Source organism: Priestia sp. 10L35, from assembly GCF_056395685.1.
In genome coordinates this window covers 1-84,968 of sequence record NZ_JBFTKA010000010.1, presented here as the reverse complement: position 1 = coordinate 84,968, position 84,968 = coordinate 1, and the positions used below count along the sequence as shown (strand labels likewise).

Annotated in this window: 86 protein-coding genes and 5 pseudogenes; 20 read left to right on the top strand and 71 right to left on the bottom strand. The window is 35.8% G+C overall.

Going from position 1 to position 84,968, the window contains the following annotated elements; translation table 11 throughout:
• Positions 1-315 precede the first annotated feature (315 nt).
• Together AC1DEF_RS25230 and AC1DEF_RS25225 are read left to right on the top strand one after the other, a co-directional pair.
• The gene (locus tag AC1DEF_RS25230; RefSeq protein ID WP_176550078.1) at positions 316-459 is read left to right on the top strand and encodes a hypothetical protein; all 144 of its coding nucleotides are present in this window, start codon (positions 316-318) and stop codon (positions 457-459) included.
• Complete coding sequence (locus tag AC1DEF_RS25225) at positions 449-601, top strand: DUF8096 family protein (RefSeq protein ID WP_097823076.1); 153 nt, start codon at positions 449-451, stop codon at positions 599-601. The genes AC1DEF_RS25230 and AC1DEF_RS25225 overlap by 11 nt, the downstream gene beginning before the upstream one ends.
• Before the next feature lie 140 nt (positions 602-741).
• Here AC1DEF_RS25225 and aspA read toward each other — a convergent pair whose 3' ends face one another.
• Complete coding sequence (aspA, locus tag AC1DEF_RS25220) at positions 742-2,175, bottom strand: aspartate ammonia-lyase (protein WP_097823077.1); 1,434 nt, start codon at positions 2,173-2,175, stop codon at positions 742-744.
• Between the two features lie 46 nt (positions 2,176-2,221).
• Positions 2,222-3,493 (bottom strand): cation:dicarboxylate symporter family transporter, encoded by a 1,272-nt coding sequence (locus AC1DEF_RS25215; protein ID WP_097823004.1) that lies wholly within the window; start codon positions 3,491-3,493, stop codon positions 2,222-2,224.
• 1,292 nt (positions 3,494-4,785) lie between these two features.
• Between AC1DEF_RS25215 and AC1DEF_RS25210 the strand changes: the two genes are divergently transcribed.
• Complete coding sequence (locus tag AC1DEF_RS25210; RefSeq protein WP_097823078.1) at positions 4,786-4,962, top strand: DUF8096 family protein; 177 nt, start codon at positions 4,786-4,788, stop codon at positions 4,960-4,962.
• Positions 4,963-5,084: 122 nt separating this feature from the next.
• Here AC1DEF_RS25210 and AC1DEF_RS25205 read toward each other — a convergent pair whose 3' ends face one another.
• Positions 5,085-5,327, bottom strand: coding sequence for a hypothetical protein (locus tag AC1DEF_RS25205; RefSeq protein WP_097823005.1), 243 nt, complete (start codon positions 5,325-5,327; stop codon positions 5,085-5,087).
• Between the two features lie 320 nt (positions 5,328-5,647).
• Between AC1DEF_RS25205 and AC1DEF_RS25200 the strand changes: the two genes are divergently transcribed.
• Positions 5,648-6,088: a cell wall hydrolase gene (locus AC1DEF_RS25200; protein WP_028409572.1), complete on the top strand. Its 441-nt coding sequence runs from the start codon at positions 5,648-5,650 to the stop codon at positions 6,086-6,088.
• A gap of 206 nt (positions 6,089-6,294) precedes the next feature.
• Here the strand turns inward: AC1DEF_RS25200 and AC1DEF_RS25195 are convergent, their stop codons facing one another.
• From AC1DEF_RS25195 to AC1DEF_RS25160, 8 genes are all read right to left on the bottom strand, one after another.
• Positions 6,295-7,089 carry an alpha/beta fold hydrolase gene (locus AC1DEF_RS25195; protein WP_097823006.1) on the bottom strand — a complete coding sequence of 265 codons (795 nt, stop codon included), beginning with the start codon at positions 7,087-7,089 and terminating at the stop codon, positions 6,295-6,297.
• Between the two features lie 315 nt (positions 7,090-7,404).
• Positions 7,405-7,743: a hypothetical protein gene (locus AC1DEF_RS25190; RefSeq protein ID WP_097823007.1), complete on the bottom strand. Its 339-nt coding sequence runs from the start codon at positions 7,741-7,743 to the stop codon at positions 7,405-7,407.
• A gap of 66 nt (positions 7,744-7,809) precedes the next feature.
• Complete coding sequence (locus AC1DEF_RS25185) at positions 7,810-8,223, bottom strand: DUF6892 domain-containing protein (protein WP_097823008.1); 414 nt, start codon at positions 8,221-8,223, stop codon at positions 7,810-7,812.
• A 559-nt stretch (positions 8,224-8,782) separates the two neighbouring features.
• Positions 8,783-10,102, bottom strand: coding sequence for an MFS transporter (locus tag AC1DEF_RS25180; RefSeq protein ID WP_097823010.1), 1,320 nt, complete (start codon positions 10,100-10,102; stop codon positions 8,783-8,785).
• Positions 10,103-10,194: 92 nt separating this feature from the next.
• Complete coding sequence (gene dgoD, locus AC1DEF_RS25175; protein ID WP_028409932.1) at positions 10,195-11,343, bottom strand: galactonate dehydratase; 1,149 nt, start codon at positions 11,341-11,343, stop codon at positions 10,195-10,197.
• Positions 11,330-11,992 carry a bifunctional 4-hydroxy-2-oxoglutarate aldolase/2-dehydro-3-deoxy-phosphogluconate aldolase gene (locus AC1DEF_RS25170; protein WP_097823011.1) on the bottom strand — a complete coding sequence of 221 codons (663 nt, stop codon included), beginning with the start codon at positions 11,990-11,992 and terminating at the stop codon, positions 11,330-11,332. Before AC1DEF_RS25170 ends, dgoD begins: the two co-directional genes overlap by 14 nt.
• A gap of 17 nt (positions 11,993-12,009) precedes the next feature.
• On the bottom strand, positions 12,010-12,963 hold the full coding sequence (locus tag AC1DEF_RS25165) for a sugar kinase (RefSeq protein WP_097823012.1): 954 nt from the start codon (positions 12,961-12,963) through the stop codon (positions 12,010-12,012).
• 17 nt (positions 12,964-12,980) lie between these two features.
• The gene (locus AC1DEF_RS25160; RefSeq protein ID WP_097823013.1) at positions 12,981-13,739 is read right to left on the bottom strand and encodes an IclR family transcriptional regulator; all 759 of its coding nucleotides are present in this window, start codon (positions 13,737-13,739) and stop codon (positions 12,981-12,983) included.
• 217 nt (positions 13,740-13,956) lie between these two features.
• Here AC1DEF_RS25160 and AC1DEF_RS25155 point away from each other — a divergent pair, with 217 nt between their 5' ends.
• Positions 13,957-14,235, top strand: a complete 279-nt coding sequence (locus AC1DEF_RS25155; RefSeq protein ID WP_097823014.1) for a hypothetical protein — start codon at positions 13,957-13,959, stop codon at positions 14,233-14,235.
• 388 nt (positions 14,236-14,623) lie between these two features.
• Here AC1DEF_RS25155 and AC1DEF_RS25150 read toward each other — a convergent pair whose 3' ends face one another.
• The 15 genes from AC1DEF_RS25150 to AC1DEF_RS25080 form a co-directional block, all read right to left on the bottom strand.
• Positions 14,624-14,923, bottom strand: coding sequence for a hypothetical protein (locus AC1DEF_RS25150; protein ID WP_097823015.1), 300 nt, complete (start codon positions 14,921-14,923; stop codon positions 14,624-14,626).
• Between the two features lie 17 nt (positions 14,924-14,940).
• Positions 14,941-15,612, bottom strand: coding sequence for a hypothetical protein (locus AC1DEF_RS25145; RefSeq protein WP_097823016.1), 672 nt, complete (start codon positions 15,610-15,612; stop codon positions 14,941-14,943).
• A 351-nt stretch (positions 15,613-15,963) separates the two neighbouring features.
• Positions 15,964-16,293 carry a PTS sugar transporter subunit IIA gene (locus tag AC1DEF_RS25140; RefSeq protein WP_097823017.1) on the bottom strand — a complete coding sequence of 110 codons (330 nt, stop codon included), beginning with the start codon at positions 16,291-16,293 and terminating at the stop codon, positions 15,964-15,966.
• 69 nt (positions 16,294-16,362) lie between these two features.
• Positions 16,363-16,803, bottom strand: coding sequence for a Fe-S cluster assembly sulfur transfer protein SufU (sufU, locus tag AC1DEF_RS25135; protein ID WP_097823018.1), 441 nt, complete (start codon positions 16,801-16,803; stop codon positions 16,363-16,365).
• Between the two features lie 143 nt (positions 16,804-16,946).
• A complete protein-coding gene (locus AC1DEF_RS25130; RefSeq protein ID WP_097823019.1) occupies positions 16,947-17,891 on the bottom strand; it encodes a CobW family GTP-binding protein in 945 nt (314 codons plus the stop codon).
• Positions 17,892-18,034: 143 nt separating this feature from the next.
• Entirely contained in the window at positions 18,035-18,568 is a 534-nt protein-coding gene (gene dcd / locus AC1DEF_RS25125) for a dCTP deaminase (protein WP_097823020.1), read from the bottom strand.
• 167 nt (positions 18,569-18,735) lie between these two features.
• The gene (locus AC1DEF_RS25120; RefSeq protein ID WP_097823021.1) at positions 18,736-19,932 is read right to left on the bottom strand and encodes a GTP-binding protein; all 1,197 of its coding nucleotides are present in this window, start codon (positions 19,930-19,932) and stop codon (positions 18,736-18,738) included.
• Positions 19,933-20,458: 526 nt separating this feature from the next.
• Positions 20,459-21,361, bottom strand: coding sequence for an AEC family transporter (locus tag AC1DEF_RS25115; protein ID WP_097823022.1), 903 nt, complete (start codon positions 21,359-21,361; stop codon positions 20,459-20,461).
• Between the two features lie 91 nt (positions 21,362-21,452).
• Positions 21,453-22,886, bottom strand: coding sequence for an aldehyde dehydrogenase family protein (locus tag AC1DEF_RS25110; RefSeq protein ID WP_097823023.1), 1,434 nt, complete (start codon positions 22,884-22,886; stop codon positions 21,453-21,455).
• Positions 22,887-22,916: 30 nt separating this feature from the next.
• The gene (locus AC1DEF_RS25105; RefSeq protein ID WP_043980950.1) at positions 22,917-23,651 is read right to left on the bottom strand and encodes a GntR family transcriptional regulator; all 735 of its coding nucleotides are present in this window, start codon (positions 23,649-23,651) and stop codon (positions 22,917-22,919) included.
• 84 nt (positions 23,652-23,735) lie between these two features.
• On the bottom strand, positions 23,736-25,076 hold the full coding sequence (sftI, locus tag AC1DEF_RS25100; RefSeq protein WP_097823024.1) for a sulfoquinovose isomerase: 1,341 nt from the start codon (positions 25,074-25,076) through the stop codon (positions 23,736-23,738).
• A gap of 114 nt (positions 25,077-25,190) precedes the next feature.
• Positions 25,191-27,230, bottom strand: a complete 2,040-nt coding sequence (locus tag AC1DEF_RS25095; protein ID WP_097823025.1) for an alpha-glucosidase — start codon at positions 27,228-27,230, stop codon at positions 25,191-25,193.
• A gap of 56 nt (positions 27,231-27,286) precedes the next feature.
• Positions 27,287-27,940, bottom strand: coding sequence for a DUF4867 family protein (locus tag AC1DEF_RS25090; RefSeq protein WP_255255685.1), 654 nt, complete (start codon positions 27,938-27,940; stop codon positions 27,287-27,289).
• Between the two features lie 104 nt (positions 27,941-28,044).
• Positions 28,045-28,725 carry a transaldolase family protein gene (locus AC1DEF_RS25085; RefSeq protein WP_050690312.1) on the bottom strand — a complete coding sequence of 227 codons (681 nt, stop codon included), beginning with the start codon at positions 28,723-28,725 and terminating at the stop codon, positions 28,045-28,047.
• A gap of 163 nt (positions 28,726-28,888) precedes the next feature.
• Positions 28,889-30,286, bottom strand: a complete 1,398-nt coding sequence (locus AC1DEF_RS25080; protein ID WP_097823027.1) for a glycoside-pentoside-hexuronide (GPH):cation symporter — start codon at positions 30,284-30,286, stop codon at positions 28,889-28,891.
• A 609-nt stretch (positions 30,287-30,895) separates the two neighbouring features.
• On the opposite strand from AC1DEF_RS25080, the gene AC1DEF_RS25075 reads away from it, so the two are divergent.
• Entirely contained in the window at positions 30,896-31,768 is an 873-nt protein-coding gene (locus AC1DEF_RS25075) for an AraC family transcriptional regulator (RefSeq protein ID WP_097823028.1), read from the top strand.
• 142 nt (positions 31,769-31,910) lie between these two features.
• Here AC1DEF_RS25075 and AC1DEF_RS25070 read toward each other — a convergent pair whose 3' ends face one another.
• The 3 genes from AC1DEF_RS25070 to AC1DEF_RS25060 all read right to left on the bottom strand — a co-directional run bounded on the left by AC1DEF_RS25070 (position 31,911) and on the right by AC1DEF_RS25060 (position 34,146).
• Positions 31,911-32,198, bottom strand: a complete 288-nt coding sequence (locus AC1DEF_RS25070) for a hypothetical protein (protein WP_043980937.1) — start codon at positions 32,196-32,198, stop codon at positions 31,911-31,913.
• A 131-nt stretch (positions 32,199-32,329) separates the two neighbouring features.
• Positions 32,330-33,493 carry a DUF418 domain-containing protein gene (locus tag AC1DEF_RS25065; protein ID WP_176521200.1) on the bottom strand — a complete coding sequence of 388 codons (1,164 nt, stop codon included), beginning with the start codon at positions 33,491-33,493 and terminating at the stop codon, positions 32,330-32,332.
• Between the two features lie 443 nt (positions 33,494-33,936).
• Positions 33,937-34,146 (bottom strand): hypothetical protein, encoded by a 210-nt coding sequence (locus AC1DEF_RS25060; RefSeq protein ID WP_043980934.1) that lies wholly within the window; start codon positions 34,144-34,146, stop codon positions 33,937-33,939.
• 703 nt (positions 34,147-34,849) lie between these two features.
• Between AC1DEF_RS25060 and AC1DEF_RS25055 the strand changes: the two genes are divergently transcribed.
• The gene (locus AC1DEF_RS25055; protein WP_097823029.1) at positions 34,850-35,254 is read left to right on the top strand and encodes a hypothetical protein; all 405 of its coding nucleotides are present in this window, start codon (positions 34,850-34,852) and stop codon (positions 35,252-35,254) included.
• 408 nt (positions 35,255-35,662) lie between these two features.
• On the opposite strand, the gene AC1DEF_RS25050 is transcribed toward AC1DEF_RS25055, so the two are convergent.
• Together AC1DEF_RS25050 and AC1DEF_RS25045 are read right to left on the bottom strand one after the other, a co-directional pair.
• On the bottom strand, positions 35,663-35,974 hold the full coding sequence (locus AC1DEF_RS25050; RefSeq protein WP_097823030.1) for a carboxymuconolactone decarboxylase family protein: 312 nt from the start codon (positions 35,972-35,974) through the stop codon (positions 35,663-35,665).
• A 1-nt stretch (position 35,975) separates the two neighbouring features.
• A complete protein-coding gene (locus AC1DEF_RS25045) occupies positions 35,976-36,386 on the bottom strand; it encodes a tautomerase family protein (protein ID WP_097823031.1) in 411 nt (136 codons plus the stop codon).
• 106 nt (positions 36,387-36,492) lie between these two features.
• On the opposite strand from AC1DEF_RS25045, the gene AC1DEF_RS25040 reads away from it, so the two are divergent.
• Positions 36,493-37,368: a LysR family transcriptional regulator gene (locus AC1DEF_RS25040; protein WP_097823032.1), complete on the top strand. Its 876-nt coding sequence runs from the start codon at positions 36,493-36,495 to the stop codon at positions 37,366-37,368.
• Positions 37,369-37,480: 112 nt separating this feature from the next.
• Here the strand turns inward: AC1DEF_RS25040 and AC1DEF_RS25035 are convergent, their stop codons facing one another.
• From AC1DEF_RS25035 to AC1DEF_RS25020, 4 genes are all read right to left on the bottom strand, one after another.
• Entirely contained in the window at positions 37,481-38,107 is a 627-nt protein-coding gene (locus AC1DEF_RS25035; protein ID WP_097823033.1) for a hypothetical protein, read from the bottom strand.
• Positions 38,108-38,127: 20 nt separating this feature from the next.
• Entirely contained in the window at positions 38,128-38,664 is a 537-nt protein-coding gene (locus AC1DEF_RS25030; RefSeq protein WP_097823034.1) for an SF0329 family protein, read from the bottom strand.
• Between the two features lie 323 nt (positions 38,665-38,987).
• Positions 38,988-39,419, bottom strand: a complete 432-nt coding sequence (locus AC1DEF_RS25025) for a terpene synthase (RefSeq protein ID WP_097823035.1) — start codon at positions 39,417-39,419, stop codon at positions 38,988-38,990.
• A 250-nt stretch (positions 39,420-39,669) separates the two neighbouring features.
• Positions 39,670-40,452 carry a GNAT family N-acetyltransferase gene (locus AC1DEF_RS25020; RefSeq protein ID WP_097823036.1) on the bottom strand — a complete coding sequence of 261 codons (783 nt, stop codon included), beginning with the start codon at positions 40,450-40,452 and terminating at the stop codon, positions 39,670-39,672.
• Positions 40,453-40,662: 210 nt separating this feature from the next.
• Between AC1DEF_RS25020 and AC1DEF_RS25015 the strand changes: the two genes are divergently transcribed.
• The gene (locus tag AC1DEF_RS25015; RefSeq protein WP_097823037.1) at positions 40,663-41,562 is read left to right on the top strand and encodes an alpha/beta hydrolase family protein; all 900 of its coding nucleotides are present in this window, start codon (positions 40,663-40,665) and stop codon (positions 41,560-41,562) included.
• A gap of 303 nt (positions 41,563-41,865) precedes the next feature.
• On the top strand, positions 41,866-42,483 hold the full coding sequence (locus tag AC1DEF_RS25010) for a methanogen output domain 1-containing protein (protein ID WP_043980926.1): 618 nt from the start codon (positions 41,866-41,868) through the stop codon (positions 42,481-42,483).
• Between the two features lie 337 nt (positions 42,484-42,820).
• Here the strand turns inward: AC1DEF_RS25010 and AC1DEF_RS25005 are convergent, their stop codons facing one another.
• From AC1DEF_RS25005 to AC1DEF_RS24980, 6 genes are all read right to left on the bottom strand, one after another.
• Entirely contained in the window at positions 42,821-43,657 is an 837-nt protein-coding gene (locus AC1DEF_RS25005) for an alpha/beta fold hydrolase (RefSeq protein WP_097823038.1), read from the bottom strand.
• 36 nt (positions 43,658-43,693) lie between these two features.
• Positions 43,694-44,785, bottom strand: a complete 1,092-nt coding sequence (locus AC1DEF_RS25000; RefSeq protein ID WP_141235301.1) for a low temperature requirement protein A — start codon at positions 44,783-44,785, stop codon at positions 43,694-43,696.
• 248 nt (positions 44,786-45,033) lie between these two features.
• Complete coding sequence (ycaC, locus tag AC1DEF_RS24995) at positions 45,034-45,678, bottom strand: isochorismate family cysteine hydrolase YcaC (RefSeq protein WP_097823040.1); 645 nt, start codon at positions 45,676-45,678, stop codon at positions 45,034-45,036.
• Between the two features lie 174 nt (positions 45,679-45,852).
• Positions 45,853-46,419, bottom strand: coding sequence for an NADPH-dependent FMN reductase (locus tag AC1DEF_RS24990; protein ID WP_028409904.1), 567 nt, complete (start codon positions 46,417-46,419; stop codon positions 45,853-45,855).
• 155 nt (positions 46,420-46,574) lie between these two features.
• Entirely contained in the window at positions 46,575-47,513 is a 939-nt protein-coding gene (locus AC1DEF_RS24985) for a ring-cleaving dioxygenase (protein WP_097823041.1), read from the bottom strand.
• Between the two features lie 141 nt (positions 47,514-47,654).
• Positions 47,655-48,053, bottom strand: a complete 399-nt coding sequence (locus tag AC1DEF_RS24980) for a DoxX family protein (protein WP_013084346.1) — start codon at positions 48,051-48,053, stop codon at positions 47,655-47,657.
• Between the two features lie 271 nt (positions 48,054-48,324).
• Between AC1DEF_RS24980 and AC1DEF_RS24975 the strand changes: the two are divergent.
• A pseudogene (locus AC1DEF_RS24975) lies at positions 48,325-48,435 on the top strand (peroxiredoxin); the annotation flags it as partial.
• Positions 48,436-48,532: 97 nt separating this feature from the next.
• On the opposite strand, the gene AC1DEF_RS24970 reads toward AC1DEF_RS24975, so the two are convergent.
• On the bottom strand, positions 48,533-49,801 hold the full coding sequence (locus AC1DEF_RS24970; RefSeq protein WP_097823042.1) for a glycosyltransferase: 1,269 nt from the start codon (positions 49,799-49,801) through the stop codon (positions 48,533-48,535).
• Between the two features lie 622 nt (positions 49,802-50,423).
• On the opposite strand from AC1DEF_RS24970, the gene AC1DEF_RS24965 reads away from it, so the two are divergent.
• The 3 genes from AC1DEF_RS24965 to AC1DEF_RS24955 all read left to right on the top strand — a co-directional run bounded on the left by AC1DEF_RS24965 (position 50,424) and on the right by AC1DEF_RS24955 (position 53,896).
• Positions 50,424-51,926 carry a BCCT family transporter gene (locus AC1DEF_RS24965; protein ID WP_097823043.1) on the top strand — a complete coding sequence of 501 codons (1,503 nt, stop codon included), beginning with the start codon at positions 50,424-50,426 and terminating at the stop codon, positions 51,924-51,926.
• Between the two features lie 439 nt (positions 51,927-52,365).
• A complete protein-coding gene (locus AC1DEF_RS24960; protein ID WP_097823044.1) occupies positions 52,366-53,547 on the top strand; it encodes a cation:proton antiporter in 1,182 nt (393 codons plus the stop codon).
• 139 nt (positions 53,548-53,686) lie between these two features.
• A complete protein-coding gene (locus tag AC1DEF_RS24955; protein WP_097823045.1) occupies positions 53,687-53,896 on the top strand; it encodes a hypothetical protein in 210 nt (69 codons plus the stop codon).
• 47 nt (positions 53,897-53,943) lie between these two features.
• Here the strand turns inward: AC1DEF_RS24955 and AC1DEF_RS24950 are convergent.
• From AC1DEF_RS24950 to AC1DEF_RS24850, 21 genes and pseudogenes are all read right to left on the bottom strand, one after another.
• Positions 53,944-54,123 (bottom strand): annotated as a pseudogene (locus tag AC1DEF_RS24950) (IS3 family transposase); the annotation flags it as partial.
• A gap of 200 nt (positions 54,124-54,323) precedes the next feature.
• Complete coding sequence (gene mdh, locus AC1DEF_RS24945) at positions 54,324-55,280, bottom strand: malate dehydrogenase (protein WP_013058360.1); 957 nt, start codon at positions 55,278-55,280, stop codon at positions 54,324-54,326.
• A 35-nt stretch (positions 55,281-55,315) separates the two neighbouring features.
• Entirely contained in the window at positions 55,316-55,729 is a 414-nt protein-coding gene (locus tag AC1DEF_RS24940) for a BMC domain-containing protein (protein WP_097823046.1), read from the bottom strand.
• The gene (locus AC1DEF_RS24935) at positions 55,722-56,006 is read right to left on the bottom strand and encodes a EutN/CcmL family microcompartment protein (protein WP_013058362.1); all 285 of its coding nucleotides are present in this window, start codon (positions 56,004-56,006) and stop codon (positions 55,722-55,724) included. Before AC1DEF_RS24935 ends, AC1DEF_RS24940 begins: the two co-directional genes overlap by 8 nt.
• Positions 56,003-56,668 carry a hypothetical protein gene (locus tag AC1DEF_RS24930; RefSeq protein ID WP_097823047.1) on the bottom strand — a complete coding sequence of 222 codons (666 nt, stop codon included), beginning with the start codon at positions 56,666-56,668 and terminating at the stop codon, positions 56,003-56,005. The genes AC1DEF_RS24935 and AC1DEF_RS24930 overlap by 4 nt, the downstream gene beginning before the upstream one ends.
• Positions 56,665-57,318, bottom strand: a complete 654-nt coding sequence (locus AC1DEF_RS24925; protein ID WP_043978256.1) for a phosphate propanoyltransferase — start codon at positions 57,316-57,318, stop codon at positions 56,665-56,667. Before AC1DEF_RS24925 ends, AC1DEF_RS24930 begins: the two co-directional genes overlap by 4 nt.
• 25 nt (positions 57,319-57,343) lie before the next feature.
• On the bottom strand, positions 57,344-57,637 hold the full coding sequence (gene eutM, locus AC1DEF_RS24920) for an ethanolamine utilization microcompartment protein EutM (protein ID WP_013058365.1): 294 nt from the start codon (positions 57,635-57,637) through the stop codon (positions 57,344-57,346).
• Positions 57,638-57,653: 16 nt separating this feature from the next.
• Positions 57,654-59,183: an acetaldehyde dehydrogenase (acetylating) gene (locus AC1DEF_RS24915; RefSeq protein WP_097823048.1), complete on the bottom strand. Its 1,530-nt coding sequence runs from the start codon at positions 59,181-59,183 to the stop codon at positions 57,654-57,656.
• Positions 59,184-59,217: 34 nt separating this feature from the next.
• Complete coding sequence (gene eutL / locus AC1DEF_RS24910) at positions 59,218-59,871, bottom strand: ethanolamine utilization microcompartment protein EutL (protein WP_097823049.1); 654 nt, start codon at positions 59,869-59,871, stop codon at positions 59,218-59,220.
• A gap of 12 nt (positions 59,872-59,883) precedes the next feature.
• A complete protein-coding gene (gene eutC, locus AC1DEF_RS24905) occupies positions 59,884-60,909 on the bottom strand; it encodes an ethanolamine ammonia-lyase subunit EutC (protein ID WP_097823050.1) in 1,026 nt (341 codons plus the stop codon).
• 12 nt (positions 60,910-60,921) lie between these two features.
• Positions 60,922-62,286, bottom strand: a complete 1,365-nt coding sequence (locus tag AC1DEF_RS24900) for an ethanolamine ammonia-lyase subunit EutB (protein WP_075421840.1) — start codon at positions 62,284-62,286, stop codon at positions 60,922-60,924.
• A gap of 17 nt (positions 62,287-62,303) precedes the next feature.
• Positions 62,304-63,749, bottom strand: a complete 1,446-nt coding sequence (locus AC1DEF_RS24895; RefSeq protein ID WP_097823051.1) for an ethanolamine ammonia-lyase reactivating factor EutA — start codon at positions 63,747-63,749, stop codon at positions 62,304-62,306.
• A 198-nt stretch (positions 63,750-63,947) separates the two neighbouring features.
• The gene (locus AC1DEF_RS24890) at positions 63,948-64,445 is read right to left on the bottom strand and encodes a EutP/PduV family microcompartment system protein (RefSeq protein WP_043978247.1); all 498 of its coding nucleotides are present in this window, start codon (positions 64,443-64,445) and stop codon (positions 63,948-63,950) included.
• Between the two features lie 24 nt (positions 64,446-64,469).
• Entirely contained in the window at positions 64,470-64,811 is a 342-nt protein-coding gene (gene eutS / locus AC1DEF_RS24885; RefSeq protein WP_097823052.1) for an ethanolamine utilization microcompartment protein EutS, read from the bottom strand.
• A 42-nt stretch (positions 64,812-64,853) separates the two neighbouring features.
• The gene (gene eutH, locus AC1DEF_RS24880; protein ID WP_097823053.1) at positions 64,854-66,143 is read right to left on the bottom strand and encodes an ethanolamine utilization protein EutH; all 1,290 of its coding nucleotides are present in this window, start codon (positions 66,141-66,143) and stop codon (positions 64,854-64,856) included.
• A 214-nt stretch (positions 66,144-66,357) separates the two neighbouring features.
• Positions 66,358-66,930, bottom strand: coding sequence for an ANTAR domain-containing response regulator (locus AC1DEF_RS24875; RefSeq protein ID WP_097823054.1), 573 nt, complete (start codon positions 66,928-66,930; stop codon positions 66,358-66,360).
• Entirely contained in the window at positions 66,923-68,356 is a 1,434-nt protein-coding gene (locus AC1DEF_RS24870; protein WP_097823055.1) for a sensor histidine kinase, read from the bottom strand. The genes AC1DEF_RS24875 and AC1DEF_RS24870 overlap by 8 nt, the downstream gene beginning before the upstream one ends.
• Before the next feature lie 608 nt (positions 68,357-68,964).
• Positions 68,965-69,246: a hypothetical protein gene (locus AC1DEF_RS24865; RefSeq protein WP_043978267.1), complete on the bottom strand. Its 282-nt coding sequence runs from the start codon at positions 69,244-69,246 to the stop codon at positions 68,965-68,967.
• A gap of 10 nt (positions 69,247-69,256) precedes the next feature.
• A complete protein-coding gene (locus AC1DEF_RS24860) occupies positions 69,257-69,646 on the bottom strand; it encodes an SHOCT-like domain-containing protein (protein WP_043978240.1) in 390 nt (129 codons plus the stop codon).
• An 11-nt stretch (positions 69,647-69,657) separates the two neighbouring features.
• Positions 69,658-70,023: a DUF2089 domain-containing protein gene (locus AC1DEF_RS24855; protein ID WP_097823056.1), complete on the bottom strand. Its 366-nt coding sequence runs from the start codon at positions 70,021-70,023 to the stop codon at positions 69,658-69,660.
• A gap of 292 nt (positions 70,024-70,315) precedes the next feature.
• Positions 70,316-71,749 carry a DHA2 family efflux MFS transporter permease subunit gene (locus AC1DEF_RS24850; protein WP_097823057.1) on the bottom strand — a complete coding sequence of 478 codons (1,434 nt, stop codon included), beginning with the start codon at positions 71,747-71,749 and terminating at the stop codon, positions 70,316-70,318.
• A gap of 563 nt (positions 71,750-72,312) precedes the next feature.
• Here AC1DEF_RS24850 and AC1DEF_RS24845 point away from each other — a divergent pair.
• Positions 72,313-72,507 carry a hypothetical protein gene (locus tag AC1DEF_RS24845; RefSeq protein ID WP_043978207.1) on the top strand — a complete coding sequence of 65 codons (195 nt, stop codon included), beginning with the start codon at positions 72,313-72,315 and terminating at the stop codon, positions 72,505-72,507.
• A 373-nt stretch (positions 72,508-72,880) separates the two neighbouring features.
• On the opposite strand, the pseudogene AC1DEF_RS24840 reads toward AC1DEF_RS24845, so the two are convergent.
• The 4 genes and pseudogenes from AC1DEF_RS24840 to AC1DEF_RS24825 all read right to left on the bottom strand — a co-directional run.
• Positions 72,881-73,030: pseudogene (locus AC1DEF_RS24840) on the bottom strand (SF0329 family protein); the annotation flags it as partial.
• Positions 73,031-73,127: 97 nt separating this feature from the next.
• Positions 73,128-74,825, bottom strand: coding sequence for an MFS transporter (locus tag AC1DEF_RS24835; RefSeq protein WP_097823058.1), 1,698 nt, complete (start codon positions 74,823-74,825; stop codon positions 73,128-73,130).
• Positions 74,826-74,960: 135 nt separating this feature from the next.
• Positions 74,961-75,593, bottom strand: coding sequence for a TetR/AcrR family transcriptional regulator (locus AC1DEF_RS24830; protein WP_097823059.1), 633 nt, complete (start codon positions 75,591-75,593; stop codon positions 74,961-74,963).
• 532 nt (positions 75,594-76,125) lie between these two features.
• The gene (locus tag AC1DEF_RS24825) at positions 76,126-76,941 is read right to left on the bottom strand and encodes a DUF2935 domain-containing protein (protein ID WP_097823060.1); all 816 of its coding nucleotides are present in this window, start codon (positions 76,939-76,941) and stop codon (positions 76,126-76,128) included.
• Between the two features lie 164 nt (positions 76,942-77,105).
• Between AC1DEF_RS24825 and AC1DEF_RS24820 the strand changes: the two genes are divergently transcribed.
• The gene (locus AC1DEF_RS24820) at positions 77,106-77,585 is read left to right on the top strand and encodes a hypothetical protein (RefSeq protein WP_013084378.1); all 480 of its coding nucleotides are present in this window, start codon (positions 77,106-77,108) and stop codon (positions 77,583-77,585) included.
• A gap of 263 nt (positions 77,586-77,848) precedes the next feature.
• Here AC1DEF_RS24820 and AC1DEF_RS24815 read toward each other — a convergent pair whose 3' ends face one another.
• Positions 77,849-78,082, bottom strand: coding sequence for a cyclase (locus tag AC1DEF_RS24815; RefSeq protein WP_097823061.1), 234 nt, complete (start codon positions 78,080-78,082; stop codon positions 77,849-77,851).
• A 219-nt stretch (positions 78,083-78,301) separates the two neighbouring features.
• Here AC1DEF_RS24815 and AC1DEF_RS24810 point away from each other — a divergent pair, with 219 nt between their 5' ends.
• From AC1DEF_RS24810 to bioC, 4 genes are all read left to right on the top strand, one after another.
• Complete coding sequence (locus AC1DEF_RS24810) at positions 78,302-78,439, top strand: hypothetical protein (protein ID WP_176521202.1); 138 nt, start codon at positions 78,302-78,304, stop codon at positions 78,437-78,439.
• A gap of 310 nt (positions 78,440-78,749) precedes the next feature.
• Positions 78,750-79,928: an 8-amino-7-oxononanoate synthase gene (gene bioF / locus AC1DEF_RS24805; RefSeq protein ID WP_097823062.1), complete on the top strand. Its 1,179-nt coding sequence runs from the start codon at positions 78,750-78,752 to the stop codon at positions 79,926-79,928.
• The gene (locus AC1DEF_RS24800) at positions 79,925-80,671 is read left to right on the top strand and encodes an alpha/beta fold hydrolase (protein WP_097823063.1); all 747 of its coding nucleotides are present in this window, start codon (positions 79,925-79,927) and stop codon (positions 80,669-80,671) included. Before bioF ends, AC1DEF_RS24800 begins: the two co-directional genes overlap by 4 nt.
• Entirely contained in the window at positions 80,664-81,488 is an 825-nt protein-coding gene (gene bioC / locus AC1DEF_RS24795) for a malonyl-ACP O-methyltransferase BioC (protein ID WP_097823064.1), read from the top strand. Before AC1DEF_RS24800 ends, bioC begins: the two co-directional genes overlap by 8 nt.
• Positions 81,489-81,596: 108 nt before the next feature.
• Here bioC and AC1DEF_RS24790 read toward each other — a convergent pair.
• The 3 genes and pseudogenes from AC1DEF_RS24790 to murQ all read right to left on the bottom strand — a co-directional run.
• Positions 81,597-82,037, bottom strand: a pseudogene (locus tag AC1DEF_RS24790) (PTS sugar transporter subunit IIA); the annotation flags it as partial.
• 120 nt (positions 82,038-82,157) lie between these two features.
• Positions 82,158-83,549: pseudogene (locus tag AC1DEF_RS24785) on the bottom strand (PTS transporter subunit EIIC); the annotation flags it as partial.
• Positions 83,550-83,581: 32 nt separating this feature from the next.
• Positions 83,582-84,472, bottom strand: coding sequence for an N-acetylmuramic acid 6-phosphate etherase (murQ, locus tag AC1DEF_RS24780; RefSeq protein ID WP_097823066.1), 891 nt, complete (start codon positions 84,470-84,472; stop codon positions 83,582-83,584).
• Between the last annotated feature and the right edge of the window lie 496 nt (positions 84,473-84,968).

The following is an 84,968-nucleotide window of genomic DNA, read 5'->3' as shown; positions in this document are numbered from 1 at the left end:
GCACCATATAACTCAGCTGTTTCTTTATATGAATATTGCTTATTGATGTAGAAATCTACAGCTTTTAACTTTGTTTCAAGTGTGTGTTTTGACATAAAAAACTGCACCTCCAATTATTAGTTTTTGTCTAACAATTGGGGTGCAGTTCAACAGGAGCAGTAGTTTTTTCTGTGTTTAAGTTGTATATGATATACGCCTTTAGTTAATATAAAAAGTGTTATCAGTAGGAAAATAAGAAAGCAAATCGAATATCCAATTAGGCTCTTTACTTGTTAGAAGTACATTTCTTTTAAAGAAGTCAATAAACTTTTATGCATGTTTAACAATGAAGCAATATCTTCCTTTGAAAGATTTTCTAATGCTTTTGCCATGGCTTTATATGATGAAGTATTTTTAATTGCTCTCTCTGATACCTCTTTTCCTTATAGAAGAGAAAGAGTAGCAAAAAATCATCCTTGATAAAGTTTACGACTATGCTGAATTTCCGAATAAAGTTAGTGTCCGATGCGATAACTGCAATTCATCTTACTTCAACAGTTCTATAAAAGGGGGCATTTTTCTACGTGAATGTCGAGAGTGCGGCATGAAGAAAAGCATTTAGGTGGTACTTAGACTATAAAAAATAGCATGGTTTGAATGGTAGTTGGTATTTTTTTACGTGTATATAGAAAATAAGCCACCTAGGGATATCCAAAGTAGGTGGCTTATACGATAAACTTAATATGGAGCACGCTTTAAAAATTAATTTCTGTCAAAAAGAGAGCTGCCAGATATACCTGGGTTCGTCATTTCATAGGGATTTAAAATTAACTCAAGCTCCTCCTCAGTCAATACGTCATATTGCAAACATAGTTCTCGTACCGACTTTCCATTTAAAATAGCCTCTCTAGCAATTCGTGCTGCTACTTCATATCCGATATGTGGATTTACGGCTGTAATAATCCCTACACTTTTTTCTACATACTCTTTTAAACGTCCCTCATTTGCTTCAATGCCTCTCAGGCAATGGTCTGTGAAAACTTGGAATGCGTTATTCATAATACTGATCGACTGAAGCAAGTTAAACACAAGAACAGGCTCCATCACATTTAGTTCAAGTTGACCTGCTTCCGATGCCAGGCAAATTGTATGATCATTACCTATAACTTGAAAAGCTACTTGATTAATCATTTCAGGCATGACAGGATTGACCTTTCCAGGCATAATAGATGAACCAGGTTGACGAGCTGGTAATATAAGTTCAGCTAATCCTGCACGAGGACCAGATGCCATTAATCGGATATCATTCGCAATTTTAGACATATTAATCATGCAAACTTTTAAGTTAGCAGAGACTTCTGTATAAGCATCTGTATTTTGAGTCGCGTCTACAAGATGATTGGCTTTCTTAAGTGGTAAACCACTGATATTTGCTAGATATCTTACAACATTTTCGATATAAAGTGGATCTGCATTTAAACCCGTTCCAACTGCAGTTGCTCCCATATTAACCTCATATAAATGTCCATAAGATTGCTTAATACGTTTCATATCGCGCTCAAGAACACGACTATATGATTCAAATTCTTGACCAAGACGGATTGGAACCGCATCCTGTAGGTGAGTACGTCCCATCTTTATAATAGAATCAAATTGTTCTGCCTTTTGCTGAAATACACTGTGCATATAATTCATTGTTTTCAGTAACTTATTTAACAGATTAAGCGTTGCAATATGGATAGCAGTTGGGAATACGTCATTTGTTGACTGTGACATGTTTACATGACTATTAGGGCTTAAATTGGAATAAGAACCTTTCTTATGACCAAGTAACTCTAAAGCTCTATTTGCAATAACCTCATTTGCATTCATGTTCGTTGAAGTCCCCGCACCACCCTGTATTGGATCAACAATAAATTGATTATTTCTTTTCCCTTCAATAACCTCGTCTGCTGCTTCAATAATTGAATGACCCAACCCATCATATAACCTTTTTGTTTCCATATTAGCAAGAGCAGCAGCTTTTTTAACAATTCCTAATGCTTTAATGAGTTCCGGGTGAATCTGGTAACCTGTTATTGGGAAATTTTCAACTGCACGTAATGTTTGAATTCCATAATAAGCGCTGACAGGCACTTCTTTCGTTCCTAAGAAATCTTTTTCAATTCTTACATCTTGTTTTTCAAGCGTTCCCATATCTGTCATAATATTGATCTCCTTCTTTATAAACAAATAAATTATTTTAAGCTACATCTGATTTTTTAATAGAATCTGTATAATGTTTTGCTTTTTCTTTATCGAATCCGCCTTCCCACTTAGACATCACAATAGCAGCTAATGCGTTACCTACTACGTTGACAGATGTACGAAGCATATCTAAGATGCGATCAATGCCAGCAATGAATGCCATACCTTCTAAAGGTAATCCCATTGAGCCCAATGTTGTTAATACAACAACAAATGATGCTCCTGCAACTCCTGCCATTCCCTTAGAAGTCAACATCAACACAACTAAAAGTGTAATTTGTTCTATGAAAGATAAATGAATGCCATACATTTGTGCAATAAAAAGGGCAGCAATGGCTTGGTAAATGGATGACCCATCAAGGTTAAAGGTATATCCTGTCGGAATAACAAATGATGTAACAGCTTTCGGACAACCAAAGTTCTCCATTTTAGTCATTAACCTTGGCAATACTGCTTCAGAGCTTGCGGTTGTAAACGCTAAAATTAACTCATCTTTTAAGATTTTTATAAGGACTAAAACATTCGTTCCAGCCATTTTTGCAATAATACCTAATACTACAAAAACAAAGAAAATCATGGTCAGATATATAACGAGTACTAACTTTCCTAAAGGGATTAATGAACCAATTCCAAACTTCGCCACATTCAAACCAATTAAAGCAAATACGCCAAATGGAGCAAATTTCATAACTAAGTTTGTCATCCAAAACATGGATTCTAGTACGCCTTCAAAAAAGTTTAAAACTGGTTTGCCTTTTTCTCCAATTGCTGCAACTCCTAGACCAAATAAGACTGAGAAAAAGATAATCGCTAATAAATTTCCTTCAGTCAATGATTGGAATATATTAGTTGGGATGATATGAACGATTTGAGCTGCTACACCTGCACTCTCAGTCGTTTTAGATGTTTCTTCATATTTGGATATATCACCTTTCTCAAGGTTTCCCATATCTATACCAGTACCTGGATGGAATAAATTTGCGGCCAATAAGCCCACTGCTAATGCAATTGTAGTCACAATTTCAAAATAAAGAATGGTTTTTCCACCTAGTCTTCCTAACTTTTTAATATCACCTACACCAGCTATAGATACGATGAGTGCGGATACAACGATAGGAATAACAATCATTTTAATTAGGTGAAGAAAAATATCCCCTAAAGGTTGAAGAATGGCCATCACTGTATTATTTCCATAAAAAATAGCGCCTATAGCAATCCCGAACGCAAGTCCAATAAATATTTGTGTAGCTAATCCCAATTTCTTCATAGTTGTAACCCCTTTCAATTTGCGGTTCATTAAAACACTTAAAGAGAGCCTATGCTTAGGCTAGCGTCTATAAAAAAAGACAATAATTAAAAATAAGTCCAATGTGTAAATAATCTTTAAAATAAATGGTAATCATATAATTTGAAATTAACTCCCCCCTTCAGTAAAGCGTTTTCAAAATTTTTAATGTAAAATACACTTTTTCGGCTCACCTTATATACCTGAGCATATAGTATCGTTTATAAAGAGGTTTTCTATTATCCTTTTAACCTTTTTGAAATCCTGTTTATTGTCTAACAATAATATCCTAATCTATTATTCCCCCATTTCAGATAAAGAAATATCTTCTTTATCTAGTGTCTAGAGATAAGGTAGCAATAACACTAGATATTTCTATAACTTGTTAAAATAATTAAATCCCTTAAAATGTTTTTCTTTTAATGAAATGATATCGCTTTCAAAAAATCTAAATCGTAGTAACTGCACATATTTTCTCCGAAAGCTAAAGGAATTTAGTATTTATTCCAGGTGTAACTTAATTAACGAAACTACAGCATTAAGTTGGGGTATCTCCTTCAATCTCTTCATACTGTAATCTCATTATAATAAACATGCGTTTCTTGCATATAGGTAATGAATGGAATCAAAAAATGATAATAACGAAAAGTGTATTTTAAATTTCATGTTCTCTTTTTGCGTACTTCAGTTACATTATATTTATATACAACAGATAAATCAAGAAGATTATTATTCATTTCGCGTACATTTTATTTAGACAGGCCTCATAGAAGTGAAGAATATTTTAATAACGACGAACTGTTATTTAAATATTAACCTTTCGTAGAGTGAAAGAGTCTATGCCTTTAAGAAATACTATAGGTAAGGTCATTTCATAACAGAGACAGGATTCATTCAGTTTGTCGATTCTCTTGGGGATTTATTTATTTTCATTGATGACGTATTTGAGTTGAAGAATAAAATGAGGTTAAGCGATCTCATCGATGTTCGCTTGGCTTAGTTCCTGAAGAAATCGTGTACAGGAAGCATTTATTTTGGTAGAGGTACATTCATGTACAATTTTAGAGTATACACGTTACGTGACGCTTCAAAGAAAATTATTAAACTAAAAGAAGGAGAATCCTTTAAACAGGAACTTCAAAGAGCCAATATTCAAGAAACGCAAATTTTTCAGATGCAACTAGTGGAAAAACCAGAGTAATTTTAACATACCCCTTCTATATAGATGTAATTGTGGTAGTCTAATAAAAGCCAAATAGAAAAGAGTGATCAACCTGGAAGAAATAAAAGAGCAAGAAATCGATCTAGATAAAGTGTATGACTATGCTGCATTTCCGGATAAGGTGAGTGGCAGATGTAACAACTGCAATTCATCTTACTTCAAAAGTTCTGTAAAGGGTGGCGTATTCTTACGTGAATGTCGAGAATGCGGAATGAAAAAGAGTATTTAAACATCGATGATATAGAAAAAGAGAAGGTTAAAAACCTTCTCTTTTTTAGTTTAACTGTGTTTTAGCCATCTTAAAGTAGAAGAAATGTCTTACTCTCTAGATGTTTTTTCTACTTTATTAGGTTATAACTTTTCTCTTAACATAGAAATTTCATTAATTAAATCTTTTATTAATCGTCCTAATGCTACTATGTGTTCATCTTTGCGATCATAATCATCAATTTTCATAGATAGTTCTAAAACACGACAGGTCTCTTCAACTGTCAGGCCATGATCTCTTGCAAGAATTTTTACTGTATCAAGAAATTTAACAGCATCATTATCAAAATAATCTTTTCGTGTTGGTTGATTAAATAATGTTCCCATTTTCTCTCTCCTTAAAATTTTAATATTAGTAAATTGCACAAATGAATCAGTGCCAGATTTGTAACTAGTACAGGCTGAGAGATGATATTTATTGCGAAGGCATATTTTTAAAACTTGAGGCATTCAATTTACAATGTTACTGCCTATAACGTATTCGATAAGCATCTAACGATCACCTACTGCGGTAGCTAATTAGTATCAATTTATTTAATGGTAATGATTAAATATGCGCGATGATATGTGAAAACTAAGCATTGCTAGCTTATAAACAATGACATCAATATAGGCTTTTTTTCATACTATGTTTTGGGGGTGAATAAATGGCAAGAGTAAAGTACAGTAATTCAGACATTAACTTAATGGCAAGGATGATGCGAGCAGAAGCTGAAGGTGAAGGAAGACAAGGAATGTTATATGTGGGAAATGTAATTGTTAATCGTCTTGCAGCAAATTGTATAGATTTTAAAAATTTAAGAACCGTTTCACAAGTCATTTATCAAGTACAGGGGGGGAATTATTCGTTTGAAGCTGTTCAAAAAGGCAATGTGTTTTATCAAAGAGCAAGAGGTGTTGAAAAAAGATTAGCAAAGCAGAATTTGGATTATTGGAGACAACACCCAGCGAAATTTGCTCTTTGGTATTTTAATCCCCATGCTCCGTGCCCTCCAACATGGTACGGTCAACCTGCATCTGGTCAATTTAAAAATCATTGTTATTATGAACCAAAACCAGATACATGTGCTAGTGTTTATAGAGGTTAAGTTATTGAGGAGTTTTCTATTAATGTCTCTACTATTAATGAAAAATAGTTAATAATTTAAATATGACATAACACCCTCAAATTCAACAGTATAGAGAACTTGAGGGTCTTTGTTTCATTCATTTTTAGTTGTAGCTTTTTACTTATTCAATTGGCTTCTATAATGTTGGTTATGTTAAGTATGAGTATAAAGATAAGTTATACCAATCAAAAGTTGTCCAGCTCAAGTCTGTTTAACCAGTTATGCACTAATACGTTAAATACATCAGTTTGTTCAATTTGTAGGTTGTGACCAGCCATATCAAGCACTGCAAAAGTTGCCCTTGGGTAATCTTCGATTAGTTGCCACGCATCCTGATATCCCACTACATTATCCTGACGTCCTGTTATAATGAGTGTGGGATGCTCAAGTTTAAATGAAATATCAAATGTAAAGCCATATCCATTTTGACGAATGCTGTTTACAAATTCATGATTTGTTTGTTTAGAAGGAAGTAAAATTTCATTTTGAAACCTCTCCCATTCAGTTTGACCTTGGACTACCCCCATGGAACAAAATTCATCAGCTTCCTCTGGAGACAAACGTGATATCAAGTCGTTGTCTTTCTTTAGAACAGTCTGTTGGGGCACCACCCTTTCATCATATTCAGGTATAATCAATGGTGCCATTAGCAGTAATCCACGAACTTTGTCCTGGCGTGAACGGACTATACCTCTGGCAATGTACCCTCCATATGAATTGCCACAAACAATAAACTGTTGGTCAGGAATAATTTCGTCCAAAAGACGTAATATCGCTTCTAAAATGTTATCAGAGTTCTGAATAGACAATTGAGGCTCGGAATTCCCCATCCCTGGTAAGTCTATGTATATTCTCTTCCAATGGCTTCGTTTCTCGAATAACGGTTCCATTGCATTTAACATCACTTGATGGTCAAGTGTCCAACCATGCAACATAACGATGGGATATCCATCTCCAATTACTTTATGGTAAATCGACAAAATTTTTTCCCCTTTCTGTGTATGCCAAATGTATCTACATGAACATTTAATCTTTCCATACATATATTGTAATCTTAACAAAATTTCTTTTGAAAATGGATTTATTTTGATTATCGTATAACCATTAGTTTATTGGTTTGTCTATGAATCTGTATTAATATCTGAAAAAAGTACCGACAAGTGATTAGGTACTCTTTTTCTGCCGATAATACGTTTTATGTGAACTAGAAAGAAATAAAAAGAAGCCTTTATAAGAGATTTATTTTTTCTTCATCTCGTATAAAGGCCCCACCATACTTTTAAATTAATTAATTTCTATTCTGCGTATTTATTTCTAACAGCATCATCCCATTTAAGCAGAATCTGTTTTAGCTCAGCTGTTTCAATTAGACAATTCGCCTTTTGATCTTCTTCAGCATATTCATTCACAATTTTTGTTACATCATATTTAATTTCTATAGTACAGGCATTTCCAGTCAATTCTTCATAAGAAGATTTCTTTGAAAGTACTTTATCAATTAAATCTAGCCATAATTTCGATCCATCTTCTTGTACATCACTTAATAATAAATCTATAACTAAAAAAATTTTATCAGGAACATCTATCATAAGCATTCCTTGTTTATCTTCATAAATTTGAACATTATATTTCATTACTGGTTCTCTCTTTATTCTTCATAAAGACGAATTGCTTCCCTTACTACAATAACATCCTTCTCATTAATCCTCAATCTTAATTCCGGCTTCCTTGAATGGTTGTAATACTCCTGGATGACACATTGAAATATAGTCCACTGTTTTTAGATTCTTTAAGTTCTGAAATCCTTCAACAGATAGTACGTCAAATGAACTGTCTTCTCCATCCCAATCTGGCTTTAGAATATGATAAATTTCATTACCTCCATCAAAGCAAAGGGATTCAATCTTTTCCAAATCACTCTTTTCTAGGGTTAACTCTTCTAAATAATCTTTGATTTCAACAATGGGTCCAGCTCCAGAATACCATTCAAAATTATTCGTATACTTATCTTTTAAGTCGGTTAATTCTTTTAGAAATAACGGGTCTTGATCTAATAAAGCTTCAATAACCACTAGTTTAAAATTAAAATCTTTAAACATTCCACTCTTCCCCATTTTGCTACCTCCGATTTTATTTCTTTCTTAGGCTTTTAATCGAACCTGCACTGTTAGTATTGTAACAATCATCTATGAATAAAGACTGCTTATACTGTTGACTTTGACACATGGACAAACAACATCGGCTCCTTTTTAGAAAAAGAAAAAAACAGGCCCTACTATAAGGAAGGTCTGCTCTTATTTACTTGTTTTGATTACTACTGCAAGCTGATAATGCTAGCAATAATACAGTTTAAGTTGTTAAAACCTTTTTCATAAATACACCTTCCATTCTCTAATAACCATTTTCTATCTATTATTCTTTGACTATTGTTAATAAAAGGTAGAAACTTTGTATATTTTATCATGTTTTTGTATTCATGAATATCACTACTACCTAACCTAATAATCTTATTCTTGTAGGGACTGAAATCCTTTTTTATAAGTAAAAAAAGCATAAACCCGTTGGTCTCCAACAAAATTTATGCTCTATCTTTAATAAAACTTTTACGAATTCTCTTTTAATCCAGCCACAAATAATTTCAGATGTATGATTCCTATAAAACTATAAACAACCTTACACAATATCTCGATTCAATTCTTTATCTTTAACCACTTTAATTCTTTCCACTTTTCCTACAAGGAAGATATACGAAAGTGCTCCTAAAAGAGCCAATGCAGCTATGAATACTAGCGCTGGAGCAAAGTTTCCTCCTTTAGCTAAGAAACCAATAACAATTGGAACGATGATAGAAGCTAGACCTCCGATAAAGTTAAAGACTCCACCTGTCAAACCGACTAAGTGTTTAGGTGCTAGCGTTGAGACAAACACCCATGTAATAGAAGCTAGGCCATTTCCAAAAAACGCAATAGCCATAAACATGATAATGAGAGATGTGCTATTTACATAATTGGCTCCGATAATTGAAGTTGATAAAAGCAGACCTACGATAATAGGTGTTTTTCTTGCAATCCCTAGTGATACTCCTTTTTTCACTAAGGCGTCAGATACAAAGCCAGATAATAATACTCCTACAAACGCTGCTAAAAACGGAGCTGATGCTAAGAATCCTGATTTCAAGAAATCTAACCCTCTATATTCCACAAGGTACGTTGGAAACCATGTAAGGAAGAACCATAAAGTAGAGTTGACGGCAAACTGTCCTAAGTAGATGCCCCATAGCTTTCTGTGAGAAAAGGCTTCTTTAAGATTTCCCCATTCGAACTTTGCTCTTTCTCCTTTATTATCAGCAGCTTTAACTAAGCCTCCACCTTCTTCGATATGCTGTAATTCTGCTTTATTTACTTTGCTATGCTGAGAAGGATCACGATAAAAGATATACCATATAATGCCCCACGCTATACCGATAATCCCAGTAGTAATAAACAGACCTCTCCACCCTAAAAAGTGCTGAATGGTAACTAGTGTCGGTGTTAAAAATGCTAGCCCTGCAAACTGTCCTGAAGTATAAAAAGCAATAGCTGATGCTCTTTCCTGATTTGGAAACCAGCTGGTGACTACTTTATTATTGGTCGGAAAAGCCGGTGCTTCGAATGCTCCTGTTGCTAAACGCAGACCAAAAAGACTCACAAATCCCTTAGTAAATCCTTGCAGCAGCGTAACAATAGACCAGGTAATTAAACTAAAGGCATACGTAGCACGAGCACCAAAACGGTCAGCCATTACCCCTCCTGGTATTTGCAGAGCAGCATAAGCCCATCCAAAGGCTGAAAATATGAGACCCAGTTCTACTGATGATAGCTTTAAATCTTTGGACATGGCTGTGGCAGCTACAGAAATATTGCTTCGATCCATATAGTTGATGACAACGCTTATGAAAATAAATGCTAAAACACGAAATCTAACGCGAGTCGGCTTTTCGCTATACCCCTTCATTCCCTTATCCCCCTGTATATGACTAGTTTAAGAAAAGATCTGACTGACGGTCATTTATCAATCAGATCTTTTGTACTAAAATGGTTTCCCCTTTACCATTCCGCTACAGAACCGTCTTTATGACGCCATACTGGATTACGCCAATTATGGCCGATATCAGCCATTTTTCTAACATGGTCTTCGTTAATCTCAATACCTAAACCAGGTCCATCAGGAATTTTCACGAAGCCTTCTTCGTATTTAAATACGTGGTTATCAACAATATAATCTAGTAAATCACTGCCTTGGTTATAGTGAATGCCTAAGCTTTGCTCTTGAATAAATGCGTTGTGACACGTTGCATCTACTTGAAGACACGCAGCTAATGCAATTGGTCCTAACGGGCAATGAGGTGCAGCTGCTACATCAAAGGCTTCAGCCATTGAAATAATTTTCTTACATTCTGTAATTCCTCCTGCATGTGATAAATCAGGCTGAATAATATCGACGTATCCGTCCGTTAAGAGCTTTTTAAACTCCCATTTTGAAAACATTCTTTCTCCTGTAGCGATAGGAATGGATACGTGATTGGCAATTTCTCTTAACGCCTCATTGTTTTCCGGCAAAACCGGCTCTTCAATAAACATTGGGCGATAGACCTCTAGTTCTTTAGCTAAAATCTTTGCCATTGGCTTATGTACACGTCCGTGAAAATCAATACCTATTCCTACATAAGGTCCCACTGCTTCTCTGACAGCAGCAATACGTTCTACTACTTGATCAATTTTTTCATATGAATCCACATATTGAAGCTCTTCTGTTCCATTCATTTTTACTGCTGTAAATCCTTGTGAAACAACTTCTCTTGCTGCTTCGCCTACATCTGAAGGCCGGTCTCCTCCAATCCAAGAATATACTTTAATAGATTCTCTTGCTTTTCCGCCTAACAGTTGATGTACAGGAGCATCGTAATATTTTCCTTTGATGTCCCACAGAGCTTGGTCAATCCCTGATATGGCACTCATTAAAATAGGTCCGCCTCGATAGAAGCCGCCTCGGTACATAACGTTCCAATGATCTTCAATATTTAATGGATCTTTGCCAATAAGATACTCCATCAGCTCATCTACTGCAGCTTTAACGGTAGAGGCTCTTCCTTCAATAACAGGTTCCCCCCATCCAACAATTCCTTCGTCTGTTTCTATTTTTAAAAACAACCAGCGTGGCGGCACTTGGAACAATTCATAATTAGTAATTTTCATGTACTTTTTCCCCTTTCGTTATACGATTTACTGCGGCTACGTACGCTTTAGCCTTTTGTGTTAACTCCTGCAGGTATGCATGAGTAATTTCACGTTTTGTATCAACTAAAGAACTTCCAATACCAAACCCTACAGCACCTGCTTCTTCAAATTCTTGAATATTGTCTAAGCTCACTCCTCCTGTTGGAAGAAGTGGAATATGGGGAAGCGGCCCTCGAATATCTTTAATATAGCTAGCACCCAGCCTAGCAGGAAATACTTTTATAATATCTCCCCCATTTTCATATGCCGTTAGAATTTCAGTAGGTGAAAAAGCCCCTGGAATACTCACCGCACCGTATCTTTTCGTTAGTTTAATCGTTTCCGTGTTAACAGTTGGGGAAAGGATAAACTTTGCTCCTGCTAAAATAGCTGAACGTGCTGTTTCAGGATCAAGCACTGTACCTGCTCCTACTAACACTTGATCACCCAACCCTGTAGAAACCTCTTTAATGGCTGAAAGTGCGTCAGGCGAATTTAGAGTAATCTCTATATTTTTTACACCGCCGTCATTAAGCGCAGAGGCAATTTTCACTACATCCTGCGGTTTGGCTCCTCTAATAATCGCAACGATTTTATGCTCTAATAAATGTGATAAACTATCCGTCATTGGTAAGCCCCTTTCTTTTATCGTATAACGTCTTCTTTTGTAATCGCATTCATAAATTCGTAAAGCTCTTTCTTATCAGGCAAGCCTTCAATGTCACCCTCTACGGTTACGACCATAGCTCCTATAGCACACCCTCTTCTGACCGTTTCTTTTAAAGAGGATTTATCTATTAGTCCCGATAGTATCCCCGCGGCGAACCCATCACCAGCTCCTACTGGATCTATCACTCTAGCAACTTTAAAACCTTCTACGTAAGCGGATTCATTTTTAGTTGAGTAATAAGCTCCTTCTTCACCTAGCTTAATAACGACTAGTTCTGCACCTAATTGATGAAACGCTGATGCAATATCTTCAGGATTATCCTTCTCAAATAAAAACTGACCTTCATTCATTCCTGGTAAGATAATATCCGCATATGTAGCCATTTTAGTTAGTGTTTGACGCGCAGCTGATTCATCCCAAAGCGTCTTTCGCAAATTTGGATCAAACACTATTTTTACGCCATTTTTTTTAGCAGCTTTCATCGCTTGAAAAACAGCTTCGTGGCAGGAATCGCTCAGCGCAGGTGTAATCCCTGTCACGTACAAGTATTTAGCAGAAGAGATGTACTCTTCATTCATATCACGCGGATTCATAAAGCTTGCTGCTGAACCTTGTCTGTAATAAAACACTTTACTATTCATTTCATTTGTTTTTTGTTTTAAAAACAGACCTGTAGGAGCATTATCATCAAATATCACATGTTTTACATCTATTCCTTCTCCTTTTATACTTGAAAGAATCCGCTCTCCTAGCTCGTCTTTTCCTAATCGGCTAACCCATCCCGTTTGATAACCGAGTTTTGACAGGGCAATCAACGTATTACTTTCTGCCCCTGCCATTTTCGAAGAAAAATCTTTAGCATATCGCATCTTTCCATTCGAGTGTGGGGTAAACAGAATCATTGTTTCCCCCATGCTTATCACATCCATCTTACCCCTCTTTTCATTTATCTCTTCGCCTCTTCATATCCAGCAATAAAAGATATATTAGCTGACGTTTGAAGCAGCCTTTCTACTATAAAGTCCTTATGTTTCAGCATTCTTTCCTTAGGGCCAGCTACGCTAATAGCAGCTTGAATGCTTCCCTTTGCTCCAAATACAGGTGCAGCAAGGCAAAATAACCCTTCCTCATTTTCTTCATCATCAATTGCATAGCCCATTTGAATAAAAGAGTCTAAATTGTCATTAAGAACTTTTTTATCTGTAATTGTATAATCCGTAATAGGCAGCAGCTCTATATATTCAAGCAGCTGTTCTCGCTGATCTTTAGGAAGAAAAGCTAAAAAGGTTTTTCCTAATCCTGTACAATAGAGCGGCTTACGGTTACCAGGCTGAGCTGTTGTTCTAATGGAGCGATTATTGTCAATCTTAACAACATAGACTAATTCTCCATCTGACAGCAAAGCCATAAACACCGTTTCCTGAACATCCTCCATCAGTTTCTTTAAATACGGTTTTCCCTCAGAAGAAATATCCAACGATTCCATAGCCGCTGTTCCAATTTGAATTAGCTTTGGCCCTAGCTTGTACCTCTTTAATGAGTCCTGATTTAAATATCCTTCATTGTGAAGTGTTCCCACAAGGTTAAACGTACTGCTTTGCGGAAGCGAAAGTAAATCACTAACCTCTTTTACTGTTAATCCCTCAGGGTGTTGAGCAATCAATTCAAATACCCTTAATACACGTTCTGCTGATTTTACTGACATGAAGAAATCCTTTCTTAATCACATATGTGATTTTAAATTTTATATATGATTTACTGTTTTAAATATTATCATAGACCGATTATTAATTCAAAATATTTTTACAAATTAAATAAAAATATTTATGACTGTTCCTGAAAAATGATTACTAAATAGCAATATAAAAAAGTTTCTATGATAAAATCATAGAAACTAGAAAAAATTGTAATGGGAGTTAATTATGAACTGTAAAGATTTTTTATTATCTATTATTTTAAATATCTTTTTAGCTTATCTATGGGTCTTTCTTATTTATTTAATTTTTGATTTTGTTCAGTTAAAGGAGAATGCTTTGTTGCTTGGACTAGCACTCGCATCCATAGGTACTCTACTCTTCGCAGAGGTAATAAGAAGAGTTAACCCCTTTGTTACATATAAAATTACTCACCCTGTAAAAATTGTGGGATTTATATCTTTTGGGTTGATTGCTAGTGCAAATCTATATTGGATAAGTTTTTGAAGGTCATGATAAAAATTAGAACAAGGAGCTTAAATTAAGCTCCTTGTTCCTTTAAGTGCCAGTAACACAATTTTTTCGCATATATAATCTGAACATAAAAAAGCAACCTCGTTTGCCAATGACGCGGTTACTTTTTATAGAAGTTCTTTCATACGTACTCAAATACGAACAATAGCTGCATTATAACATCTGCTTTATTTTAAAGGATGTAATTTCTTTATTTATTAGCTTTTACTTTTTCTAGATAAGGCAATTACAATTGCTACATATATTGGATAAAGTAAAATATCCAGGTATATAACACCCCTGCTTATGGGATTAAGTTGATCTCCATGATTACTAATTGGAAAAAGTCCTCTATTAAGATAATAGAGAACTTTTAAAACAGTTAGCCTAAAATGTAGAATAAGCATAGTAACAAAATATCAACAGGCAAACTAATACTTAGAAAAAGCAAAATATATTTTTTAGGTTCTGGGCCTCTTTTCTTAATTGAGAAGAATTCTACTCCTAAATTGTTGATTGTAATTAGTAAAGCAAACATTATATAAAGCAAAACGTTTTCTTTAAACATATGCGTAAATAGTGGAGAGAATAAAATCAAAAACGTAAACATCTGAAAAGATCCTCTTGAGAACAAGTCTATTTTACCGCCTAAAAAATCTTTGAAAGTGTTATCAGGACTCATGTTATATCACCACCTTATTATGATAAACAACCAGCAGCAGCACTAGCACCTAACCATACAGCACCAACTCCGGTGCCAATAGCCCATCCTGCAGGTCCACTTACCCCAGCAACAGTCATTAGGCCACTGAAAGCAGCAGTATGAGCAAATCCAGCAATCGAAGCTGCTCCACAGCCACTAATTCCTTGAATTGAAACTGTACCAGAAGACGTTTTACTTTCACCAAGTTCTTTAAAGATTTTTTCTTTTAATTCTTTACCTTCTGGACTATCAATAATTTCGTTAAATTGTTCTACTGTAGCTGTTAGTTGATTGTATGAAGTAGAATCAAGGTTATCTTTTACTTTCTCTTTATTTTCAATGATTACTTGATTCTTATCTTCGTCGAATTTTACATACTTTAGAATATTATTAAGTTGTTCAACTGAACCTTCTAACTGGTTATAAGCACTAGAATCATTAAGATCATTTTTTAATTCGTCTTCATTAACGATGGTAATTTGATTATCTTCTTTATTGAACTCTAAATGCTCTAATATAGTATTAAGTTCTTGTTGTTCTGTTGTAGAAAGTTCCTGACTTTCTGCTGCATTTACGCTTACCGGCGTTCCCACAGCAGTAGATGTAAGTAATACACCAGCTGTTAAAGTCGTACATAAGGAAAGTTTAATTTTCTTTGTAAATTGCATCTCTATAAAATCCCCCAAACCTAAAAAATACTTTATATGTATTATCCTACCAGATATTCAAAAGCTTGAATTGTATTTCTAGTAATTTGAAAATAACCTACTAGAATTATTCAAAAATCAGGAATTTTATTGTAATTCTTAAGGCTCAAATAATTTCATATATAGAGCCTAAAATCACCGAATTTTAACATATAAAGTGTATCTTCTAGGAGGAATAACAATTCTGCGTTATTTCTAGTTGCTTTCATATAATTTATTTTTAAACTGAAATTTTCTCATTATAGCAACACTCTCGTTTTAAAGTGCCTTTATAACAATCAAATTGTACCAATAATATCTTGATTGCTAACTCTATCCCCTTTTAATCAGCGTTAATTCTTTTGAATCATCAAGTTCTGGAAAAACCACATACACTTCTATTCCCTTACCCTTGTCTTTTATATAATCAAAATCAGCAGTACCTAGTAGATCACCTGGTTTCACATAGTCTTCTTCATTAGCACTGAGTTCAAAAGGAGTGCGCTCTAGCTGTACTATGTCGGTACCAATATGAACCAAAATGCTAATTCCACTGTCAGTTTTCATTGTAAAAGCATGTTTAGTTGGAAAAATAGAATCGATTGCTCCTGCGATAGGTGCATATATTTCTTTTGCACGAGACAACACATAGAACGACACCATTTAATTAAGGTCTTACAATGACTGTTGAGAGGATTTGTCCAGAGTGGAGCTGCATAATTTTTTTACTTCTTACTTAATTTGTTGTTCTTGTTTCATTTTTAATAATTTATCAAATGCTTGCCAGGGCATTAACGCACAATTATGTCTTGAAGGCAGCTTATAAATATCTCTTAAACTAATCGCATCTTGTATTTGAGGATCTTCTACTTCACTTCCACGTACAATCATATTTTTTATAAGGGTAGAAATATCCTTTATTTCTTCTACTTTTTTGTCTTTTGCTATCGTTGTAAACATCGATGAAGAAGCCATACTAATAAAACAACCTTCTCCTATAAAAGATATATCATGCACTCTATCGCCTTTAATGACTGCATACATTATCATGATATCTCCACAAGTAGGATTTTTATAATGTACTTTATGAGTGTGGAATTCTATCGATCTGTGGTTTCTTCTATTTTTCGCATGATCCATTATTACATGCTTGTATAAATGATCTAGGTTCATTTATTTCCCCCTTATGCTTATAAAGAAAACGATTTACTGATAAAAAATCGAGGCTTTTCTTACACATTTTCTTCTACTTTAATCAGCATCAAATAACCTATCCCCCTTATCCAATAGATAAATTGCGAAGAATGCGTCTTTTTTTACAAAAAACTTTTTTGCTTCGCGCTTTCTTCTAAGCTTTTTAACTCTTTGTTTAGTCTTTCTATATCAAATTTTTCACCAATAACGACGAGATTGTTTGGAAAGAATTTTTTTTGTGGAAAAGAGTACGGCATTCCATATGAATATTGAAATAAATAAGTATCTTCTTCGCTCCCCACAAACTTTAAGAAACCTTTTATTCGATAAATAGTACCTGGCAGTTCTTTTATCCATTTTTCAAATTCTTCTTTTATAACTTTACCTTCAAATTGATAAGTCATCGTTTGGATATGCAGATGGTGATGAACGTGTAGTTCAGTATGACTATCAACAGAGGAATGAAAGGAATGATTAATTTCTTCTAGAGATGAAATATTCCCATATGTTGTTCTGCTCATTTGAGCCTTAGCATTTATCTCTCTTATTTCCTCTTGTAGAAATAATTGATCTTCTTTGGTTACTAAATCACTTTTATTTAAGATTAAATGATCACTATATTTTATTTGTTCTACAAGCAGCTTTTGAATTGAATTATTCAATTCCTTACGATCTTTCCATCTGCTTAAATCAATGACGCTAATAATAGACTTAACATCAATATATGGCGCAATAACAGGGGATAAACAAGCGTCTAAAACTTCTAAAGGGTGTGCGACTCCCGTTGTTTCTATGTAAATAACATCTGGCTGATGCTGTTGATAGATAGATAATAGCTGCAGTTCTAATTGATCCTTCATCGTGCAGCAAATACAGCCATTTAAAAGCTCTCTGAACGGCGTTTCTCTTCCAATAATATCTGTATCAACAGAGTGCTCTCCTATTTCATTTAATAAAACAGCCACTTTTTTCTTTCGTTTTTTCTCTTGCTTTAAAATAGTTTGTAATAAGGTCGTTTTTCCACTCCCTAAAAAGCCACCAAGTATATATATTTCAATTTGTTTCACCTATCTTCACTCATTTCTTCTTTTATATTCAATGTTTCGTTTCTTTCATATGACCCGAGCGTTTACTTTTAGTTTCCATATATCTTTTGTTATACTCTGTTATTTCACACCATACCGGAATTCGTCTATTAGTCTTAATTCCCCTATCTACCCTCATCTAAGAAAATTCTACTTCCTGTAGCATTCTTTTGTCCTTGATATTTTCCTCTGTAAGGATTAATAGTGGATTGATCCATTTGAGCAAATACTAATTGGCAAATTCTCCATCCTTTAATTAACCTTATGGGCAGGCGGTTAGCATTATATAGTTCAAGAGTAATTTGTCCTTCAAACCCTGGATCTACCCAGCCGGCATTTTGTATAAACAACCCCATTCTGCCTATAGAGCTTCTGCCTTCTACAAAAGCAGTTAGATTGTTGGGAAGCTTAATATATTCCAATGTAGTTGCCAGCAAGAAAGAATGCGGGGGAATAATTATTTCATCACTTTTTAGGTGTTCATATTTAATTTCTTGGTGTAAAGACATGACACCTACTTGATGCTCTTTAACCTTTAAATAGCTAGATCCTATTCTTAAATCCACTGAAGCAGGTTGAATTTGATTATCTTTTAACGGTTCAATATGTAATTGTTTGTCTTTTATTTTTTGCTCGATAGTTTTATCAGATAAAATCATTATATTCTCGCTTTCTTTACGTTTTATTATAAAAAACCAATCATTACACCTTATGAGGAATAAGCAGGTTAAAAAGTACTAACAGTACTAACCTGCTTCCTTTGATTGCAGTATAAATCAAACCTTTTGACATTTTAGAAGCCACAAATGAGATAAGATATTTTCTACTACGCCTGTTGTAAATGCCAAGTGAAGGAATCTGTAAACTTACTCCAATCCTCTTCCAGCTCTTCCTCCGTTAGAAGACATTGATCTAATTCCTTTTCAATTTTATCTTGTTCTAAATCCACACCGATAAATACTAATTTGGTATGACGGTCACCAAACTGATCATCCCATTCATCCAATAAATGCGGATTTTGTTTAATAATTTGCTCTTGTTGGTTTCTTGGCAAGGAGGCAACCCAATAAGAAATAGGCTCAATACTTACAGATGGTCCAGCTTGAGACATTAAAAGCGCTACGTTATTTCTGCTAGCGCACCATGCAATCCCTTTAGCTCTCACTATTTGCTTTGGCATTGAATAAACCCATTCAGTAAAGCGTTCTGAATGAAAAGGCCTTTTTATGTCATAGACAAAAGAACTAATTCCATATTCCTCTGTTTCAGGTGTATGCGCATGATGGCCTTCATCGAGTTCCTTTATCCAGCCAGCCGAAGCGCTCGCTTTATCGAAATCAAATAAGTTCGTATTTAAAATTTCTCCTAACTCAACTTGTGAATGAATAGCACGAATAATTTTAGCACTAGGTTGTAATGTTTTTAGTACGTTCTCTAATTTCAGCAGTTCATCTTCTGTTACGAGGTCACATTTGTTTAAAATCAGCACATCACAAAATTCAATTTGATCAATTAATAGGTCTGCTATTTCCCTTGTATCCTCTTCTCCTAACGCTTCTTTACGATCAAGTAAAGAATCTCCTGACTCGAAATCTTTCCAAAAGCGATTTGCATCTACAACCGTCACCATCGTATCAAGTTTACAGAATTGAGTTAAATCGATTCCTACTTCTTCATCGATATATGAAAACGTTTGTGCTACAGGAACGGGTTCACTTATGCCTGTAGACTCAATTACTATATAATCAATATTTCCTCTTTTAGCTAATTTCTCTACTTCAATCAGAAGATCTTCTCTTAAAGTACAGCAAATACATCCGTTTGACATTTCAACAAGCTTTTCTTCAGTTCGAGATAAATCTCCACCCTGCTTTACTAATTCAGCATCAATATTAACTTCACTCATGTCATTTACAATGACTGCTACTCTTAATCCTTGTCGATTCTTTAAAATATGATTTAATAATGTAGTTTTTCCAGAGCCTAAATAGCCACTTAAAACGGTAACAGGTATTTTCTTCATTGGAACACTCCTATACATAAATCGTAATCATTACGATTTAAATATACTATGTAGATTCGATGAAAGCAAGAAATTTAGTAAAATTGTTATTTATTTCTCTTGTATTTTTATATGAGCTGTAAGGCGCTCTTTTTATTCACTAGTGATTGGAGCCCCTCCGCTGTATAGATATACTCAAGGACAATACTAAGACCCAAAAAAAACTTATTAAAAGAATCCATAGGTTCTTTTAATAAGTTTTTTCCTTTACCGATGCCTTTACAGTTTTTCCGTATAACCTCTTAAATTTCGAATGAGAAAAGATATCCCTGTCAGTAAACAATTAAGAAACAAATATTTCGTCAGGTAGTGTTGAAAACTGTATGTGAAGTAGAAGTATAAGAAGAACACAAAGCTAAAATAGAAAATAAATTTTAAATATCTTTTTAAAACTGCGTTATGAGGAGAATTCACGTTGACTACTCCTTTTAAAGTCATATAATAAAATTATTTTTCAACCTATATTCGAACGTTTTTCTGTGTCATTTTATAAAACAATTAGAAAAATGATAGGTAATGTAGCAAGGCTTAGAGAGGTACTAATTAACGTTGCACTTGATACAAACTCCGGCTCTGTATTAAATTGAAGCGCGTACATAGTTGTATTAGCAGCTGTGGGCATAGCAGCCATAATAATCATAATTTGTTTCACCATCTCATCCACAGGTAGCAGAAGTGTCAGTATATAGGCAATAAACGGTGAAATAACAAGTTTAATAGCTAATGACCATGAAACTTTGGCTTTAGCTAAATTTCTAACTGATATTTTAGCAAGCTGCATGCCAAGTACAATCATGATGGTAGGAATAGCTGCACCGGCTACTAAATCAACCGCTTCTTTTACAGAGTTGCTTAATGGAATATGAAGAAACTGAAATATAGCTCCTAAAAGTCCCCCATATACAATTGGTATCCGTCGGACTGCGTCAACGGCTGATTTTATACCATTTCCTTGTGGACTTCCTTTAGCGGCATAATAAACTCCAACTGTACACATGACCAGTTGCTGTATCACCATTAGAATGATGGCAGAGTCTAAGCCTGTAACGCCGAAAAGTAATAAAACAACAGGTGTACCGTAGTTTCCATTATTCATAAATGAGGACGCTAATATCATTCCACAGGTTTCTGAAGTAGAATATCGCTGAAAATAAGCAATAATATAGACGACAACAATTAATGCAAAGCAAAGTGCGAATGTGTATAACGTAAGATATAAGTAATCAATCGTAAATTTGGTTGTGTAAAATGTTTTGAACACGAGAACTGGAGACATCAAATAAAGTGCCATTGTTGAAATCGTTTTTGTATCAAATCCTATTTTCTTTTGTCCAATAAATCCAAGTGCAAAAATCCCGAAAATAGGAAGAAGGATTGTTAGGAACTCCATGTTTGTTCACCTTCGTCATTTTTTCTTTGTTATTTTCCAAATGAAAGACCTAGAAAATTAAAAATCTAGGTCTTTCATTTAAACTAATAAATTATAAATTTAGAACAATGATACGTTCTTCAGTCATTTCTTCAATTGCATATTTCGGTCCTTCTTTTCCGTTACCGCTCTTTTTCACACCGCCATATGGCATATGATCGACACGATACGCTGAAGCATCATTTACAATTAATCCGCCTACTTCGATTTCACGAGCTGCCTTCATAGCAAACTGTAAGTCGTTCGTAAAAAGGCCTGCCTGCAACCCATAGTCAGAATCATTTACCTTTGAAATCACTTCATCAATCTCATCATATCGAGCAATAGCTACTACTGGCCCGAATACTTCTTGACGACAAACTTTCATATCGTCATTTACATTGGTCAAAATTGTAGGAAGATAGAAAGCACCATCACGCTTTCCTCCTAGTTCAATTTTTGCCCCTTCTTCTACCGCTTCTTTTACCCATTCTTCCACTCGTTCTGCTTCTTTGAGACGAATCATCGGTCCAATATCCGTTTGCTCATCCATTGGATTACCGACTACTAGCTTTTCTGTTTTTTCTTTTAGCTTATTAACAAATGCAGTATAAATATTCGTATGAACATAAATTCGTTGAACTGAAATACAAACTTGTCCCGCATTATTAAAGCTTTTTTGAGAAATTAAAGATGCAGCTTTTTCTAAATCAGCGTCTTTATGTACGATAGTAGCCGAATTATTTCCTAGTTCAAGCGAAACTTTACGCAAACCTGCCTTAGATCGAATGAGCTCTCCTACTCTTGGGCTTCCTGTAAAAGTAAACATATTAACATCCTGGTTTTCTAATAACCATTCACCAATTTCTGCCCCATCTCCAGTCAATACTTGAAGGCGCCCCTTTGGCAGTCCTGCTTCTTCCATTAATTCAGCGAGCTTGAGAGCACAAATTGGAGTGACTTCAGCAGGTTTTAATACTACACTGTTCCCAGCTGCAAGTGCCGGTCCAAGTTTATGACAAACTAGATTGATAGGTACATTAAACGGTGTTATAGCTGCAACAACGCCAACTGGGACTTTTACTGTAAAAGCCATGCGATTCTCCGAGCCTTGAGCCGATTCAACAGGTACACCTTCTCCATGAATACGCTTTGCCTCTTCCGCTGAAATTTGTAAAGTTGTAGCCGCACGCTCAACTTCTCCGCGAGATTCACGAATAGACTTTCCAACTTCAATAGCCAAAATTTCAGCAAATTCTTCTTGGCCGCTTAGCAGTAGCTCAGCTGCTTTCATTAATACCTCGTAGCGTTCATATGGTGAAAAAGTGTTTTTTAATGCGTCTTTCGCGCTGGCCACAGCTTTATTTACATCGTGTTTTGTTGCCACTGAGATTTCAGCTGCAGGCTGCTGTGTATATTTATTTAAGACTTCCATTTTTTCTGCTGTTGTTTCCCATTCCCCGTTTACATATAAACCATATTGTTTGACTTGAGTTAAACTCGTCATTATCTCCACATCCCCAATTGTATTAGCATTTTATCTTGTAAGTTCAATATTGTAATGATATTTGTCACTGCGATATTTTGTTACCGTAAATTCAAGTGGCTTATCATCAAAACCGTAACTTACTCTTGTCATTTCAAGTAAAGCTTCTCCGCCCCGTATGCCTAACAGATCTGCTTCATAAATCGTTGCATTAATAGCAGATACCTTCTCTTTAGCTCGTTTTAAGAAGATTTCATTCTCTTCTAGTACTTCATAAAATTTTGCACTATTTAAATCTTGTTCAACTAGTATTTTCCCAATATGCAGAGGCCAGCAAGAACGTTCAATCGCAATAGGCACTTCATCAGCAAAACGAATTCGTTCAATAACTAAAACCTCTTCTCCAGCGTCCAATTCCAGCATGGAAGTTTCATAATACAAATCTTTTTTAAAGTCAGTACGAATGAGCTTTGAATTCGGTGTTAATCCTTTTTCCGCTACTTCTTCTGCTAGCCCTTTAAGCTTGCCTAAGCTGCCGCCGATAAGTGGCTGAGGCTTTACAATTGTTCCCCTGCCTTGTTTTTTTTCCAGCAGCCCGTCCTGTACTAACATAGAAATAGCTTGTCTTAAGGTAGTACGGCTTACATCAAATTCTTGCATTAATTCTTGTTCTGTTGGAATTAACGTATTGGGCTTCCAAACTTTTTCTTGTATACGTTTAATTAAGACATCTTTTACTTGAAGATAAAGCGCGATATTTTTATTAGAACCTATTGTATCTTTCATTTTCTCAAACTCCTTTTAAGTTAGCGTTTGGTATTATTATATAGTATTGGCTAACTTTTACTGTAGCAGAGAAGTACAATCTTCTTATACATACACCTTTGTTTCTAAATTAAGCATACGCCCTAGTTCAATTAGATGTTCTGTCACATCACCATACACTAGTGCAAAGTGAGGCTCATACCCCGCGTGCATAAGTTCATAAAGTGTGTCTGATGCATTTGTCGCCAGTTCCACTTCTACAGATGTACCTGTAAAAGGCTGCTCTACATCTAATGCATTTCCTTTCATCACTAGAAGGCGATACCCATCAGGCGTATGACTTACCCTGAAGATCGTTACTTCTCCTGCTTTTAATCCAAAATCCATCGCAAAACCAATTTTTCTGTTAGGATGTACCCCTGCTGTTGCTCCGGTAGAAGGATTGGCAAGTGAATATGCTCCTGCACCGCAGTGCCAAAAAACAACCGAGTTTTTTTCTTCGTCTATGTGAACCAAATCTCCAAGGTAAGGTGCATTTCCGCCTGCTAACTCACGCAGGATAAACATGGAGATTGATCCGTGAATATCAGACTCACAAGATGTCACCATTCCGTCTTCCGTAAACTGAGACAGCGTTGAGCACGGAGCAGCTCCTAAATCATTAAAGAAATCGGGCCAGCATCGCATAGCTAGTGCATCTAACTCTTCACTTTGAATGTGCTTTTTAATATATGTGGAAAATTGAGCAAATTTAGTAACGGTTTCATCATTTCGATTTAGACCAATCACCTGCTTTTCTGCCCGCTCAACTTCACCTATCCATTCTTGTTCTGGAAGCTTTACACACTCTTTAAACGCTTCTTGTAAATCCATCTTATGAAGAGTTACTCCAAGTGCGCTTTTTAATTCTTCTTCGTTAGCTGCCGAAAAAAAGAATCCTGGTGGATAATCTCCCACTACCCCAATTTTTAATTCGTTCAATGCTTTTAACACGCGCATCACATTAATTTGTCTTAATAGACGCTCCTGTAAAGCTTTCTCATCTGGATTTCCAAATACAAATGCAAACGGATGCTGATGGTTGCGCAGCACATTACTGGTGCTATTTCCACCTGTTAGCGAGTTTAAACGTAAACGTCCACCTACACTTGGTTCACGTACTGACCAAACAATTACAGGCTGTTTAAAATACTCCAATATCTTAACCATAAATTCACCGTCAGCAAACGTAACGCTTTGATATAAAACGGTATCAATCTTATTCCCTTTAATTGAATCAAGAAATCCCTGTAGTTCTTCAACTGAAGTTACAATTTGCTCCGGCGCAATCACAGTACTGCAGTTACCTTTCAGCCACTCCATACTTTTTTGACGATAAATTTCAGCTGCTTCAATATCAAATGTTTTTCTACCTATAGGCACATATAAAACTGTCGTGTTTTGCATATAGAGTTCCCCTTGTCGTAAAACTATTTGTTATAACCATTTTAAAATACATCATTACCTTTATCAACACTAATTTTCCGTTTGACTACATTTCTTATATAAATAGCTTTTAAATTAGATGTGAATTAGTTTAGAAAACAACTCACTCCAAATCGATTTTTTGCGGTAAAATACAGGTGGATAACCTAATGGCGCCTGAACAGTAATAGATCCTCCTGTATACTCTTCACCACTCCATACATGGACCCACTGATCTTCTGGTAAATATACTTCCCACTCTGTTTGGTTTTCTTGGTGAACGGGAGCAACAAGTACATCTTCACCAAATAAATATTGGTATTGAATATCATATGTTTTTTCATCTTCTTCATAGTGCATAAACAAAGGTCGCTGAACAGGAATTCCTCGTCGAGCATTTTCTTCTACAAGCGATTTAATATAAGGTGCCATCGTTACATAAACATTAGACATTCTTGCTAAATGTTCTAGTGCTTCTTCATCACCGTCAAACTGGAAACAATCATCCGGACGATTTCCTTCATGTGTTCTCATCATAGGCGTGAAGGCTCCCATTTCTGCCCACCTCATCAGCAGCTCTTTCGAACGTTTATTGCCATGTAAACTTGTATAGCCTCCAATATCGCTATGGTGTAAGCCGCAACCAATCATTCCTGATGATAAAGCTGCAGGAATAACGGAAGCCAAACCATCATCTAGCGACCAATCTACGCTTTGATCTCCGCCCCAAAGAAGCGTACAGTATTTTTGTATGCCCGTATATCCGGCACGCATAAAGTATACAATCTCACCAAGTTTGCCTGCTTCTGATACCGCTTCATAGTTTGCTTTTGCCCACATCGTTGGCCAAGCATTGTGCATCATTTTAGCGTCTATTCCGTTTTTGAGCACAACATCCGTTGGCAAATATTCGCCAAAGTCGGCCATCCATCCGTCTAATCCAAAATCAATCATATTCTCTTTAATAACTTGTTTATACCATTCAGTAGCCTCTTCGTTGGTAAAATCAACAACTCCACAATAAAATTCACCGAAATCCACTAAATACGTATTTCCTTCCGTATTTAATGCTAAGTATCCTTTATCTTCAGCTTCCTTATATAAATCACCTTCAATGGCTACATAGGGATTAATGTAACCTAGAAAACGAATGTCATTTTCTTTCCACTCTGCAATTTTTTTATCTAAATCTGGGTATTCACTCTCGTTCCATTTCCAATTCCACATTAAACGTTTGCCAAAAGAAGTAATACGTTTGCCCTGCCAATCTTGGCACCATACTCCAGATACTTTCATACCTTTTGCTAAAACTTTTTCTAATTTTTGCTCAACAACATCTGTACCACCTTGAATACCTAAAACCACGCCGTTATATACCCAGTCTGGTAGCTCGGGCTGTCTTCCGAATAAACCTGTAATTTTTTCAACTAATTCAAGGTACGTATCCGCCGTTTCAAACAGCATATATTTAGGTACTTCCCAAACCTGCAGTTCATGGAATGTCTCATTGCGAAAGTCAAAGTCCGCGTATGCCGTTGTTTCAACATGACAATAGTACTTTTTACTAGATACATATGTAGGCTGAGGAAAGTTGGTATTATAATAGTCTCCTCCAGCCTTATCAATTACATCAGCTTGCCATGTTACATATGTTTCTTTATTTCTTCCTACACCAGGCTCAGATGTCCATAAAGGAAAGTTTTTTCCTCTCATATTAAAATGAGAAAGTTGTTCTCCGCATCCATATACTTTCTCTTGTTTATCTGCAGCTACTCGTAACCAAAAACGATTAATGTTCGCATCGTTTTTTTGATATTCTACTTTTAGCCGATTCTCTTCTTCTTTAACTATAAGAGACAGCATGTTATCTCCATTTTTATAGTTGGAGAAATCTATTTTATATGCCCCTTCTATTTCTTCAACAGTTGCGTAGCGAAGAGCTGTACGTTCAGTAACGTAATCTTTAATATCAAAGTTACCTCTATACATTTCAATCGTTTCTTCTCCATAACCAACAAACAGCATTGGTTTTTGTATGGTATGCTGAAGTAGAGTTACACCGTTAAGAGCAACTTCGAATCCATCTTGTAAGATCTCCACATTTACCCCTTTAGTTACGTTTAAGGTACCTGACATTTTTATCTCTCCCATCAATTAATAGATCTTAGTCTTTTGTCTAACATTCATACGCTCTATTGATAAACTTTAATATTTTCTCCTTTTATACCTGGATGTGCACCTTTATTGATTAATTGCTCTCTTTCAGGATGAGCAATTAACCATTTATTTTTCATAAACAATAACTCATCTTCTTTTGTTCTTTTTTGAATATTAGACAATAACGGATCATTTGTTCCTTTAGGTAAAATAACGATTGTTTTAAATCCTTCATTATTTACCTTACAAGGAGCAAAATGTAATGTCGTACTATATAACTCAACTGCTGTTCCTTTAGGTATGAAGAAAGCGATTACATCATTTGAATTAAAAAAGTTATCCTCGACGTCTTGTACCTTTCCTAATAAAAGAACCATATCTGTTATAGCGATGTTGATTTCACTGCTTTTATGATACTCAAGGCCATTTAAGGTTGAATTAGGACCATTACAATATCCAATTTGAATAGGCATATCACCATAAAACGCTTCTTGAAGTTGGTTCTTAATAATGGTATTTTCCATCTCCGTGACGGATGCTACATATACATTCTGATCTTGAGGAATAGCTAAACTATCCATATATGTTTCTAGTTCACTGAAGTCATATTCGTTTACTGCCTTTCCATAAGGTTTAAATTTGCTGTCCTCTATATGATGGAAAGGCACATGTTTGTTTAAGTCTTTCATGTATTCAAAGCTGCTCAACGTTTTCTTCTCTCCTTTTCTATGTAAAAAGCCCCTCAAAGAAGATAATAAGATTCTAAGAGGCGCCTTTTATAAAATACATATGTTTATTTTAAGACAGGAGCTTCTGTAACTGTATTATCCCAAGCATTACGGAATTTGTTTAATCCATAGTCTGTGAACGCATGCTGGAAGCTTTCTTTATATACATCAAATCCACAGGTCACAATATGCGCTCCAGCTTTTGCCGCATCTACAATTTGTTTACCATTACGTAAAGCAGCAACAATGATTTCTGTGTTGTAATCGTAGTTTTTATAGATATTCACAATATCCTGAATATATTGAGTTGTATCGTCCCCGCTATTTTCTTTCCAACCTACAAATGGAGATACAAATTTAGCACCAATTCTTGCAGGCTGAAGTGCTTGTGATGGCGAGAAGACAAGAGTGACGTTAGTAGAAATACCTTCTTTTTCAAATTCCTTTGCTGCAATTAAACCAGGTTCTGTGCATGGAATTTTAATAACAAAGTTTGACGATAACTTAGCAATCTTTGTCCCTTCTTCTACCATATCCTTGGCATTATCCAAATGAGGATTGATTTCTACTGAAATTGGGAAATTTTCGATTCCTTTAAACTCACTTGCAAATTCATCTAGAACCGTTAAGAATGGCTTGCCGCTGTTCATAATATGACGAGGGTTTGTTGTAACTCCATCAATTGCCCAGTTTTCATACGCGTAACGAATTTCCTCTAAAATTGCACTATCTAAAAAATACTTCATCTTTATACCTCCAGTTAAGTGACTATTACCCTTTAAAGATAATAACCTTTATATAATTTGTAATAACCTTTGTATTTATAATATGAAAACGCCACCAATATTTCAAGTACTTTTTGCTAGATTATTAAATTAATTTTGTATTTCGTCCAATTTACCTATCATCTTACATTGGTATTCTATTTTTACTTTTAGCAAGATCCGCTACGATTTTATTGTATTTATCATCTGAAAGTTTATAAAAGAAAAACATTACAATAATTGTTGCAATGGCTAATGTACTTGGATAAATAAACATTAATCCTCTAATTCCTTGCAGCACATTTGCATTCTGCACCGCATTTGGAACGTAACCCACAATTCCTAACACAACACCAGGAATAAAGCCTGCAAGCGCTTGAGAAAGTTTACGGAAGAAAGTAAAGAAAGAATACACGACACCTTCAGATCGATTGCCAGTTTTCCATTCACCGTATTCTACAGCATCAGAAACTAATGCCCAGTTCAAACTGTTTACAAATGAGCTTCCGAAGAAAGCAAAGCAGGCTAATGTAATAAAGATTACTGCGTTATCCGCAAAAACATAAGCTAAAATGTCTCCTACAGCCCAAATTGCGCAGCCTAATATGTACGTAGACTTCTTTCCAATCTTTTTAACCATGAAAGGAACCATTGCTACGCCAATAAATACACAACCAATACTGAAAAAGCCCATATAAGGAACGATTGCTACGTTTTTTAATACGTACTGACAAAAATAAACTTGTACAGCAAGCTTTACGTTAAAAGCTGAAAAGGTAAACAAATTAACTAAACAAAGAATTAGTAAAGGCGTATTCTTAAAAAGCCCTTTATAGCTATCAGTCAGCTTCACATTTGTATTTTGGGGTTTTTCATACACATATCTTTCTTTTACATTGGCATAACAATAGACTTGTAACAAAACACCCAAAAATGCAAAAATAGATACAGCCACTAAATAACCAGTAGATTGATTGTTAAACATTAAGACAATCGGCATAAATCCTACAGTTGTAATAAGAAGTCCTAAATTTGAGCCTGCTTGTCTAAATGATGCCATTTCTGCTCTTTCAACAGGATCTTTTGTCATCGCAGGTACCATTGATCCATAAGGAATATTTGAAATGCTATAAATCGTTCCAAATGCCATATACGTTACATATGCCCATATAATCTTTCCGGTTAGTGAAAAATCCGGATTAGTAAAGCTGACTATTGTTATCAAAGCAAGCGGTATTGCAGCATAAAGAAAGAATGGTCTAAATTTGCCTTTAGGACCTATCTTCTTTCGATTATCAATCCAAGTACCTACTGTAATATCAGCGAACGCATCCCATATTTTCGTAATTAAAAATACTAAACCTGCTGTTGCAGAAGGCAAGCCTAACGCGTCGGTATAAAACTTCAGCAAATAAATTTGACCCAAGTCTAACATAAAGTTATTTCCTACATCTCCCAATCCATAAGCAACCTTCTCTTTAAGTCTTAGTTTCTTAGGCGTATTAATTGAATGTTCTACATTTTGAACCAATGGCTGTCCCATAAGTTCTCCCCCTTTGTTTAACACATTTTAAGACTTCACATTAAACATGCATCACATAAGAGATTATAACCTTGATACACTTCCAAACTTATAATCTCCTCTAGGTTGATACTAAAATCACCTCTCTTTTCATAACATCACAATGTTTCAAAAAAAGTTACTACCTTTTTACTTATAATATGAAAACGCATACAAATTATCAAGTGTTTTTTTATTTTATTTTAAAAAAAGAGGAAAAATAATTCTGAAAATTCTATAGCTATCTCTTGAGGAGTAAGTCTACCCTATCCTTATAAACTCCTCGTTAACAATTTTGAGCGACAGGTAGAAAGTATATCAACATCTACCTTTGGGCTATTCGAGAAAGAGAATAAACTCGTTATATCGAGGATGGATAAAGATCTGTATATAACGGAAATTATAGCTTCATTGAACCCCTTGCCTACCAAGGGATTTTTTTGGGTGTGTGCCAGAAAGAATAATTTATGTGTACTAGTTTTTGATATCATATATAGCTTAGAATAGAGAAAAAACCTACATAATTGTGCATAAAATGTCGGATGGCATTGTTTGAATCCTGCTATTCTGACAATAAGGGAGGTCATAAAAATGGATTTGCTTAAAAATATGAACAGAGCTTTGCATTATATTGAAGAGAATCTAACTAACGATATAAATTTTAGAGAAGTAGTAAAGCTAGCTCTTTGCTCGGAGTATCACTTTAAGAGAATGTTTTCTTTTCTTGCAGGTATTACTTTGTCAGAATACATTCGCAGAAGAAGACTTACTCTTGCAGCATTCGAACTTAAAGATAAGAACGTGAAGGTTATTGATATTGCGATTAAATACAGATACAACTCACCGGATTCTTTTGCACGAGCTTTTCAAAACTTGCATGGTATAAGCCCTTCAGAAGCCAAAAAGGATGGCCGTTCACTTAAGGCTTATCCACCCATGACCTTCCAGCTATCGATTAAAGGAGGAGATGAAATGAACTATCGAATTGAAGAAAAAGAGGCATTTCGTATAGTCGGCATTAAAGAAAGAGTTCCTATAATTTTTCACGGAGTTAACCCAAAGATTGCTGCTATGTGGGAAAGTTTACAGGATGAAACAATAGATAAACTAAAAAAACTTTCTAATGTTAAACCATTAGGGCTGCTTAGTGCGTCTGTAAATTTTTCTGAAGGACGAATGGAGGAAAAGGGGGAGCTTGATCATTACATCGGGGTAGCAACAACCAAGAATTGCCCCCATAATTTAATAAAGCTTGAAGTACCTGCTTTGACATGGGCTGTATTTGAAGCCGTTGGGCCATTCCCTGATACTTTACAAGATGTATGGGGACGGATTTATTCCGAATGGTTTCCATCCTCAAATTACGAACAAGTAGAGGGACCAGAAATTTTATGGAATGAACATAAGGATGTAACCTCACCGACTTTTAAAAGTGAGATTTGGATACCAGTATCAAAAAAATAATGCTGATTCAATAATAAATATTTTAATATAAGAAAAAGGGAGTCCACAAATGTAATCTCCCTTTTTTTAATTTATAGCTTTCTGTAATGCTGGTTATGACAACTATAAACTTACGAAGTATAAGTCGTACTAAGCAAATTTTTTATTTATTGTTATATTGTTTTATAACTGTAATTATAACTGCCAGTAACAGAACAATTGCGCTATTTATAAGTAAGTAGTATCCAACTTGTAAACCATAAAATATGGCAAAAGCGTCTCTAATGATCAACAGTGCTAATGTACCGCCTATTGCCCCAAATAAAGCCGCCAGTATCAATATTGTAAAAGCAGCAGCGTATAAACTTTTCTTTTTTTTGTAGGATATAAATCCAACGATATTTGAAATGATAATAAAGAATCCGATAAGTATTAAGAAAAAGTTAGCCATTTTCTTTAATTCTCCTCTACGGACTATTAATTGGTTAAAATTATCAATATCTAATATAACTTTAACATAACATTCTATGTGAAAGTTTTGCTTCTTATAACATGTTTTATATTCATCAAAAAGAAGCTGACTTACAATTTAAGATCTTTCTTTATATTTTTCTTTATAACTAAACTGGCTAAGCGTTTGCGCGCTGATTCCATAGGACCCATTTTAAAATAATGAAGCCACAAAGTAGCAAATAACATTTGAAACAAACAGATTAGTATCCAAACAAAAATGACGAAGAATGAACGAGGGTGTCCACCCCACCCAAGGCCCCATCCATAAAATAAAATTGAGCTTAAAACATTCTGTAACACATAGCAACTTAAAGACATCTTACCTACTTTTTCTAAAACGCTCCATAATGAAAAGTCCTGAAATTTTTCAATTAGGAAACTAATGGCTCCCATGTATCCAAGCGATAAAATAGGGGCAAATACATACCTCAGTGGAAAATCAAAGTATCCTCCAGGAACAAATAATAATAGGTTTAGAGGTAGCCCAACTAAAAGTCCCGCCTTCATCATCCTCTTTCTGATATTAATACCATTGGAATTATTGTCAAAAGCTCCTCTTCTCACTAGTAAAACACCCATTAAAAACATGCATATATTAAATGGAATGACGAAAATTGCTTCTGTGCGCAGCTCCCAAAAATGAAAAAGTCGATACTGAATTTGATTCATCCACGATCCATGTTGATAAAGGTTCACCACTTCTTTTGGGACAGCAACTAGCTCATCTCCTATTGAGTTAGTTAGCACACCTAAGAACACAAGTACTATAAAGAAAAGATGAATCGCTGCTGCACTAATCATTGTTATTCGTATCATCGTCTTCCGCATTTTCACGATAAACGATACGACAATGGCAGTTACTGCATAAGACATTAAAATGTCGTACTCTAAGACAAAAATAAAGTGCAAAAGCCCTTCCGTTAATAATATTAAAGACAGCCATATGTACCTTCCCGGCCAAGTCTGATTTAATCGTTTTGATTGCTGATATTTCAGTTCTAAACCAACACCAAACATAATAGCTAAGAGCCCAAGTAATTTCCCGTTAATTAAGGATAGAAAAAGGATTCTTAAAAAATCATCTCCTGATAACCACCATTTGTTATGGGTAAAAGTAAATATATAATTTATATCTCCCAGATAGGCAAACAGCCAAATGTTCGTTCCTAATGTTCCCAGAATCGCTAATCCTCTTAATATATCTAAAGAGCGAATTCGTTCTTTATTCTTCACTTCTCATCTCTCCATCCGTTACATTTACTCTAATAACGTTCCTAAAAAGGATTGTTTATTTTTGTTACTCTCCTTCTTGGTATGTCATAGTTCAACTATATTAGATTACGTTGCGTCACCTTCAACCCTTATTTTTAAATATTTTAAATAAATGAATGAATTATTTTTAGTGAGATAAAGAAAGCGTGGATACGTTTTGAGAAGTGCAAAGACTGCCCGCTTTGGAAACAAGTTTAGCCAAAAGGTATACTCGCGTCTGCAGAGTACTAATTACAAAAAAAGAAACCCTCGTATTTTCAAGGTTTCTTTTTTAAAAATATTCCACTCTAAGCGACAATTGAAGATGAATTAAAATGCTGTTACTGTGATATAGCGTTTTCCGACGTTTTGTAATTCATAAGGTAAATAACGTCGTTGAATACACACTTTCTGAAAGCTAGCATCTAGCTTTTAGAAAGTTCGTTTATCTCCCTTTCAATAAGAGCCACTGAAATTTCGAATGCTTGTATCCGTCTTTTAGCTAAGGTGATTTGAGATTTATATCTATCAGCGTTTTCTTTACCTTCAAACGTTTTTACTGTCTGTCTGAGTTTATGTAAAGTTGAATCAATTTGACGTTTTGCTTCAACTAATTCAGCTACATCAAATTTCATTTACGTCCCTCCTTTTATAATTGTTATTGGCAGCCTTCTCATATAAAAAAGCTGATGCCTCATCTCTGTATAAAGCATATCATCAAGATCTATTCCTTGCTGCTCTACCTCTTATTAAATGACCGTACATAAGAGTGAACAAATGCTAGAGTTTAACCCTCCCATTTATCTCCATCCGTAATCCACTTATCATTTTGCAAATCATAGCATGTATCATAATCATGAAAACTAAAATAGGTAGATAACGTACTACCCTTTCCGTCTGCCTTATTTCGACACTCTACAAACCATTCTACAATGGCTTTTGTTTCACCTTCCTATATTTCCTGTGCGGAAGTTTTATAGAACGCCCAAAATCCATCTTCTTTGTCAACAGGTATACTATACATTTCAATCTCGTCAAACAAGTCGTAGATATCTGAAAAAATACTGCTATTTTCCCCTTTTCAATTTATATTGTTATTGTATAAAATGAAATTTTCTTTTCTCTTACTTAAATCTTACGTTTTTCTTAATTTTCTTTTTATAAAAATTAGAATTTTACCCTTTATATTAAATAGAATAATAGTCAAGCTCGAATAAAACCTGATCATCTATAATAAAATTTAAGGAAAAACCTTTTTGATCATACTATGTAGGTTTTTATTAGGTTCATTCTATGAAATGTAATAGATTATTCAGAAGGAAAAAGGAGTGAATACAAATGAGTTTAGCCACCTATATAGGTTCGAATGTAGAATTACCTATTAATGACGAACTGGATGATATAGTTACTATTGGAAGATGCTTTTCAGATGAAATGCATCGATTAAACATAAAAAAACATCATTTTACTACTTCTTATGTTTATGAAGTGTCAAGTGACTGGGGAATTGAAATTACGGAATATATGAATAAAAGCAGACTGAAAGAATCAAAAGAGAAACTACTTGCACTGTGTCAATTGATGCATCACTATCTTAAATCAGGTGATTTTTTTGAATTGTATAGTTGTTGGATAGGAGAAGAAGCTGAAAAGCGAAAAGGAGAACTAACTTTAAACATCCATTACTTTGATATAGATGCTATTGAAATGCCTGAAAAAACATTAGTTAGAATCGAAAAATAAACTTTCCTTATTATGCTAACAATTTTTTGGCATTTATAATATGAACGCAAAAAAAGCTATTTCAATCGTATTGGCATCGGAGTGAAATAGCTTTTTCTACTTTACATTCAAGAGTGTGTTAGATCCTTATGGATATCTTCACATGTGAATTGTATCACAAACTTTTCTGCGTGTGAAGATGAAAAATGAAATTTGTATGACAAATATCGAGAAAAAGAAGAATGGTTGATTTGTTTGACAGCATCTTTATTAATATTAATTATATTTAATAAATTTTCTAAAAGAAAATAATAATTCCCTACCTCTTTTTTTTGTTGTCCTAGCAAAAATTCTAGGAAGCAGCCTCTTTAACCTCTAGGTCACCAGAGGTTTCAAACACTACCTCGTTTTCACACATGTTTATTATTATTATCGTCTCGCTATTAAATTTAGTGCCGCAGATGCCTTTGGCCACCCAACGTAAAAAGCCATATGGGTTATTAGTGCAATAATTTCTTTTTCAGTCACTCCATTCTTTTTTGCCAACTGCAGATGAAAAGGCATTTGTTCGGTGTTGCCAATACTGATTAAAGCGGAAAGTGTACTTAAACTTCTTTCTTTTGAGGTTAAAGTCGGGTCTCTCCACACTTCTCCAAATAAAATATTTTCTCCATATTTCACAAAGTCAGGAGCAAAATCTCTCATTTCTTCCATCAGCTTAGACTCAATGCGATTATTCATTCTATTTTCCCTCCTTTGGATTCACCATTTGTGCGATTCCTTGCCCAAATGACCAGTTTTCAAGGGGTGTCTCGTTTAATGTAATAAAAATATTATTTGTAGAAATATTCAAGTGAGTGGAAAGTTCCTCAGCAATAGATTGATACAGCTTCTTTTTCTGCTGAATCGTTCTCCCCTGCCCACATGTAATGGAGATATAAATCATTTGATCTGTCCTTTTTCCCCCATTTTCTAAGAGATACTGTAAGTCATAGAAAAAATGCTGAGGTGGATATGGTAAAAATAGTTGAAAATAATCGTCTTTTGGAATGTGAAAATGTTGGATTAAAGACTGATGAATACAATTGCTTACTTTTTTTAATTCCTTATCGTTTAATTGACATTCTGGATAATAAACGTTAACAAATGGCATCGATCATCTTCCTTTCTATATTCAGTGTACTTCCACACTCTTCATTTGTATAATTGAAAACATGTCTAATAATTATCGAAAAAACCGATAGAGATGGGGTTAGGAAGTGGAAATTAAAGAATTAACGACGTTTAAAACAATTGTGGCAGAAGGAACGTTTTCACTTGCAGCAAAAAAATTAAATTACGCTCAATCTACCGTCACTGCTCATATTAAAAAGTTAGAAAAAGATCTTGGATTTCTTTTGTTTGAACGAGGCTGGGAAGCAAAATTAACAAAGGAAGGTACACTATTTGTAGAAGAAGTAGATAGTTTATTGAAGCACTGGGAGTATTCAATCTCTCAAGCGCAGCGTATAAGCAAAGAGGAAAAAGGAACAATCAAAATGGGCTTATCAGAATCGATTGCTCAAAGGTTGATGCCAGCTATATTAAGCTATTTAAATGACGAAAAACCTTACATACACTGCGATTTCACCATTGGAAACACGGCACTTTTATCAGAACTATTACGTCAAGATAAACTGGACTTTGCTGTTTGCGGACAGAATACGAGCCTTTCCGGCTTTACTTTTACTCCGCTTGGTAAAGAACAAATTCAATTTATTGTTGATACGCCTAACCATCCCCTGCTACAGCAGAAATCAGTTGAAATAGCCGATATTATTCACTATCCTATTTTAATAGGAGAAAATAGCTGCTATTACTATCAATCCGTCAACCACTTTTTATCCGAGAATAATTTAGCCTTTAAACAAGTATACAACTGTAGTGCCCTGCACCTCATTCCAGAAATGATGTTTGGACATGCAGTAGGAATTATCCCTAGAGGAACTAGTTTGAAACCAACTAATATCCCGTTTAAAGTACAAGGGTTTGACCCTGAGATGCCTATAGGATTATTAATGTCTGTTGAAAAAAGAACCTATTTGAGTCAGACAAAAAAGAATGTTGTAGAGGTAATTAAATCTTCGTTATCGTAGATCAACACTTACGTAGAATAACGTATTCACCTAAAAAAATCCTCTGCTCTGGAAGCAAAGGATTTTTTATAGTTATAAAGAGTTTGATCCCTTTTACAGATTAATATAATACTCATCCACTATCTCTATCATGAGCATAGTTTTTTGATAAGCTGTCTTTAAAATCTTGAGGAAGCTTCATATTTCTAAAGTTTAAGCCAATTAAATCTTCAACATCTTCATTTAAATACGACCATTTAGATGGTGATTTCATTAAATGGTCTAACAAAACAGATTCATTAAAACCTATGACACATATATCTAAGCTCCGCTCTCCCCATATCGCCCACTTCTTAGAAGAAGAAAACCATACAATTTTTTCTGAATGATAGTATGGAGCATCCGCAGGGTAGTCCTCCGGTCCAATTTCTAGGACAGTCCTATACTCTTCACTTGATAAAGAAGCAGGAAGCTTCAAGTAATTAAAATAGCCAAACTCTTTATAAAAATAATTTGTGGGATGTGGATCTAAAACCGCAACTGTAACTTCCTTTTCACTAAAGATTTTTGTTAAATATTGTACAGTAGGCCAAAACTCCTCACACACGCCCCAGTAGAACTCTTCAAATAAGTAATAATCACACCTTTGGTTAAATACTTGATGGGGCAATTCCTTATTTGTGTTGAAGATATTTTTTAGATTTTTATTAGCGGATTGAAATTCTTTGATATCTTTAATAAAGAAATTTGTGGCCTTCACAGTATAGCCTCCTTCTTTTACTAACTGGGCTTGATATTTTCAACCTTACATCTTAGTTCATAAACTTGCATAATTAAAGGGTGCACGTCCGAATTGTACTTTAAAGCTTCCAGCGTCCTTTTCCCTAACCTTCTATCTACTAATGCAAGAGCTTGAGAAATAACGTTCCCAGAATTTAATGCTCGATCAATGGATAGCTGAGGATACTGGATGAAGGCGTTATAAACATGATCAACGTTAAAAACACCTCTATGTTCTAGAATACTTGCAGTGTAGTCCATATCATTTACCTTCCCAATGAATTCCGGGAAACATTCAAATAAACACTCTGGAAAGGGTTTGCTTGTTTTTCTCTTCACTTCCTCCCAAAGTTTATCATGTTCCATTAAATATTCTGCTGAAGAAGCATTAAAAATTTCCTTCTTATCTAGAGTAATCCAAATACGTGCCTGTTCTCCAAGAGAAACGTTATATTTAGTGAAATGAATACTCAATCTATACTTCAACTTATCACAGAATAAATTCTCCATATTTTTCTTTACTTTCGTCCACTTCATGCTATTTTTGTACTCCTATTCCCTAAAATTATACGATTTCGCTTCTAGAAACATATTATACAAAATATGCCTAGTTCAAATTGTTTTTCTTCATATATAGAACATACTTCATCGTTCTAGACAATAAAAAGAGCATCTAACTATTCGTTCAGATGCTCTTTTTATTCATTTCTTTCTCCTTCCATTAAGAAAAAACGCCATTATAGTGTAATTTTACACTATAATGGCGTTTTTTTGAATATTTTTAAATTAATAAATGTAATTGAGTTTCCAGAAAAGTATTTATGTAAATTAGCTTTGTATATAGTACCCATCGTTATATTTTAATCTTGAGATAAATAAATCCAGTTCATTTCATCAAATTCTTCAATAATATAATTTGAACCTATATCCTTTAAAATTTTATTGAAAAATTTTATATTAACGTCATGATCATACAAATCTTCTTGAATGTATTCCGTAATAATAAAATTCGTTAAATTTGTATTGTTAACAAAATCTGAAAAGAACGATTTTAGAAAAAGTGAATCTTCTTCACTTAATTTTTCATCATTGATTAATGAAATCCTAAACACATTTAAAATCGCGTTAATATCTTCTTCCTCCATATAACATAATGGATCTAGTTTTTTATCTTCTTCTGTAAATGGCTTTCTCGTGTCTTCTATGACTACATAAGAAAAGATAGTTCCGTTTTTTGACACTCGAAAAATTTCCAAATCCCGCAATTTTATAATTCTATTAAACGATATCATAAGGTCCTCCTACCCAAATAAGAATTCAGGATATTTTAATAAAGTAGATACTGTTAAACCTAACGAGCATAGGATTCAGTTTACAGTAAAATCATCTTGTGTGCTGGTAATTAGAGGGCAAGGCTTATCGGCCGCCTGCGGAAAGCAACGTCTTGCACGAGAATCAACCGCGGTGTAATAAGCCATTCGCTCATGCATTCCATTCGTTCGTCTGTAGATTGTATTGATTTATTTATGTCTCATTCTCTTTTTATTTTAATACATATAAAGCGTAATCCTCTTCATTCGAAAACCCAAGTTTATTGGCTAGTGCTTTCGAGGCTTTATTGTTATTATCGCAATCCCAAGCAGGCATAACATTCTTTTCTAAACATTTATTTATAAACGTCTGGCCCACTATCTTTCCCAATCCTTGTCCTCTATAGTTAGAATTAGTCACAATATCGATTTCAGCTATGGTTCCACTATGAAAAATAGACACACATTCAGCGATAATCTTTCCTTTATGGATAAGACAAACTCCTAATCCATTTTTCAGAAAATTATTCTCTGATCCCCAGTACTCCACTATATATGATTCATTGAAATTCTCACTTTCCCTTAAAGCATCAGCGTTAAAGTCTTTTAACTCATAGAGATTGGACAGGCTGTACGTAGAATGAACTTTTGAAGGAAGAAACCTATACTTAGAACGTTTCATTTTCTTTACATACGTTTTGAAAGTCTCGTCAAAAACAGTTTCCCAGTCAGTCGATGGAGTAAAAACCGTAAACCGTTTCTCCTTACCATACACGTTCTCAACAAAATAACGATAGATAAAGTTATTAAATACCACGTCATTCCCTTGTCCAAATACATAATAGTCACCTGCACCTATTCTAAGAAATCCTGATGATGGACTCATCATATCATTTACGTACACAGCTCCTGGAATAACATGATTAACGACAGAAAAAGCAAATGTAGGAGTCTTAAATGACGCTTCTAACATGTTATTTATCTTGTAATAATCTTTTGGTTCTAAACAATGCATTTTATTTCCCCCTTAATAAATATCACTGTCTTCATTATATAAGTGCATGCATAAATTTAGTTATCATAATGTGCTTTATCGATACAACAACAGCCCGACGAATAATTAAAATAAAGGTTAATTACTCTTTTTCAAGAGAGCTAAATCAAAAAAATTTCATATATAAGTTTGTTATAATAAAGATTGTTATAAGTAAGGAGGAGTATATAAGTGCAAATAAGAAAACTTGAAAGACAGTCATTTTATGCCGGATGTCAATTCGTAGATATAGAAGATCAAGCAAATGAACACGCCTTGCCTCTCCTTATTATGTATCCTACATATAAAGAAGAACAAGTTGAAAAGATAGGACCTTACACGATAAGCGCTGCGCAAGATGCTCCGCTTTCAAATGGATCATTTCCTTTAGTCATTATTTCTCATGGAGATGGAAGCACGCCTCTTGCTTATCGAACCATTGCTCAGTTTTTAGCACGTAATGGTTTTATTGTAGGGATACCGCAGCATCTCTTTAATAATCGAGAGGATAATACGCTATCTGGAACAATAGATAACCTAAAAAATCGGCCTATCCATATACGTACTGTAATTGATTGGTTTTTAAAAGAAAGTTCCTTTTCTCCATCCATTAAATCAAATAATATTTCTCTTATTGGCCATTCAATGGGAGGATATACGGCTCTTGCTGTAGCAGGTGGAGTTCCCACTTCTTTTCCTTCTGAATCTCCTGATCAAAAGCCTTATTGTTTATCTATTACTCATGATAAGCGGGTTCAATCACTTATTCTTTTAGCGCCAGCCGCCGGATGGTTCAGGGAAAAAGGCGCTCTTGAAGACGTGAATATACCTATTTTAATGATTACAGGCGAAAAGGATACGATTACTCCTTCTTTTCACGGGGAATTTGTGTTAAATGGGGTTTCTGATTCGGAAAAAGTTCAGCATATAGCTGTAAAAAACGGAGGGCATTTTTCATTTCTCAGCCCATTTCCCGACTTTATGAAATCTCCTACCTTTCTTCCCTCTCAGGACCCGGATGGCTTTAATCGCAAGGAGTTTCATGAGGACCTGCAAAACACTATATTGAACTTTTTATTAGGTCCTTTTTAACAGATTAGTGAGTTGTACTACCTTTTCTTTTGAAGCAATTATATCTAGAAAGAGCAGTTAAAATCTCTTAGAAACTGATGAGCTTCTAAGGGATTTTTATTTCCTATAAGGCTCATTATGCTAGTCTCCTTCTTTCTTTTTAAAAAGAAGCCAGTATTTAGAAAAAAATATTTTTAAATTCAAAAAACATAACACGCGATCTTATTAATCTGTAATAATTAAGAAATAAAGATATATAGAAAAAGTGCTGCCTATTGAATTGATATTTTTGCTCTTTTACAAAACAAAAGGGGGATTTACAATATGGCTTTAAAAAAAGGTCAGCTAAGCGGACATGTATTTTTGTCTAAACTTATTACACAGTACGCAATGATTCATGAAAAAACGGTAGGTCCCGTAGCTGAAGAATATATTAAACAAATTGGTATTCGTACTGGAGAATGGATGGAAGACTTTTATAGCGATAAGCATGAAAAGTGGACGGTAGAAGAATATGCAGAAGTTATAATTGACCTTAAAAATTCAATTGGAGGTCACTTTGAAATTGTGTCCGTTTATCCAGACCATGTGGTTGTAAGCGCTACTCAATGTCCATTTGGTGACGTCGTACAGGATGCTCCTCATTTATGTAAGATGACGTCTAGTGTGTTTGGAGGAATTGCAGCTCGTAAATTTGGCTATGGAAAAGTGAGCTTGCGTCAGCGTATTGCTCTTGGTCATCCAATGTGTGAAGTTGCTATATATTTTACAAAACACAGTGAAGAAAATGGAGATGTGTATGAAGATCTTCCTATTACCCCTTCTTATGGTAACCCTTTTAACTGGGAAGAGGAAACGATTCATATGCTTAATCAAGAACTTCGGAGAAGCGATGAAATGATTGAAACTCTTCTTGCGGAATTAGAAGAATTACGTAAATAGCATTGTATTACCACACTTAACTATTAAGACATTTTTTTCTAGTTAGAGAAGCAAAATAAGATGTAGAAAACAAAGAGCAGCCTTTAATTAAAGGTTTGCTCTTTGTTTTCATCAATCATTTTAGTTATTATGGTAAGCAGAAAAAATAAAGTAAAAGTTATTATAGCTATTTAGGGATTTTATTTGTAATCAGATGCGTCACCCTAAAGAATCCTGGGAGCGATCAGATGCCTTTGTTAATTGCATGAACTGATAAAAAAGAAGCGCCCTCCGGCAACTTCTTTTCGCTTTTCCTATTCATACGTCAGATTTCCACTTACAAAATAATCATTTATATTTAGTCTCTTAAAAATGACAGCAGCGCTTCGTTAAATTCATGTGCATGCGTTGCATTTAAGCCGTGCGGACCGCCTTTTATTAAAGCTAACTTGGAACCAGAAATGGCTTCATGCGTTCGCTTTCCGCTATATTCGAATGGAACAATTTCGTCTGCATCACCGTGAATAATAAGAGTAGGTATTGTAAACTTGGCTAGATCGTCTCTGAAATCCGTTTTGCTGAAAGCAGCTATACAGTCTAGCGTCCCTTTAGGCGATGCGGCTGCTGCAATATCGCGGTTGTAAAGTCGAAATGGTTCGCTGACTAAGTCATTTCCGTCTTCAACCCCAAAAAATGTTTTTGTAAAATCATCAAGGAAAGCTAAGCGATCATTTTTTACGCCGTTTTCAAACTCTTGGATTCCTGCATCATCTAATGCTCCTTCAGGATGATCTTCTGACTTATAAAGAAATGGTGGTACAGCTCCTGCAAATACAGCTTTTTCTACTCTATCTGTTCCGTAAGTTCCTACATAACGAGCTACTTCTCCGCCGCCCATTGAAAACCCGACTAGTGTCACATTTGTTAAATCCAAATGTTCTAGCAGCTGATGTAAATCAGCAGCAAATGTTTCATAATCGTAGCCGTCCCATGGCTGAGAAGACTTTCCGAACCCTCGGCGGTCATACGTTATAACTCTGTATCCAGCCTCAACAAGAGCCGGAACTTGATATTCCCAAGACCGTCCGCTTAGCGGCCAGCCGTGAATTAAGACAACCGGCTTTCCTGTCCCGTGATCCTCGTAGTATAGTTCAATAGGTGCTTCATTTTCTGTTCCTACATTAATTTTTGTCATTTCGCTACCTCCAGTATATAGTCGTTCTTTATTTGGTTAAGTGGTCGTAAACCTAGCGTAGATAATAAAAAAGATGGCTAACTCTCCTATGATGAGGGTGTTCGGGACGACTAAAAGTAAGTTAATAATAAAAAACACAGCTAAAATCCCTAAAAACAAGCCTAAATGATACACTTTCAAACGATGTTCTTCGAATCTATACTGGTGAAAAACAAGAGTGGTTGCCATGAAGTAAAGCAGCACGGATCCGAATACAAAATATAAGCTGAATGTGTACTGAACTTCATGTAAAAACATGAGCTTAATCGATGCTGCAATCATGCTTAGAGACATGAGGATAAGTAAGTGTCCGTAAATAATCGTTTGTCCGGCTCTTTGAATAGACTTGTTCACTTTCTTTTCTACGTTCTCAAAGTACTGCCACCACATGGCGATGATCAGGACAAATGAAATAACCGAAAATAAAATGGTATTCCAGTCCCCTTTTTGTGGCTGTATCACAGCAAGAATGCTGACAACGGATTCTCCAAACAAAATTAATGTTAGTAACGCAAAGCGTTCTAACAAATGAGCCGTGTTGGTCGGTAATTTCGCCAGTCGCTTATGTCCTAAAATAGGTAAAATCATGTCCACTGCAATTCCTGTATATAACACGGCGTAGCGGACCCATGAATCAAAAAAGAGCGACAGAAGCGAGATAACAATCCCAATTCCAAAGCATGTTCCTAAAAACACAGCAACTTTTTTTCTCTCACTCTGTTCAAATTTTTGGACAATAAGATATTGAATCGAGGTTAACGCTCTTAGCCCGATATAGCCAATCAAAAAAGACACGTAATATTGATCAAAATCTACGGACAAGCTTGAGATCATGATAAGAACAAACAGCATTTGAAGAATCATAAAGATGCGCTGGTGCAAAAAATCTTGTCCAAATCGATTGATAAACATCGTTTGTCCCGTCCACGCCCACCATATCGGAATAAAGATCAGTACAAACTTTAACAAATACTCTCCATGAATATACCCTTGTTCAACGTGAAGCAAAACATGCGTAGCAGTCGCAACGGCTGCCACAAATAACAAATCATAAAAAAGCTCCAGCCACGTAACTTTTTTTTCTTCCACTACTCCGCATCCCTTCCTATCATCTATCAAGCTGTCGTTAATATACTTTATTTTATATACAAGAGGCGCATATTTCATGACAGGTAGCGTAGTAAAAGATAGGTGAGCCAGCTGTTCATCAGTCGGCTCACCTATCTAACAATTACTTTTATGTCGTTACGTTTTCTCCGTCACATAAATGATCCACAGATGCCATTCTACTTTCATGTCTTATATGTAAAGAGAACGACCTTTAGCATGCTATGTTATTAGACACTCTGCTTGCTGAAATCGCGCTGAGCTCCTCTATAGCTGCCCATTAAGTTTTGATAACCAGGAAGATGACTAGAAATTAAATTGCCAAAACCTTCAACGTCGTTGCGCCAGTCACGCTGCAGCTCGCACGCTACGCTAAACCAGTTCATAAGCTGTGCGCCCCCGTGAGCCATACGCGTTAATGCTGCATCTGCGACTTGCTTATTAAACGTTCCGGAAGCATCCGTCACAACAAACACTTCGTAGCCTGCTTTAATGGCAGAAAGTGCAGGAAAAGCAACGCAGACATCTGTCACTACACCGGCGATAATTAGCTGTTTTTTCCCGGTCGCTTTAATGGCTTTAACAAACTCTTCGTTGTCCCACGCGTTAATTTGTCCAGGACGAGCTATTTTTGGCGCATTAGGAAACAGATCAACGATTTCTTGCATGAGCGGGCCGTTGGGTCCATTTTCAAAGCTAGTTGTTAAAATAACCGGTAAATCAAAGAATTTAGCCGTATCACCAAGAGCTAATACGTTGTTTTTAAATTCATCAACACCATAGTCACGTACAAGGCCAGAAATAAGCCCCGTTTGGTGGTCAACTAAAAGCACGGCAGCATCATCTTTTGAAAGGCGAGAGTAAAGATCAGACATTTTATAATCCTCCTTAAATTAAGGCAAGTAAGGATACATGTACCTCTTCCATTCCTTACAAGCGGTCTATAATTTGAGCGGTTTTTTGGATTTCATTTATGATCTGTTAGGTAAAACATGTATAGAAAGAAAAGCTATTTCTGAGGTGAAGGTTCGTGAGGTGTGTTCTCTCTCTTAATCTAGAACAGGAACAGGCGCTTGATCAACCCAATGAATGAACTGCTGTAGGTAGCGCTGAAGATAACGTTTTGTTGATTCATCGGTTAGTACTTTTTGTTGAGCATCAACTTTTTCATGAACTTGCGAAATCAGCATTTTTTGAAATGGTAAAACGTTGACTTGCATAGCTTCCAGTACTTCTCTCGTTTGCATTTGAGCAAAAGCCGTACCGAAGCCTCCTGGAGTTGCTCCAATTAGGCCAACTGGTTTTCTGTTTAAAACAGAAGAGGTCCGAGGTCTTGATGCCCAGTCCAAGGCATTTTTTAACACTCCAGGAATTCCTGAATTGTACTCTGGACTAACTATAATAACGCCATCAACATCTTGAATCGCAGCTCTAAAGGATGCGACAGATTCTGGTGATCCGTCAGCTTCTAAATCTTCATTAAAAAAAGGCAGGCTGCTTATTTCAATCCAGCGATATTGAGCTGAGTCATCTAATGTAGTCAATGACTCAGCAATCATTCGGTTATACGAATTCTTTCGTAAGCTTCCACAAATAAGACCAATAGTTTTTGTCATCTATTCACCTCCTTACTTGGAATTAATTTCATATTACCACGGTGTTTCAAATATAGATATTAGTTTTATATATAGATAAATTAATTCCTTCTTTGTACCTAATTCGGGATTGAACTAGCATTTTACCATTACTAAAAGAATTCTTTTAGTAAAATTTAGTCTAATTCTCTCAATTCAAAAGGAATCAAAGCTCTTTCAATTTGATCTCGATGGGTTTCGTACTGTTCAGGCAGCATGAGTTTTTCTCCCATTGTTTCAAGTGACTCATCATGAGCAAAGCCTGGAGGATCTGTTGCAATTTCAAATAGAATTTCTCCGTGCTCCTTAAAATAAATCGCATTAAAGTAATTTCGATCTCGAACAGCCGTTACTCCGTATCCGCTGTCGGCTACGTATTTCTGCCATTCTAATTGATCTTCATCATCTTTTGCTCGCCATGCAATATGGTGAACCGTTCCAACGCCCATTTGCCCGCGTCCAATGGTTGTTAATTTTAAATCAATCACATTTCCGATGTCAGCTGATGATTGAAAACGTATAAAATCTCCTTCTTGCCCTACTTTTTGTAGATCCATTACGTTTTCTAATAACTGAGCTGTTTCATGAGGCTTAACAGATAATAACGTAGCGCCTCCGAACCCTTTAATAGCCACTTCAGGTTTAATTTCACCGACTTGCCACGTATTCTTTTCTCCTTTTTCTCTTTCCACAATCTCTAGATGTAAACCATGAGGGTCGTCAAACTCTAAATACTGTTCTCCAAATCGCTCCATCTTTGTAGCTGGAACCCCAAACTTAGCTAATCGCTGTTCCCAAAAGTCCATCGCACCTTTTGGAACCACATATGAAGTTACGCCAACTTGCCCGTCACCTATTTTTCCTTGTCGTGCATTTGCCCACGGGAAGAATGTAATAATCGTTCCAGGTTTTCCCCCTTCATTCCCAAAGTAAAGGTGATACGTTCCTGGATCATCAAAGTTTACCGTTTGTTTGACCAAGCGTAATCCTAACACGCCCGCATAGAAATCAACATTTTCTTGAGGATGACCTACAATCGCCGTGATATGATGAATACCCTCTGTTTTTTTACTCATTACTACCATCTCCTTCGATACATTTTTCGTCAAATGTTTCGTTATCCCTCTTAAAATTACAACTATTTATCATAAATATCTCGAATTCGAGATATTAGTCAAAAAATAAAAGCGTCTTTCTTATTCAACCCATTTTCTCTTTTAGAAAATAAACGTATCTAGTGCATAATAACCTGGTCCTGCAATTGCTACACCGATTGCTACAACTAAAAGCGTAAGGTTATATTCATACCCATTTTGTGTTGCCCAGTATCCATTCGGACCGTGTACTTTCACAATCGCCATGACCATTGTTCCGGCAATCAAAAGCGCTCCTAGCGGTGTAAGAAGTCCTGCAGCAAATAAAGCTCCGCCTACTAGCTCGGATAATCCAGCCATTAACGCCATTCTAACACCTGGCTTCATTCCGATGGATTCAAACCAGCCGCCCGTTCCTTTTAAGCCGTGGCCGCCAAACCATCCAAATAATTTCTGAGTTCCATGTGCCATAAAAGATAATCCAATGACTAAACGTATTAACAATAAACCAATGCTCACCATTTTTTATTCCTCCTATTTTTTCATCACTTTAAAATCTCGAATTAAAATATCTTGAATTAAGGATAATTATAAAATCATATGGTTCCCCTGTCAACATAAATTTTTATATTTTTTTGTAGTTAGCTGAAACGCTTAACGACGTATTAAAAACATATTCATGATTTTATATGGATATGAGCACGGGAACGGAAAATATAAAAGCTAAATTATATTATTTATTGGATAAAAAAAGAAGTCACCCCTTGGTAACTTCTTTTCCTCTTCTGCTATGGATGAGGAATTGAACGCCCTAAAAGCATTTGACGTGTTTTATCAGGGGGATGATGCTCCTTATGAAGATCACGGCTTTCATGGAGAACCAGCTTATTTTCTTGGAGGTGAACATAGATAAAAGATGCATGAATAAATCTTCTTTATCGTTAAAGTAGTCGTAAAAACTACTCCTTGGAATGTTTGCCTGCTTTATAGTTTTTGATATTTTACTTCTTTTTTGCGTTATGTACTACGCTTTCTATATGTTTCACCGCTTGGTATACACCACTTTCCGATTGAATGATGCTTTTTATTTGTTGAGCATTTTCAATATACTCTTTATTTTCTACTTGTTCTAACGCCTGAGCCAATTCGAATACTTGGAGATTTTTTTCTTGTAACGGCTTTAATGAATACCCTTTTTTGTAGAGGAGATGTGCCCAAAACGGTTGATCCACTGTAAACGGAACGATAATTTGTGGTACGCCACTCAGTAAAGCTTCAGACATTGTTCCAACACCTCCATGATGAATAATGCCTTTAGCACGTTTAAATAAAAGTCTATGGGGTGCTTGGTCAACGGCGAGTATATTCTCTTGTTGATTAAACTTCATACCGCTTGTTCCTGTTAACACTATTGCGCGATTGTCCGTCTCCTCTAATGCCTGAACCAACTTTTGTTTAAAAATTGATGGACTCTTTAAAGGCATAGAACTAAATGATACTACAATAGGCTTCTTTCCTTTTTCTAGAAAGTTTTCTATTTGATTGGGTAGCACCTCTTCCTCTACATCTAAAAAGAAAAACCCTGGTAGAAATACAGAACCTTTCCAACTCTCTACTTCTTTGAAAAGAAAAGGACTAATCGGATAAAGTATAGGAATAGGTGCACCGTTTACGTCATATGTGTAAAGTCCGGCTTTTCTCTTTGGGAATTTTAACGTTTTTTCTCTAAAATCGTTAATTTCTTTCATAAAAGGGTATTCACTGAATTTTATTAGCTTGTAGGATAATTTATTTAATGTAGAGCCAAAGCTTTTTTTTGACGATAAAGAGAAATTTGGGAACTCTGTAATTGGGTACATAATTGGAACGGGCGGTAAGCAAATGCAAGGAATATGATAGTACACAGCAATATCAACCGCACCAAGAGCCTTAGGATGATAAATGATTAGATCTGCTCCTTGGGAAGCCTGATAAAAATCATCCATACTTTTTCTGTAGGATGGAGCAATTTTTTCTTTTAAAAACTTCATTATCTTAAAAGGTGAAAACCTTTTACCATTAAGTATATCTCTTCCTTCCTCGCTCTCCATTATTGCCATCAAATCAGTAGAAGCGGGATGAAAAGAAACCCTATTTTCTTCAATAAAACGTTGAAACGTCGCACCTGTACAAATAACTACTTCATGCCCATTCTTAATCATTTCTCGAGCAAGTGCAATATAAGGCTGTACATCTCCTCTACTGCCTAACGTTAAAATTGCTACTTTCATAATTTTCACCCCCACAATAAATAATAACTTAATTTTTGTGTTTTGCTGCAACTATATTTTAGCTTATGTATGAATTTTTCTTATTTATTTAATTTTTGATTTCGTTAAGTTAAATGATAATGTCTTACGATTTGCGATAGTTCTTGCATTCACAGATAATTTAATCTTTGCATAGGTAATAAGGCAGATTAACCCCTTTGTTGAATATAAAATTACTCACCCTTTAAAAATTGCAAGATTTATAGTTTTTAGTTTGATTGCTATAGCCAACTTATACTGGATAAAATTTTGAAACAGAGTCTTTATATTCTCATGTCTTCTTTTTATCATAATTTATATATCAATTAAGATTGGGGCGTTATGAAAAAGAGAATATAGATCGCAAAAAAAGAAAAACTTATTTCTGTTTTAAAAGACATTAATTCCAGGCTTAGTCTATTGAAATGATTATAAGGTTGTAAAAGCTCTATCCTTACTGAATAGCTGGTATAAAAGACGTTTTTTTATTCCTTATTAAGGGAATCAAAATAGAGAAATTGAAATAGGTAAATGCAAATAGCAATTTGAAATATTCCAAAACTTATGTTTAAAATTTTAATTTAAAATATAAAGGAGGAAGATCGTGAAGAAAACAACACCTATTTTTTGGATATCTTTAATCATTAGCGTTTTATTTGTAGGCTGGGGTATATTAAAACCAAATAATCTACTTCACGTCATGACCACCGCCGAAAGTTATTTGCTTAATCGTTTTGGTTGGTTTTATCAATTTTCTGCCACATTCTTTTTAATCTTTGCCTTAGTATTAGCTTTTAGTCGATTTGGAAAAATAAAATTGGGGAAACCCCATGAAAAACCTGAGTTTAGTACCCCTACTTGGTTCGCTATGTTATTTAGCGCTGGGATGGGAATTGGTTTACTTTTTTACGGGATTTCTGAGCCAATCTCCCACTATGCCACTCCCCCTTTTGGGAAACCTCAAACAATTGAATCTGCAAAACTGAGTCTAGAATATACATATTTACACTGGGGATTTCATGCTTGGGCAATTTATGCTGTAGTGGCACTTGCCTTAGCCTATTATAAATTCCGGAAAGACATGCCTGGATTAATGAGTGCAACCCTGACCCCTCTTATTGGAAATAAGAGCAAAGGACCAATTGGATACGCAGTGGATATTATAGCTGTGTTTGCTACTATATTTGGGGTGGCAGCATCTTTAGGGTTAGGAGCTTCACAAATAAATAGTGGATTCCATTACCTAACAGGTATGCCAATTAGCTATAAAGTTCAACTCGTTATTATTGCCATTACGACTATTTTATTTATTACCTCTGCAGGAACTGGTGTTTCAAAAGGTATCAAATATTTGAGCAACACTAACATGGTTTTAGCTGTCGTTCTATTTGTTTCCTTTCTTTTTCTTGGACCTACACAATACTTAATAGAGCTTTTCTCTACAACCTTTGGTTCCTACGTTCAACAATTACCAAGCATGGGGCTGCGATTTGCTCCCTTTAATTCTGACAATAACCAGTGGGTAAAAGATTGGACCATTTTTTATTGGGCTTGGTGGATATCATGGACCCCATTTGTGGGAACTTTCATTGCACGCGTATCTAAAGGAAGAACGGTTCGTGAATTTATTATGGCTGTATTAATCGTTCCAACACTTGTATGCTCAATATGGTTTGGCGTATTTGGAGGTACCGGTATTTATTTTGATTTTGTTAAAGGATTAGATGTGGCAAAACAAAGCTTAGAAACGTCTCTATTCTTTGTGTATGATCAAATGCCGTTTGGAGGGTTTCTTTCTACTATCTCTGTAGTCCTTATTTTGACGTTCTTTGTGACCTCTGCAGACTCAGCCACTTTTGTTCTGGGGATGCAAACTACAAATGGAAACTTAAATCCACCTTTCTTTGTTACATTTATTTGGGGAATCATTTTAGCTGCTATTTCAGCAATTTTATTAGGTACAGGTGGCCTGCAAGGCATGCAAGCAGCTATTATTGTCAGTGCATTACCCTTAGGGATTGTTCTTCTATTCATGTCTTACGCATTAATTAAGTCCTTCCGACAAGAAGTTTCTGAAGATAAAAAGCAAAAGAAAAAAACTGCTTAACTTATTTCAATATGAAGCAGCTTTAAAAGGTTTACGATTTATTTTTAAATCGGTATTTATATCTTTTGATTGAGGGAAACTTTATATTACACATAATGTATGTAAGCTATGTTAAAGGTTGTTTCCTCTTAATGAGGAAACAACCTTTCTCTTCTTGCATGTTTGTAAGCACAAACTTACTTTTCTATGATTGAAATTGTATTCAAATTTATACTATTTATCATTATATAAGTAATTTATTACTTATATAATGATACCTTAGGAAAATATCATCTATAATAAACAAAGTTATAAGGATCGCGCATTATTGAAACAAGAATTAGTAAAGCAGTACATCTCTCCAGGTGAACAGAAACCTATCCCTAAAGAGAATGTACCCTTACCAATACTTGGCACATGAAGCATAATTTTAGTTTTAAAGAGACAAAGGAGCATAAGAATGGTTACATATTGGATTATTTTATTAGCTATCGCTGTAGGTGTAGTATTTATCGCAGAAAAAATGAAACAACCTTATCCCACTTTTCTTGTAGTAATAGGATTAATCATTGGTTTGGTACCAATTCCTGCATTGGGAGAAATAAAAAGTTATGCAGCCAATGATACCGTGTTTCAAACGACCGTTATTTTTATCTTTTTATCAGCTTTGTTAGGGGATGCAGCACTTAAACTGCCTTTTGATGAACTAAAACGTAATAAGAAATCTATTTCTTTATTAGCTTTTTTAGGCACATTTCTTACCTTCTTACTAGTTGCTGCTTCTACTTATTTTTTCTTGCACCTTTCTTTACAGGAAGCCTTAATTTTCGGTGCACTTATGGCAGCTACTGACCCTGTATCCGTTCTAAGTATTTTTAAGTCAATGGGCCTAAACAAGCGCCTCTCCATTGTGGTCGAAGGAGAAAGTTTAGCAAATGATGGAGTTGCTGTTGTACTATTTCAAATTGCTGTGGTAACTACTGCCTTGAGCTTAACAGGTACATTAAATGCGCTGCTTGAATTTCTGAAAGTTGTAAGTGGAGGCATATTGATTGGTGGAGTGTTTGGTTTATTAGCTTCTCGTATTACATCTAAGATTGATCATTACTTAGTGGAGACTGGATTATCAATGGTTCTATTTTATGGTACGTTTCAGCTTGCTGAACACTTTGATGTTTCTGGGGTAATATCTGTGGTAGTAGGTGGCGTAATCTTAGGAACTTATGGACGAAACGTAGGTATGTCAGATCTAACACATGAAAAAGTGAATTCCTTCTGGGAAACGATTGCTTTTCTCTCTAATGCGCTTATTTTCTTACTGGTAGGATTAGAAGTAAGTCGTATTGATTTTTTAGACAAAGGATGGCTTATCGTTGGAAGTATTCTTATTGTTCTTTTAGCACGTTTTCTCGCTGTCTATATAAGCTTAGCTTTTGATAAATCCATTCCAACTTCATGGAAACCTATTATTTCGTGGGGAGGGTTAAAAGGCTCTCTTTCAATTGCGCTTGTTTTAGGCATTACACCCGAATTTGAAGGGAAAAATCTGTTATTAGCCATGACATTTAGTAATGTAGTCTTTTCTCTTCTTGTTCAAGGAACAACACTAAAAAAATTAGTTTCATTTTTGAATGTAAAATAAACGCCTATACTAAAAGAGAGTTGATGTTATTTTTGAAACTTTTCTTACACCCACTCGTAGATCCATAAGAAGCAACCTTACTCCTTTCTTAGTAGACATACAATAAATACGCGATAGACAGCGTACAAGGAGGAATTAGATGGAATCAAAAATGAGTTGGTGTATTAAAAATCCTTCGTTTTATTTAGGAGCTGTTTTATTTCTGATCTTTGGTAGCCAATGCGTTATGGGATATATAAAAGAACATCAATTCTACGTTCTAGAGAGCATATTAAGTATCATAGGCGTTTTTATGATTGTTCTAACGGTGAAACAGAAACTTGCTCATCATTCATCAAAAAGCACTTAGTTATATGGGAAGGACCCCTGATTTCGAGACAAGGATCAAAACACCTTTTAAACAGCCAGTTTTCGGTATTGTACCGGTGACTGGTTATTTAGTTTTGTTTGAATACGGATATGGTTATAATAAATAATATAGCTTTCGACAGTTTGTTCTACGATGTCAGTCGTAGTACATGTTAACTCATCGAGGTAAAATGTTTCAGACTTCAGGCTGGAATGAAACGATTCAATTCAATTGCTTTTAATTTCACTTCTACTGGATAGCTCACTCTTGCCCCCATAGAAAAAACACCTCTAGGTTATTGTTAGGTACTACATACCTGTTTTTTAACTTAAAGGTGTTTTTTATTTGTCTCACTTCATGGGGGCAGTCCCGAGCAGCTAAAGGGTTTTAAAAGCTATTTTATGTTTTGCTTTGACTAAAGGCTGGTTTAGCTGAATACTTCTGAAGACTCTAAGATAGCCATAACGCTTTGTACGGATTCGATTGAACGTTTTAGCCCTTCATTTTCCTTTTCCGTTAAAGGAAGTTCAATGATATGTTCAATTCCATCTCCTCCTAGGATTGTGGGTACACCTAGGTAAAGGTTATTACAGCCATATTCCCCTTCTAGATAAGCTACAGAAGGGAGAATTCGCTTCTTATCCTTTAAGATTGCTTCTGCCATTTGAACCATAGAAGCAGCAGGAGCATAATAGGCACTTCCATTTCCAAGCAGGTTAACGATTTCTCCTCCACCTTTGCGGGTTCGCTCTACAATCGCTTCTATACGTTCAGGTGAAATGATTTTATCAAGTGGAATTCCTCCGGCATACGAATAACGAACTAATGGTACCATATCATCTCCGTGGCCCCCTAAAACAAATCCTGATACATCTTCAACAGAGATATTTAATTCTTGAGCCACAAATGTATTAAAGCGGGCTGTATCTAATACACCAGATTGGCCTATTACTCTATTCTTAGGGAACCCCGTAGTCTTATAACAAACGTATGTCATTGCATCAACTGGATTACTTAATACAATAATATAACTGTTTGGTGCATGCTTTTTTACATTTTCCGATACTTCTTTCATAATCTTTGCGTTTGTTGAGACTAGGTCATCACGGCTCATTCCCGGTTTTCTTGGAAGTCCTGCAGTAATTAATACTAAATCTGCATCCTGAATGTCCTCATAGCTAGATGTTCCCTTAATATTAGCGTCAAATCCTTGGACTGGGCTTGCCTCTAACATATCAAGTGCTTTTCCTTTAGTCGGGTTAGTCTGGGAAGGAATATCAACTAATACTACGTCTCCAAGTTCTTTTTGTGCCATCATTAATGCTGCTGTGGCTCCTGTAAATCCCGCTCCAATTACAGCTATTTTTTTACGCTTAAATGCCATGATTTATCCCCCGTTCTCCGTCGTTTATATGTATGTTATTCTACTTTTTGATCTTCTTCTACAGCAGCAGAATCTGCTTTTGCTTTATATTGAATACTGGATTTTGTTTTAGCAGCAGATGATTTTTTAGTCGCTTTATTGTCTTTAGGTGTCTCCTTTAACTGCGATTCTTTATTCTCATCTTTTAATAGGCTATTTCCAACCTCTTCATCAGGATGGGGAATTACATGCGCTGACACTAATTCTCCAACGCGAGCCGCTTCTTCTTTTCCCATATCTACAGCTGCTTGTACTGCACTAACATCACCTTCAACTAACACTGTTACAAGGGCTGCATCCACTTTTTCCTGCTTCACTAAGCGGACATCAGCTGATTTTAACATCGCATCCGCTGCGACGATTGAACCTATTAAGCCTCTTGTTTCAATCATGCCAAGAGCTTTAGCCATTCTCTCCACCTCTTTCTATATCAACAGAATCTATAATCCCGATAATAATTGCATCAATGGGTAATGGAGTGTCGGATGCCATATGTGCTGCGGCACTTCCTTGAGTAACCATTACCTTATCACCAATCCCGGCTCCAATACGATCAACTGCAATAAAAGAAGAGTCGTTATTCGATTTATTTAAAAGTTCAGGTTGAACAACTAAAAACTTTAAACCGCGTAAGTTATCTTCTTTTCTTGTTGCCCAGACGTTGCCAATTACTGTCCCTATTTTCATAAAACATCCGCTCCCTCTACGTCTATCACGCAAATTTCTTTTCCTAATTCTCTTGCTGTATCGCGCGCTAAAGGAGTGATAATCGTTTTAGGTGAAACAGTAATTTTGTCTTCTTCTACTAATTTCACATGTCTTTGGGTTAGCACTGGTTCTGTAAATGATACAGAACGCCTGTTTAAGCCTGATTGCAAAAATCTCTCAAATGATTGGATTTTTACTCCAAAGCTTTCTAATGTATTTTTATAAGCGATTAAATGTGCTGCATATTTATTGTTTACTGTTTTTTTTTGATTACTGGATAGCAAAACGTTTCCTAAAGTTACAGAAGGAATGAGTGAAACAGAAATTCCTTCTAGCAAAGCCTCAGCTAAAAGATAACTTTCTAGTGTATCTGTCATACCAAGAGCCCCTTTTACTAGCAGGTCCTGCTTTGCTTCTGCAAATAAAATACCTTGTATATCTTTTGGAAGGTTTTCTTTTTGGTCATCGCTGTAAACCAGTGTCCAGCTTGTTTCTAACTTTTTGATTTGAATTGGATCAATTTCCGCCGACTCTTTCACGATCAGCAGCTTTGGCTTTACGTTTAGGTGCTGCTTGTCTGATTTATCTAATCGTTTTAAAACTTCTACTACAATTTGTTCAATCAGAGCATGATTGTTCATAAAGCTTCCTCGTATAGAGACAGAATCCCTGTAGCTCCAGTAGAAATTAGCCCAGCATTCGCTTCATCTGTATCAATATGCATTTCAAGCTTAAACTTTGGCGAAACTCGAATTAATACACGTTCGAGCGTAGTAGGTCTTTCTCCTTGAGCGGTAATGCGAACACACTGACCATTTTTTACACCATAAGCTTCAGCATCATCCGGCGTCATATGAATATGAGCTCGTGCAATGATTAAGCCTTCTTTCTTGTAAATGCTACCCTTTGGTCCAACTAATGTAATTGCTTCTGAATTCTTTATATCTCCAGACTCACGTAGTGGAGGAACAGAACCAAGTTTAATTGAATCTGTTTTACTGACCTCCACTTGAGTTATACTCCTTGCTGGACCAAGGACTCGCACCTTTTCGATGCTTCCTTTAGGTCCCACAATAGTAACTGTTTCATTAGCTGCAAATTGCCCAGGCTGAGACAGGTCTGATTTTTTTGTTAGCTCATACCCTGCTCCAAAAAGAGCTTCTACATCTTCTATACTTAAGTGACAGTGTCTAGCAGATACAGCCATTGGGACTGTATTGCTTTGCTTGGTTGTTTGACTTAGCTGCTGAACAACCTCTGCTACAATCGATTGAATGGCCTGCTTATTCATGCGCTATGCTCCTAACTTTTTAAGCTTATAGTTCACTATCAATTTTTGGTAAAATACTTTCTAATTCATTGTGTGGGCGTGGGATAACGTGAACGGAAATAAGTTCTCCAACGCGCTGTGCAGCTGCTGCACCAGAATCTGTCGCTGCTTTTACCGCGCCTACGTCACCGCGTACTAAAACCGTTACAATTCCTCCACCTACGTGAACTTTACCAACTAAATGTACGTTTGCTGCTTTTACCATTGCGTCTGCTGCCTCTACTGATGCTACTAATCCTTTTGTTTCAATCATTCCTAATGCTGTTAGTTCTCTTGCCATTTTTAATTCCTCCTAATTAGTTTGTTTGATATTTTTGAAGTGCTTGATTAACCATTTCAGCAATTGCTGCCGAATCAATTGGTCCCTGTGGTTTTAAATGATTCATAACTTCGTTGACAATTTCCTGTACGTCTTGATGATCTTTTGTATCTGACGAAGCAGAGATAAAAGATACGGATGGTTTCGGAATTGTCACCTCTTTTGTACCATAAGCCATTCGCTTAATATTTAATAAATGTCGAGCGGTCACATTGTCTGATGTAATGTTACCTCCGAACGAACCGCATCCTAATGTAAAGGAAGGCTTAAGTCCAGTGGTACCACCCACAGCTCCAACTGACGAGAGTGTGTTAACCATAAGTCTTGAGACGGGCATTTCAAGAGCAAACGTTTTAGCTACAGCATCATCGTTTGTATGAAGTGATAAGCTATGACCTCTTCCTCCAAGGTTTAATAAGCTTAAACATAATTCCCTTGCTTGTTCGTCGTTCTTAGCTGTATACAATGGGAAGATAGGTGCTAGCTTTTCAATCGAAAATGGTACATCCTTGGCCACCTTTGTTTCTTCAGCAACTAAGATGCGTGTATCAGAAGGTACTGTAATACCTGCCATTTCAGCAATTTTCACAGCACTTTGACCAACAATATTTGGATTAAGCTTCTTTGGAATCGGTGAAATCACTTTTTCCATCTTGGCTTTCTCTTCTGAATTTAAAAAGTAGGCTCCATTATTCTTTAATTCTCTAATAGCCATTTGTTGAATATTAAGATCGACAACAATTGCTTGCTCGGTTGCACAGATCGTGCCGTTGTCGAACGTTTTGCTATCGACAATCATTTTTACTGCTTGGTCAACCTTCGCAGTCTTTTCAATATATACAGGTACATTTCCTGGACCTACACCGTAAGCTGGTTTCCCAGAACTATACGCTGCTCGAACGAGACCACTTCCACCTGTTGCTAGAATTAAGTTCACATCTTTATGCTTCATTAATTCATTGGTTGCTGCCATAGAAGGATTAGAAATCCAACCAATAATCCCTTCTGGAGCTCCTGCTTCAACTGCTGCACGGGAACAAATTTTAAGTGCTTCTACTGTACAGTTCATTGCCCGAGGATGAGGGCTGACCACTAGAGCATTTCTAGTTTTTAAACTAATTAATGTCTTGAAGATAGCCGTTGAAGTTGGGTTAGTTGTAGGAATAATTCCAGCAACAACTCCAAAAGGAGAGGCGACTTCTATCACTTTGTTCGCTCTATCTTCGTGAACAATACCTACTGTTTTTTCATTTTTAATTGATTCATAAACAGCTCTAGATCCTACCTCATTTTTGATTTTCTTATGTTCTACAACACCCATTCGCGTTTCTTCCACTGCCATTTTCGCTAATTCCAATGCTTTAGAATAGGCTGCTTCGGCAACTTGTTCAACAATGCGATCTACTTGTTCTTGTGAAAATTTCAAGTATACCTGCTGTGCGGCTTTTGCCTTTTCCACTGCATCTCGCATCTCTTGCAAAGATTGAAGATCTTGATCAAACTGCATATCCAACAACTCCTTTCTACTGTCTATAAGCTTTTTAATAATGAACTGGATTTCTTGCAATGTCTAAAATAGCCTGGCGAAACGCATCAGCAGCTGCTTGACAGGCTGATTGAGATCCTGTTAAAAACCCACCGCCAAAATTCGTTTCAGAAGGAGGGGCAAAAAATTTCACAAGTTCTACATCAGCTGCTTTAAGCGCTACATCAAGTCCATACATAGCCTCTAGTGGAGGGGCAATTAAATAAGCTAGCGGTTCGCCAATATCGATTCCTGCTTCTTTAGAAAGATAAGAACCTGTTCTTGCCACCACATGTGCATACAGCGCGTGATTTTTCTCTTCATCTAACGCTTCAAAATAGGCATCTGATTTTGTCACTTGTAAAACAGCCTCAATACCAGCTTTAACTTCATCTGGACTTGGACCTGCTAATACCCCAATCATTTCACCTGATAGCGGACCTGACGCATGGGCAGCGCCAGCATAAAAGGAACGGGCATAAGCTACCTCAACGTCTGCTCTTTTAGTGGCTTCATCTAAAGCTGTATAGCCTACGTCATCAATACTTGATGTAAACACGGCTAAACTTCTATGGTAAGGCTGCAAGTTAAACTGTTGAACTAAGGCGTCATCCACATTTGGAATCACACGAACAGCTAAAATGTCAGCATGGATACGTGTTAAAGCCACTCTTATTCACCTCTATTGTTCTTTTTGAACAAGCGATACTCCGCTAGCTTCATATTTTAAAATTTTTTGAACCAATGTACCGAGATAAGCACCCGCTTCAACTGGAGGAATACCGCCTTTATGAATATTGGAAACCACCATTCTCTCAGCTTCAATCATTCCTTTTTTCGGTTCATAGCATAAATAGGCACTTAAAGATTCTGCGCTTATAAGTCCCGGGCGTTCTCCAATCAAAAGTACCACCACTTTTGGCGTCAGAAGTTCACCAATGTCGTCCATTACAGCAACTCGACCTTTTTCTATGTAAAACGGAACGCCGACATCTAAACCAGCGCTTTTTAAGGACTGTTGAAGAGATAGGTAAACATCTTCGACATTTTCTTCAATGGCCTTGGAGCTTAAACCATCAGAAACAATAATTTGAACAGTTGGTGATTTGGTACATCTCTCTTGAATGCACTTTTTTGCTTCGTCTGATAGCTTTCGTCCATAATCCGGCCGGCGAATGTATACTTCTTTATCCGTTACCTGAGTATTTACTTTAAATAAGTTCAGCCGTTTTAAAAGGTCGTCGTTCACATTGCCATACACAGCGTCAACGGCTGCTGCATGGTCATAGCGGAATTTCAGCCATGTTTCTGTTCGCGGACGTAAACCTGCTCTGCCAATCCCTATTCGGGCAGGTGTTTTTTGAATCAATGTATCTAATTCTTCTTGATTCACTGGGTTTTTAATACCCGGCACCTGCTGCTTTGGTTCAATGTTCTCTTCCTGCTGAATAGGCATTTTACTTTCAGGCAGAGATGCCGAATTATCTTCTTGAATATTCGGAAATTTAATTAATTCCTTTGCCGACTCTTCTTCTACCACTTCAGTTAGAGGCCCATTAGTTACCTTCGTATTGGCATTGGCTGTGTGAGCCCAAAAAGCTACGCTGCTTTGACGTTCGTCAGTAGGAGAATTTTGTTCGAAACTAGACTGTTTTTCTAGCTTTTCAACAATGGATCGTGTAATTTTTTCAATCAATTCAGGATTCATCCTCTTTATCACCTACCTTGTAAAAATACTTGGATCTCCTGCGTATTTACTTAATTTCCCTTGTTCAAAAATCCCCATTTTCTCAAGCCATTCTGCAAATAAAGGAGAAGGCTGTTTCCCCATCGTTTGCCTTAAAGTCGCTACATCGTGGTAGCTCATTGATTGGTAGTTAAGCATACAATCATCACCCATTGGTGTTGCGATAATAAAATTAACACCTGCAGCTGTTAGCAATACACCCAGATCTTCAATATCATTTTGATCTGCTTTGATATGATTGGTGTAACAAATATCTACACCCATCGGAATTCCATGCATCTTTGCCATAAAATGATCTTCTAAGCCTGCGCGAATAACTTGTTTGTTGTTATATAAGTACTCAGGTCCAATAAAACCGACCACGGTATTTACAATGTAAGGGTCATAATGACGTGCAAACCCATAGTTACGCGACTCTAACGTTAGCTGATCCATTCCAAAATGCGCTTCAGCTGATAGCTCAGAACCTTGTCCTGTTTCAAAATATAAGCGTTGAGGCCCTGTTCCTGTTCCGTGACTTTTTGCTAATTGATTTGCCTCTTCTAGTAAGGCAGCGCTGATTCCAAATGAACGGTTAGCGGCTTCTGTTCCAGCAATACTTTGGAAAATCATATCCGCTGGTGCTCCTTGTTCAATGGCTTTCATCTGAGTCGTAACATGAGCCAAGACACAGTTTTGAGAGGGAATCTCCCAATCGTTCATAAAACTTTTTGTAGCGTGCAGCAGCCTTTTTACACTTTCAACTGAGTCATCTACAGGATTAATACCAATAACCGCGTCTCCAATTCCGTAAGACAGCCCTTCTTTTAAAGAAGCAATCATTCCTTCTACATTGTCTGTAGGGTGATTAGGCTGCAGTCTAGAAGCTAAGACTCCTTTTTGGCCAATAGTAATGTTGCATTTTGTTAAAATTTCAACCTTATTTGCGGCGTGAACTAAATCGAGGTTTGACATTAATTTTGCTACTGCAGCAATAATTTCACTATTTAACCCTCGACTAATCCTCTTTAAATCCTCACCCGTTGTTTCATCACTTAAGATATACTCTCTAAGCTCTGCTATGGACCAATTTTTCATTGCTTGATAGATAGGTTCATTTACTTGACTCTCAATAATTTGAGATACTTCGTCTTCTTCAGGTGAAATCATTGGATTTTCGCGAATATCAGCAAGTGTTAATTCGCTAAGCACCTCTTTTGCAGCAATTCTTTCTTGAACGGTTTCTGCAGCTAAACCTGCCAGCCGGTCACCAGACTTTTCTTCATTTGCCTTAGCGAACAGATCTTTTAAATCAGAAAATTGATAAACAGCACCTAAATAATGTGTGTGTAACTTCACCAGTGAAGCCCCCTTTCTTATGAGTGGAACGTAAGGGTTTTGACTACTACCGGTACTACGCTTGTTTGTAGCAGCTGACCAATATCTAAGTAATCACCGTGTTCCACCTTAATTTGATCAATACAAATAATGCTTTGCGACGAATCTTGAGCAACAAGCGTTTGGCCCAATACCTTGGCATGATCGCTCTCAAGAACAATAATGAGCGGCTGATCTCTTTTGTTTTTTTGTTTCACCGCTTCTAGCAGACCTTTTGCTAATTGTTGAATATCTCGAAATCCTACGTACGGAAGCCCAGATAAGTACAAGGCAAAATTTTGTCCCTCCTGCTGCGGGTCATGTATCTCAATTGCATCTTTTACAGCATCCTTTAAGTGATGAACACTTTTTTGAAACCCATCCTTAAACGAAATTTGATAAACAGGTACATTGCGTACAGGTAAATCTTTCGTTTCTACTTGAATCGTGGCTCCACTGATTTCAGTCGTTTGTGTACCAGCACCAAGAACGGTTGCGCGAACGGTTTCATCAGGCTGAATCCATGACCATCTCTTCAAACTCTGACTATCTCTTAAAGAGTCCGCAAGCATCATTCCTATGTCGTGGTAAGGAGCTTGTTCAAAATCTTTAGACTCATATTGATAGAGGCACTCACTGATTCCACCAGAAAACATAATGACATCAATTTCTTCTTTCCAATTCGGTTCATGACCTAAAAGCAGGACCTTGTCTTCTGCTGTCATGGTACGTGTTAGCATTCTACTAATCACATCGACCATATAATTTGTTATATTCTTTATCTCTTCTTCCACCAGTACGTCACCTGTTACAAGAGTACTATTCCACCCTCTTAATAGATTTCTAACCGGTGGCGAAATGCTGCTGATTTTATCTTCCGAAAACTCTATCAGCCTGCCTCCTATATGCAGTGTGCAGGTTCCACACAGCCTTCCCATTCGATAAACTGCTACATTAGCGGTTCCCCCGCCAATATCTATATTGGCAATAGTTTTGCTCACTTTTTTAGAATATTGATAAGCTCCTGATCCTTTTGCTGCAATAATTCCCTCTAAATCAGGACCCGCAGTTGCAACTAAAAACTCCCCCGCATGATTTGATAGATGGTGAATCATTTCTTCGGCATTTTGCTTAGTTGCTGTTTCACCTGTAATAATCACGGCACCTGTTTTAATATCTCCAGAACCAACGTTTGCTTTATCATACTCATTTCTAACAAGCTTCTCTATTGCTTCAATATCGATTATTGTTGATGTGAGAAGTGGTGTCCGATAAATCGGGCTGCGATGAATAATTTTTTTATCAATAATCTCAATACGCGGCAAGTGTGTTCCTCCTGCCATATTCATCAGAGAAAATTGGCTTAACACAATTTTGGTTGTGCTTGTTCCTATATCAATTCCTGCGCTGATAATCTCCTCTTTTAGCGGTTCGTATCGTTTCATATCCCTCCACCTCATCAACCTTCAATCAGCAAAAGGTTTTAGTCATTACTGATTGCTAATTAGTCGTGTTTTAGTCAAATAAAAAAGGCACCTCATACGAACTATCTCCTGAAAGATAGCTGTATAAGGCGCCTTTGCCCGTGATTTTTTTGTATATTTAGAATATAACTGATTTTTTACAAAATGTAAAGGTTTTCATTAAAAAATAATATATTTCGATTTCCAGTTATCAGTATACTGTTTCATCTCTTGTAAAGACTGACACTGTACCAAAGCTCGAACCTCTTCAAGCCCTTCTTTGTTGCGGGAAGAAGTAACAACAATAGGCCCATTTACAACTACTTGCCTTGCTTTTTTAATAGCTAAGCTCACATCAGCATCTTCCGCATCACTTTTTGTAATGACCCCAATAGCTAACTTATTGATGCCTGTACTAAAATTGGGTGGAAAGACTGTCTTTTTCTTTGTGGCGTCCTGCAAGTATAATACATGTGTAACTTCAAGAGCGGTTGCCATAATATTTTTATAAAAAAAAGGATTTTCAACATATTCTCCAGGTGTATCAACGATCCAATCATAATAGATTAATGCTTGGGTTTTAACTGCTTCGACTGGCTTTCCAAGCAGAGCATTTGTTAATGTCGATTTGCCTGCACCAATTGAACCAATGAGCATGGCTCTGTTTTTTTTATGCATAACTCTCCCCTCCCTACTATACAATTAAGATTTTGTAATAAATGAAGGTGTGTAACCTAATGTTTCGGAGAGAAAACGATTGATTTCTCTCATTGCCATGTCTACTTCTGAAACGCTCCCCACAATAACAAGACTTCCTGTAAAACGATCTAAAAAACCTAATTGAACATGTGCAGCTTTTGTAGCCAAATCACCTGCAATGATAACCGTCTCACTTGGAGTTAATGTTAGAATGCCTAGAGCTCCTTCTTGCTGTATACCCAATTTTTCAAACATCTCCGGATCTGGATTTGCAATTAAATGGCTTAATGTAATTTGTTTTCCCGGCACAAACTCTTGAATAAAACGCTTTTTTTCTTCACTCATAAAAAATTACCTCTCCCTTATCGTACAAATTCTATACAATGCTTACATCACTTGTGTCTTACTGGTTTTTTCTTCTACCTTTTCATTTTCTTCAGCTGCTGAACTTAAGTACTCGTCTTTTCCAATAATGCCTGCTTCGCGATCCTTCTTTTCTAGCTCCAAGGCTTTTGGAACAGATAGCCAATATGCTAAACCAATGCCTATTACACCTGCAGAGAACTTCCCGATAATAACTGGAAGAATTAATGTCGGCTGGAAATTGGCTGTAAAAGACAAATGATCTCCTAATAAGAATGCCGAGCAAACCGCAAACGAAATATTAATAACTTTGTCTTTTGGAGGCATACTGCGAATAAGCTTAAACATCGCTAAAATATTAGCAATTGTAGCTAAAATACCTGCACTTCCTTCTTTACTTAGTCCGAGTTTTTTCCCTACAGCTTCAAGCGGCTTTCCTCCATATTTTTGAAGCAAATAAACCATTGGAAATGCACCAGCAAGCATGATGCCAATATAACCTGCTGTTTCTAGCGCACGGAATTGATCCGCTTTATCAGCCATGATCGGATGAAATCCCCAGCTTCCAAATAAATGAGAGAATAGGCCCGTAAAAATTTCAACAATGGAGAAAACAAGAACTAGCTTAATTCCGGCATCCATAATACGCCCAAACCACATAAATCCTTTAATCATTAAATCTGGCAAGAAATATAGTCCTACCGCTAATAGCACAACAAATAATAAAAGTGGAGATAAGTTCAAAATAATTTTCAAATAACTTATCGTAAATTCGTATGTTGAATGACTTGTAGTTGAAATAATTTTACGCACATCAGAGTTGGTTACCATAATTAAAACACTTGAAATAAAAGCCCCAATTGGGATCGTTAACACACCTGACATGACGCCGAGCGCCATATATTTGTGGTCGCGTTTATCAAGCATGGCCAGTCCTACTGGAATTGAGAATACAATGGTTGCTCCGGCCATAAATCCTACTATCATGGCCATGACCCATCCTTCATACGACTCTTTTAATACGTGTGCTAATTGATATCCTCCCATATCCGTTGCTAAGATAGAGGTTGCAGCGATAGCAGGATCTGCCCCAATAGCTGAGAAAAAAGGACCGCATACCGTACTAATAAACCACGAAAGATATGGAGTTGCAGCCATGATACCAGCTGCTGGTATAAAAATGTACCCAATAGAATGCAAGCCCTCCATAAATTGCTTTCCTAACCCTTCATCACTGTTTCTAATCGCAGCAATAGCCCCACACACTGCACAAGTCATGATAATATAAATCACGATTTCCCCAATGATAACCACACCCAATTCCCCCTATATGATGATTTTTATTTAAATAGATAATAGTTTAACTATTTCTATCTATTTAAAGCGTATGAAGTAACCTGTTAAGAGCTTTGCTACTAGAGAAAGTTTAAAATTGTTCCCTTAAAAAAGACAAAAAGGTGCCAGGTGGTTTTTTATCACTTAAAACCACTAAGCACCTTTGCTCAAACTATTTACTTGTACAGTGAGGTTAAGTTCCATATTTCTCAATGATGTGTTTTGCTAACTTCTCTAGTGTAACCTGCTTTTTCATGCTAATCGTCCGCATTTTTTTGAAAGCACGATCTTCTGTTAAATTATATTTGTCCATTAAAATTCCTTTTGCTTTTTCAACAATTTTTCGTTTCTTCAGTTCATCATTCATTTCCTGAACTTTTTTCTCATACATTTTTGCACTTTCTGCTTGCTGTAGAGCAATTTCAACTGCTGGAATTAAATTTGATTCAGCTATCGGTTTTACTAAATAGCCTACTATATTCGCTTTTTTTGCTTTATCAATAAACTCCCTCTGGCTGTATGCTGTCAACAGCAGAATAGGAATATTATATTTATTTGAAATAATTTCACTTGCTTTTAGTCCATTTAACTTAGGCATTTTTATATCCATAATAATCAGATCTGGCTTTAGTGCAAAAGCTAATTCAACCGCTTTTTCTCCATCTCCAGCTTCTCCTACTATTTCATAACCATTATCAGAGAGCATCATTGATAAATCTAGTCGTACAATTGACTCATCTTCAACAATCATAATTCGTTTAGTCACGGTGTCCGCCTCTTTCTAATGGGAACCTAGCTGATGCCATGGTGCCATTTGCAGTTCTCTCAATCGAAAATTGACCAGATAAATCGTGAGTGACCATCATGGTAACTATATCTAATCCTAAAGATGGTTTGGCTTGTTTTGAGTACCCAACACCATTATCTTTAATTGTAACCTCTATCTCACAGTTATTCTGTTGAAATGAAACGTGAACCTTACCTTCTTCTCGCCCCTTAAACGCATGTTTCATACAGTTTTGAATGAGCTCATTAATAATTAATGCTATGGAGACAGCTTTATCCGACTCTGTAAAAAGCTGAGTGCCCGAATATTCAATTGAAATATTTTTATTTTCATCCGTAGAGCTATACACTAGCATATTACCAATTTTCTCAATCAAACTAAGAATATCTACATTGTCTACACTAGAGTTGGAAAGAATAATCTCGTACACAGAAGCGATACTTAGAATCCGGTTAAGACTCTCGACAAAATGAGCCTTGCTTTCTTCAGGGAGGCCCCTTCTCATCTGAAGCCTTAATAAACTCGCAATAGTCTGTAAATTATTTTTGACGCGATGATGAATTTCTTGAATCATGACTGATTTGACAACAAGTTCTCTTTCTCGCTCTCTAAGTTCAGTCATATCTCGAAATGTAATAAAAGCGCCATTCGTTGGATTTTCTTGTTTTAAACTAACTTTTTTGACTTGAAACACCTTATTTACAATGGTCACTTCGTGCATAAACAACTGTTCTGGATGATAAAATAGCTCTTCTAAACAAGGAAAATATTCGATGATTTGATTGCCTGTCTTACATTCTGAGGAACAGACTTCAGAAACCAAATTAAAAGCAGCAGAATTAAAATATAGAATGTTTAAATTAGGATCAATAAAGAAAAGTGCCTCTCCAATAAACTCTGGAATAAGCGAAGCATTTTCTGTCATCTCCATTAAAATTTCGCTTAACGTATCATTTGTATTTGATAACGTTTTCATTTTTTCTTGACGTTCAACTACTTCACTGATATCTTTCTCCATAATCAATGTAGCAATTACACGATTATTAAATCCTTTAATAGGAACCACACTTTGTTCTACCGTTTTTCCTTCTTGTGTTAAGGCACGATTTAAAGACATGGGTTTTCCATTTCGCAGCGTGTAAAATACTGCTGGTTCAAACGCTTCGTACACAAATTTCCCTGCGACTGGACGTTCATAAACTGACGGTGCAGTTTCTGGTGCAGATTCTGCCACTACAACTGCATGCTGTCCTTCTTTTGTTAAACAATCGATAAACACATTTGCTCGGTTTAAATCAGCAATAAGCGGCAAATTTTTAGCAACTTCATCAATCTTTTGAATATCGACTTCTGCTAGATTTGTATGAAGCCTGCATAAAGAATTTAAGGATAAGGTATGAGTCATATGTAAACTCCTAGCTGCTTTTAAACATTTAAGCATTAAAATATTAGAATATAATAAGTATTATATTTTTCTGAACTTTCTTTGTCAATGACCCATTTTGATGCAAAAATATTTACTTTACGAAGGAAATCTTATTTCTTCTATGTCTTATCCCCCCTTTTTCTAAAGGTAAAAGTGGGCGATCGTGGTCTATCTCCCAGTTGAATTCGCATAGATATAGTCCCTGGGCTTTAAAGCTTTTTACGTAAAAATTAGTATTCTGTTACTTTGTTAGTAATAGCTTATATAGTGAGTTTTGGATTTCAAAAAAAGATAAAATCAACTACGGAGCTGCTTAATAAAAAGAAATACTTAATAATATCAAGTAGCAAAGGGGCGTTTTAATACGATGTCAGTGTCCATAGGAATATGGATTGCTATGTTTGTTGCCATATTTGGGGGCACACTCCGGATATAGGTTAGATAAGAAAAGGAAAAAAGCAGAGAAAAAAAAGAGATCATACAGCACGATAGCAAACTGTATGATCTCTTTTTTCAGCCTTTTTTACATCTATTTAGATGAATAAGGTTTTATTTTTACACGCGGGTAGGCACTTTGCAAAGCTACATCATAGTTTAACTCTTACCTCCGTACCGTCAGTAGCTTTGACATCTACTAGTATCATTCCCTTATGTTTCTTCAGTTCCTTAACAATAGGCTTTAGCATGCTTTTATCTATTATCGGAAAAGTGAAATTCAGCCCTTTTCTTTTAAAATGTTCTTTTGTCCATTTATCCGCATGCTTCTGTATAAATTTTGAAAAAGCAACGCTAATAGCAATGTTTAAAAGAGCATATGGAACTGGAATGCTAAATCGAACATCTTTTGTTTTCACTTTTACATGAATCATAAGCAAACCATTATTCAATGATGACTGAAACGGTATCTCCGTTCGCCGATTTAATATCAACAATTTGGCCATCTAACTCGTTTTCGATTGCTTCAACAATCAGGTTTATATCTATATCTTTTACATATTTTTCTGATTGAGGAATACTTGCTGCGATGCTGTGTCCCGCCATTAATACCAGCTTGACAAGCTTGATCGGCAAATTAACCTTTACATTATCGTTTTCAGTTGACACAACTCGAATTTTCAACATTTTATCTAGATACGCATTCGGTTTCTTCAAAAGCTTATTTCCTGTTTCTTCTTTTTCCTTTAATACTTGTATCAGTTCTGATCCCTTTTCTGCATCAATTTTGCCTTCTTGAACCATTGTTAACACTTTTGTAATTTCCTCTTTCACAAAAATCCCCCCTATTCTTCTTTTAAGAGCTTGATGGCTTCTTCTGCTGTAATTTCACCATTTTCTAGCATAGACACAACTTTCTTCTCGTCTACTTCATTTTTCTTCTTTTCTACATATCCAAGAGATGAAATGATGTCAGTAAGCTTGCCTCGGACGGTTGGATACGAAACTCCCAGTTCCTTTTCCACTTCTTTGATATTTCCTCTGCATGTTAAAAACACTTCTACAAAATGAAGCTGATCACTTGATAAGGATGCCAGCTTAGATAATTCAAACTCATTTTCAATCGTCGTGTGACAATGTCTGCACTGCAGCTTTGTGATTTTTAACGTTTCACTGCAGACAGGACAATTTGTAAGTACTTTATAAGCCATAATCAAATCCCCTTCTTTTAGTTAATTTGATTATATAACAAATATTCAATATTAAAAACAATAAAATTAAATAATTTTAAATAAAAAATTAAATATAATAATTTACACTTTAAAAAAATCAATAAAACATTTTAAATTACGCACAATGAAAACTAATAAATATTTGCTGAATTAGATGCTTGAGGTTTAAAAAGACACATACAGCTATACAAAAAAGAGTACCTTAAAACCTTCCCCAAACCTAAAAAAACACAGACCATCCAATGGTCTGTGTTTTTTATTAATGTGCTTTTTATTCAACATTGACTCTCTTGATAAAGAACGAGATAACCAATCCAACAATGGAAACAATGATCGCAAATACAAACGCGTGTTGAACACCGTTGGTAAAGGCAAGAATTTGATTTAGTGGATCCATTTTATCTGATACCGTCTCAAGGAAGCTTCTTGAACCCGATGAAAGAATGGAAATTCCAACAGCTGTTCCAATTGCGCCTGAAACCTGTTGTAAAGTGTTCATAATCGCTGTTCCATGCGGGTACAGCTCAGGTGGAAGCTGATTTAATCCGTTTGTTTGAGCTGGCATCATAATCATCGAAATAGCTATCATAAGCGCAATGTGCAGAGCAACGATAAATCCTGTTGATGTTTCTAGCGTTACGGTTGAGAAACCATACATGGTGCCGGCTACAATCACAAGTCCAGGGATAACTAACCATTTAGGGCCAAAACGGTCAAATAACCCGCCCATAACCGGTGAAAGAATTCCGTTAATCACTCCTCCAGGAAGAAGCATTAGGCCAGCAGCAAAGGTTGATAAAGCTAGTGATGTTTGTAAGTATAGGGGTAAAATCATCATCGCAGACAATAGTACCATCATACAAACTAGAATTAGCAGAAGACCGATTGTAAACATCGGATACTTAAAGGCTTTAAGATCTAACATTGGCTCTTCCATCTTCGTTTGACGAATAGAAAACGCAACTAACGCAATAGTTCCAATCACAAGAGTTAGAATAACCTGTAGACTTCCCCAGCCCCCGCCTTCTCCGGCGCTGCTAAATCCAAACACGATTCCGCCAAAACCGATTGTTGAAAGAACAACAGAAATCATATCGATTTTTGGCTTCGTTGGTGTGGTAACGTTCTGCATAAAGAAAGCTCCAAACACTAAGGCAACAAATAACAGCGGAAGTGAAATCCAGAAAATCCAGTGCCATGTTAATGTTTTTAAGATTAAGCCTGATACAGTTGGTCCAACAGCTGGCGCAAACATAATAACAAGACCGATAATCCCCATTGATTTTCCACGTTTATGCGGCGGGATAATAACAAGAATCGTGTTAAACATAAGCGGTAAAAGTAAAGCAGTTCCAACGGCCTGCACGACACGGGCAATCATGAGTACCCCAAATGTTGGTGCAATAGCCGCAATAAATGTTCCAATGATGGAGCAAATTAGAGATGCTATAAAAAGCTGTCTGGTTGTAAATCGCTGAAGAATAAAACCTGAAATAGGTACCAAAATTCCTAACGTTAACAGATACCCTGTTGTCAGCCACTGTGCGGTTGTTTCGTGAATACCAAAGCCAGAAATTAGCTCCTTCAATGCCATATTTAAAGCTGTTTCACTAAATAAACCGATAAACCCGGCAATAAGAAACGACGTAATAATCGGCAGCACTTTGATGTTAGAGCTTTCGGCTGCTGTTTGTTGATTACTCATATTAAATTGTCTTCCTCTCTTTTACATACTCTTTTTGGTGAACATTTTTCTATCTCAATGATAAGTTGATTAGCAGACAAACAATGCATATTGATATAAAGATTAGGGATAGGTTTAAGGCATTATGTTGACTAAGCTTTTTCTTTCTCTTCTCTTTTGACCGAAGTGCTTTTTGTCTTCTAAATTCGTTTCTTTCCACAGATACCTCTCCATTTCATTTCTAAATCAACTTTAGAAACCTTCCTATGTAAACTAATTTCCATTCATAATATGGAATTTTTAATAAGTAAGTTAAAACGAAATAGAACTATAAAATGAATTTCACTCTACATAACAGGAATATTGTAACACAGCTATAAGTACTGTTTCTATCTAAAATATACTAAATAACAACAGCTATATACCTAACTTAGTGCCCTGTGACATTTAAAATTTGTTTCTGTTATATGTTTTTTGTTCCGTTTGCCCTAACAGAATACAACTAACTTTTTAATCATCAGTCAAAAGAAATAGTATCAGAAATGAAGTAATAGTAAAAATTGATACTATGGAGGTGTTTTCTTATGAAAAAGTATGAAGTAACATTTCATCTAATTAATGGTGAAATAAGTCATTTAGTTGAAGCTAAATCACTTATTCGTGCAAAGAACTACATACAGTATAGGTTTGAAGATAAAAGTAAAATATTGGATTTATCAAATGAGTTGGTCATTGTTAAAAGAAACGTCCAATACTTTACAGTAGTTGAAAAAGAATAATTAGCTATGTAAAAGGACGTTATCTACAAAAGTAATGTCCTTTTCTATCCATACAATATCTTATAGGGTAGTCTCTTTTTTCCTATTCTAGTTCTAGTCACTAAAATTTTTCTCCGACTTGAAGCCAAAATAGATTTTGCGCCCTCTAAGCGTACCTTTAATTTAGTCTACTAATTTTTCTTTTTTGGATAAAATTCATTATTTCATACTTTTTAGATAAAGTAAGAAACAAGCTAAATACATGCATTTAATGTGCAGACAAACAACTCGAATTCACATACTAAATTCATCTAAACAAAAGGCTCCATCAAATTTGAATATTGATATTAAGCGAAAAAACAGAACTCCCTATTTTATGAAAGCTCTGTTTTGTTTATTCACTATTATGTATATTTTCTGCGTCACAACGTAATTTATAAAAATCCTGAACTAATGTATTTTCTTCTAAAATGAATTCTTTCATTTTACGTAAAATTCTTTTCCCTACACGGCGGTCCAACACACACAATATTTTTATTAACAACATATCTGCAAAGCGTACATGTAGAAATTAAAAGAGCAAACTCACTGCCATGCGAGTTTGCTCTTTCAATTCTTCACTCAAATTGCTCGAGTTTAACTTATTGTTCTATATCCTTCATCCTTTTAAGAGCTTTTCTATATTCTTGATCTCTCATATGCAGCATTTTATCAGCAGAAGGTTTAGACTGACCAAATTTTTTTAAAGCTTCTCTATACTCGCTGTCACCAATGACTTGAGTTGAAACAGCCTCTTTAAGTGAACGTTCAACAACGGGAGTAGCTTTTTTATTGGGAAGCTCTTCCGTACTCAGCTTTTCTTTATGTGTTTCTTTGTCATGCGGCTTATGAGCCAGCTTGTGGCCTTTACCTGTTAGGAACATCAAAAACGAAAGAACTAATACCACAATGCTCAATACACACGAAAACGTAGAAAATGTATGATAAGTAATGATTTCAGATTTTACATGTAGAGATTGAGTGAAATTTTCTTTACTAGCCACCTGGCTCTCTGCGCTTACTGTTGCAAGGTGATCTTTATACACCTTTGCAAAGACGATACTGCTGATTACAGGGATGACCGCAGATACTGTAACTCTTATAAATTGAACCGTGACCATCCGAGGGACTAAACTTGGTAGCGGTCCGCCTAAAGCAGCACCCATAAGACCTGCAGCAACTGTGAATCCTACTCCTACGATTAAGGCGGCAAAGCTGCTAACAAAGAGAAATGCAGAAGCATGACCGTCTACATACATCCACTGTATGTTCACTCCCATAATAATGACCGCTCCTATAATACCTAATACTCCCGGTCCAACTTTATCATATAATACGGCACTTAATACGGCCGCAATCACTATTCCCGCAAAAAGCCCGATATAGATCAATGAAGTGTCTCCTTTATCAAAACTAGATCCGCTTTTAAGCATTCCTTGTAGAGATAAAAGAGTTAAACTCATGCTAATATTGCCTATAACAGCGATCAGGATAGCAAGAGTTGGTTTTCGAGAAGCCACTAATCTAAAGGGAATTAAAGGATTTTTAATATGCCATTCTGCTGCGAATAAAAAGCATAGAAAAATGATGCTTCCCACTATGCCTATCCAAACATAAGTAGATGCCCATCCTGATTTTTGGAGATTAAGTAATGTAAACGTAATAAATGCAGTAACCATAAACATTAATGCTACACCGATGATGTCAAACGGTTCCTGATGTTTGTGCTGTTGCTTAGTATGATCATTTGTTAGAAATTTGTAGCTGAAGCCTATTCCCAGTAAGGAAAGGAGGGCTGCTATATAAAATAACCATCTCCAGTGTCCATAGCTGTTCACTAACATTCCGAGAAAAATGCCCACAACGCTAGATCCATAAAATCCGCCGATAAGAATCAGTAATGCCAAGTTCCGTTTCTGAATCGGAAAAGAAAGAACCAGCATTGGAATCATCATCATAAGTGCTAAGCCCGTTCCTGTTCCTTGTAAAAAACGACCAATGCCCATTCCTAAGAAGCTGTTAGAAGCAATGCTTACAATAGCTCCTATAAGAAACAAACACATCGAAAGAACATACGTCCTTCTCTCCCCTATCTTATGTCGAAGGATAGGTCCAAAAGGAATACAAAATGCAAAGCTTATAACCCCTATTAAAACCGGTGTTATCGAAATATAAGATTGATCGTTAAACGTTTGTTGGAGAATTTCACGTATAGAATTTAATGAAGTGTTTAACATTAAACCAGGACCAATAGCTAAAACTGCCAGTAAGGAAATCCCCCAGTGTTTTTCTATTTTCATACTACAATTCCTTTCTGCCTTTCATGATTGTAAAAAACTAAAAATGAGGCATTCATGTTTCTTCTAACCATCACAGTAGCTAGGGTAAAGAAGAAAAATGTTTATCCGCATTTGAACAAACTAAAAAATAAAGCTTCAGTAAGGAAGCTTTATCTTATTTTCTAAACCTGCCACTCGAATTGGCCCTGAAAGTGTTAAGCTGGTTAATTTTTCAGCCATAAATGCAGGGCTGAATTTCATATCACTTTCTAACCAAGAACAAATGACACCTATATGAGCTGATGTGATATAACTAATCAGAATATCTTCAGGGATATCAAGTCCATCCTCTGCTTCTCCAATCGAAGAGATTAGCTCTCCATACACTCTTTTCTTTACAATTTCCGTCATATGACTTCTAAATTGAGGTAATCCTCGATCACTTAGCATAACTTTAAAATAATCGGCATGGTCATAGATGAATTCAAAAAGCTTTAAGAAAGAAACGGATTCATCGTTTTCTTCTACTGCTGCGGAATCCTCATTATTTTGTTTAGGCTTTACTTTCTCTATTAGCTCTTCTAGAACTTCATTCATACTCTGCATGAGAAAGTCTTGCTTATCTTGATAATGCAAATAAAATGTTCCCCGCGTTAATTCCGCTTTTTCCGTAATTTCTTGAATCGTAATGGACGTGACGTCTTTCTCTTTAAGAAGTTCGACTAAAGCGTCTCTTAAGTATTTATTTGTTCTTTTTATCCTAGGATCTACTTTTGTTTTTTTAGACATCGTTCGTCTCCTTGTATAACTATTATTGAGTCTCAGGCATATGATTATGACTTGTATAGGTGCAGCCATTTAGACCTTTTCTGGTGATTAACTATTTAAACTGTCCTGTATCATCAACATACATTCTGCACACGATGTAAACTAATGAACATTATGTATATTAAGTCTCACAAAATATAATCAATCTGTCAATATCAAAAACTGATTAAGAACGAATCATTTGGTTATTAGATATGGATGGCGCGAACGTAAGAGCGAAATCTTTTGTAATGAAAGAAAAAAGAACTGAAAGATATAACTGGCGATGTAAAAAGTGCTGGGTTTTTATAGGAGGGATTTGAACTATTGAAGCAGCTTTTGCATAGCAAACTAATCAAATACGCACTGCATTTCCTTTATTTCAATAATTAACCCTTCTCAAGAAAGGTCTCCCCTCTATAGTAGACCTTTCTTTTTTATATACCTATAAATAAAGCTTACAGAAATATAAAATAAGAATGGGTTTAGGTCCTACGAAATGTTTTAGCTTATCTTAAAGATAAGAAATTCTTCTTAATGAGCATTGGTTGGCTTCTTGCTGCAATTTGGGAGCATAATAACTCAATTTTTTGATAAAATAACAAGTCTCAGGAAAATGATGTATCAAAAATCTTAACGTTTCCTTATTTAAAAGCTTGTTCTCCTTGTATTTTTCGGTCATAGCATAAACAAACTGGCTCATTTCAATAGTTGTTTTCCCCACTTCTAAAGCAAATTCTGTTTGTCTTGCAAAACCTGGCTCCTTAAATCGCAAATACCCCTTTAAATGATGATTTTGTACAATGAAAGCCTGAAACTTTCCGATATATGAATCTGCTTGTTTAGATATCATAATCTCAATCGGATCAAGCAGGTTTTTAAACAAAACGGCATGTCCAAGCTGATCTTCCAGCCATAAATCCATTAATTTGACTAAGCTAAGAGGAACCGGCTCCTTTCCTTTTACTAGATAAGATAAAAATCTTAAATATTCCTGATTTTCACTTAACGTACCATTAAGATAGGTTGGAGATAAGTTTAGATTCACTGCGTTTTCAATTCGAAGAGCCTGAAGAGACCCTTCAAAATCAAAATACCCTTTGGTAATTGACCAGGCCTTTCTCGAGAATTCTATTAATGCAGGATCGTTGTGCATAACATCGGGGGATAAATAGTTCAGTTGTTTTAGCAAGTCATCAAACAAATGAATATATTGCTTAGCTGTTCGGACGTATTCGACTTCCTTCACCGATAAGTGATCTCGTACAAAATAAGCATGGTCCTGAATTATTTCTAACCAAAATAAATGTTCCTCCCATAATGAAATCATTACTAGCTCTCCCTTCGGTTTCCTTACTACTACATGTTTATTAGAAGCTTTAGAAGAAATGAACCAAAGTAATAAAAAACAGGATCTCTTATTTCATCACATAAACACTCATGAAAAAGGGAATATATATACATATCCATATTTTTGAAAAGGGAGTATATCATTTGAAGAAAAAAGATAAATTGCTAATCATTTTGATGACGATTTTACCTTGGCTTAGTATTCCGTTTATTGGTAAAAAAACGCTAAAAAGATTCCTTCCAGGGAGTCTTTTTATGAGTTTGTATCTTATTGCCGAAGGCAGGTTTGCAGAGAAGAAAAAATGGTGGTGGTTTCCGTACTCAATCAAGCCGAATGTTCTAGCAGAATTACCGTTAATATTTGGCCCCTTTTTAGTTGGAGCTTTGTGGATATTAAAATATACTTACGGAAAGTTCAACTTATATCTTTTAGTAAATATACTTATTGATTCTTTTTTTACTTACTTCGGACTAAAATGGTTAAAAAAAATAGGATACGTCTCTTTAGCCCGGCTGACTAGATTTCAATTATCCATTGTTTTTTTAATAAAAACGTTTGTGCTGTATGGGTTTCAGATTGTTTATGAAAAATGTTGCCACCTATCAAAGAATTCGTCTTTATAAATTTTGCAGTCTAAGATAAAAAACAAAATAAAATGTCTATAAATGGGAGTATATTAAAGAAAAACATTAATGAAATACATACTGATTGATAAGTGGAATTATGATTTTTTAGATACTATGTAGTTACCTCAGGAAGCTAATGAATCCTATGTCTTAAGGCTTAAAAAGAGTGAAAATAAGGTTAAATAAAAAAAGAAGTCACCTTTTGGTAACTTCTTTTTTTACTATGCATATGTGATTAAAACAAATAACATATAATTGTTTTATTTTTCACTATCTTCCTCGGCAGGTTTTCGTTTATGTTTCTCACTAATAATTTTTTTGTTCAGTATCCTTACCTTACCCACCATCAGCAGCCTCATATCTTTTACAATATATTTTGCCAATTCTTCGTCAGAGATATCATCACCCTCAATATCGAGACGAAATTCCTGCCCTTGTATTCCACCGCCATTAGTAAAATCGACTTCAAAGTCAAAAATGACTCTTTTATCCATGTCTAATCCACCTTACTTTATTTTAATTACCTAATATATATTCGGTTTAAGAAAACAAATTCCCGATCTAACTATCTAAGGAAGCATATTGTCTGATAGGTCCTGGTAAAAGAAATTTCAAGTTCTAGAATGTTATTTAAAAAGGACAATGGGTTGAATAAGCTCCGCTCTATTAACTCATCTTAACAGTGTAACTATATATTGAAGGGAGATTTAAAAATGAGTCAGAAACGCGATAAAGGCAATAGTCAAAAAGGCAAATCAACTAGCAATACGGTAGATCCAGTAATCGCAGCAGAAGAGTTGGAAAAAGCAATTTTTCCAACTAACAAGCCTCCTGGCAATGCAAAACCTTAAATAAAAATTAGAGCTGTATTATTAGCTGCCTATTTGGCAGCTTTTTCATTAAGAAAAGAAGTTAATTAATAAATACGAGTAGTGAACAAAGTATTGATTTTTTAGGTTTTATTTGAGTACTGAAGTAAGGTTGCACGTCTACTCATGAGATTCAAAAAATGAACTGTAGGGAGCTATGTGGCGACAATTATCTAGTATCTTTTCTTTAAACTATTTTATCTTGACACTGTTCTAAAGGCGTGATTAGATATAATTGTTAACTTAAAATAATATTAAGTTAACAATTATTTATTTCGGTGGTGAAAGTGTATTGAATTGGAAAGAAGATATTAAGAGAGAACTTGCCTATTTAGATGAGATTTTTCAAAAACGGCACCTTGTTACTACAGAATTTGCTGAACAACCATGGCTTACAGTCAATGGACATAGGATGTTGAACCTTGCCTCTAATAACTATTTAGGCTACGCAGGAGATAAGGGGCTGAAGAAAACAATGAGTGATGCTGTGATGACATATGGAATAGGAGCAACAGCTTCACGCTTAATAGTAGGAAATCACTCTCTTTACGAGAAAGCAGAAAGAGCACTTGTTAATTGGAAAAAAGCTGAGGCAGGACTTATTATCAATAGTGGTTATAATGCAAACCTAGGAATCATCTCAGCCTTGGTTCCGCGTAATGGCTTCATCTTCAGCGATAAGTTAAATCATGCAAGTATCATTGATGGGGCCCTACTGAGCCGTGCAAAACTTCAGCGCTATCGCCATAACGATATGAACCACCTAGAAAATTTATTAAAAAAAGTTCCCTTGGAGTCACGGAAGTTAATTGTAACAGATACTGTTTTCAGCATGGATGGTGATTTCGCCAAGCTCAAGGAGCTTGTTAAATTAAAAGAGCAGTATAACGCCCTACTAATGGTTGATGAGGCTCATGCAAGCGGTATATACGGAAGAAATGGTGAAGGATATGCGCATTTTCTCGATCTGCAAGATAAAATTGATATTCAAATGGGAACGTTTAGTAAAGCGCTAGGGTCATTTGGAGCTTATGTTACCGGAAAACAGTGGCTCATAGATTATTTAAAAAATAGAATGCGAGGATTCATTTATTCAACTGCTCTTCCCCCTGCTATACTCGGTGCAATAACGGCTGCAATTGAAAAGGTGCAACAAGACACAGAGCGTCGCGCACTTCTTCAACAACATGCACTATTTTTTAGGAAAGCACTTACATACGAAGGATTTAACACATGCAAGAGTCAATCTCAAATCATTCCAATTTTGACGGGAGAAAACAAAAGAACTATGCAGTTTGCAGAGCGCTTACAGAAAGAAGGAATTGCTGCTATTGCAGTTAGGCCTCCTACTGTTCCCGAAAATAAAGCAAGAATTCGCTTTACTGTAACAGCAGATCATACTCGAGAAGATTTAGATTGGGCCATAAAGAGAATTTCTTTAATTGGAAAAGAAATGAGTGTGATTCAATGAAACCATCTACTATTATAATATTTCCCGGATGGGGAATGGAAAAAGCGGCGTTTCACCCAATCATAAAATCATTGTCTACTATATGTAACGTTTTGTGTACAGACTGGAGAGGTCTAAAAGAACTAAGTGACTTTAGAGAACGAGCAATCCAATTGCTTACTTCTACTCCAGGTACTGTTTATTTAATGGGTTGGTCATTAGGTTCCCTTGTAACGCTTGAACTTGCTAGTTTATACCCTAACAAGATAGAAGGACTCATATTAATCGGCGGAACTAGTCGCTTTACAAACGACATGCATAATACATTTGGATGGGAGCAGCGCGTCGTTGAACGTATGAAAAAACAGCTACAGCGTAATAAAGAAAAAACCCTTGCTTCATTTTATAACGCTATGTTCACTAAATCTGAAAAAGAAGAAGAATTTCATCATCAATTTATGGAAGTTGTTCAGCGTGATTATCAAGGAGACAGTGCGTACTCCCTCCTTACAGGGCTGGATTATTTACTCCAAAAAGATGTTAGAATGCAACTCAATCAAATTCAAACTCCTTGTTTGTTGATCCATGGAAGAGATGATCAAATATGTTTACCTGAGTCTTCTTCTTTCATAGCTGAAAGAATTGGTGGAAAAGCGCAGCTGTGCATTCTAGAAAAAGCTGGCCATATTCCTTTTTTTACAAAGCCTCAGCAATGTACGCAACTTATAGAAAAATTTCTCGAAAAGGAGCTCATTTATGATTAATAAGCAACTTTTAAAGAAAAGGTTCAATAATCACGCTAAAACTTATGATGCTTATGCCGATGTACAAAAAAGCATGGCAAACCAGTTAATAGATCAGCTTTCCACTAATTCCTTTAAACAGGAAATAACTGTTCTTGAAATTGGCTGCGGCACGGGTTATTTAACACAATTATTGTGCAAAAAATTTCCTAAGGCTACTATTACAGCAGTCGATTTGTCATCAGGAATGATTGATTTAGCAAAGAAAAAAGTAACAGAAGATCGAGTTTCATTCATATGCGGAGATATCGAGGAACTAAGTATAGAAAAACATTATGACCTTATTATTTCGAATGCAACGTTTCAGTGGTTTAATAGTCTTCATACGACAATAAAAAAATTGTATAAACAACTTAAGCCTACAGGCAGCCTGCTATTTTCAACCTTTGGTAATGGTACATTTCAAGAGCTTCATTCATGCTACAGTCATGCAAAACAAAAGCTTGGTCTTTTCAGTAACAGTTCACCTGGCCAATCGTTTTTTTCTCTTGAAGAGTTGTCTCAAATTTGTGAACAAGCATTAGTTCCATTGAGAGAGCATCCATTTAAACTATCAAAAATGGAGAAACTAGAGATTCAATACTTTCCGACGGTTCAGGCATTTTTTACATCAATAAAAAAAATTGGAGCAAGTAACAGTAACGAGGAAAGCTACTGTCAACGTCCTTCGTTTTTTCGTCAGTTAATCAATTTATATGAAAATAATCATCGTGACGAAAATGGCGTAAAAGCAACCTATCATTGCTTAATGTTTAATATTACAAAAACGAACCAATAGCTAATCCTGACCTGGTTACTCTCTAGAAGTGATGGATTGCCGCCAGTAAAAAAGGGTACTCTTCTATTTAGAAAAGTACCCTTAAATAATCAATTAGATTTAATTAACTTACTGTTTTTTAGAAACTAACTCAATAATATTTGTTATACCTTGCTCATTGTACCCTGTTTTTAATAACTGTATTTGAATATGTTCAGATAAATTTGTAAAAATGATTGGTGTAACAAGTGATTTAGCATTTTCTTTAATGTAGTTTAGGTCTATTTTTAAAAGCGGGGTTCCTTGTGTAACCTTTTCTCCCTCTTTAATTAGACATGTAAACCCTTTCCCATTCAAGTTCACTGTTTCTAACCCTACGTGAATTAAAAACTCTAGACCTTGATCTGTTTTTAGACCTATGGCATGTTTTGTAGGAAAGATGCTAACAACCTCCCCATTTATAGGAGAAACAAGAGTATTATTAGTTGGTTCGATGGCAAAACCATCTCCCATCATCTTTGAAGAAAAAACGGCATCAGGGACTTCTTCTAGAGGCATAATATATCCATCAAACGGAAGTTTGAATGCGCTTCCTAAAGTTGTGTAGTTCATTTCTTTTTTCTCACCTGTTGCAGCAACTTCAGTCTTTGTCTTCGCTTCAGGTACTTCTTTGTTATTAGAGCCTTCTGTAATAGCCTCTTTTGGTATGCCAAAGAAATATGTGCAGATGAATCCTCCAGCATATCCTGCAAGTAAGCCGATGATATATTTCAGCCATAAACCGTGAGCAATTAATGGAATTAAAGCTAGACCGGATGGACCGATAGCAATGGAGCCAACATTTCCGAACATTCCAATTACGGCTCCTCCAATTCCTCCACCGATACAAGCCGTAATGAATGGGCGTCCTAATGGAAGAATAACTCCGTAAATAAGTGGTTCTCCAATACCTAATATTCCGACAGGAAGAGCCCCTTTAATAATGGTAACAAGTGATTTATTTTTACGACAACGAACCCAAAGTGCTAAAGTTGCACCTACTTGTCCAGCACCAGACATTGCAAGAATCGGAAGCAAGATGGTCATACCAGCTGTGTTAATCATTTCAATATGAATAGGGATTAATACTTGATGCAGACCTAGCATCACCAATGGTAAAAATGCCACTCCTAGTACAAAACCTGCAAAAATACCTCCACGTTCAAGTGTCCAATCTATACCACCAATTAAATTGCTAGAAATGAGGCCTGCAAAAGGCATAATAAAGAAAATCGTTAGCAAGCCAACAATCAGAAGAGCAATTGTAGGTGTTACAATAATATCGATTGCATCAGGAATAAATCGACGTAAGAATTTTTCTAAAAATGAGAGTAACCATACAGCAATCAAAACCCCGATAACCCCGCCTTGCCCAGCAGTTAGAGGCTGATTGGTAAAGATATTCATAATAGGAAACTCTTCTGTAACTCCCGTTAAAAGGGTGATACCTCCGATAACTCCACCTAGGGCCGGAGTAGCTCCGAACTCTTTTGCTGCGTTAATTCCTACATAAATAACTAAATAGCTGAAAATTGCATTTTTAATCACATTAAGAATTGTAACGTATTGTTGCCAAGTATCTTTATCAAGGTCTCCTGCGGTTATGCTATTGGCTAAAATCGAAGCAATGCCAGCTATTAAACCTGCACCTACGAATGCTGGGATTAGAGGTATGAAAATGCTTCCAACTTTTCGTAAAAAATTTTTGAATGGCGTATTGTTTTTCTTTTTTAGCTCAGACTTCATATCTGCACCTTTTGAAGTCAAATCTTCAGATGAAGGAGCTGCAGAATCTTCTTGAAGTACAATACCAAATTGTTCAGCAACTTTAGTAACTACTCCTGGTCCTAGAATAATTTGATACGTATCATCATCGACAACCCCTACCACTCCCTTCACTTGTTTTATACTCGCTTCATCAATTTTATTATGATTCACTGGGGTGACTCGGAGTCTTGTCATACAGTGTGTATAATTCGCTATATTAGAACTTCCTCCAAGAGCTTGAAGCAGTTCTTTAGCTGTTTGATGATGTTTACTCATAGTTGTTCCCATCTCCCTTATATTTTCGCTACTTAATTCACGATTGCTTGACGGATAAATCCTTGTGTTTGTTCTAAACGATGTAAAGATTCCTCATATGAAAGTCCTGTTAAGATCATGACTATAGCAACCTTAGAATTACAATTTGCTTTTGCTAAGTACTCTTCTGCCGTATCATACGTGCATGAAGTTGCTTCCATCACAATTCGTTTTGCGCGCTCTACGAGCTTTTCATTCGTCAGCTGAACGTCTACCATTAGATTTCCATACACTTTTCCGATACCTACCATAGAAGCTGTCGAAAGCATGTTACAAACCAATTTTTGTGCTGTTCCAGCTTTCAAGCGAGTAGAACCTGTTAATACTTCAGGACCATTTACTACTTCAATTGCAATGTTTGCTACTTTTCCAATATCAGAACCCTTATTGCAGCTAACTGCTACTGTCTGAGCTTCAATTGAGTTAGCATATTCTAATGCTCCAATGACATAAGGTGTACGACCACTTGCTGCAATCCCCACAACAATGTCCGCCTTAGTAAGTCGAATGTTTTGTAAGTCTTCCATGCCTAACTCTTTACTATCTTCTGCCCCTTCTACTGCTTTGATAAAGGCTTTTTCCCCGCCAGCAATTAAGCCTATTACTTCATCTGGGTTTGTACCAAATGTAGGTGGACACTCAACAGCATCTAGCAAGCCGATGCGGCCACTGGTTCCTGCTCCTATATAAATAAGACGACCACCTTGTTTTTTAGCTTTTATAATAGCTTCTACAGCTTTCGCAATAGAAGGAAGTTCTTTTTTTATCGCACTCGCAACTTTTTCATCTTCTTCATTCATGGTTGTAAGAAAATCAAAAATGGACATTTCATCCAGATTCATTGTTCTTTCATTACGAGTCTCAGTAGTTAAATGTTCAAGCATTTCTTATCATCCTATCTTGGTTTTTGTTTGAAATCGTTCTCAAATACAGAATAACGTTTTTGAAATTTAATTTCAACAATTATTTTAAAATGTTAAAATTAAATTTCAAAAAAAAAAAAAAAAAAAAACTATAGTAATATGTGACTTTAAACAAACATCATATGACTAAATCTTAGTAAATAAGACAACTCTCGCCGTATAAAGATCAAGCATTTCTTATACCAATACTGACTCCTTGCCTACTGCAGTAAGGATTCTTTTTTACATACGTTCCTAAATAGGCCATTATGGTAACTAAAGATGTATACGATACACCTTTTAATAAACAGAAAAACTACTGACCTTAATGAACTGCACCCCAATTGTTAGACAAAAACTAATAATTGGAGGTGCAGTTTTTTATGTCAAAACACACACTTGAAACAAAGTTAAAAGCTGTAGATTTCTACATCAATAAGCAATATTCATATAAAGAAACAGCTGAGTTATATGGTGC

Bases quoted from the DNA above. Each gene is read 5' to 3' on its own strand.
- AC1DEF_RS25230 (WP_176550078.1), top strand. From the start codon at position 316: ATGTTTAACAATGAAGCAATATCTTCCTTTGAAAGATTTTCTAATGCT.
- aspA (WP_097823077.1), bottom strand. From the start codon at position 2,175: ATGGGAACGCTTGAAAAACAAGATGTAAGAATTGAAAAAGATTTCTTA.
- AC1DEF_RS25215 (WP_097823004.1), bottom strand. From the start codon at position 3,493: ATGAAGAAATTGGGATTAGCTACACAAATATTTATTGGACTTGCGTTC.
- AC1DEF_RS25205 (WP_097823005.1), bottom strand. From the start codon at position 5,327: ATGGGAACATTATTTAATCAACCAACACGAAAAGATTATTTTGATAAT.
- AC1DEF_RS25200 (WP_028409572.1), top strand. From the start codon at position 5,648: ATGGCAAGAGTAAAGTACAGTAATTCAGACATTAACTTAATGGCAAGG.
- AC1DEF_RS25190 (WP_097823007.1), bottom strand. From the start codon at position 7,743: ATGAAATATAATGTTCAAATTTATGAAGATAAACAAGGAATGCTTATG.
- AC1DEF_RS25185 (WP_097823008.1), bottom strand. From the start codon at position 8,223: ATGGGGAAGAGTGGAATGTTTAAAGATTTTAATTTTAAACTAGTGGTT.
- AC1DEF_RS25180 (WP_097823010.1), bottom strand. From the start codon at position 10,102: ATGAAGGGGTATAGCGAAAAGCCGACTCGCGTTAGATTTCGTGTTTTA.
- dgoD (WP_028409932.1), bottom strand. From the start codon at position 11,343: ATGAAAATTACTAATTATGAATTGTTCCAAGTGCCGCCACGCTGGTTG.
- AC1DEF_RS25170 (WP_097823011.1), bottom strand. From the start codon at position 11,992: ATGACGGATAGTTTATCACATTTATTAGAGCATAAAATCGTTGCGATT.
- AC1DEF_RS25165 (WP_097823012.1), bottom strand. From the start codon at position 12,963: ATGGATGTGATAAGCATGGGGGAAACAATGATTCTGTTTACCCCACAC.
- AC1DEF_RS25160 (WP_097823013.1), bottom strand. From the start codon at position 13,739: ATGTCAGTAAAATCAGCAGAACGTGTATTAAGGGTATTTGAATTGATT.
- AC1DEF_RS25155 (WP_097823014.1), top strand. From the start codon at position 13,957: ATGAACTGTAAAGATTTTTTATTATCTATTATTTTAAATATCTTTTTA.
- AC1DEF_RS25150 (WP_097823015.1), bottom strand. From the start codon at position 14,923: ATGAGTCCTGATAACACTTTCAAAGATTTTTTAGGCGGTAAAATAGAC.
- AC1DEF_RS25145 (WP_097823016.1), bottom strand. From the start codon at position 15,612: ATGCAATTTACAAAGAAAATTAAACTTTCCTTATGTACGACTTTAACA.
- AC1DEF_RS25140 (WP_097823017.1), bottom strand. From the start codon at position 16,293: ATGGTGTCGTTCTATGTGTTGTCTCGTGCAAAAGAAATATATGCACCT.
- sufU (WP_097823018.1), bottom strand. From the start codon at position 16,803: ATGAACCTAGATCATTTATACAAGCATGTAATAATGGATCATGCGAAA.
- dcd (WP_097823020.1), bottom strand. From the start codon at position 18,568: ATGATTTTATCTGATAAAACTATCGAGCAAAAAATAAAAGACAAACAA.
- AC1DEF_RS25120 (WP_097823021.1), bottom strand. From the start codon at position 19,932: ATGAAGAAAATACCTGTTACCGTTTTAAGTGGCTATTTAGGCTCTGGA.
- AC1DEF_RS25115 (WP_097823022.1), bottom strand. From the start codon at position 21,361: ATGGAGTTCCTAACAATCCTTCTTCCTATTTTCGGGATTTTTGCACTT.
- AC1DEF_RS25110 (WP_097823023.1), bottom strand. From the start codon at position 22,886: ATGACGAGTTTAACTCAAGTCAAACAATATGGTTTATATGTAAACGGG.
- AC1DEF_RS25105 (WP_043980950.1), bottom strand. From the start codon at position 23,651: ATGAAAGATACAATAGGTTCTAATAAAAATATCGCGCTTTATCTTCAA.
- sftI (WP_097823024.1), bottom strand. From the start codon at position 25,076: ATGCAAAACACGACAGTTTTATATGTGCCTATAGGTAGAAAAACATTT.
- AC1DEF_RS25095 (WP_097823025.1), bottom strand. From the start codon at position 27,230: ATGTCAGGTACCTTAAACGTAACTAAAGGGGTAAATGTGGAGATCTTA.
- AC1DEF_RS25090 (WP_255255685.1), bottom strand. From the start codon at position 27,940: ATGAAAGACTTAAACAAACATGTGCCTTTCCATCATATAGAGGACAGC.
- AC1DEF_RS25085 (WP_050690312.1), bottom strand. From the start codon at position 28,725: ATGAAGTATTTTTTAGATAGTGCAATTTTAGAGGAAATTCGTTACGCG.
- AC1DEF_RS25080 (WP_097823027.1), bottom strand. From the start codon at position 30,286: ATGGGACAGCCATTGGTTCAAAATGTAGAACATTCAATTAATACGCCT.
- AC1DEF_RS25075 (WP_097823028.1), top strand. From the start codon at position 30,896: ATGGATTTGCTTAAAAATATGAACAGAGCTTTGCATTATATTGAAGAG.
- AC1DEF_RS25070 (WP_043980937.1), bottom strand. From the start codon at position 32,198: ATGGCTAACTTTTTCTTAATACTTATCGGATTCTTTATTATCATTTCA.
- AC1DEF_RS25060 (WP_043980934.1), bottom strand. From the start codon at position 34,146: ATGAAATTTGATGTAGCTGAATTAGTTGAAGCAAAACGTCAAATTGAT.
- AC1DEF_RS25055 (WP_097823029.1), top strand. From the start codon at position 34,850: ATGAGTTTAGCCACCTATATAGGTTCGAATGTAGAATTACCTATTAAT.
- AC1DEF_RS25050 (WP_097823030.1), bottom strand. From the start codon at position 35,974: ATGAATAATCGCATTGAGTCTAAGCTGATGGAAGAAATGAGAGATTTT.
- AC1DEF_RS25045 (WP_097823031.1), bottom strand. From the start codon at position 36,386: ATGCCATTTGTTAACGTTTATTATCCAGAATGTCAATTAAACGATAAG.
- AC1DEF_RS25030 (WP_097823034.1), bottom strand. From the start codon at position 38,664: ATGAAGTGGACGAAAGTAAAGAAAAATATGGAGAATTTATTCTGTGAT.
- AC1DEF_RS25025 (WP_097823035.1), bottom strand. From the start codon at position 39,419: ATGATATCGTTTAATAGAATTATAAAATTGCGGGATTTGGAAATTTTT.
- AC1DEF_RS25020 (WP_097823036.1), bottom strand. From the start codon at position 40,452: ATGCATTGTTTAGAACCAAAAGATTATTACAAGATAAATAACATGTTA.
- AC1DEF_RS25010 (WP_043980926.1), top strand. From the start codon at position 41,866: ATGGCTTTAAAAAAAGGTCAGCTAAGCGGACATGTATTTTTGTCTAAA.
- AC1DEF_RS25005 (WP_097823038.1), bottom strand. From the start codon at position 43,657: ATGACAAAAATTAATGTAGGAACAGAAAATGAAGCACCTATTGAACTA.
- ycaC (WP_097823040.1), bottom strand. From the start codon at position 45,678: ATGTCTGATCTTTACTCTCGCCTTTCAAAAGATGATGCTGCCGTGCTT.
- AC1DEF_RS24990 (WP_028409904.1), bottom strand. From the start codon at position 46,419: ATGACAAAAACTATTGGTCTTATTTGTGGAAGCTTACGAAAGAATTCG.
- AC1DEF_RS24985 (WP_097823041.1), bottom strand. From the start codon at position 47,513: ATGAGTAAAAAAACAGAGGGTATTCATCATATCACGGCGATTGTAGGT.
- AC1DEF_RS24980 (WP_013084346.1), bottom strand. From the start codon at position 48,053: ATGGTGAGCATTGGTTTATTGTTAATACGTTTAGTCATTGGATTATCT.
- AC1DEF_RS24970 (WP_097823042.1), bottom strand. From the start codon at position 49,801: ATGAAAGTAGCAATTTTAACGTTAGGCAGTAGAGGAGATGTACAGCCT.
- AC1DEF_RS24960 (WP_097823044.1), top strand. From the start codon at position 52,366: ATGGTTACATATTGGATTATTTTATTAGCTATCGCTGTAGGTGTAGTA.
- AC1DEF_RS24955 (WP_097823045.1), top strand. From the start codon at position 53,687: ATGGAATCAAAAATGAGTTGGTGTATTAAAAATCCTTCGTTTTATTTA.
- mdh (WP_013058360.1), bottom strand. From the start codon at position 55,280: ATGGCATTTAAGCGTAAAAAAATAGCTGTAATTGGAGCGGGATTTACA.
- AC1DEF_RS24940 (WP_097823046.1), bottom strand. From the start codon at position 55,729: ATGGCTAAAGCTCTTGGCATGATTGAAACAAGAGGCTTAATAGGTTCA.
- AC1DEF_RS24935 (WP_013058362.1), bottom strand. From the start codon at position 56,006: ATGAAAATAGGGACAGTAATTGGCAACGTCTGGGCAACAAGAAAAGAA.
- AC1DEF_RS24930 (WP_097823047.1), bottom strand. From the start codon at position 56,668: ATGAACAATCATGCTCTGATTGAACAAATTGTAGTAGAAGTTTTAAAA.
- AC1DEF_RS24925 (WP_043978256.1), bottom strand. From the start codon at position 57,318: ATGAATAAGCAGGCCATTCAATCGATTGTAGCAGAGGTTGTTCAGCAG.
- eutM (WP_013058365.1), bottom strand. From the start codon at position 57,637: ATGGCAAGAGAACTAACAGCATTAGGAATGATTGAAACAAAAGGATTA.
- AC1DEF_RS24915 (WP_097823048.1), bottom strand. From the start codon at position 59,183: ATGCAGTTTGATCAAGATCTTCAATCTTTGCAAGAGATGCGAGATGCA.
- eutC (WP_097823050.1), bottom strand. From the start codon at position 60,909: ATGAATCCTGAATTGATTGAAAAAATTACACGATCCATTGTTGAAAAG.
- AC1DEF_RS24895 (WP_097823051.1), bottom strand. From the start codon at position 63,749: ATGAAACGATACGAACCGCTAAAAGAGGAGATTATCAGCGCAGGAATT.
- AC1DEF_RS24890 (WP_043978247.1), bottom strand. From the start codon at position 64,445: ATGCATAAAAAAAACAGAGCCATGCTCATTGGTTCAATTGGTGCAGGC.
- eutS (WP_097823052.1), bottom strand. From the start codon at position 64,811: ATGAGTGAAGAAAAAAAGCGTTTTATTCAAGAGTTTGTGCCGGGAAAA.
- AC1DEF_RS24870 (WP_097823055.1), bottom strand. From the start codon at position 68,356: ATGACTCATACCTTATCCTTAAATTCTTTATGCAGGCTTCATACAAAT.
- AC1DEF_RS24865 (WP_043978267.1), bottom strand. From the start codon at position 69,246: ATGATTCATGTAAAAGTGAAAACAAAAGATGTTCGATTTAGCATTCCA.
- AC1DEF_RS24855 (WP_097823056.1), bottom strand. From the start codon at position 70,023: ATGGCTTATAAAGTACTTACAAATTGTCCTGTCTGCAGTGAAACGTTA.
- AC1DEF_RS24850 (WP_097823057.1), bottom strand. From the start codon at position 71,749: ATGAGTAATCAACAAACAGCAGCCGAAAGCTCTAACATCAAAGTGCTG.
- AC1DEF_RS24845 (WP_043978207.1), top strand. From the start codon at position 72,313: ATGAAAAAGTATGAAGTAACATTTCATCTAATTAATGGTGAAATAAGT.
- AC1DEF_RS24835 (WP_097823058.1), bottom strand. From the start codon at position 74,825: ATGAAAATAGAAAAACACTGGGGGATTTCCTTACTGGCAGTTTTAGCT.
- AC1DEF_RS24830 (WP_097823059.1), bottom strand. From the start codon at position 75,593: ATGTCTAAAAAAACAAAAGTAGATCCTAGGATAAAAAGAACAAATAAA.
- AC1DEF_RS24825 (WP_097823060.1), bottom strand. From the start codon at position 76,941: ATGATTTCATTATGGGAGGAACATTTATTTTGGTTAGAAATAATTCAG.
- AC1DEF_RS24815 (WP_097823061.1), bottom strand. From the start codon at position 78,082: ATGGATAAAAGAGTCATTTTTGACTTTGAAGTCGATTTTACTAATGGC.
- AC1DEF_RS24810 (WP_176521202.1), top strand. From the start codon at position 78,302: ATGAGTCAGAAACGCGATAAAGGCAATAGTCAAAAAGGCAAATCAACT.
- AC1DEF_RS24800 (WP_097823063.1), top strand. From the start codon at position 79,925: ATGAAACCATCTACTATTATAATATTTCCCGGATGGGGAATGGAAAAA.
- bioC (WP_097823064.1), top strand. From the start codon at position 80,664: ATGATTAATAAGCAACTTTTAAAGAAAAGGTTCAATAATCACGCTAAA.
- murQ (WP_097823066.1), bottom strand. From the start codon at position 84,472: ATGCTTGAACATTTAACTACTGAGACTCGTAATGAAAGAACAATGAAT.